Source organism: Corallincola platygyrae (genome assembly GCF_039544265.1).
GTDB lineage: Bacteria > Pseudomonadota > Gammaproteobacteria > Enterobacterales > Neiellaceae > Corallincola > Corallincola platygyrae.
This window is the reverse complement of sequence record NZ_BAABLI010000008.1, coordinates 343683-459025: the sequence shown is the minus strand read 5'-3', so window position 1 is coordinate 459025 and position 115343 is coordinate 343683. Positions and strand designations below refer to the sequence as shown.

96 protein-coding genes and 1 tRNA gene (2 of these 97 cut by a window edge) are annotated in these 115343 nt (G+C 49.7%); 43 read left to right on the top strand and 54 right to left on the bottom strand.

Annotated features, from left to right (window positions below; genetic code table 11):
* Both ABEA14_RS07495 and ABEA14_RS07490 read right to left on the bottom strand, forming a co-directional pair.
* Nucleotides 1-355 carry the beginning of a response regulator gene (locus ABEA14_RS07495; protein WP_345339281.1) on the bottom strand. The gene continues 3209 nt to the left of window position 1, outside the view, so only the first 355 of its 3564 coding nucleotides appear in the window; the start codon lies at nucleotides 353-355; its stop codon lies beyond the left edge, outside the window.
* Nucleotides 356-599: 244 nt separating this feature from the next.
* Nucleotides 600-1988, bottom strand: coding sequence for a PhoH family protein (locus tag ABEA14_RS07490; protein WP_345339280.1), 1389 nt, complete (start codon nucleotides 1986-1988; stop codon nucleotides 600-602).
* A 234-nt stretch (nucleotides 1989-2222) separates the two neighbouring features.
* On the opposite strand from ABEA14_RS07490, the gene rapA reads away from it, so the two are divergent.
* The 4 genes from rapA to ABEA14_RS07470 all read left to right on the top strand — a co-directional run bounded on the left by rapA (nucleotide 2223) and on the right by ABEA14_RS07470 (nucleotide 9606).
* The gene (rapA, locus tag ABEA14_RS07485) at nucleotides 2223-5129 is read left to right on the top strand and encodes an RNA polymerase-associated protein RapA (RefSeq protein WP_345339279.1); all 2907 of its coding nucleotides are present in this window, start codon (nucleotides 2223-2225) and stop codon (nucleotides 5127-5129) included.
* 106 nt (nucleotides 5130-5235) lie between these two features.
* Entirely contained in the window at nucleotides 5236-5958 is a 723-nt protein-coding gene (locus ABEA14_RS07480) for a substrate-binding periplasmic protein (protein WP_345339278.1), read from the top strand.
* A gap of 12 nt (nucleotides 5959-5970) precedes the next feature.
* Nucleotides 5971-8874 (top strand): response regulator, encoded by a 2904-nt coding sequence (locus tag ABEA14_RS07475; protein WP_345339277.1) that lies wholly within the window; start codon nucleotides 5971-5973, stop codon nucleotides 8872-8874.
* Nucleotides 8875-9606, top strand: a complete 732-nt coding sequence (locus ABEA14_RS07470; RefSeq protein WP_345339276.1) for an SDR family oxidoreductase — start codon at nucleotides 8875-8877, stop codon at nucleotides 9604-9606.
* On the opposite strand, the gene ABEA14_RS07465 is transcribed toward ABEA14_RS07470, so the two are convergent.
* Genes ABEA14_RS07465 through ABEA14_RS07450 form a run of 4 tightly spaced genes read right to left on the bottom strand, consistent with a single transcriptional unit; the run spans nucleotide 9535 to nucleotide 14026 of the window.
* On the bottom strand, nucleotides 9535-10026 hold the full coding sequence (locus tag ABEA14_RS07465) for a 2-amino-4-hydroxy-6-hydroxymethyldihydropteridine diphosphokinase (RefSeq protein WP_345339275.1): 492 nt from the start codon (nucleotides 10024-10026) through the stop codon (nucleotides 9535-9537). The two genes, ABEA14_RS07470 and ABEA14_RS07465, sit on opposite strands and share 72 nt — an antisense overlap.
* 2 nt (nucleotides 10027-10028) lie before the next feature.
* Entirely contained in the window at nucleotides 10029-12758 is a 2730-nt protein-coding gene (locus ABEA14_RS07460) for an MlaD family protein (protein ID WP_345339274.1), read from the bottom strand.
* Nucleotides 12751-13407 (bottom strand): paraquat-inducible protein A, encoded by a 657-nt coding sequence (locus ABEA14_RS07455; protein WP_345339273.1) that lies wholly within the window; start codon nucleotides 13405-13407, stop codon nucleotides 12751-12753. The genes ABEA14_RS07460 and ABEA14_RS07455 overlap by 8 nt, the downstream gene beginning before the upstream one ends.
* Nucleotides 13388-14026: a paraquat-inducible protein A gene (locus ABEA14_RS07450; RefSeq protein WP_345339272.1), complete on the bottom strand. Its 639-nt coding sequence runs from the start codon at nucleotides 14024-14026 to the stop codon at nucleotides 13388-13390. Before ABEA14_RS07450 ends, ABEA14_RS07455 begins: the two co-directional genes overlap by 20 nt.
* Before the next feature lie 200 nt (nucleotides 14027-14226).
* On the opposite strand from ABEA14_RS07450, the gene ABEA14_RS07445 reads away from it, so the two are divergent.
* Entirely contained in the window at nucleotides 14227-14823 is a 597-nt protein-coding gene (locus ABEA14_RS07445; RefSeq protein WP_345339271.1) for a superinfection exclusion B family protein, read from the top strand.
* Between the two features lie 73 nt (nucleotides 14824-14896).
* Nucleotides 14897-15661, top strand: a complete 765-nt coding sequence (locus ABEA14_RS07440) for a hypothetical protein (RefSeq protein ID WP_345339270.1) — start codon at nucleotides 14897-14899, stop codon at nucleotides 15659-15661.
* 8 nt (nucleotides 15662-15669) lie between these two features.
* Here the strand turns inward: ABEA14_RS07440 and ABEA14_RS07435 are convergent, their stop codons facing one another.
* The 3 genes from ABEA14_RS07435 to ABEA14_RS07425 are packed head-to-tail and all read right to left on the bottom strand — an operon-like array spanning nucleotide 15670 to nucleotide 19720.
* Nucleotides 15670-18123 (bottom strand): putative bifunctional diguanylate cyclase/phosphodiesterase, encoded by a 2454-nt coding sequence (locus tag ABEA14_RS07435; RefSeq protein WP_345339269.1) that lies wholly within the window; start codon nucleotides 18121-18123, stop codon nucleotides 15670-15672.
* An 18-nt stretch (nucleotides 18124-18141) separates the two neighbouring features.
* A complete protein-coding gene (locus ABEA14_RS07430; protein WP_345339268.1) occupies nucleotides 18142-19326 on the bottom strand; it encodes a porin family protein in 1185 nt (394 codons plus the stop codon).
* Nucleotides 19295-19720, bottom strand: a complete 426-nt coding sequence (locus tag ABEA14_RS07425) for a type 2 periplasmic-binding domain-containing protein (RefSeq protein WP_345339267.1) — start codon at nucleotides 19718-19720, stop codon at nucleotides 19295-19297. The genes ABEA14_RS07430 and ABEA14_RS07425 overlap by 32 nt, the downstream gene beginning before the upstream one ends.
* A gap of 168 nt (nucleotides 19721-19888) precedes the next feature.
* Here ABEA14_RS07425 and ABEA14_RS07420 point away from each other — a divergent pair, with 168 nt between their 5' ends.
* The 4 genes from ABEA14_RS07420 (at nucleotide 19889) to ABEA14_RS07405 (ending at nucleotide 24092) form a co-directional block, all read left to right on the top strand.
* Nucleotides 19889-20923, top strand: coding sequence for a methyltransferase (locus ABEA14_RS07420; RefSeq protein ID WP_345339266.1), 1035 nt, complete (start codon nucleotides 19889-19891; stop codon nucleotides 20921-20923).
* A 316-nt stretch (nucleotides 20924-21239) separates the two neighbouring features.
* Nucleotides 21240-22466: a glucose-1-phosphate adenylyltransferase gene (gene glgC / locus ABEA14_RS07415; RefSeq protein WP_345339265.1), complete on the top strand. Its 1227-nt coding sequence runs from the start codon at nucleotides 21240-21242 to the stop codon at nucleotides 22464-22466.
* Nucleotides 22456-23943 carry a glycogen synthase GlgA gene (gene glgA / locus ABEA14_RS07410; protein ID WP_345339264.1) on the top strand — a complete coding sequence of 496 codons (1488 nt, stop codon included), beginning with the start codon at nucleotides 22456-22458 and terminating at the stop codon, nucleotides 23941-23943. The genes glgC and glgA overlap by 11 nt, the downstream gene beginning before the upstream one ends.
* A 62-nt stretch (nucleotides 23944-24005) precedes the next feature.
* A tRNA-Leu gene (locus ABEA14_RS07405) sits at nucleotides 24006-24092 on the top strand.
* A 44-nt stretch (nucleotides 24093-24136) separates the two neighbouring features.
* Here ABEA14_RS07405 and ABEA14_RS07400 read toward each other — a convergent pair.
* Nucleotides 24137-24553, bottom strand: a complete 417-nt coding sequence (locus tag ABEA14_RS07400) for a DUF3293 domain-containing protein (protein WP_345339263.1) — start codon at nucleotides 24551-24553, stop codon at nucleotides 24137-24139.
* 134 nt (nucleotides 24554-24687) lie between these two features.
* On the opposite strand from ABEA14_RS07400, the gene ABEA14_RS07395 reads away from it, so the two are divergent.
* Together ABEA14_RS07395 and arcA are read left to right on the top strand one after the other, a co-directional pair.
* Entirely contained in the window at nucleotides 24688-26316 is a 1629-nt protein-coding gene (locus ABEA14_RS07395; RefSeq protein ID WP_345339262.1) for a sensor histidine kinase, read from the top strand.
* Nucleotides 26317-26525: 209 nt separating this feature from the next.
* On the top strand, nucleotides 26526-27233 hold the full coding sequence (arcA, locus tag ABEA14_RS07390; RefSeq protein ID WP_345339261.1) for a two-component system response regulator ArcA: 708 nt from the start codon (nucleotides 26526-26528) through the stop codon (nucleotides 27231-27233).
* Nucleotides 27234-27274: 41 nt separating this feature from the next.
* Here the strand turns inward: arcA and arcB are convergent, their stop codons facing one another.
* Complete coding sequence (gene arcB / locus ABEA14_RS07385) at nucleotides 27275-29584, bottom strand: aerobic respiration two-component sensor histidine kinase ArcB (protein WP_345339260.1); 2310 nt, start codon at nucleotides 29582-29584, stop codon at nucleotides 27275-27277.
* Nucleotides 29585-29810: 226 nt separating this feature from the next.
* Here arcB and folE2 point away from each other — a divergent pair, with 226 nt between their 5' ends.
* The 7 genes from folE2 (at nucleotide 29811) to ABEA14_RS07350 (ending at nucleotide 40090) form a co-directional block, all read left to right on the top strand.
* Nucleotides 29811-30737, top strand: coding sequence for a GTP cyclohydrolase FolE2 (gene folE2, locus ABEA14_RS07380; RefSeq protein ID WP_345339259.1), 927 nt, complete (start codon nucleotides 29811-29813; stop codon nucleotides 30735-30737).
* 384 nt (nucleotides 30738-31121) lie between these two features.
* The gene (gene gltB, locus ABEA14_RS07375; protein WP_345339258.1) at nucleotides 31122-35585 is read left to right on the top strand and encodes a glutamate synthase large subunit; all 4464 of its coding nucleotides are present in this window, start codon (nucleotides 31122-31124) and stop codon (nucleotides 35583-35585) included.
* A gap of 14 nt (nucleotides 35586-35599) precedes the next feature.
* Nucleotides 35600-37015 carry an FAD-dependent oxidoreductase gene (locus ABEA14_RS07370; RefSeq protein ID WP_345339257.1) on the top strand — a complete coding sequence of 472 codons (1416 nt, stop codon included), beginning with the start codon at nucleotides 35600-35602 and terminating at the stop codon, nucleotides 37013-37015.
* Between the two features lie 113 nt (nucleotides 37016-37128).
* The gene (mtnN, locus tag ABEA14_RS07365) at nucleotides 37129-37824 is read left to right on the top strand and encodes a 5'-methylthioadenosine/S-adenosylhomocysteine nucleosidase (protein ID WP_345339256.1); all 696 of its coding nucleotides are present in this window, start codon (nucleotides 37129-37131) and stop codon (nucleotides 37822-37824) included.
* A 14-nt stretch (nucleotides 37825-37838) separates the two neighbouring features.
* Complete coding sequence (locus tag ABEA14_RS07360; RefSeq protein ID WP_345339255.1) at nucleotides 37839-38819, top strand: cobalamin biosynthesis protein CobD/CbiB; 981 nt, start codon at nucleotides 37839-37841, stop codon at nucleotides 38817-38819.
* 143 nt (nucleotides 38820-38962) lie between these two features.
* Nucleotides 38963-39583, top strand: coding sequence for a trimeric intracellular cation channel family protein (locus ABEA14_RS07355; RefSeq protein WP_377776220.1), 621 nt, complete (start codon nucleotides 38963-38965; stop codon nucleotides 39581-39583).
* A gap of 96 nt (nucleotides 39584-39679) precedes the next feature.
* A complete protein-coding gene (locus tag ABEA14_RS07350; protein WP_345339254.1) occupies nucleotides 39680-40090 on the top strand; it encodes a hypothetical protein in 411 nt (136 codons plus the stop codon).
* A gap of 47 nt (nucleotides 40091-40137) precedes the next feature.
* Here the strand turns inward: ABEA14_RS07350 and ABEA14_RS07345 are convergent, their stop codons facing one another.
* The 9 genes from ABEA14_RS07345 to malE all read right to left on the bottom strand — a co-directional run bounded on the left by ABEA14_RS07345 (nucleotide 40138) and on the right by malE (nucleotide 48241).
* The gene (locus ABEA14_RS07345) at nucleotides 40138-41514 is read right to left on the bottom strand and encodes an L-serine ammonia-lyase (RefSeq protein WP_345339253.1); all 1377 of its coding nucleotides are present in this window, start codon (nucleotides 41512-41514) and stop codon (nucleotides 40138-40140) included.
* 141 nt (nucleotides 41515-41655) lie between these two features.
* On the bottom strand, nucleotides 41656-42081 hold the full coding sequence (locus tag ABEA14_RS07340) for a universal stress protein (protein ID WP_345339252.1): 426 nt from the start codon (nucleotides 42079-42081) through the stop codon (nucleotides 41656-41658).
* A gap of 14 nt (nucleotides 42082-42095) precedes the next feature.
* Nucleotides 42096-42488: a fluoride efflux transporter CrcB gene (gene crcB, locus ABEA14_RS07335; RefSeq protein ID WP_345339251.1), complete on the bottom strand. Its 393-nt coding sequence runs from the start codon at nucleotides 42486-42488 to the stop codon at nucleotides 42096-42098.
* A gap of 117 nt (nucleotides 42489-42605) precedes the next feature.
* Nucleotides 42606-42848, bottom strand: coding sequence for a DUF7336 domain-containing protein (locus ABEA14_RS07330; RefSeq protein WP_345339250.1), 243 nt, complete (start codon nucleotides 42846-42848; stop codon nucleotides 42606-42608).
* Between the two features lie 80 nt (nucleotides 42849-42928).
* Complete coding sequence (locus ABEA14_RS07325; RefSeq protein WP_345339249.1) at nucleotides 42929-43558, bottom strand: bifunctional 4-hydroxy-2-oxoglutarate aldolase/2-dehydro-3-deoxy-phosphogluconate aldolase; 630 nt, start codon at nucleotides 43556-43558, stop codon at nucleotides 42929-42931.
* A 10-nt stretch (nucleotides 43559-43568) separates the two neighbouring features.
* On the bottom strand, nucleotides 43569-44489 hold the full coding sequence (gene kdgK / locus ABEA14_RS07320) for a 2-dehydro-3-deoxygluconokinase (protein ID WP_345339248.1): 921 nt from the start codon (nucleotides 44487-44489) through the stop codon (nucleotides 43569-43571).
* A gap of 83 nt (nucleotides 44490-44572) precedes the next feature.
* Nucleotides 44573-45994, bottom strand: a complete 1422-nt coding sequence (locus ABEA14_RS07315) for a glycoside hydrolase family 13 protein (RefSeq protein WP_345339247.1) — start codon at nucleotides 45992-45994, stop codon at nucleotides 44573-44575.
* Complete coding sequence (locus ABEA14_RS07310; RefSeq protein WP_345339246.1) at nucleotides 45991-46983, bottom strand: aldo/keto reductase; 993 nt, start codon at nucleotides 46981-46983, stop codon at nucleotides 45991-45993. Before ABEA14_RS07310 ends, ABEA14_RS07315 begins: the two co-directional genes overlap by 4 nt.
* 85 nt (nucleotides 46984-47068) lie before the next feature.
* Nucleotides 47069-48241, bottom strand: a complete 1173-nt coding sequence (malE, locus tag ABEA14_RS07305; protein ID WP_345339245.1) for a maltose/maltodextrin ABC transporter substrate-binding protein MalE — start codon at nucleotides 48239-48241, stop codon at nucleotides 47069-47071.
* Between the two features lie 264 nt (nucleotides 48242-48505).
* Between malE and ABEA14_RS07300 the strand changes: the two genes are divergently transcribed.
* Complete coding sequence (locus ABEA14_RS07300) at nucleotides 48506-49285, top strand: IclR family transcriptional regulator (RefSeq protein WP_345339244.1); 780 nt, start codon at nucleotides 48506-48508, stop codon at nucleotides 49283-49285.
* A gap of 111 nt (nucleotides 49286-49396) precedes the next feature.
* Here ABEA14_RS07300 and tyrS read toward each other — a convergent pair whose 3' ends face one another.
* Nucleotides 49397-50584, bottom strand: coding sequence for a tyrosine--tRNA ligase (tyrS, locus tag ABEA14_RS07295; RefSeq protein ID WP_345339243.1), 1188 nt, complete (start codon nucleotides 50582-50584; stop codon nucleotides 49397-49399).
* A gap of 158 nt (nucleotides 50585-50742) precedes the next feature.
* Between tyrS and ABEA14_RS07290 the strand changes: the two genes are divergently transcribed.
* On the top strand, nucleotides 50743-52095 hold the full coding sequence (locus ABEA14_RS07290; protein ID WP_345339417.1) for a peptidoglycan DD-metalloendopeptidase family protein: 1353 nt from the start codon (nucleotides 50743-50745) through the stop codon (nucleotides 52093-52095).
* On the top strand, nucleotides 52095-53219 hold the full coding sequence (locus ABEA14_RS07285; protein WP_345339242.1) for an anhydro-N-acetylmuramic acid kinase: 1125 nt from the start codon (nucleotides 52095-52097) through the stop codon (nucleotides 53217-53219). Before ABEA14_RS07290 ends, ABEA14_RS07285 begins: the two co-directional genes overlap by 1 nt.
* A gap of 57 nt (nucleotides 53220-53276) precedes the next feature.
* On the opposite strand, the gene erpA is transcribed toward ABEA14_RS07285, so the two are convergent.
* Complete coding sequence (gene erpA, locus ABEA14_RS07280; RefSeq protein ID WP_345339241.1) at nucleotides 53277-53624, bottom strand: iron-sulfur cluster insertion protein ErpA; 348 nt, start codon at nucleotides 53622-53624, stop codon at nucleotides 53277-53279.
* A gap of 56 nt (nucleotides 53625-53680) precedes the next feature.
* Complete coding sequence (locus ABEA14_RS07275; RefSeq protein WP_345339240.1) at nucleotides 53681-54415, bottom strand: DUF6776 family protein; 735 nt, start codon at nucleotides 54413-54415, stop codon at nucleotides 53681-53683.
* 69 nt (nucleotides 54416-54484) lie between these two features.
* Here ABEA14_RS07275 and ABEA14_RS07270 point away from each other — a divergent pair, with 69 nt between their 5' ends.
* Nucleotides 54485-56164 carry a chloride channel protein gene (locus ABEA14_RS07270; RefSeq protein ID WP_345339239.1) on the top strand — a complete coding sequence of 560 codons (1680 nt, stop codon included), beginning with the start codon at nucleotides 54485-54487 and terminating at the stop codon, nucleotides 56162-56164.
* Between the two features lie 77 nt (nucleotides 56165-56241).
* Complete coding sequence (gene hemL / locus ABEA14_RS07265) at nucleotides 56242-57522, top strand: glutamate-1-semialdehyde 2,1-aminomutase (protein WP_345339238.1); 1281 nt, start codon at nucleotides 56242-56244, stop codon at nucleotides 57520-57522.
* A gap of 334 nt (nucleotides 57523-57856) precedes the next feature.
* On the opposite strand, the gene ABEA14_RS07260 is transcribed toward hemL, so the two are convergent.
* From ABEA14_RS07260 to hrpB, 3 genes are all read right to left on the bottom strand, one after another.
* On the bottom strand, nucleotides 57857-58723 hold the full coding sequence (locus tag ABEA14_RS07260; protein ID WP_345339237.1) for an OmpA family protein: 867 nt from the start codon (nucleotides 58721-58723) through the stop codon (nucleotides 57857-57859).
* Between the two features lie 75 nt (nucleotides 58724-58798).
* Complete coding sequence (gene mrcB / locus ABEA14_RS07255; RefSeq protein WP_345339236.1) at nucleotides 58799-61147, bottom strand: penicillin-binding protein 1B; 2349 nt, start codon at nucleotides 61145-61147, stop codon at nucleotides 58799-58801.
* A 9-nt stretch (nucleotides 61148-61156) separates the two neighbouring features.
* The gene (hrpB, locus tag ABEA14_RS07250; RefSeq protein ID WP_345339235.1) at nucleotides 61157-63739 is read right to left on the bottom strand and encodes an ATP-dependent helicase HrpB; all 2583 of its coding nucleotides are present in this window, start codon (nucleotides 63737-63739) and stop codon (nucleotides 61157-61159) included.
* A 69-nt stretch (nucleotides 63740-63808) separates the two neighbouring features.
* On the opposite strand from hrpB, the gene thpR reads away from it, so the two are divergent.
* Complete coding sequence (thpR, locus tag ABEA14_RS07245; RefSeq protein ID WP_345339234.1) at nucleotides 63809-64336, top strand: RNA 2',3'-cyclic phosphodiesterase; 528 nt, start codon at nucleotides 63809-63811, stop codon at nucleotides 64334-64336.
* 59 nt (nucleotides 64337-64395) lie between these two features.
* Here thpR and pepB read toward each other — a convergent pair whose 3' ends face one another.
* The gene (gene pepB / locus ABEA14_RS07240) at nucleotides 64396-65694 is read right to left on the bottom strand and encodes an aminopeptidase PepB (protein ID WP_345339233.1); all 1299 of its coding nucleotides are present in this window, start codon (nucleotides 65692-65694) and stop codon (nucleotides 64396-64398) included.
* 98 nt (nucleotides 65695-65792) lie between these two features.
* On the opposite strand from pepB, the gene sfsA reads away from it, so the two are divergent.
* The 8 genes from sfsA (at nucleotide 65793) to panD (ending at nucleotide 72315) form a co-directional block, all read left to right on the top strand.
* Nucleotides 65793-66497 (top strand): DNA/RNA nuclease SfsA, encoded by a 705-nt coding sequence (gene sfsA / locus ABEA14_RS07235; protein WP_345339232.1) that lies wholly within the window; start codon nucleotides 65793-65795, stop codon nucleotides 66495-66497.
* A 146-nt stretch (nucleotides 66498-66643) separates the two neighbouring features.
* Nucleotides 66644-67090: an RNA polymerase-binding protein DksA gene (gene dksA, locus ABEA14_RS07230; protein ID WP_345339230.1), complete on the top strand. Its 447-nt coding sequence runs from the start codon at nucleotides 66644-66646 to the stop codon at nucleotides 67088-67090.
* A 48-nt stretch (nucleotides 67091-67138) separates the two neighbouring features.
* Entirely contained in the window at nucleotides 67139-68035 is an 897-nt protein-coding gene (gene gluQRS, locus ABEA14_RS07225) for a tRNA glutamyl-Q(34) synthetase GluQRS (protein WP_345339228.1), read from the top strand.
* A gap of 98 nt (nucleotides 68036-68133) precedes the next feature.
* Nucleotides 68134-69528, top strand: a complete 1395-nt coding sequence (gene pcnB / locus ABEA14_RS07220; protein ID WP_345339227.1) for a polynucleotide adenylyltransferase PcnB — start codon at nucleotides 68134-68136, stop codon at nucleotides 69526-69528.
* Complete coding sequence (gene folK / locus ABEA14_RS07215) at nucleotides 69528-70031, top strand: 2-amino-4-hydroxy-6-hydroxymethyldihydropteridine diphosphokinase (protein ID WP_345339225.1); 504 nt, start codon at nucleotides 69528-69530, stop codon at nucleotides 70029-70031. Before pcnB ends, folK begins: the two co-directional genes overlap by 1 nt.
* A gap of 149 nt (nucleotides 70032-70180) precedes the next feature.
* Nucleotides 70181-70972: a 3-methyl-2-oxobutanoate hydroxymethyltransferase gene (gene panB / locus ABEA14_RS07210; protein ID WP_345339224.1), complete on the top strand. Its 792-nt coding sequence runs from the start codon at nucleotides 70181-70183 to the stop codon at nucleotides 70970-70972.
* Between the two features lie 18 nt (nucleotides 70973-70990).
* Nucleotides 70991-71854: a pantoate--beta-alanine ligase gene (panC, locus tag ABEA14_RS07205; RefSeq protein ID WP_345339223.1), complete on the top strand. Its 864-nt coding sequence runs from the start codon at nucleotides 70991-70993 to the stop codon at nucleotides 71852-71854.
* An 80-nt stretch (nucleotides 71855-71934) separates the two neighbouring features.
* Nucleotides 71935-72315: an aspartate 1-decarboxylase gene (gene panD / locus ABEA14_RS07200; RefSeq protein WP_345339222.1), complete on the top strand. Its 381-nt coding sequence runs from the start codon at nucleotides 71935-71937 to the stop codon at nucleotides 72313-72315.
* Between the two features lie 89 nt (nucleotides 72316-72404).
* On the opposite strand, the gene trmB is transcribed toward panD, so the two are convergent.
* The 3 genes from trmB to ABEA14_RS07185 are packed head-to-tail and all read right to left on the bottom strand — an operon-like array spanning nucleotide 72405 to nucleotide 74774.
* Nucleotides 72405-73079, bottom strand: a complete 675-nt coding sequence (gene trmB / locus ABEA14_RS07195; RefSeq protein ID WP_345339221.1) for a tRNA (guanine(46)-N(7))-methyltransferase TrmB — start codon at nucleotides 73077-73079, stop codon at nucleotides 72405-72407.
* Between the two features lies 1 nt (nucleotide 73080).
* On the bottom strand, nucleotides 73081-73854 hold the full coding sequence (locus ABEA14_RS07190; RefSeq protein ID WP_345339220.1) for an ABC transporter permease: 774 nt from the start codon (nucleotides 73852-73854) through the stop codon (nucleotides 73081-73083).
* Complete coding sequence (locus ABEA14_RS07185; RefSeq protein ID WP_345339219.1) at nucleotides 73851-74774, bottom strand: ABC transporter ATP-binding protein; 924 nt, start codon at nucleotides 74772-74774, stop codon at nucleotides 73851-73853. Before ABEA14_RS07185 ends, ABEA14_RS07190 begins: the two co-directional genes overlap by 4 nt.
* Before the next feature lie 115 nt (nucleotides 74775-74889).
* Here ABEA14_RS07185 and can point away from each other — a divergent pair, with 115 nt between their 5' ends.
* On the top strand, nucleotides 74890-75540 hold the full coding sequence (gene can, locus ABEA14_RS07180) for a carbonate dehydratase (RefSeq protein WP_345339218.1): 651 nt from the start codon (nucleotides 74890-74892) through the stop codon (nucleotides 75538-75540).
* An 18-nt stretch (nucleotides 75541-75558) separates the two neighbouring features.
* Here can and ABEA14_RS07175 read toward each other — a convergent pair whose 3' ends face one another.
* The 3 genes from ABEA14_RS07175 to ABEA14_RS07165 all read right to left on the bottom strand — a co-directional run bounded on the left by ABEA14_RS07175 (nucleotide 75559) and on the right by ABEA14_RS07165 (nucleotide 77937).
* Nucleotides 75559-76221: a flavin prenyltransferase UbiX gene (locus ABEA14_RS07175; RefSeq protein WP_345339217.1), complete on the bottom strand. Its 663-nt coding sequence runs from the start codon at nucleotides 76219-76221 to the stop codon at nucleotides 75559-75561.
* Entirely contained in the window at nucleotides 76218-77582 is a 1365-nt protein-coding gene (gene mpl, locus ABEA14_RS07170; protein WP_345339216.1) for a UDP-N-acetylmuramate:L-alanyl-gamma-D-glutamyl-meso-diaminopimelate ligase, read from the bottom strand. Before mpl ends, ABEA14_RS07175 begins: the two co-directional genes overlap by 4 nt.
* A gap of 91 nt (nucleotides 77583-77673) precedes the next feature.
* Nucleotides 77674-77937 (bottom strand): hypothetical protein, encoded by a 264-nt coding sequence (locus ABEA14_RS07165; protein ID WP_345339215.1) that lies wholly within the window; start codon nucleotides 77935-77937, stop codon nucleotides 77674-77676.
* 216 nt (nucleotides 77938-78153) lie between these two features.
* Between ABEA14_RS07165 and ppa the strand changes: the two genes are divergently transcribed.
* Nucleotides 78154-78684, top strand: a complete 531-nt coding sequence (gene ppa, locus ABEA14_RS07160) for an inorganic diphosphatase (protein WP_345339214.1) — start codon at nucleotides 78154-78156, stop codon at nucleotides 78682-78684.
* Between the two features lie 102 nt (nucleotides 78685-78786).
* Here the strand turns inward: ppa and ABEA14_RS07155 are convergent, their stop codons facing one another.
* Nucleotides 78787-79167, bottom strand: a complete 381-nt coding sequence (locus ABEA14_RS07155) for a hypothetical protein (RefSeq protein ID WP_345339213.1) — start codon at nucleotides 79165-79167, stop codon at nucleotides 78787-78789.
* 183 nt (nucleotides 79168-79350) lie between these two features.
* Between ABEA14_RS07155 and ABEA14_RS07150 the strand changes: the two genes are divergently transcribed.
* From ABEA14_RS07150 to ABEA14_RS07140, 3 genes are read left to right on the top strand one after another with little or no spacing between them, the layout of a single operon-like run.
* Nucleotides 79351-80526, top strand: coding sequence for a sugar ABC transporter substrate-binding protein (locus tag ABEA14_RS07150; protein ID WP_345339212.1), 1176 nt, complete (start codon nucleotides 79351-79353; stop codon nucleotides 80524-80526).
* An 11-nt stretch (nucleotides 80527-80537) separates the two neighbouring features.
* Nucleotides 80538-82727 (top strand): GGDEF domain-containing protein, encoded by a 2190-nt coding sequence (locus ABEA14_RS07145; protein WP_345339211.1) that lies wholly within the window; start codon nucleotides 80538-80540, stop codon nucleotides 82725-82727.
* The gene (locus ABEA14_RS07140) at nucleotides 82717-83517 is read left to right on the top strand and encodes a TIGR03899 family protein (RefSeq protein ID WP_345339210.1); all 801 of its coding nucleotides are present in this window, start codon (nucleotides 82717-82719) and stop codon (nucleotides 83515-83517) included. The genes ABEA14_RS07145 and ABEA14_RS07140 overlap by 11 nt, the downstream gene beginning before the upstream one ends.
* A gap of 1 nt (nucleotide 83518) precedes the next feature.
* On the opposite strand, the gene cobA is transcribed toward ABEA14_RS07140, so the two are convergent.
* From cobA to ABEA14_RS07105, 7 genes are all read right to left on the bottom strand, one after another.
* On the bottom strand, nucleotides 83519-84340 hold the full coding sequence (gene cobA / locus ABEA14_RS07135; protein ID WP_345339209.1) for a uroporphyrinogen-III C-methyltransferase: 822 nt from the start codon (nucleotides 84338-84340) through the stop codon (nucleotides 83519-83521).
* Nucleotides 84341-84435: 95 nt separating this feature from the next.
* Complete coding sequence (locus ABEA14_RS07130; protein WP_345339208.1) at nucleotides 84436-85185, bottom strand: phosphoadenylyl-sulfate reductase; 750 nt, start codon at nucleotides 85183-85185, stop codon at nucleotides 84436-84438.
* On the bottom strand, nucleotides 85172-86884 hold the full coding sequence (cysI, locus tag ABEA14_RS07125) for an assimilatory sulfite reductase (NADPH) hemoprotein subunit (RefSeq protein ID WP_345339207.1): 1713 nt from the start codon (nucleotides 86882-86884) through the stop codon (nucleotides 85172-85174). The genes ABEA14_RS07130 and cysI overlap by 14 nt, the downstream gene beginning before the upstream one ends.
* Nucleotides 86884-88698, bottom strand: coding sequence for an assimilatory sulfite reductase (NADPH) flavoprotein subunit (locus tag ABEA14_RS07120; RefSeq protein WP_345339206.1), 1815 nt, complete (start codon nucleotides 88696-88698; stop codon nucleotides 86884-86886). The genes cysI and ABEA14_RS07120 overlap by 1 nt, the downstream gene beginning before the upstream one ends.
* Before the next feature lie 203 nt (nucleotides 88699-88901).
* Nucleotides 88902-89681, bottom strand: coding sequence for a TIGR04219 family outer membrane beta-barrel protein (locus ABEA14_RS07115; RefSeq protein WP_345339205.1), 780 nt, complete (start codon nucleotides 89679-89681; stop codon nucleotides 88902-88904).
* A gap of 8 nt (nucleotides 89682-89689) precedes the next feature.
* Entirely contained in the window at nucleotides 89690-90676 is a 987-nt protein-coding gene (locus tag ABEA14_RS07110) for a DUF2333 family protein (protein WP_345339204.1), read from the bottom strand.
* Between the two features lie 13 nt (nucleotides 90677-90689).
* Nucleotides 90690-91145 carry a copper chaperone PCu(A)C gene (locus ABEA14_RS07105; RefSeq protein WP_345339203.1) on the bottom strand — a complete coding sequence of 152 codons (456 nt, stop codon included), beginning with the start codon at nucleotides 91143-91145 and terminating at the stop codon, nucleotides 90690-90692.
* An 83-nt stretch (nucleotides 91146-91228) separates the two neighbouring features.
* Here ABEA14_RS07105 and ABEA14_RS07100 point away from each other — a divergent pair, with 83 nt between their 5' ends.
* A complete protein-coding gene (locus ABEA14_RS07100; RefSeq protein ID WP_345339202.1) occupies nucleotides 91229-91984 on the top strand; it encodes an enoyl-CoA hydratase in 756 nt (251 codons plus the stop codon).
* Here ABEA14_RS07100 and ABEA14_RS19340 read toward each other — a convergent pair.
* The 4 genes from ABEA14_RS19340 to dusA form a co-directional block, all read right to left on the bottom strand.
* Complete coding sequence (locus tag ABEA14_RS19340) at nucleotides 91947-92174, bottom strand: PspC domain-containing protein (RefSeq protein ID WP_377776222.1); 228 nt, start codon at nucleotides 92172-92174, stop codon at nucleotides 91947-91949. The genes ABEA14_RS07100 and ABEA14_RS19340 overlap by 38 nt on opposite strands.
* 131 nt (nucleotides 92175-92305) lie before the next feature.
* Nucleotides 92306-92572, bottom strand: coding sequence for a hypothetical protein (locus tag ABEA14_RS07095; protein WP_345339201.1), 267 nt, complete (start codon nucleotides 92570-92572; stop codon nucleotides 92306-92308).
* Nucleotides 92573-93180: 608 nt separating this feature from the next.
* Nucleotides 93181-93450: a hypothetical protein gene (locus tag ABEA14_RS07090; protein ID WP_345339200.1), complete on the bottom strand. Its 270-nt coding sequence runs from the start codon at nucleotides 93448-93450 to the stop codon at nucleotides 93181-93183.
* Nucleotides 93451-93650: 200 nt separating this feature from the next.
* On the bottom strand, nucleotides 93651-94637 hold the full coding sequence (gene dusA, locus ABEA14_RS07085; RefSeq protein ID WP_345339199.1) for a tRNA dihydrouridine(20/20a) synthase DusA: 987 nt from the start codon (nucleotides 94635-94637) through the stop codon (nucleotides 93651-93653).
* Between the two features lie 282 nt (nucleotides 94638-94919).
* On the opposite strand from dusA, the gene ABEA14_RS07080 reads away from it, so the two are divergent.
* From ABEA14_RS07080 to ABEA14_RS07065, 4 genes are all read left to right on the top strand, one after another.
* On the top strand, nucleotides 94920-95993 hold the full coding sequence (locus ABEA14_RS07080; RefSeq protein WP_345339198.1) for a tyrosine-type recombinase/integrase: 1074 nt from the start codon (nucleotides 94920-94922) through the stop codon (nucleotides 95991-95993).
* Nucleotides 95994-96388: 395 nt separating this feature from the next.
* A complete protein-coding gene (locus ABEA14_RS07075) occupies nucleotides 96389-96655 on the top strand; it encodes a type II toxin-antitoxin system TacA family antitoxin (protein WP_345339197.1) in 267 nt (88 codons plus the stop codon).
* The gene (locus ABEA14_RS07070; protein WP_345339196.1) at nucleotides 96646-97149 is read left to right on the top strand and encodes a GNAT family N-acetyltransferase; all 504 of its coding nucleotides are present in this window, start codon (nucleotides 96646-96648) and stop codon (nucleotides 97147-97149) included. The genes ABEA14_RS07075 and ABEA14_RS07070 overlap by 10 nt, the downstream gene beginning before the upstream one ends.
* 115 nt (nucleotides 97150-97264) lie before the next feature.
* Nucleotides 97265-98590, top strand: coding sequence for a glycosyltransferase (locus ABEA14_RS07065; RefSeq protein WP_345339195.1), 1326 nt, complete (start codon nucleotides 97265-97267; stop codon nucleotides 98588-98590).
* A gap of 86 nt (nucleotides 98591-98676) precedes the next feature.
* Here ABEA14_RS07065 and ABEA14_RS07060 read toward each other — a convergent pair whose 3' ends face one another.
* From ABEA14_RS07060 to ABEA14_RS07020, 9 genes are all read right to left on the bottom strand, one after another.
* Complete coding sequence (locus ABEA14_RS07060; RefSeq protein ID WP_345339194.1) at nucleotides 98677-99129, bottom strand: hypothetical protein; 453 nt, start codon at nucleotides 99127-99129, stop codon at nucleotides 98677-98679.
* A 124-nt stretch (nucleotides 99130-99253) separates the two neighbouring features.
* Nucleotides 99254-99634: a hypothetical protein gene (locus tag ABEA14_RS07055; protein WP_345339193.1), complete on the bottom strand. Its 381-nt coding sequence runs from the start codon at nucleotides 99632-99634 to the stop codon at nucleotides 99254-99256.
* Between the two features lie 130 nt (nucleotides 99635-99764).
* Nucleotides 99765-101168 (bottom strand): hypothetical protein, encoded by a 1404-nt coding sequence (locus ABEA14_RS07050; protein WP_345339192.1) that lies wholly within the window; start codon nucleotides 101166-101168, stop codon nucleotides 99765-99767.
* Nucleotides 101169-101215: 47 nt separating this feature from the next.
* On the bottom strand, nucleotides 101216-107620 hold the full coding sequence (locus ABEA14_RS07045; RefSeq protein WP_345339191.1) for a hypothetical protein: 6405 nt from the start codon (nucleotides 107618-107620) through the stop codon (nucleotides 101216-101218).
* Nucleotides 107621-107643: 23 nt separating this feature from the next.
* Nucleotides 107644-111561: a hypothetical protein gene (locus tag ABEA14_RS07040; RefSeq protein WP_345339190.1), complete on the bottom strand. Its 3918-nt coding sequence runs from the start codon at nucleotides 111559-111561 to the stop codon at nucleotides 107644-107646.
* Between the two features lie 27 nt (nucleotides 111562-111588).
* A complete protein-coding gene (locus ABEA14_RS07035) occupies nucleotides 111589-112449 on the bottom strand; it encodes a peptidyl-prolyl cis-trans isomerase (protein WP_345339189.1) in 861 nt (286 codons plus the stop codon).
* A gap of 29 nt (nucleotides 112450-112478) precedes the next feature.
* Nucleotides 112479-113300: a peptidylprolyl isomerase gene (locus tag ABEA14_RS07030; RefSeq protein WP_345339188.1), complete on the bottom strand. Its 822-nt coding sequence runs from the start codon at nucleotides 113298-113300 to the stop codon at nucleotides 112479-112481.
* Nucleotides 113301-113460: 160 nt separating this feature from the next.
* Nucleotides 113461-115065 (bottom strand): alpha-amylase family glycosyl hydrolase, encoded by a 1605-nt coding sequence (locus ABEA14_RS07025; RefSeq protein WP_345339187.1) that lies wholly within the window; start codon nucleotides 115063-115065, stop codon nucleotides 113461-113463.
* Between the two features lie 17 nt (nucleotides 115066-115082).
* Nucleotides 115083-115343, bottom strand: partial view of an Ig-like domain-containing protein gene (locus ABEA14_RS07020; RefSeq protein ID WP_345339186.1) — the 3' portion only. The gene runs 38478 nt beyond the window's last position; 261 of the gene's 38739 nt are visible here — the last part of the coding sequence; the start codon falls outside the window, past its right edge; it ends in the stop codon at nucleotides 115083-115085.

The following is a 115343-nucleotide window of genomic DNA, read 5'->3' as shown; positions in this document are numbered from 1 at the left end:
GCATTAAACGCCTGAATAACGGGCCTTGCTCAAGCAGGCCGCTGGCCTGGGTTACTCTGGCCTCATCGTTACTTGAGATGACGATACCGTTGGCATCAACCAGTTCATATCCACTGAAGTTCATCTCCCGCAACATCGGCATCACCTGCATATGTAACGTGGTGTGAGCCGGAGAAACAGAGATCAAGCTGGCGTCTTTGGGCAGCAAACGCAGTTGGTTTGCCAATGGCAGGTAAATGGGATTGTTGATTAATGCAGTAAGCGTGTTGATCTGCTGGTCATGCCAGGACAACAGCCCCTGATGGGTGATCCTGAGTACTGTCTGCAACGAGGCAGCCTGCTGCTGCTTCGACATAGCAACGCTATGTTCGGTTAACCGCCATACGACGATGGCAACAAGTAGGATAAAAAAGGCGGTAACCAGATAAACGCTTCTAGCCGTCCTAAACAGGCTGTTCATACTGAAAATTGATTAGACCAATGTATGCTTTACCTTAGTCGGTTTTTCAATCATTTATAAGCGGCAGAAGTAACATTTCAATAACAAAAAGGCCGCAAAGCGGCCATTTTGTTAAAAACGTGAAAAGAGACGAAGGTTTTTACAGGTGTTCCTCTGCAAAAGATGCCAAGCGGCTCCTCACCACACCGTTCAGATAGACGTTAGCGCTGCCCTCAAAATCTTTAAAGCGTTCAACGATATAGGTCAGTCCTGAAGTCACAGCGGTCAGGTAGTTGCTGTCGATCTGAGACAGGTTGCCCGAGCACACCAGCTTAGTGCCCTCACCACACCGGGTGATGATGGTTTTAATCTGGGACGCGGTCAGGTTCTGGCACTCATCCAGCAGCACAAACGAGTTCTGAATACTGCGTCCGCGCATAAAGTTTATCGACTTAAACTGGATGTTGGCCTTCTCCATGATGTAGTGCATGCTGCCTTCAAAATTTTCGTCACTCTTATGCAGCACCTCTAACGTATCAGTTACGGCCGCCAGCCAGGGCGCCATCTTTTCCTCTTCTGTGCCAGGTAAGAAGCCGATTGACTCGGCAATTTCTGGCGTATTTCTGGTCACGATCACCTTGTCATAGGTACCGGTTTCAACCACCTGCTCCAAAGCACAGGCCAATGCCAACAGGGTTTTACCGCAACCGGCAGGCCCGGTAAGAATGACAAGATCAATGTCCGGATCCAGCAAAGCATTTAACGCCATGCCCTGATAAATGTTTTTGGGTGACACGCCCCAGGCCGTGCGACTCATCAAGCGTTCACGCCCCAAGTCCCGAAACTTAAGTCTGTCACCTTCAGCACCGATGACCCGGCCACAGAACTGCTCGGTTTCATCCAGCAAATACTGGTTGGGGAAAATATTGTCTATCTGAGGTGCGGTAACCTCCTGCACGGTATCCCGTCCATCGGAGCTGGTTTCGCAGTCGCTGACCTGCTCCCAGAAGTTGCCTTCTACCTCCTGAAAGCCCTTTGACAAGAGGCTGACGTCACTGATCAATTGGTCGGTGCGGTAATCTTCAACATGATTCAGGCCTGCGCCTTTGGCCTTGAGGCGCATGTTGATGTCTTTGGTTACCAGAACCACTTTCAGTGGTTTTTTCTCCTCCTGCAGATACAGAGCCGTGTTAATAATGCGGTTATCATTGGCTTCACCGGGTAGGTGCTCCTGCACCTGAGGCAAAGCATGATCCGCATAAATAGAGAGGTGGCCGCTGCCAGTACCAGACACCTCATTGGCGGTGGGCAAAGGCACACCTGCGGTTATTTCTTCCGGGGTTGCATCTCGTAACGCATCGTCAATAGCACGGATAGCGATGCGAGCATCACGACTGACATCTTTTTTTCGATCTTTGATTTGGTCTAGCTCTTCAAGAACCGTCATAGGCACTATGACATCGTGTTCCTGAAAGTTGTATATCGCGAGAGGCTCGTGAAGTAGGACGTTGGTATCGAGGATATAGAGGATCTTGTCTTCCTGACCCATAGGCATTTCTCCTGGGTTGCTTTGACAAACGGCAAGTCTCTGAAGACTGCCCTCACTTGCTCGGTAGCAGTCAGCTTCGAGACAAAAACACTGCCTGAAGCCAACATCTCCTAGCCTACTTCGACCAGCAAAAAAATAAAACCGACCGATCGCACAATTCTTGGGCTGCGTGACGTCTACACTTCGATTAACATAGCGCCCTTTTTTTCAGCCCCTGCTTCGGAACAAGACACCATGCCATTTGCCCTCGGCCAACGCTGGATCAGTGATAGTGAAAGCGAACTTGGATTAGGAACCCTGGTAAACATCGATGCCCGCCAGATCACCTTGATGTTTACTGCCAGCGGCGAGCAGCGCCACTATGCAAAAAATGATGCCCCTGTCACTCGGGTACGTTTTCACCCCGGCGACGTCATTGAAAGTGGTGACGGCTGGCAAATGACGGTAGATGAGATAGTCGAGGCCAATGACCTGCTGACTTACCAAGGCACCCGCACGGACACAGGTGAAGCAACAGAGCTTCGCGAAACCTTGCTCAGCCACGAACTGCGCTTTAATAAGCCGCAGGATAAATTGTTTGCAGGTCAGGTAGACAAAAGTGACCGCTTTGCGATGCGCTACAACTGTTGGCAAACCCAACTGGGCTGGCAGCGTTCGCAGCTAAGAGGGCTTGTTGGTGGTCGCATTGGCTTGGTTCCGCACCAGCTTCATATTGCTCACGAGGCCGGTAAGCGCCACGCACCACGGCTTTTGTTGGCCGACGAAGTGGGCTTAGGTAAAACCATCGAAGCGGGTTTGATTATTCATCAGCAGCTGCTGACTGGCCGGGCCCAACGTGTGATCGCTGTGGTCCCAGAAGCCCTGCTTTACCAGTGGCTGGTAGAGATGCTTCGTCGCTTTAATCTTAAGTTTGCAATCTTTGATGAAGAGCGCTGCCAACAGGCCTATGACGAGGCGCTCAACCCGTTTGAAACGGAACAGTTGGTATTGTGTACCCCTAAACTGCTGCGTAAAAAGCAGTGGTTCGACTACGCCATAGATGCTGGCTGGGACATGTTGGTGGTGGACGAAGCACACCACTTGGCATGGTCAAAAGAGAAACCCAGTCGAGATTATCAGGTAGTAGAAAGCCTGGCAGAAGAAACTGAAAGCGTATTGCTACTCACTGCGACACCGGACCAGTTGGGCCATGAAAGTCACTTTGCTCGCCTGCGTTTGTTAGATCCGGATCGTTTCTTTGATTACGAGGCGTTTGTCAGTGAGGAGCAGGGCTACCGTCAGGTTGCCGATGCCGCAGACGCTTTGCTGCGTGATACACCGCTAACTCAGGCTGAACAGGCCCAGCTCACTGAACTGCTTAGTGAGCAGGACATTCAGCCCCAGCTCAACTGTTTGGATGACAGTGTCTCAGCCCCAGAACAGCAAGCAGCGCGAAATGAATTAATTGCCGCTCTGTTGGACCGTCACGGAACCAGCCGTGTCATGTTCCGCAACAGCCGTAGCGCAATCAAGGGTTTCCCGGGCCGTCAACTGTGTCGCCACTCGTTGACTATGCCAGAGCAATACAAAACCGCTATTAAGGTAATTGCAGCGCTGAACAGCAATAAACAGCAGTCACCTATTCCGGAGTGCCTTTATCCTGAACGCGTATTCCAGCAGTTTGAAGGCGAAGATGCCAGTTGGTGGCAGTTCGACCCACGCGTAGGCTGGTTGATTGATCAATTGAAGGGCGAACTAAAACAGGAAAAAGTCCTGATTATCTGCAGTCGCAAACAAACGGCTATGCAACTGGAGCAAGCGCTGCGCCAGAAAGAAGGTATCCCTACCGGCGTGTTCCACGAGGATATGAGTATTCTTGAGCGTGACCGCGCCGCAGCCTATTTTGCCGACATGGAAGAAGGCGCACAGGTTCTGGTTTGCTCTGAGATCGGTAGTGAAGGCCGAAACTTCCAGTTTGCCGCTCACCTGGTGCTGTTCGACCTGCCAGCACACCCAGACTTGCTGGAACAACGTATCGGTCGACTCGACCGAATCGGTCAGACACGAACGATCTCTGTTCATGCTCCCTACTTCGCTGACTCAAGTCAGGCGAGATTGCTCGATTGGTACGATCAAGGATTACAGGCCTTCGCCCAGATCAATCCATGCGGAGACGCACTTTATCGCGAATATGAGTCAAACCTCTGGCCTACGATTAAGGGCGACGAAACAGGCACATGGGACGAGTTGCTGTCCGATACTCAAAAAAGCTATCAGAAGTTAAAGCAACAGCTTGAACAGGGCCGTGACAAGCTGCTGGAGTTACACTCGTCTGGCCAGGGTAGAGCTGAGCAACTCGCTGATTTAGTCAGTGTCGAAGACAACAAGACTGAACTCGCCACCTTTATGTTCAGCCTGTTCGACACTCTGGGAATCAACCAGGAAGATGGCAGCACCAACGTGATGATCCTGAAGCCCAGTGACCACATGTTGTATCCCCATATTCCCGGACTGCCAGACGACGGCGTTCAGATCACCTTTGATCGCCAGACCGCGCTGGCCCGGGAGGATGTGCAGCTGATGACCTGGGATCACCCCATGGTCGGAGGCATTCTAGAGATGATTCTGACCGGTGATACAGGTAGTGCGACCGTATCCCTGTTGCCAAACAAAGCCCTGCCAGCTGGAACCGTGCTTGTCGAACTGATCTACGTAGCTGAAGCAACTGCACCGCGCCATTACCAAATGGGTCGCTTCCTGCCGCCAACCCCGATCAGACTGTTGATGGATAAAAACGGCAGCAACCTGGCAGACAAAGTACCTTTTGAGGGGCTGCAGAAACAATTGTCGCGTGTGAATCGTCATACTGCTTCAAAACTGGCGATGACGGCACAGAGTGTGGTTCATCCGCTTTTGAATCAGAGTAAGCCGCTGGCAGAGACATCGATGGCAGCGCTACAGGAAGAAGCTCGCCAGCAGGTTATCAACACGCTGGACGCTGAGCAGAACCGACTATTGGCGCTAAAGGCGGTTAACCCATCAATTCGAGAAGATGAGATCCAATTCCTTCAGGAGCAAAAAGAGGGCCTGCTTAATGCGCTGGACAAAGCGCAACTGAAACTGGATGCCATTCGTTTGATTGTGGTCAGCCATAACGGATAGCCCCACATGCTTGGCTGATGTATGCTGTCATCCATTCAATCGCGTGACAGCATATGGGATCTTCGTGGGTCGATTTGGGTGTCAATTCACTTTCTTAGTCGCAATTGTGACAACCTGTATCATGCAGCCCGTGTTTGCTGCGCATCTGGTTGTGGCGGTAGGAGAGGATCGTCCCCCCTATGTGATGGCCGGTGGCAAGCGCGGTTTAGAGGTCGCTATTCTGCGCGAAGCATTGGCTACCCGGGGTCATACCTTTGAGTCATTCCAGGCCTCTAATCGGCGACTGACGCACCTACTGGGGAATGGAAGCGCCGATGCCGCGGTCGGGGTACAGGAACGTCCTGATGGTAACTACTATTCAGCTCCCTTTATCGCCTACCGCTATGTCGCTCTCAGCAAAAAGAAGCAACACCTGAGATTACAGAACATCTCTGACCTCACCGGGCTCCGGGTGGTGACAAGCCAGAATACCTATCGCCAGCTAGGTGGAGAGTTCGCCGCGATGTTTTCGCCCCAGCGTATCCAAAATTCGCCGGTACCTTTGCGCTATACAGAGCTGCCCAACCCGATCCAAGCGGTCAAAATGTTCTGGCACGATCGTGCGGATACTATCATCATTGAGTTGAATGTATTTAAAGCATTATCGGCACAATTAGATGATAATTTCGACACCCGAGACCCATTGGTGGTGCACCCGATTTTCTCCGAAGCCACCCAGTTTCAGGTCAGTTTCAAGGATGAGCAACTTCGCAATGAATTTAATGAGGGGTTAGCTCAGCTCCACAATACCGGACGCTACAAAGAGCTGGTTTCCCGCTATTTGAATTAAGGTTGTTTTTCTATGGTAAACCGCACACATCCCAAACAATCGATGGCGGTGCAGGTGATTAAGATGATCTGTGGTGCCTATCTGGCCATCGCAGCTCTGTTAATCACGGTCCAGTTAACGTACACCCATAACAACATGAATGACCGACTTGAAGAGTTGGTCTCAGGCATATTGGAGAGCTTCGGGCCAGGTATTGCCAAGTCGCTGTGGACCTATGACGACTCTCTGCTAAATGCCCAACTCGTGGGGCTATACAACCTGCCCTATGTTGAGGGGGTTGAAGTGGTCGATTTTGATGGCAACAGGGTCGCCAGCGTCGGTGATACACCAGCTACATCCACCAACATCAATGAATTTCAAACGGTCAGCCCGCGTACATTGCCTCTGTTCTACAACCAGCAACGACAGGACACACCCTTAGGTCAGCTGATCATTTATGCCGATGATGAGTGGGTATCCGAGCTGATTTACGAGCGTGCCACATTGACCATCGCTAACTCCGTGATAAGCCTGGTACTGATCATGGGCGTCGCTTTGTTAGTTATCCAAAAGCGTTTGCACACACCTCTCAAATCGTTCACTGAACACGTTGCCCGGCTTAGCCAACGCAGTGATCATAAGAAGGAAGATTCAGAACACCTCCAACTACAAGGTAACCGTGAGCTCAGCCAGTTAGCACAGGCCTTTAACCGTTTGATCCGCAGAATCGACATTCAGGTCAGTCAACTTGAAGAAGCCAAAGATAAGGCAGAGAAGGAGATTCAGGCACGGATCACCGCTGACAATGCCCTACAAAAGCTAAACGAAGAGCTTGAAGAGCGCGTTATTAAGCGCACCAATGAACTCAGAGCCACCAACAAACTGTTGCGCAGTGCCAAGGATGAAGCTGAGCTTGCCAGCAAGGCCAAGGGGGAGTTTCTGGCCAACATGAGCCACGAAATCCGTACACCAATGAATGCCATCATAGGCTTGACTGACTTAGCCCTGAAAACCGAGCTGGATGATAAGCAGTTTGACTATCTGAAGAAGGTGAAGGCATCCGCTTCAACTCTGCTTGGGATCCTTAATGACATCCTCGATTTTTCCAAGGTCGAGGCAGGCAAGCTGGATATGGAGATGATCCCGTTCGAGATGGTCGACATTCTCGATAACCTCTCCAACATGGTTTCCCTGATCGCGGAAGAGAAAGGGCTTGAGCTGGTATTCCGCTGTCATCCAGATATGCCCACGTCATTTATCGGTGACCCTCTGCGTCTCGGGCAAATCCTGATCAACCTCTGCAACAATGCTGTGAAATTCACCTCTCAAGGCGAGATCGAGGTCAATATAAACTGCGACCAATGCGACGAGCGCAATGCATTGCTCCATTTCTCTGTGCGCGATACAGGTATTGGCTTAACCGACGAGCAGCAAAGTAAGTTATTCGACAAGTTCAGCCAGGCTGACAACTCCACCACTCGTAAATTTGGAGGCACCGGACTGGGTCTTGCCATTAGCCGACGTCTGGTCGAGATGATGGGGGGCGAGATCTGGGTTGAAAGTGAATTCGGCAAAGGTAGCTGTTTCCACTTTACAGCTCGCTATCAGCTGCCTGAGAAAGAGTCTCTCAACTCTGAACCTCCCCAAGAGCTGAACGCTCTAAATGTGCTGGTGGTCGATGACAATGACGCAGCCCGCATCACGCTGGTAGAGATGTTGGAAAGCCTGAAGATGAAGGCCGTCGCCCTGCCCAGCGGAGAACAGGCGCTTAAACATTTGGCCGAAGAGGGCCAAAGTTACGACCTGATCATGATGGATTACAAGATGCCTGGCATGAATGGCATTCAGGCCTGTGAGAAGTTGAATCAACTGCCCCAACATGCCAAAACTCCCACCGTGGTGCTGGTTACAGCCTATGGAAGCGAAGGACTCCGCAATCAGGCTCGCGAAGCTGGCGCGGCCGCCACCTTGGTCAAACCGCTAAACACCTCGGCACTGTTTGACACCTTGATGGAGCTGAAAGGTGCCGACAGTGTCTACAGCAGACAAGGTGACAAGAGTTCAGACCTTCACAATGAAGTGCCTGACCTGAGCGGCTATCGATTATTGCTGGCAGAAGACAATCCCATCAACCAACAGGTGGCGCGCGAGCTTCTCAGCTGCAGCGGAGCCAATGTCGAAGTTGCCAATAACGGTACCGAAGCTGTGTGCAAGGTTCAGTCAGCGCCATATGATGCAGTACTGATGGATATTCAGATGCCTGAAATGGATGGCTACGAAGCCACCAAAACCATTCGCAGCGATGCCAGGTATGAGAAACTATCCATATTGGCGATGACAGCTAACGCAATGAAAGGTGATCGGGAAAAATGCCTGGCCATGGGCATGAATGGTCATATCGCTAAGCCTATCTCTCAGAAGCAACTGTTTTCGACGCTGGTTCGTTGGCTACCATCCAAACCTGTGGCTCCTGACTATCTCGATAGCGAAACAACCAGCGACTGCGAACAAACTGCGCACACGGCAGAGCCAACAGCTCCGGAGCCAACTTCGGAAATCGCAGTCTTTAGCGACAGCGATCTGGTTAACAGTGAATCGGGCTTAGCGACACTTCTTGGTAACCAGGAGGTTTATGCTCAGGCAATGCAGATGTTCCTGGATCACTACAGTGAACTTGCTGAGGAGATGGCTGGGTACCTGAGTGCTCAGGACTTTGAAGCAGGCAGAAAGCAGATGCATGCGATTAAAGGGGTTGCCGGTAACCTGGGGCTTAAACGTTTGTTTGGAATTACTCAGGCCTACGAAAAAGCACTGAAAACTGACACAGTAAACGCGGCAGAAGTCGTTGAACTGCAGGAACAGCTCTCCCAGTTGATGCCTGAACAATTGGCCGAGATAAACCGCTATCTGGCAGCACAAATGGTAGGAGCAGGTTAAGTGACGGGAACCAGTACAACAAAGCCAACTGCCTTTATCAGCGGCGTTGGGCGCAGGTTAGGACACTTCCTGGCCACGCAACTGCTCGCAAAAGGCTATCGGGTATTGGGTCATTACCGCACCCAAATGGCAGAGCTGGAGTCACTGCAGGCAGCGGGGGCAGAACTTTTTCAGGCGGACTTTACCGACACTGAACAGGTAGTAGCGCTGACTGAGTGGGTAACTTCGCAAACAACGCAGTTAGATCTGCTGCTCCATAACGCTTCTGCGTTTGGTGAGCCACCAGAGGCGCTGCTAGCAAAGCTGCAACAGTTTGACCAATTCTACCAAGTACACATGCGCACGCCGGTGCAACTGACAGATGCTTTTACTCCACTACTGAAGGCAGCCAAACACCCCTCAGTAATCGCAATAACAGATATCTATGTGGGTCACCCCAACCCCAAACTGGCAACATACTGTGCAACGAAAGCGGGCTTGGATAACCTATGCCAATCCTACGCCCGCAGTCTGGCACCGGATGTTCGCGTGAATACCATTGAGCCAGGCCCTATTATGTTTTTGGACAGCCACCCGGACGCCTACAAAGAAAAGATATTGGCAAAAACGCCGTTGGCATCTGAAGGGGGGTTTTTGCCGATATGGCAGGCACTATCAATGCTAATCGACAACCACTATATGACCGGCGCTCGGGTCCAAGTCGATGGTGGCCGTTCGGTGGCCGAACTTTAAGGCTCCTAAACGAATATCGGCAAACTCTGTTCCAGGTGGCAGCGCCTGCTGCTCTAGTAGATGAGCCGCCAACCCCTGCAGGTAACTCTCTTCAGGTTGTGAGAAATCTGGGGTGGGGGATGTTTGCAGAATATCCAGATCCAGCGTGCGATCTTTAACACTGCTCAACTGATCGGCTCGATCTCTGCCATGCACGGCCTCGAGCAGATTAAAGCCCTGCTTTACCTCCGCCTCGGTGTCTTTGCTGTAAAACAGAAACAAGGCATTGATAAAGCGGTGCTCTGAATCCATCCCAACCGGTGAGGTATAGGTGAAAGGACTAAGGGTCACTCGGCCAAACCGAGTGACCAGCTCTTTTACAACCCGAGCGACGTGTTCCTCGGGGTCGATATTGCTACCGATACTGCACAGGTAATACACGACTAATTAGCCAATGGGATCTTGGGAGCCCACTTCAGCCATGCTTCATCTGCCTCAGCTCGAAGTACATAGCTATCACCATTGCTGGCCTGCTTGCCCGGCTCATCCGGAGTCACAAATGCAATGCCGCCAGCGATCAGTGTTTCCAATGACTCAGTTCTAATCTTCACGCCGCTGAATATGCCTGCGTCAACCTGCAGACCCGACGCAGAATAGAATATCGAGTTATCTCGAACCAGAGGTGCAAATCGCGGTTCAATATTCACAAACACACGAACATGATCAGCACTGTCAGCTAACTCATATCCGACAACCCTGCCGACCTGAATTTCCCTAAACAGCACAGGATTGCCACGCTTGATTGAGTTTAGGCGTGGCGTTTCGACGACCAACTTCAAACCGGTCAGGTTATGTCGATTCTGTGGTGGCAGATTCACACCGACAAACTCAGTTGTCTCCGCACCATTACCCGGTACAACCCGCAAATAAACCCCTTTAAGTAGCGTGTCCAGGTTAGCGGTACGAACCAAGCCAAGCTCAGGTCGCACGATCCAAAACTGAGTGCCCTCGACTGCGATTTTCTCAGCAAACTGGTCAATCAACAGAGTCACATTCACACCTCGAAGTGACTCGTCCAAGGCCACCGACTTGACCCGGCCAATGACAATACCTTCGTGTTTTAACTCGGTACCTGCTTTAACACCATCACCGTTCTCGAAGTAGACAGTGACCTCCAATCCTTTCTCGTGAGCAAGCTCCCAACTGTCGAATAGCGGGTAGTTAGCATCGTTCTTGGCTAACGGAGTTTGCATAAACTCAGATGGCGTGTCGAAGCTGACGCCACCCAGTATCATTGAAATCAAAGATGGGGTTTTTACTTCGATTCCGTCTAAACCACCTTCTACTTGGATCCCTCCTGACCGCCAGAAATGGCTGCCCTCTTTTACCAGATGAGAAAAGCGAGGTTCGATGCGTAAGTGAACTCTGACACCATCATCATTTTCATTCAGTTCCAATCCAATAACCTCACCCACATCCAGATTCAGATAGCTCACAGGCGCTCCAAGCTGCAAGCCTCCAGGCTCTGGTGTATCCAACACCAGATAAAGACCAGGGGCAGATTTATCTATGACGTTATCGATACGGTCCGCATGAGCATGGCGATAATCCTGATACAAGAGGTATGTATGGCCGTTCTTAACAGGCTTAGGCTCATCCTTTGTCAGTGGCGTATCGAAAGCGAGACCGCCTGCAAGCATGGCAACAACCGAGTAAGTGCGAACTTTAATGCCACGCAAGTTTCCCTCAACGTCGATGCCTCCTGCATGCCAGAAACGGGTTTTATCATTAACCAGATGAGCAAATTTGCGACGAATATGAACGGTAACATCGACTTTCTTACCATCAGGTTGAAGTTCAATATTCTGAACCGACCCGGCCAGCAGGCGCTTATAATAGATGGGCGCGCCTCGCTCTAGTGCTCCGATAGAGTCCGCACTGATAACAAGGTGTAATCCCGGCACATCCCAACTCATTGGAGGCGCTTCCGATCTGGCTACAAAATCGGTTGTTTTCTCACCTTCGCTGGAAGGAGCTATTGAAATATAAGGCCCAGAGATAAGGGCATCGAGATCCTGAACAGCGCCCACAGATAGTTTTGGCCTGACTAACCAAAACTGGGTTTTTTCGAACATTGCCACTTCAGCTTTAGGATCTAAGTGAGCGGTGATCATGGCGCCACGCATGTTCTTATCGAACTCAACATCCTCAACGGTTCCAAGCTCGTAACCTTTAAATTTAATCTTGGTTTTACCCGGTAAGATGCCGCTGGCATTTGAGAAGTAGATTTGTACCTCGATGCCAGTTTCTGCCTCCGAAAAGTTTTTATGTAAGCGGAAAGAATCTCCATCTTCAGCAAGCTCAGTCATGTAGGAGTTAACAGGTTCGGAGAAAGCAATGCCCCCGGCTACTATGGTAGCGACAGAGCCAACATCGACATGAAAGCCGTCCAAGCCTCCACTGATATCGATACCAGAGATGTTCCAGAAGCGAGTATCTTTTTTAACCAGATGTTCAAACTCAGGAAGAATATGTATCTGCACCTGCACCCTGTGGCCATCAGCAGTTAGGGTGTAGTCGGTGACGGAACCGACCGTAAGCTGGCGATATAGAACCGGCGAGCCTTCCGAAATGCTATCCAGAGCATCGCTATAAAGCGTTAAGTGCAGGCCTGGCGTTTCTTCACTCATAGGTGGCGGATCTTCCAATGCCACAAACTTGTTCTTGATCTTGGTTTCACTGCCAGGGCTGATTGCGATGTAATTTCCCGACAGTAAGGTGTCCAAACCAGATACACCAGCCAGGCTAACCTCAGGTTTAACCAGCCAAAACAGGGTATCGTCCACGATAGCTTCACGAGCTTCACGCTCAAACAACACAGTAGCGACAACACCATCCAGAGAGGGTTTAAGGACAAGCTTATCGACAACACCAATGGTAAAGCCTTTGTACCTGACTTCGGTCTTACCTTCGATGATCCCTTCACCGGTGGAAAACTCGATATCGATAGGGAGCTTGGCTTCAGTAAAGCTTTTGTAAACCAACCAACCACCAATCGCTAATGCCAAAAGTGGCAGTAGCCACACCATTGAAATCCCTTTGCGATGCTCGACTATCGCCTCAGCAATATCTTCCTGGGGCTCAGAACCATGCCCTTTTTCAACATCACTCATCTTGTTTTTCTTCCTGATCCCAAATCAAGCGGCTGTCAAAACTCTCCGCCGCAAAAATCGTTATGACGACTGCCAAACAGAAGGCTGTCGCGCCGTGGCCTGCTTCAATCGTGGCTATCGCCCCCAAATTTACCAGGGCCACCAATATCGCTATCACAAACACATCGAGCATCGACCACTTGCCGATAAACTCAACCATTCGGTACATTTTTGTCCGTTGTTGACGGCTGCTGTTCCAACCAAATTGAACCGACAAACACAGCCACCAGATACCAAACAGCTTCATTGCTGGCACAGCCACTGAGGCAATAAAAACCACCAGCGCAATGGGGTACATCTCGAACTGAATAAGGGTAATAACCCCAGACATAATGGTATCTGACTGCCCCTGACCAAGTGTTATCACTGTCATGATCGGCAGCACATTAGCGGGAATAAGACAGAGCGCCGCGGTAATGGAAAGAGCCCAGGTTCTTGCCAACGAATTGGGCTTTCTGGGATGGAGCTCAGCACCACATCGGCTACAACGCTGCACAGCGTGTTTAAGTTGATGGTGCCAGCGGTTTAATTTGTGGCAGTCGTGGCAAAGCACCAAACCTTTATCGATGGCACGCTGTCCCGCTCTTGGCTCAGTCGTTTTTGACGTCATCGACGATCTCCCAGACCTCATGGGGGTCAAAACTGGCGGCAGCATAAGTGGCACAGAAAAGCAGCCCAGAAAAGCAGTACAAGCCACCATTAACCACTAAATCAGCAAGGTCGACCAGCTTCACAATCGATACTAGGATGCCAAACATGTAGACCTCAAGCATGCCCCAGCTACGAATCTTCTGGTAGGTCTTGGTTGCCATCGCGACAAACCGGATTCCTTTACGCAATTTGGCCAAAATACTGATGCTTGCTAATAAAGAGAGTTCTAGTAGTGGCACAATAAACGCAGTGAGCAATACCATAAAAGCGACCCAGTAATACTCGCCCCGCCACATCAAGCGAGCACCTTCGAGTACCGTGGTGCTTTGACCAAATTCACCGATTTTGATTGCCATGATGGGCAAAAAATTGGCGGGTATGAAAAGAATAAGCGCCGCCAACGATGCGGCTAATGTTTTAGTGAGGGCTTCGTGCCTGGAGTCACACAGGACGTAGCCGCAGTTAGGGCAAGTTAAGCGGGTCCCCACTTTGTGATGCGGCAGCTCAACAAGCAGGTCACACTCATGACAAGCAATCAGATGCCCTTTGGCAGATGGAATCCCTTTTTGCGTCGACACCGCCGCGATTTCCCCTTACTGCGTGAATTGCTGTCACCATATGAAAGTTAAACCCACTATAGATAAAAACGTTACAGCGGCTCAAGTCGAAGCTGATGAATATTAAAGTGAATAGTTAATTATCGATATCTCGTCACTGTTTTGTAGGCACAGTTATTGCTTTTCATTGGATGTGTCACCACTTTGACGGAAGCAAGAACATGTCTCAATCCAATTGGAATCAATTTCTACAACCCAGAAAACTACTGATCTGGGTTTGGGCAGCAAGCGCACTGATGCTATTCAGTCCAGACCGCATTATTCAGCGCTTTGGCCTAAGCCAGGTGGTGCAAGAGATCGCACCGCTTCTGGGTATTCTTTTTTTTCTAATTTCGGCCATTTTTCTGTGCGAAACCGCGTCGGAAGTACTTAATGTCTGGTTGAACCGCAAGCGTCAAAAAATAGTCAAAGCAGGCATCGATGATAAAATTGCAATGCTGGACCATCAGGAACGCGCCATTCTACGAGAGTTCTTTATTCAGCGCCTAAGTACTATCAACCTTCCAGACAGAGAACCCGCCGTGCGCGCACTTCTGGAAAACCACGTGCTTGTTCGCAATCCAGATGAAAATGAAAAGCCTGACGATGTATACAAAGGGTTTGCCATCCATCAATGGGCCAGACCAAAACTTACCAGCCGGGTGCTACAACTGCCTGTGGGTGATATGACCGAAGAGCAGATCCGTTATCTGAAGCAAACTCGCCCTGCGTTTGTGATCAAAGATATTCGTTTACGTCGTCGCAGAATGGCGGCGTAACTTCAATCACTGTTAGCCAATCGATGCTGGCGGCGTTATATTTGCGTCATGATTTAATACTGAGATTCTTGCCTTGCCGCCAGCACCACCCAAGTTGTTAACCCTCAAGCAGATCACCCAGCTCAAACACAAATCAACCTGGGGCGACATTCCACCGCTGTTCCAAAAAATCGCTTCTGCGGCCAATGAGATCGATGGTCTATACAAGCAAGGCTTTGACCACGCCCTCAGGCACATTCTCAATAAGCGCAACTGGAACATGCATCGGCTGAGAGATCCCTACACGCACCAAGAAAGAAAACCTAAACTGGCGGTATATCAGTTATTTACTGATTGGGGATTTGAGGTCCACTGTTTTCCATACCTGGAAGGAAAAGAGGTAGACGAGTATCACAGGCTCAATCACAAAATGGATTTCAGTTTATGGGATCCCGGCACCATGCGTCGCTTGGTACATATTCGCAACCTCAAAGAGTTCATCGAATACACGGATAAGTCGGAAGAGCCTGCGGACAAAGCACTGTTGATATACACCAATAATGCAGTAAACAAGCTGATGCGTTATCTGCAGGAGAAGGTAGAGGTCACTAAGATTGACGGTATATCCATTCCCAAATACGTCAAGCTGGTGATCCAGCAGCAGGGAGACTACGTGATTGAAGATCTGCCACAGCATGTGTCCAAACGATTAGGCAGCGACACCCTCTATCTACTGCGACAGGCAGAAAAAAGAAAAGCGCAACAGATCATGGAGCAGGAGAAGGGGTCCACTGAATCCCCATCAGAGTCGGAAGCAGCAACGCCCAAATCATCAAACAGCAGCGACCAAGCGGACTAAAATCAAGCTCACCCTAACCAGCGACCATTCACCAGCTGTTGGTTCAAGCTAATCAGTAGTTTCTGTTCATCCACCGGACGGCAGATGTAATAACCCTGGCCAAATTCACAGTTATTCTCGGCCAGGAACTCTATATGCTCATGTTTCTCGATACCTTCAGCGACCACATGGATACGCAGATTAGAAGCCATAGCGATAATGGTTTCAACCAGCTGCCGATCGGTTTCATCTGTATCCAGCTCCATCACAAAAGAGCGGTCAATTTTTAGAATATCGACGGGCAAGCGGCGTAAATATTCCAAAGATGAGTAGCCAGTACCAAAATCATCAATGGCAATAGACACCCCCAGATCACGCAACTCCTGCATCTGTGACATGACTTCACTCATATCACCAATCAGCGTGTTTTCCGTTAGTTCAAGTTCTATCTGCTCGGCTTTGAGTTCGTATTTGGCGAGACAGTCAGATATAAATTTGGGGAGCTTTTTGTCATCAAACTGGTGCGAAGTAAGATTAACTGCGATCTTGAGGCCAGGATATCCCTCATGTTCGAGCGCCTTAATGATCTCCATACTGTGCTCTATGGTCCAATACCCTACCGGCACGATGTGTTCGCTGTTTTCTAACTGGGGAATAAACTGGTCTGGGAAGACCATGCCTTTTTCGGGGTGGCGCCAGCGGATGAGAGCCTCAAAGCCAGCCAGCTTTCGCGTTTTCAATTGGATCTGAGGCTGCAGGAACAGGCAAAACTCCTGTTCCTGAACTGCTCGTCTTAACTCAGACTCCATCGCAAGTTTCTGATGGGCTTCCGTTGCCATATCTTCATCAAACAGGCGGAACTGGTTCCTGCCACTGGCTTTAGCTTTGTAAAGCGCTGTATCGGCTTGACGAATCAGAGTTTCAGGATCGACTTCATTATTGATAGCCAGGGCGACACCAATGCTGCTCTTGATGACTAATGTCTGTTGCTGCAGGTTCACCGGCTCACTTATCTCAACGAGCAGATGACTGAGCTCCTCTCCCAAATCTACACCCTCCTTCAGGCGGAGCAACACCGTGAACTCATCACCTCCAAAACGACCCAGGAAGAATGTCTGACATACTCTTCGACGCAAGCGATTCGCCATGATTTGCAGCAGCTCATCACCGGCTCTGTGCCCCAACGTGTCGTTGACTCGCTTAAAGTCGTCAAGGTCAATCAGGACAACGGCCTCCTGCAGATTATTCGCCGCCATGCTGTTCAGGTCTTCCCTGAGGGTTTGCATCAACAAATGACGATTAGGCAAACCAGTCAGTTCATCGTACATCGCCATTTTTTCCAGCTGGCGGGTACGCTTATCCACTTGGATCCCTAAACTCTCTAACTGTTCATTCAATGTCTTGGCCGCACCATCGAGTACCGAGAACTCATCATTGAATATTCCACGCTTCTTAGACAGCAGCGATCTGACACTGGTAAATTTCTGCTCGGCTACCATGGGCATCACACGCGCCAGCATGTTGGCCCGGCTGGCAATATGCGTCAGGGGAACCCAGCCTATCAACAACCCACCAAGCATCACGAAAGCCGACAGCATCAGGCTCCGTTTTTTATATTGCGTGATCGCCTGCTCTTGTGATGATACGTCATCGATAATGACCAGATAACCCGCTTCAAGCTGGGCGACAGGGTCACTGATTTTAAGTGCAGAGAGGCGAACCGGCTGTTTATCTCTCACCGTTATGGCGTGTTTAGACAGTTGATAGAGACTGAAGCGAGAGGAAACCTGTTCCAATAGTGGCAGGTACCTGTCTTTGGAAGACAGCGAAGATATACCCGCCTGCCAACTGCCCAGATAGCCAATTGGCTCATGCTCATATTGGTTGCGTTCAGCGATGATAGCCAGGTCAATTTGATGAGAGTGACGCAATGCAATGACCAGGTCCATCAACGAGATGGTCATTACCAAGGCTCCAACACCCTGTTCGCCTAAGTTGACAGGCACACCGACGTAATAAACACAGGATTTGTCGCAGCCGATACGGGAGATGTAATTGACCTTGACCATGATCTCTTCTAACCAGATCCAAGGCGGCGGCTGTTTGCCTTTCCCCCATGCCCCCCACAAGGATCGGTTGGCGCCAAACAACCAGGCCGACTCAAGCCGCCATATCAGGTGGTTATCAGCCCAGTATCGCGCGACAGCGGAACTGATAACTTGTTTTGCCTCAGCGGGCGCCAACTCCCTGACATCACTCTCCCCCATCACAATGTCACTGAACTCAATCACGCGATCTGCCATCAGCTCAGACAGGGTCAGGAAGGTTTTTTGTTGTGCTTTAGTGGCATCTGCCAGCTGAGTCTCTAGCTGACTTTCCATTTGCGAAAGAGAAAGGAAGTGCAGGCTACTGATAAGAATCAGTAACAGCAGAACCAGTGCCGCAGAAAACTGCCAGCGGATACTGAAAAACTTCCTCGCCATACTGCAGTCTCCTAGTCGTTAGAAGCTGTAGGACAGCTGAACAGCAAACAGATGCCAGTATTCCTGATCATGAACCTCCACGTCGGGATATAGATGAGGAGGAAGCCAAGCCGCACCATGAACGTAGTGATACTCCCCTCTCACTAACCAGTTTTCAGCTACTTCATAGGTTAAACCAAGGGTCCAGTCTTTGCTGAACATAAAGTACGAAGGGGCACCAGTTTGCTTCTCGAAGTCCTTACCGTCGCGATCATGTTTATTCAGATATTTGGCGTCATAACGCGCCAGCAAGGTCAACGAAGGTGTAGCGAAGTACCTAACCTGAAGGTAATAGCCATCACTATGCGAACGGTCTCTGAATTCGGGGAAATAGAGGCCATACAATTTGAACTGATCGTCGATGTATTCGAACGTCGTTTCCCAGCGCTCCGCACTGTATCTGATTGACGCGATGGACTCCCAGACGTAGGCTTGGCCAGAAACCGCCTGAGACCCTTCATCCGCGTGAAAATCCAGGTTAGAGCGCAATACGCTCAGCCCCATAGTCCACGCGCCATTGTCAGTCGTGTAATAACCCGATCCCTGTACAACCCAATCCTCTTCGTAGTCACCACTGGAGTTCTTACCCAGTACCCACTCTTCCATGTCATCGTGAATATCTGTTGCGCCGCCGCTGAATTGCCACTCGAGACTGCCGGCATCCACTTGGTGGAAGCCCATCAAGGCGACACCATCCGTATTAAGCGTCTGATCACGATACATATCCCAGTAAACTGACTGGGGCAGAAAGATGCTGGGTTGAGCTGCAGGCACATCGCGGCTATCGCGGTAAAGGCCGTGTTGGTTTTTGTAGCGCCCCAATTGTATGTGTACTTCGTCAGTATCAGTCCGATACGCCAGTCGATCTAATAACAGATAGTCGAGACGAAACCCCTCGGGATAACGATTGCCGCCGTTGAGATACACTACCTGCCCAGCCATACGCCAGTCACTGTTAATCTGCCAAGAGGCGTTCAACCCAATCTCTGTCTGACGCTCAGACCAACCATTATCATCCTCTACAAAACCATTTTCGTCGGTATAAACCATACCTTGAGAAAAGAAGCCGTGGGTTCGGACACTAGATGGCCATTCAGCGCCTACTGCCGAAGATGCAAACAGCACCAGCAGGCTAGTCAATGCGGATAGTTTTGACGCTGTCATCCACATCCTCCTCTCTGATATAGCCAATGGCTCCTGGGGTATTGGCAACCCTTTCCTTAATTTCCAGTGAAGTAGCCAACTGGGTTGGCGCTTGACCGAAACCTGAATAGACGAGTCGCTTCCAGGACCTTTCTAGCTGGTAGCTGAAGATCTCCAGATAGTTACGACAGAATGATTCGTGCAACTTGTGCTGTTTAGGCAATACATAGACGGAAATAAGGGCGCCTTCTGACCACGTGGTCAGACGCATAGAAAAAATAGATTTAAGCTCTTTTACTGATAACTGCTCAGTTTTGACTGATGGGTGTGCAACCACAGCCAACGCTTCTGCCGCCGCACTTTGGCAGCACAGAAACGAGCAAATTAGTATCAGATAGCAGGTGATTCGTTTCATGCCTTCCTTGGGTTCGCAGAAGCGCTCCATCAAGATGTAAACTGAAGTCACGTACTCCGAGTATTATTTATCAATAGGTTAACCGCCAGTTCAGAAGTTAATTTAGATCGCAATTTGCAGAAATAGATCAAGTTAGCGACAATTCGCTCTGCTATTCAGGAGCCTTTGATGTCCTCACTAACCCCTATCAGCGAGCTGTTAACCCGCAGCTTGGAGCATTTCTCCAAAGATCCCCTGCTCGTCATTAATCCTCCGGCAGATAATCTCCACTATGAGATGAGCCAGCTAGGCATTTCTGCACAGTTTTTTACGACCGATCTGGTAACACATGAATACCTGGAAGGCATTGGTGCCAACTCGTTTTTTGCCGACTCACCAGAACGCATAGACAAAACAGACTGGTCGCAAGTGATTTTTTGTTGGCCCAAAGCCAAAGCACATGCAGAGCTATTGCTTAAGCAAACAATAAACTGCATGAGCAATGACGCTGAGCTCTGGCTAACCGGAGAAAATCGCGGCGGCATAAACAGCGCTCCCAAACTGTTAAAGGGCATGGAACTGCCATCCCAAAAAGTCGACAGTGCAAGGCGTTGCTCACTATTTTTCAGCCACTTAACGGGTAATCACGCAGCACCTGAGTCAGATTTCAGCTACTTCAAAGTGAATTTCATGCACCGCTGCTTCAAATGCGCAAGCGTTCCAGGTGTGTTTAACCATGGCAAGTTGGATGAAGGAACAAAGTTGCTGCTGAAGACCATAGAACAAACGTCCCCCTATTCTGGTCGCGCCTTTGATGTCGGCTGCGGTGCGGGCGTAATTACGGCAGCATTAAGTTTTCACTCTCCAGAGTTAGAACTCAGTTGTGGGGACGTTAACGCCATGGCTGTTTTGGCTTCAAAGCAAACCATGCAACATAACAATGCCAAGGCCCAAGTTGTTGCATCAAACCTGATCAAAGGTGTTGAGGGGCAATTTGACCTTGTGATTTCAAACCCGCCGTTTCACCAAGGCTTGGCCACTGATTACGATATCAGCAGCGAATTATTCAAACAGGCGCACCAGCGTTTGAATAAAAAAGGTGAGCTACGCATCGTTGCCAATGGCTTTCTTCCCTATTCAGATCAAATACATCGCATTTTTGGCAACTGTAAGGTGTTATCTGAAAATCGGCAGTTTAAAGTGTACTCTGCTATTAAATGCTAATACCAATCCGAATAAATATATGGTCAACCAGGAAGCCTGGGCAAGTTCAATTCAAGGCGCAGTCATGCAGCAATGGTTGCTCCCTTGCAAATGGCTGCAACGTAGAAGTGGCCTTGCCCAGACTTCCCCGTAGGGCGGGTTTTAAAGCACTTTATGCAGCGTTAGCTGATTTCGGCGTAGAACAACTATGCCTTCAATCACCAGCCTTGCCTAAAGTGATTTAAACTCCCGCTGGTAGATCAGATTCTTATTCGGATTGGTATAAATCGGCAGGGCGCGCCCCTGCAATCACTGCATTCTATGGGAGTACATTTTCATGGCTGGTATTCTTTCCGTCATATTGGCCGGTGGCGCAGGAACACGCCTTTACCCCCTGACTGAGACACGCACAAAGCCCGCCGTCCCGTTCGGCGGTGGTTATCGTTTGATCGACTTTGCCCTCAATAACTTTGTGAATTCTGATCTGCTTAAGATCTACGTGCTGACTCAATTCAAATCGCAATCTCTCAACGTACATCTTCGACAAGCCTGGTATCTATCAAGCCTCACGGATCACTTTATCGATCCGATCCCAGCCCAAATGCGCATGGGCAAGCGCTGGTACGAAGGCACCGCAGATGCCATTTATCAAAACCTGCGATTATTGGAGATCCACGATCCAGATTACGTCTGTATCTTTGGTAGTGACCACATCTACAAGATGGATATCCGTCAGATGATCGACTACCACAAGCGACACAGCGCTGAACTAACAGTGGCAGCTATCAAGGTGCCGGTCGAAGAGGCCCACCTCTACGGAGTGCTGGAAGTGGATGATAACGGCCGCATGACAGGCTTTATCGAAAAGCCACAACAGAATCCACCTACGCTGCCAGGAGATCCCGACCATGTGTTGGCCTCAATGGGCAACTATGTGTTTAACTCACACACTTTATCATCAGCGTTAAAGGCCGATGCCCGGGAACCTGGCTCGACTCATGATTTTGGTAATGACATCATCACCAAGCTTTACAAGCAAAGCCCAGTCTATGTTTACGACTTCGCAACCAATGTGATCCCAAATGAACCCGCCAGTAACAGCTACTGGCGTGACGTTGGAACAGTCGACAGTTTTTGGCAAGCCAATATGGACTTGTTAGGTGATAATCCGCAATTAGATCTGTTCAACCCCAAATGGCCATTGCGCTCTTATCACCCACCGGTGCCACCGGCAAAATACTTAGATAGCTGTGACGGTAAACGTAGTTTGGTCAGCAAGTCTATGATCGCGTCGGGGTGTGTGGTTCGAGGCGCCACTGTTCGCCGCTCCGTGTTGGGGTTTAATGTCGAGGTGCAGCCCGGCACAGAATTGAGTGAGACCGTGTTACTCGGTGATAGCTGCATCGGCCAGAACTGCCGCATCAAGCGCACCATCATAGATAAAGATGTCGAAATTGCCGATGGCACAGTGATAGGGGAAGATCTTGACGCCGACAAGGAACGCTTTAAAGTGTCGCCGGGCGGTATAGTAGTGATCCCTAAAGGCAGCCGTATTGGATTCTGACAAGCTGAAAATTCTCTTCCTCGCGACCGAGGTCGAAGATCTGGCAAAAACCGGTGGTTTGGCTGATGTAGCCAAAGCGCTGCCGCAGGCGTTGAGGCGATTGGGTCACGATGTTCGCATCGTTTGTCCTTTCTATCCTCAGGTGCAAGAGCGCCTGGAGGAAAAGAATCACCTGCATAGCGAACTATCATTACAGCTCGACAGCTTACAGTACCTCTACAATATTCATCTGCTGCAGCTGGGTAATGTTCCAGTTTATAGTGTCGACTACCCCCCTTATTTCAGTCGCCAGGGACTTTACGACAACGGTTATCATCCGTATCCCGATAACGGTGAGCGTTTTGCCTTTTTCTCGATGGCGGCATTACAGATCGCTCAAAGCCTGGATTTTGCACCTGATATTATTCACTGCAACGACTGGCATACGGCGATGACGCCGTTTTTTCTACGCACACAGCTATCGGAAAATCGCTTCTTTGACAGCACTCGTACACTGCTGACTTTGCACAATGCGGCTTACCAGGGCGTATTTGACCTAGCGTCTATTCCGTTTCATAGACGCTTCGAAAATCGCCTCTCCTGCGAGCAAATGGAAGACGGGAATCGCATCAACTTCTTAAAGTGCGGCCTGACCAGCGCCGATAAGATAAACGCGGTCAGCCCCTCCTATGCGGCAGAACTTATGACGCCGCTGGGCTCCCATCACATGTTGCCGTTGTTTCAACAGCGACACAGTGATTTTTCCGGGATCCTGAATGGGTGTAATTACGACGACTGGAACCCATCAACAGATCCCCTGCTGCCAAGGACTTACGATCAGCACCACCTGGAAGGAAAAGCTGATTGCAAAGCCCACCTGCAACAGTATTTGGGGTTGAAAGAGAGCCCTGATACGCCTCTCTTTGGCATGGTAAGTCGCCTCACGGTACAAAAGGGGTTTGAACTACTTCTGCCAGCCCTTGAGAGATTTCTATACAACGATGTGCAGGTTGTGATTATCGGCTCAGGAGATCCCGAAATTGCCGAGCGGTTGAAGGCAATGGAAGAAAAGTATGCCGGCCGATTGATATTCAGGGAAGGTTACACAAGCAAGATTGCTCATTGGGTACAAGCGGGAGCTGACTTTTTCCTGATGCCTTCTTTGTTTGAACCTTGTGGATTGACACAGATGTACAGCCTGGCCTACGGCACGCCACCCATTGTACGTGGCGTTGGGGGGCTAAAGGACACTGTCAAACCAGTCAAAGATATCCGAGACGTAGACCGCGCGACCGGTTTTGTTTTCAGCCAGCCGGAGCCGACAGCACTGCTCGATGTCATGTGCAATGCCCTGGCTCTCTACAGAGAGCACTCTGATAGTTACGCTAAACTGCAACAAAATGGCATGGCAACAAGATTTTGCTGGGATGATGCGGCGGTGAAGTATGAGCAATTGTACAAGTCGGCACTCAACACTGAGATAACAGCTAATCAATAACCGCCAAATAGCTCACAAAACCCCTTGACCTATTAGCCGATATTCTTAAAATCCCGTCCCACGCAGATGTGGTGGAATTGGTAGACACGCTAGCTTCAGGTGCTAGTGCCCTCACGGGCGTGGGAGTTCAAGTCTCCCCATCTGCACCAAACATTAAAAAGCCCGCTTAAGCGGGCTTTTTTGCGATTATACGCTACTCCCAAGGTAAAACCCCGGTTACAACAACCCGTCGGTCAAACTCCCCCAGGTGCACTTCATTCTGCTGGCTCATCATGCAAGGGGTCAGGTAAAGTTGGTTTTGATTTATCCAATAGATAGCGTTCTGCTGATACTGTTTCGCTAATTCGACAGCTGTATTTTTGTCGGCCAGCACAGCCCAACTTCTCTCATTGTGAGAAAAATCTGGCGCGCTCCCCCATACAGAGCGATAAGGGGTGTTTAAGCTCGCAATGTCTTGTTGCAGGCACTGATCGAGAAAGCGGTTGTATGCTTCACTCATCACCTCGCCCCTGGGGTTATGAGCCGTAATAACGGCAAAGCTGAGGCTAGCAGACAGTGGCTGCGCCATCACAAATTTTGTGTGCTTATAGAGTTCCCATACATCTTCCATAGCTGGCTCCCCGATCCTATCCATAGTCACAGTCTGCATCTCATTATAGTGATTTATATGACAATAAGACGGCAAATGCTTTGCTTCAACAATCACTTGTTGGCTAGACTGGCGTTACTGGAATCTAAGACAGGATGGCTATGACCGCAGGCATTCCGACCCGTTCAATACGTGGTTCGCTCATTTTGGTCGTTATGCTTATCTCCACCAGCACGCTTGTTGTGGCACTTGGTGTTAGTCACTACTTCGACTACAAATCTCAACACCTCAATATGCTCACCAGTGTTAAAACCTTTGCGGCCTTTGTCGCCAACCAGGCTCAAGACAGTATTGTCGATAACCAAGCCGAAAAAGAGATGCGACGCTTAAGCACTTTAACGGTCTATAAAAACATCGATGCGGTTCAGATATACCAACTAGATCCCTACACCCAACAGCTCTCCTTCTTTGCCGGTTATACAAGAAGCGGTGTGATTCCAAACAATCTCACCGACAATCAGTTGCGAGCACTGCTAAACGCGAGGCAAACCAGTTCGCAAATTGAGTTGAGTAGGCGCATAACTTACGAAGGAGAGCTCATCGGTTTCGCCTACTTCAGGTATTCCATGGAAGCCGGTAATAAGCAGTTTTGGGATGGTGTCTCCAGAGATTTCATCGTGCTTTTAATTGCGTCCACCTTGGCACTTTTTGCCATTCTTCGCCTTCAACGCAGTTTCAGCCAACCAATTGACACCCTGATTGATACAGTACAAAGGGTGGATATTGAGAAAAACTTTAAGTTGCGGGCTCCCAAGCTTGCGCTGCAAGAGCTCGACTACCTGGCAAGCGCATTTAATCGAATGTTGGCTCGCATTGAGCGGCGTTGGGATAAACAGCAGCAAGCGGAACAAGAGGTTCGCACCCTAAACCAGAACCTTGAAGAGAAAGTCGCAGAGCGAACCCAGGCACTGAAACAGGCGAATGCTGAATTGCTGCAAACCTTGGAAAAACTTCACCTCTACCAAGGACAGATGCTCGAACGGGAAAAGTTGCATCGACTGGGTGAGATGGTGGCAGGCATCAGTCACGAGTTAAACACCCCATTGGGCTTAGGTATTACAACCAGTAGCTCACTGCAAAGTTCATTAAAAGAAGTTAAAGCCAAAATTGAAAGTGGAGAACTCAGCCACCGTCAGATGGATGAATTCATTGCCCACTCATCAGAAGCATTCAATATTTTGGAACGAAACCTGAAACGGGCCAGCGATTTACTTGAAAGCTTTAAACATGTTGCTGTTGACCAGTGTTCAGAGCGCGACAGGTCATTCAATCTCCATCATTTTATTCACGAAGTTTTGTTGACTCTCAAACCCAAGCTAAAATCGAAACAACACATTGTTGAAGTAACTGGGGATTCGGACCTCGAAGTGGTCAGTAAACCAGGGGCTCTCAGTCAGATCCTGATTAACTTGGTGAACAACTCCCTGCTTCATGGTTTTAAACATATTGAGCAAGGAACGATCTCAATCGCAACGGACATTCAGGCCAATAGCCTTGTATTGACCTATGAGGACAACGGCTGCGGGATGAGCAAGGAGATCAGTGACGAGGTGTTTTCGCCTTATTTCACCACTGAGCAAAACAATGGTGGCAGCGGCTTGGGCATGTACATAGTACAAAGCTTGGTGCAACAGGTGCTGGGAGGCGAAATCGAGCTAAGAACAGAGCCTGGTCAAGGTATTTGGCTAAAGATATTGGTACCTTTGGCCGATGCAGACCAATAATTGCCCATAAAAGGCAATTAACACTATGGTTTGTTAAATATATGTAAACTAGCTAAGATTGAAACAGGAATATTTGACCCTGTTTACGTTTGCTAACAGTTGGTTATGGAACAATTATAGAAATAGCCTATCTAAGGTTGGGCATTACGTTAATGTAGTACCCGGCCTGCCGGTCGAATTAACAAAAATTGACACGCGGAAAATTACGCATGGAAATCCCAAAAATTTTGATCGTCGAAGACGAACTGGTCACCCGCAACACCTTGCGCACCCTTTTTGAAGCGGAGGGTTATCAGGTCCTTGAAGCCAGTGATGGTGACGAGATGTATCAGTGCCTGGAGAAAGGCGCTGTCGACTTGGTGATCATGGACATTAATCTGCCAGGGAAAAATGGCCTGTTACTCGCTCGGGAGTTACGCGAAAAGACAGATATGGCCCTTATCTTCCTGACAGGTAGGGATAATGAAGTTGATAAGATCCTTGGCCTTGAAATTGGTGCGGATGATTACATCACCAAACCATTCAACCCTCGCGAATTAACTATCCGTGCCCGTAACCTGTTGCAACGCACCTTGCATCAGTCAGAGTTAGATAGCGACGAGCCAGACCAGTACAAATTTGAAAACTGGGTACTGGATGTTAACAGCCGCATGTTGGCAGGACCTGACGGAACCTCTTTCAAACTGCCTCGCAGTGAGTTCCGCGCCCTGCAGATGTTCCTTAAAAACCCAGGAAAGATTCTTACCCGGGCGCAGCTGTTAAAAGAGATGACTGGCCGTGAATTGCGCCCTAATGACCGAACCGTCGACGTCACCATCCGCCGCATTCGTAAACACTTTGAAAGTGTACCTGGTACACCTGAAGTGATTGCGACTATTCACGGTGAAGGTTACCGCTTCAGTGGCGCAATAGGCTAACGAAAGCGGTAACGATATAAAGGGGCCTTCAGGCCCCTTTTTTAGTCTTGTTTTGCCGCATCTTTAAGCCAGGATTTGAGCACTTCGAGATCTTCTGGATAGTGCCGTTTTATCGCTGCTACCCAGTCAGGCACATTGTCCCACCAGGCAGGTTCATCTTTCTGTTGCGCCTTTGCAGCGATCTGCTGAATCCGCTTAAGCCCAACAGACCCAGCGGCACCTTTAATTTTATGCGCTTCAGATGCAACGGCTTTTTTGTCTTCTGCGGTCAGATTTGAATCCAGAATCTTTAAATAGTCAGGCATCAGTGTTTCAAGCAACTCGACACTGTTGAGCAAGGCTTCAGCTCCTATCACTTCACTATATTGTTGCAGCATCTCCAGGTCGAGAACCTGAAGTAATGTTTCGTCTTGTTTGGCTTGCTCTTCCATTACCTTAGTTTCCGCATTAAATATTTTGGCCATGGCAGATTCCAGCATATTCAACTGGATTGGCTTGGTAACAATGTCGGTAATACCGCAATCGTAATAGCGGGTCCTATCCTGAACCGTATTGGCGGTCAAAGCGACCAATGGAATATCTGCCGTTTTACTGTCAGCTTTGAGCCGCTTGGCGACTTCAAACCCACTGATATCTGGTAACTGAATATCTAGCAAAATCAGATCTGGCTGGTCCTGAGCAGCCTCTAGGGCCGACTGACCGTCCATAGCTACCGAGATGGTATGCCCCATTTTTTCCAACAACGTTCGAGCAACCAGAACATTCAATTCGATATCTTCTACCAAGAGTATATCGAGGGGCGGCAACTCGTCAGCCAGCGGATCTGAGTGATCAGCCTCTGACGACTCAATTATCGGGAAGTTGATGGTCATAGAGAAACAGCTCCCCACATCCACTTCACTTCTTAATTTGATATCAGATCCCATCGCCTTAACTAACTGCTGTGAAAGCGCCAGACCAATACCTGTACCAGTGCCAGTATGATGCCCCTGTCGGCTTCCCTGATAATACATAGCAAAAATTTTGCTTTGCTCCTCTTCAGGTATCCCCAGTCCTGAGTCCTCTACTTCAAACAAAAGCTCTGCCTGGCCATCTGAGGCACCGAGCAGCGATATACTCATTGCTACGTAGCCCTGCGGCGTAAACTTGACTGCATTGCCCAGCAGGTTCCACAGCACCTGCCTGAGACGCGCGCCATCCGCATTGATAAAGCCTGGAATATCGTCATCCCAATGACAACGGAAACTGACACCAAACTGCTGCGCTAACAACACCCCCATGTTTTCGACTTCTGTCAGCAATTGTTTCAGGTCCAAGGGTGCGGGATTAAGCTTCAACTGCTGTCGATCCAAGCGGTCCAAATCGACAATATCATTAAAGATGACACCCAGGGTTTCAGCGCTGAGGTAAATAGTGTCGACATATCTCAACTGCTCAGCACTTAAATGGGTGTCTTTGAGAATACGACTAAGGCCAACGATGCCATTGAGAGGGGTACGAAGTTCGTGGCTGATTGTTGCGATAAAGTCTGCTTTTTCATTACTGGCTTTGGTCAACATATCAGCCGCTTTTTTACGTTCGGTAATATCACGACCAAACGCCAGCAGGCCCAAACGTTCACCGTCAACACCAAAAAAAGGCACTTTATTAAATTCAAACAACGCTTTAGTCCCATTGGGGTAGCGCATCCACTGCTCAAACTTAAGCGGTCGGTTGCTCTCCATCACTTGGTTGTCAGTGCGAATCACTTCCTGAGCTAGCTTTAGAGGGTAGACATCTTCCGCCGTCAGCCCAACCAGCTCTTCTCGTGTCCTCCCAAGCAACAGCTCTGCTGCGCGATTGCAGCTGGAGAAAAAGCCTTGTTCATCCCGATAGAAAATGACGTCTGGTGACGCATCAATCAACGAGCTTAACTTGGCCCCCTGCTCCGCTGTTTTTAACTCCGCCTGTCGCCTTTGTTGAACTTCCGCTTCCATCTCTTTAACGACGGCAGCCAGCGCTTGTTCCGCCTTCGTCCGTTCAGCATTCTCGCGCTCCAGCAACGCCAACTGCTCAGCCAGTTGCTCAGCCTTTTTGCGATCCTTACTGCGTAAACGGTCGGTTCGACGACGAGACAGGTCGAGCTCTCTGACCAAAAGCACGAAAAGAAAAACTACTGGCGGCGTAAGAATGAAACCCAGTACCAAGGCGCGAGCTATATCCAACGTGTCGATATCGCCGCTGATAGCCAGACGAAGTGTCACATTGATGGCAATGCCAAGTACAATGATAGAGCCAGCGACAACCAGCGTAAGACGCCAGATACCAATCTTAGTCATAAGACCCAGAAAACGCTGTGCCCAAAGTTTCATTTACCAACCTCTACAGACGGTAGCATTCGAAAAAAACGAATGTCAGTTTCTAAAAAGCCACATTATTCAGCTGTGTTTATAGGAGACAAAGCTCTCTATAATATCCGCCGCTTTGCCATGGCGAAGTCTACAGCGTCTCAAAAATGTGATATAAAGACGCTCTTTTTTTCACCGCTGCAGCAAGAATTTATCCTATTCAGCTTCCAGCGACGATTGGAGTAACCTGATGCCGTCCATCATGCCAGATATTGCCAACCACGCTAGTGCTCAGACAGAAGGAACGCTGGACTGGGTAGGCATGGATAATATCGAGCTCCCCTTGATGGTTGAAGTACGTGGCGAACCGGCTCGCCAGGTCAGCGCTCATGTCGGCGCATTTGTTAACCTGACCAAACCCAAGGCCAAGGGCATTCACATGTCTCGGCTTTACTTGTTACTCGACACCCTCTCTACGGAAGGGACGCTTTGCGGTGAAGGCATGATGAAGCTACTTGACGACTTCATCACCAGCCATGACGAACTGAGTGACCACGCTAAAGTAGCCTTCAGTTTCGACTACCACCTGCGCCGTAAATCTCTGATCAGTGGAAAACAGGGATGGAAAGCCTACCCGGTTACCCTGACGGGTGAACTGAAGCAGGGCGAGTTGTTTATCGAGATGGGCGTTAAAGTGCCTTATTCATCAACCTGTCCATGCTCCGCGGCATTGGCTCGCCAGCTGATCCAGGATGCTTTTGAGACCAAATTTGAGGGCAAAGAAACCGTCGCAGCGGCTGATATTCACGCCTGGTTGGGCACCACTGAAGGTGTTGTTGCCACCCCTCACAGTCAGCGCAGTATTGCCGATGTAAAAATCAAACTGGCATCCCCCGCCAATGGCTTCCCTCTTAAGCAACTGATTGACCAAATTGAAGATGCGCTGCAAACGCCGGTGCAAGCCGCGGTCAAACGTGTAGATGAGCAGGAGTTTGCTCGCCTCAATGGTCAAAACCTGATGTTCTGTGAGGATGCGGCACGTCGTTTGAAACACTTGCTGAATCAGCAGGAAGAGTACAAAGACTTCTGGCTGCGGGTGAATCACTACGAAAGCCTGCACGCTCATGATGCTGTCAGCGTCACCTCTAAAGGAATTAGGGGCGGTTATTCAGCCTGACAATAGCAGTAGATAAAAAAGGGCTTTAACAGCCCTTTTTTATTGAATATCAGATAATTGCCTGTGAGCAACAGGCGATTCGAGCAATCAGACACCGCCCTCCCGAATTAACACCTTAAGTACGCTTTTGAGTAGCCATCAAACTGCGTGAAAAGTTACAAACACAATGTATTTATTCATATTTTCACTGATTTGACGCATAAACCATCGCATTGCTTAGTGATGGACTTCACACTGCTTTAACATTACATTAACCAAATAACGAATTGGCCTTTGCGGAATTTTCTTTTCGTCATCCCGAATTCCCCGCGCAAATCTGGTCTAAAAATAGATAGTCAGCCTCGAGTTTTCGATGGCTGCCTTTAGCCTGCTTTGGAGGTTTATATGAGCTTGTACGACCCGTCCCTCGTCAAAGACAACTGCGGCTTTGGACTCATTGCTCACATGGACGGCGAGCCCAGCCACCGCTTGGTGCGTACCGCTATCTCCGCACTTGATCGCATGACTCACCGCGGTGGTATTGCTGCTGATGGTAAAACTGGCGATGGTTGCGGCCTGTTAATGCAGAAACCCGACGGCTTTTTTCGCGCCATTGCTGAAGAGAATAACTGGCGGTTAGGTAATAATTATTCCGTTGGCATGATCTTCCTGAGTCATGATGAAGACAGAGCCAGTTTTGCCCGTGCCGTAATCAGCGAAGAGCTACAACAGGAAACACTGGAAGTAGCGGCTTGGCGTGAAGTTCCCACCAACCCAGCTTGCCTGGGCGATATCGCCAAACAAACGCTACCACGTATCGAACAAGTGTTTATCAATGCCAACCCGGGTTGGAGTATCCACGATATCGAGCGCCGCCTTTACCTGGCCCGTCGCCGTGCAGAAAAGCGCCTGGAAGCCGACGCAGATTTCTATATTGCCTCGATGTCGAACCTGGTGATCGTCTATAAGGGCTTAATGATGCCCGCAGACATCCCAAACTTTTACACCGACCTGGCGGACATTCGTCTCCAATCTTCAATCTGTCTTTTCCACCAACGCTTCTCCACCAACACTGCGCCACGTTGGCCGCTCGCTCAGCCATTCCGCTTCCTCGCTCACAACGGTGAGATCAATACCATCGAGGGTAATCGTCAGTGGGCCAAAGCACGAAGCTACAAGTTCAAGTCGCCGTTGCTACCAGATCTGCAGGATGCAGCGCCGTTTGTGAATGAATCGGGCTCAGACTCTTCTTCATTGGATAACATGTTGGAACTGTTCCTGGCTGGCGGCATGGATCTGTTCCGCGCCATGCGCCTGCTGATCCCACCAGCATGGCAATCGCACCCTAAGATGGACAAAGAGCTTAAAGCGTTTTACGACTTTAACTCGATGCATATGGAGCCTTGGGATGGCCCGGCCGGTATTGTGATGACCAATGGCCGCCACGCTGCCTGTAACCTTGACCGCAATGGCCTACGACCAGCCCGCTATGTCATCACTAAAGATGGCTTCATCACACTAGCGTCTGAAATTGGCATCTGGGATTACCTGCCTGACGAAGTGGTCGACAAGGGGCGCGTTGGTCCCGGTGAATTGCTAGTTATCGACACCAAAACCGGCAAGCTTTGGCGCTCCCGCGAGATCGATGACGATCTGAAAACCCGCCACCCTTATGAGAGTTGGTTGGAAACTAGCTGCAAGCGCTTGATCCCGTTTGAGGAGCTATATGCCAAGCAGGCGGTCAAGAGGCAGTTGACTGACGACGCCCTTAAAACCTACCACAAACAGTTTGGCTACAGTTTTGAAGAGGTAGATCAGGTCCTGCGTGTGCTTGGCGAGGCTGGTCAGGAAGCCACTGGCTCTATGGGTGATGACACCCCGATGGCCGTGCTGTCCAGTCGCCCACGCAGTGTGTATGACTATTTCCGTCAGAAATTTGCTCAGGTGACCAATCCCCCCATCGACCCACTGCGTGAAAACCATGTGATGTCTCTGGCGACTTGTATCGGTCGGGAGCAAAACGTATTTAATGAAACCAGTGGCCACGCCCGTCGGGTTTTATTCGACTCACCGGTGCTACTGTATTCCGACTTCCAACAACTCATGGAATTGGACAACAACTACTACAAAACCTGCACGTTAGATCTCAATTACGATCCGGCCGCGGAGAACCTCAGTGAAGCAGTTAACCGCGTCACCGCTGAGGCTGTAGAGAATGCAACAAATGGCTCGGTGCTGATTATCCTGTCGGATCGTCAGTTGACCGATGGCAAATTGCCTATCCCCGCAGCGATGGCCGTGGGCGCTGTTCAGCGTCAACTGGTCGATAACAATTTGCGCTGCGACTCCAACATCGTGGTGGAAACCGGTTCTGCCCGAGATCCGCACCAGTTCGCGGTCTTGCTCGGTTTCGGCGCCACCGCTGTTTATCCGTATCTGGCATACGAGACCCTGGCAGAACTGGTTGATCGCGGAACCCTGGACATCTCAAAGCAGCAGGCACTGGTTAACTACCGTAAGGGGATAAACAAGGGCCTGTTTAAGATTATGTCGAAGATGGGGATCTCGACGATTGCCAGCTACCGCTGTTCACAGCTGTTTGAGGCCGTAGGATTGCACCCTGATGTGGTTGAGCTTTGCTTCAAAGGCGTTGTCAGCCGGATCTCTGGTGCTAACTTTGACGACTTCCAGCAAGACCTGGTCAACCTTGCCCGTGTTGCCTGGCTCAAGCGCAAGGCGATTGAGCAGGGTGGATTACTCAAATATGTTCATGGCGGCGAATACCACGCCTACAACCCGGATGTGGTTGCCACACTGCAGAAGGCCGTAAAAAGCGGTGAATACAGCGACTATCAGGAATACTCACGCTTGGTGAACCAGCGTCCTGTCGCGACACTCCGTGACCTGCTGGAGTTAAAAGACGATTGCACCCCCATTGATATCAGCGAAGTCGAGCCCGCGGAAAATCTCTACAAACGGTTCGATAGCGCCGCCATGTCGATTGGAGCACTGTCTCCTGAAGCCCATGAAGCGCTAGCCATCGCCATGAACCGCCTCGGCGGTCAATCTAACTCGGGCGAAGGTGGTGAAGATCCGAAACGCTACGGCAACGAGCGCGTATCCAAGATCAAACAGGTAGCCTCTGGTCGTTTTGGTGTCACGCCCCACTATCTGGTCAACGCTGACACGATTCAGATTAAAGTGGCCCAGGGTGCCAAGCCAGGAGAAGGTGGCCAGCTACCGGGCGAAAAGGTCAATCCTTACATCGCCAAGCTACGTTTCTCTGTGCCTGGTGTAACACTGATTTCGCCTCCCCCGCACCACGATATCTATTCAATTGAGGATTTAGCCCAGCTGATCTTCGATCTAAAACAGGTGAACCCGAAAGCAACCATTTCGGTGAAGTTAGTTTCAGAGCCGGGTGTCGGCACTATTGCGACAGGTGTTGCCAAAGCCTATGCCGATCTGATCACCGTATCGGGTTATGACGGTGGTACGGGTGCTAGCCCGCTGACCTCCGTTAAGTATGCAGGTAGCCCGTGGGAGCTTGGCTTGGTAGAAACCCAGCAGGCACTAGTAGCTAATGGTTTGCGTCATAAGGTCAGACTGCAAATCGATGGCGGCATGAAAACTGGCCTCGACATCATCAAAGCAGCTATTTTGGGCGCGGAAAGCTTCGGCTTCGGCACCGCACCTATGGTGGCCTTGGGCTGTAAATATCTGCGTATCTGTCACCTGAATAACTGCGCGACCGGTGTGGCGACTCAGGATGAAAAGCTGCGTCGGGACCACTTTATTGGGCTGCCAGAAATGGCGATGAACTACTTTAAGTTCGTCACCCAGGAAGTGCGGGAGATTATGGCCTCGCTCGGCGTGGACAAGCTCACTGACCTGATTGGCAGAACTGATCTGCTAGAGATCGTAGATGGCTTCACAGCTAAGCAAAGCCGCCTGACCCTAGAGCCACTGCTGGAAACCTTCGAGCCTAAAGATGGCCTGGCGCCTTATCATCAGGAACTGAATGCGCCTCATGATAAAGGTGAGCTTAACGCCAGATTGCTGGCCGAACTAACCGATAGCATCGACAACAAGCTCGGTGGTTACTTCAGTTACACCATACGTAATACCGACCGCTCTGTGGGCGCATTGGTTTCCGGTGCCATTGCTAATAAACACGGCAACCAAGGTATGGCGGCACAGCCTATTCAACTGAGCTTTACCGGCACCGCCGGTCAAAGTTTCGGGGTATGGAACGCTGGCGGTCTGGAGATGGTACTGACAGGTGACGCCAACGACTACGTAGGTAAAGGCATGACCGGCGGCAAGCTGGTTATTCGCCCACCTAAGGGCTCAGAATTCCGCTCACATCAAGCGACGATCTGTGGTAACACCTGTCTTTACGGTGCCACAGGGGGCCGCCTCTACGCAGCAGGCACAGCCGGTGAACGTTTTGCAGTGCGAAACTCAGGCGCAATCGCCGTCGTCGAAGGCTTGGGTGATAACGGTTGCGAATATATGACCGGCGGTATCATTACGGTACTGGGTAAAACCGGCGTTAACTTCGGTGCGGGCATGACAGGTGGTTTTGCCTATGTGCTGGACGAGAAGGGTGATTTTGAGAAGCGGATGAACCCAGAGCTGGTTGAGATAGTTGATATGACCCAAATATCCATCCATCACGAGCACTTACGCGGCATGATCAATCAACATTGGGATGAAACAGGCAGCGACCGGGCCCAAGAGATCTTGGATAACTTTGAAAGTTTCCTGCCCAAGTTCAAGTTGATTAAGCCAAAAGCAGCGGACATTAAAGCACTGCTGGGGCATCGCAGTCGCAGCGAAGCAGAGCTGATCGTAGAAGCGCAGTAAGGTAGGAATACAAGATGGCAAAGAATGTTTATCAGTTTGTAGACGTCAATCGCGTAGATCCACCTAAGAAGGCGATCGAAACACGCCGCGTGGAGTTTGTTGAGATCTACGAACCGTTCAAAGATGACCAGGCAAGCAATCAGTCCGATCGCTGTCTAGAGTGCGGTAACCCTTATTGTGAATGGAAGTGCCCTGTGCACAACTACATTCCTAACTGGCTGAAGCTGGCCAATGAGGGGCGTATCGAAGAAGCCGCAGAACTGTGCCACCAGACTAATAGCCTGCCTGAAGTGTGCGGCAGGGTCTGTCCTCAGGACCGCTTGTGCGAAGGCGCCTGTACCCTGAACGATCAGTTTGGTGCGGTCACCATCGGCTCAGTTGAGAAATATATCACCGACAAGGCCTTCGCCATGGGCTGGCGCCCGGATATGTCCCATGTGGTTGCCACCGACAAGAAGGTAGCCATTGTCGGAGCAGGGCCCGCAGGGCTGGCCTGTGCCGACATTTTGGTCCGTAATGGGGTTAAACCCGTCGTATTCGATAAATATCCCGAAATCGGCGGTTTGCTGACCTTTGGTATTCCTGCGTTTAAGCTGGAAAAAGATGTGATGACCTTGCGTCGCAAGATCTTCACTGACATGGGTATCGAATTTAAGCTTGAGACCGAAATCGGCAAAGATATTCCTTTCCAGCAGTTGCTCGATGACTATGACGCCGTGTTCCTTGGTATGGGGACCTACAAGTACATGAAGGGTGGCTTCCCCGGTGAAGAATCTGAAGGTGTCTTTGATGCCCTGCCATTCCTGGTTGCCAATACCAACCGTCTGATGGGATTCGAAAAAGACCCAGCCGACTACATAGATATGGAAGGCAAAAAAGTCGTGGTACTTGGCGGTGGTGACACGGCAATGGACTGCGTTCGTACCTCTGTTCGCCAACAGGCGGAGCGCGTTATTTGTGCCTATCGCCGTGATGCCGCCAACATGCCAGGCTCGCGTCGTGAAGTGGTTAACGCTCGGGAAGAGGGCGTGGAGTTTATGTATAACCTCCAACCTATTGAGATCGTGACCGATGGTAGTGGCAAGGCTACAGGCGTGAAGATGGTCAAAACCCAATTGGGAGCGCCAGATGCTCGCGGCCGTCGTCGTCCTGAGCCTCTCGAGGGGTCAGAGCACGTCCTTGAAGCTGATGCCGTGATCCAGGCATTTGGTTTCCAACCCAGTCCCTCACCCTGGTTCGCCGACTTTGGCATCGAACTGGATGACTGGGATCGGGTAAAAGCCCCGGAAGATGCTGAATTTAAATTCCAGACCAGCAACCCTAAGGTGTTTGCCGGTGGTGATATGGTGCGAGGCTCCGATCTGGTCGTCACCGCTATCGCCGAAGGCCGTGACGCCGCGGACGGGATCATGGATTACTTAGGGGTTTAATGCCCACTTTGCTCAGCTAAAACCAAAAGCCTCGCAAATGCGGGGCTTTTTTAGTTTCTAACCGAGGTATCCCTTGGTTACACTTACCCCATTGCAACCATAGAGATTCATTAATGAAAATTGGCATCATTGGCGCGATGGATCAGGAAGTGACCCAACTACGCGCGCAACTGACCCCAACCGGCGACACCATCAAAGATGCAGGGGTTGAGTTTTACCCGGGTGAACTCCAGGGTCACGAGGTAATTCTGCTTAAGTCAGGTATCGGTAAGGTAGCCGCAGCCATTTCAACCACCCTACTGCTGGAGCGTTTTGCGCCTGACATTGTTATCAATATCGGTTCAGCAGGCGGTTTTGATCCCTCGCTGGAAGTGGGTGATGTTGTGGTGTCCAGTGAAGTCCGATATCACGACGTTGATGTGACCGCGTTTAACTACGAGCCTGGGCAACTGCCTAACCAACCTGCGGCGTTTTCGCCAGATGAAAAGCTGGTGGCTGTCGCTGAACAGAGCCTCGCCGCAGTCGGCGAAGCCAAATCGATGAAAGGTCTGATCTGCAGCGGCGATGTGTTTATGGCAGATCCCACCCGCGTTGAGCAGGTGCGTAAGCTTTTCCCAGATATGGCCGCCTGTGAGATGGAAGCAGCCGCAGTCGCGCAAGTCTGTCATCAATTCCAGGTACCCTTTGTGGTGATCCGCGCCTTGTCTGATATTGCCGGCAAGTTCAGCCATGTATCTTTCGAGCAGTTTCTCGACAAAGCAGCCCACCACTCATCGCTAGTGGTTGCTGATATGTTGGGCAGACTTTAGAGAGGAGTTTCGCCTTGGAAGCAGTTTCGTCGTCTCTTCCCTGGCTTAATACGCTAAGCACACCACTTGTGTTGCTTGGCGTACTCCTGCTTCACCGCTATTTGCCGCTACCAGAGCATTATCATCCATTGGCATTGCTACGGGGCTTGGCCACCAACCTGCAAAAGAAGGTGTTTCCTTCTTCTGACCGTCCCCCCTCACAGCAACAGATCGCCTCGGTACTGGGCGCAACACTCCTGATTCTGCCGTTTGTCCTGATCCTGCTTATCCTGGGTGGACTCTCTGAGTACCCGGCATTATGGCAGGGCTTGATGCTTTATCTCAGCCTCGACTGGGAGCATAGCCGGCGCCGAGCGATTAACATCGCAGCGCAACTTGAGAAGGGCTATAAGGTGCAAGCCAGAGAGAGCCTTGGCCACTTGGTTTGCCGTAAATCAGCGCGCTTATCCAGCCTGGGCATCCTTAAAGCCACCATAGAGTCAGTGCTGCAACGAGCCAACCTACAACTGTTTGCGGTGCTTTTCTGGTATGTCATCGCTGGTGGTGTCGCCGCTCTCACCTATCGAGGAATAAGAGAGCTGGCGATGCAGTGGAACCCTAAACGTGAAAAATTCCGCTATTTTGGTGCGCCAATCAGCGCCATGGTACTGGTATTAGATTGGCTACCAGCGCGTCTCCTGGCACTCAGCTACGCACTTTCAGGCAACTTGAGCCGCTGGGCTAAACATAGCTTAAACTGGCTGGGTAAGTTTCCCAATAATCAGGCAGGGTTACTGGTCAGCTGTGGCGCCGACGCCCTAAAGACAGAATTGGGAGGGCCGCTTTACTATGACAAGCATAAACAACAGCGCCCCCGTATCAATCAAGGCACAGCGCCAGAGCCCATCACCATCATCAAGGCGCTCAGCCTGATCAGAAACAGTATTGGGTTTTGGATTGCACTGCTGCTGATGGGTTACTGTGGCTTACTACTGCTGGAACTTCTCGGGGTTTAGCACTGCCCAATTCAGGTTCAGAGAAAAAACGATTAACTTTTCACCAATTTTCTCACTAAAATCAGTCCCATCTTTGCCATTTATTTGGTATAAAGCGCGCCCCTTTTGGATTGGTATGACTACTTCGTTATGAGGAAGAGCTGATGAGCCTGCTGTACTGGCTTAATGTACTTGGCTTGGCCGTGTTTGCTATTTCAGGGGCCTTAATGGCTGCACGCCTGAAAATGGATCCATTCGGCGTAATTGTGCTGGCGGCACTCACCTCCATCGGTGGCGGCACTATTCGAGATATTATTCTCGATGTACCGCAAGTGTTTTGGATCGAAGAAGTCAGTTATCTGAATACCATTATCATTGCGGCCTTGGTCACCATGGTATTCGTAAACTATATCCGCAAGATCCCTGAAAAACTGATGCTGGTGGCCGATGCTGCCGGTTTGGCGCTGTTTTCGGTATTGGGAGCGCAAAAAGCACTACTGTACGGAGCCCCCGGCTCAATTGCCGTGGTGATGGGTGTTATTACGGGTGTCGCGGGCGGCATGATGCGTGACGTGGTATGTCGCCAGGTCCCCATGATTCTGCGTAAGGATATCTACGCCACTGCCAGTATTGTCAGCTGTATCACTTACACAGGGCTACTAATGTTAGGCGTTTCCGATAAAACCTCATCGCTGGTCGGCATTGGGGTTGGTTTTGTGCTGCGACTCGCGGCTATTCAGTGGCACCTGCAACTACCCGCATACCAGATCGGCAAGCGATCCTGATCAAATAGCCGGGGCACAAGTGCAACTCTTTGCGTGCCCCGTGGTCTACCCAACCAGATGATTTTGATTGGCCCATGATGTCGGCCGAATGGTTGTATGCGCACACTGAGTATTTATTGCCTATCACTGCTGTTTTGCTCCGCTGTCGTGGCCGCTGAGCCTTGGCTGCCTCTCTCTTATGCAGAGCAACCTACTCGAGGATTTAATCGGCTGATTTCTGAATCAGATGCCAACCAAGAGACTTGGGTAAAAGACAGTGATGCCGTGATCCTAGAATACCTGGGCGCACCGGATGAGGTGGAGGTGATATCTAAACAGGGGGATAACCAACTACTGGAAGTCACCCTGATGCAGCCTTTGAACCGAGCGGGTGTGGAATCCGCACTTTATCTATTGCAATTGAGCCGGACTGAGTCTGGTACCTGGCAACTCAAAAAAGCGCGCATGGCATGGCGCTGTGTCGACCAAGGCCGCTTTGATACCCGCCGCTGCCAAGACGCTTACTAGGCCTTAACCACATGGCCCCTACTAAGCCCCAAGACACCGCCTAAGGCTCAACAAAGCACAATATTTACCGCCAGACCGCCGAGCGCGGTTTCTTTGTATTTAGACTGCATATCGACACCGGTCTGGCGCATGGTTTCTATGCAAGCATCCAGTGACACCCTGTGTTTACCGTCGCCAAGCAATGCCAATCTCGCTGCGTTAATCGCCTTGATCGCCCCCATCGCGTTACGCTCTATACAGGGCACCTGAACCAGCCCTTTCACCGGATCGCAGGTCATGCCGAGATGATGCTCCATTGCCATCTCGGCCGCGTTTTCCGCCTGCGCCGCACTGCCACCAAGTACTGCACAGAGTGCGCCAGCCGCCATTGAACTGGCAACGCCTATTTCGCCCTGACACCCAACCTCTGCCGCCGAAATTGAGGCATTGCGTTTATACAACCAGCCAATAACCGCTGCAGTTAACAGGAATTCGCGTGCGCCCTCGTCAGTAGCCCCTTCAACAAAACGCATGTAATAAGCCAGCACTGCCGGGATCACACCCGCTGCACCATTGGTAGGGGCAGTCACGATCTGCCCTCCGCCAGCGTTTTCTTCATTGACCGCCAGCGCAAACATGCTGACCCAATCCATCAATGCCAGCGGATCCTGACTAAGGCTGCGCACTTTCAACCTCTGATAAAGCTGAGGTGCGCGGCGAACAACGGTGAGTCCGCCCGGTAATACTCCCTCATGGTGACACCCTCGATCGATAGCGCTAATCATCACCTCTCGGATCTTATCCAGATACTGATTGATCTCTTCCTGGCTGCTCCCCAACGACAGTTCATTTCGTCTGGCAACCGTTGCCAACCGGATCCCCTGCTGCTCACAGTGATTAAGCAACTGCTCTGCATTATCAAAAGGCAAAATGCGTTTATCTTCTGGCTCCTCGCCAGCGGTCTTTGCCGCTTCTGCAGCGGAAACAATGTAACCACCGCCGACTGAAAACCAGGTTTCAGCATGAATCACTTTGCCGTCTTGGTTAAAAGCATTGAGCTTCATGCCATTGGGATGTTCAGGTAGAAAGGTATCGCTTTGATAAATGATCTGCTTCTGTGGCGAGAAAGCCAGTTCACGCTTGCCATCAAGCTTTAACGTGTCATTGCTTCGAACTTGATGGACCGCCAGATCTGCCTGATGCGGGTCGAGTGTTTCCGGTAGGTAACCAAGTAAACCTAAAATGATTGCCTTATCAGTAGCATGACCTTCACCGGTCAATGCCAGAGAGCCATAGAGGGTACAACTGACAGCCGCTATCTGTTCGCCATGTTTATCTAACGCACGTTTGGCAAAACCCGCAGCGGCCAGCATGGGGCCCAAGGTGTGGGAACTGGAGGGGCCAATGCCCACTTTGAACATGGGGAGAACACTGAACGCTTCCATCAGGCTGTCTCGAGTTAAACGGAATCTATGCCGACTTTAACTCTATCTTGGCAAAGATCGCAGCATTCAGCCTGCCAATGATGACAGTTAACACCTGTCAGATTGGAAAACCGGCGTTACATCAGCGAGAGGGTCATTAGCTCAAGCATCTAACGTAACCAACAGCAGATCACAGGAGACATGTTTGGCTAATGTTTCTCCTGCATGGGCTGCCAGCCAGCGATGATCCATATGTTTGCCTGCAATCAGCAAGTCAGCACCGCTCTTTTCGACAGCTTTTTGCACCTGGCGGCCTAGTTCGCCATTCAACACGTAGTGGGCTGACAGTGGGTAATCAATATTGTTCGCTGCAAACAGTGCTAATTCATGCTGGCGCTTGGGTAATGTGCGCGTAGAAAGATCTAACCCCAACTCAATCTCTTCCAGCGAAGCATCACCAACACCCGGCTCAACCATCACCAATGACAGCTTGGCGCCAAATGTTCTCGCTAATTCCGCCCCGTGTAATGCCACTCTGGCGGCGTCTTCAGCTAGATCTACCGCCACCAAGATATGTTGATAAGCCATTGCAGCTCCTTGAGTTAAGCGCCAGCAGATTTCGCCAGTAACTGATAGCCAGCCCAAGCGGCAAAGGTACAACCGACGACATTGATACCGATGTTTAGGCCAAACTTGAACCACTCGCCCTGCTGCATCAACACTACGTTATCCATGGAAAATGTGGAGAAGGTTGTTAACGCACCGAGAAAACCCAAACCAATCAGTGGACGCCACGGCTCTGCAACCAAGGTGCCATTTTCAAGCAGCGCAAACAGCCCGCCCATCATCAAACTACCGACCACATTTACGGTCAGCGTTCCGTAGGGAAAGCCTTTACCAAACAGCGCAACACACCATTGAGACACGAGAAAGCGACCACAAGCACCAAATGCACCGCCAAGAGCGACAAAGGCAAGGGTGGAAATCTGAGACATAAAAGGCTCCGGGGGAAATAGCTATTGCTGGTGACCTAATGCCGAAAACAAGCAGCAAGTTAGCGACAAGGCCAAACTATAAAACGACTCACAACTTTTTTCTTGCTGAATATCTGGTTAGACGGAGACAAATCCTTCTGGCCAATGATCTTTTCCTAATTCATAGCGACAGATATAGAATCCGCTCTCTTCACCCGAGTCAGGGTTAACACTCGGAAAATCTTTAAATCCTTGCTGTATTTTTAATCTTTCCACAGCTTGTAGAGCTTCACTCTCGCTGGCGTAAATGCCCAGAGTTTTAACGCACTCGTTGCCTTCTGCAATTACATGTAGATGTTCTAGAAGGTATACATATGTCATTGATAGCACCTAACCGATTGAATAACCAAATGTTAGCAAAGCCGCATAGAGGTTTTCGAACGAAAGCGAATAAAACCATATTACTCCGACGCAACAATGCCAGAAACGTCGGCAACCAAAACGGCCAGCTCATCCCAACGCGCTTCATCAACCAATTTGGCTGGCACCATCCAGGTTCCACCACACACATGCACATTGGGCAGTGCCAGGTAATCACGTACATTCTCAGGACTAACACCGCCCGTTGGCATGAAGCTAACCGGATACACGGCTGCCAGCGCTTTGAGCATGGCTACACCACCAGATGCCTCTGCGGGAAAAAACTTAAGGGTGCGCAATCCCATCTCCATCGCCTGCTCAACTAGGCTGGGGTTATTAACCCCTGGAATAATCGGCACCCCTCGCTGCTGACAGTAGGTCACGACGGTGGGGTTAAACCCCGGGCTAACAACAAAATCAACCCCAGCGTCAATCGCCAGGTCGACCTGTTCACAACTAAGTACGGTACCCGCTCCAATCAACATCTCTGGAAACGCGTCTCGGATCTGCTTAATCGCATCAACGGCAGCGTCGGTCCGGAAAGTAACTTCACAACAAGGAAGCCCATTGGTGATCAGCACGTTGGCAAGATCAACGGCCTTATTCACATCTTTAATCGCTACGACGGGGACAACTTTAATCGCTGCCAGCCGCTGGTCTATCTCTTTCACTCTTCACTCCTTAAGGCATGGCGTGTTTAGGGATGATGGCGCCACGATGTTGAATAACCCGCCCTGCGAGATGGTGCCCACTAAGCGCAGACGCTTCGCTGGAGCCTCCCTGAATGCGCTTGGCCAGATAACCCGCACTAAAAGAATCTCCCGCTGCGGTGGTATCTATCACCTGATCCACAGCAATAGCGGAAACATACTTGGTTGCTTCTCGGGTTACGACGATACAATCCTTGCTCCCTCTGCGAATAACCACCTCACTCACACCAAACGTCTGTGTTCTGACGATGGTCTGGAGCTCTGTATTGTCGCCCCACAACTCCTGTTCATCATCATAGGTTAAGAATGCAATATCAGTGTGTTGCAACATTTTCTCGTACCAATATCGCGCGGTGCTCTGATCATCCCACAACGCGGTACGGTAGTTGTTATCAAAGGCGATGGTAACACCCGCATTGCGGCAACTGTCGAGCACCTTAAGCAGGGTTTGACGGCACGTTGACGGCAGAATCGCCAGGCTGATACCACTTATATAGATAAACTCGTGCTGGAGTAATGTTTGGGTGATCCGTTCTATCGGCTGGTTCTTAAGCCAGTACTTTGCCGCAGAGTCCTGTCGCCAGTAATAAAAGGCGCGCTCACCTTCAGGAGTCGTCTCAATGGAGTATAGTCCGGGCAGTTTGTCTTCAGACAAATAGACAGTATCCGTATTGATATGCTCCGCTTGCCAGGTTTTTAGCATCTCTCTGCTATAGGGGTCGGTGCCCAATCCTGTGACATAGGAGACAGAAATACTGCTTTGATGGGTCAGCCTGGACAAGTAAACGGCCGTGTTGAGAGTGTCACCGCCGAAACCTTGCTCTAGCTTGTCACCGTCTTTTTTCAGTTCCACCATGCATTCGCCAATCACCGCTACCCGCTTGGCCTTCACAACGCATCTCCGTCGATATACATGTTTTGATACCTTCCACTTAAAGCGCCGGGTAAGGCTACTACCCGGCAATAAAATGCTGCTTACGAGAGGCAAACAACAACACCTGACTGCGGCTTCAGTTTCCCATTTTCTGCTGATCCATAAAGCAGCTCGCCGTCAGGCAGTGCAATGCTCATGTCATTGGTCGAACGATTTATATAGATGCGCAGTTTTTCCCCATGCAAACAACGCTGGTAGATTATCAAATCCGGTTTGCCATTGTCTGGGTCCTGCACAAACTTGAAATCGCCCTCCCGCAACGCTGGCTGGGCATGACGCAGCGCCGTCAACTCAGCCACCGATTGCTGATAATGTAAGTCCTGCTGAGCTTTATCATGCCATGGGTAGGCTTGACGACAATGGGGATCATCTGCTGCAGACATGGCGATCTCATCACCGTAATAGATACAGGGCGCACCGGGCATCGTCATCAGGAATAACCAGCACAACTGCATCGCGGGCTTATTGTCCGAAAGGATCCACAATGGACGTGCCATATCATGGCTACCCATCAGGTTGAGCTGCGAGAAGTTGATCTCATCGTCATACCAGCTATGCATGGTGTCGATAACATCACGGAAGCCATTATCGTTCAGTGGCTCCAGTGTCAGGTGATTGCGCTGGTAGCCATTTAGGCTGTCTGCGCCAAAGTAACTCAATGCCGCCCAACAGAAGGTGTAGTTCATGGTGGCGTCAAACATGTCGCCCTGCAGCCAGCGCTTAGCCTCTTCCCAAACTTCGCCACAGATATAGGCCTCAGGATTTGCCGTTTTCACTACCTGACGGAAACCGCGCCAAAACTCATCGTCATCGATCTCATACGGCACATCCAAACGCCAGCCATCAATACCAAACTCCAACCAGTAGCGAGCTACCTCATAGATATAGTCTCGCACCCCTTGGTTGGCATGATTGAACTGTGGCAGAGCGGGCAGATCCCACCACGCCATATAGTTGGGCTTTTCCTCGACCGTCCTTGGGTAGGGGTTCAGTGGCCAATCCTGGACCTTAAACCAGTCCAGATAGGGCGAATCACCGCCGCATTCGAGGATGTGATGGAACGCCCAAAAACCGCGGCTGGCATGGTTAAATACGCCATCAAGGACAATCTTCATATCACGAGCATGCGCTTCATCCAGTAACGCGCGCAGCGCCTCATTCCCCCCCAACAAGGGATCCACCTGCATAAAATCAAAGGTGTGATACCTGTGGTTGCTGGCAGAGCTAAAGATAGGGCACAGGTAGATGGCTGTGATACCTAGCTGTTTCAGGTGATCCAGCTTATCGATAACACCATACAAGTTCCCCCCCTGAAAGCCCTGCTCATCCGGATCGGTACCCCAGGGTTTCAGTTGAATTCCCTTGGCCAAACTGGTGTCTTCACCCTTGGCAAAGCGATCAGGGAAGATCTGATAAAACACGGCATTGCGCACCCAAGCTGGCGTGACTATCTGGTTGCTCATAGCAGCCCCTCCGCCTTGTAAGGTTGCAGCCTAAGCTCCAGCGCCTGGCGATCTGCTGCGCTCAACTCCCACGCCATCGCCTTGAGATTCGCCTGCACCTGCTCCGGGGTCGCTGCACCAGCAATCACCGAGGTCACAGCATCTTGATCTGCCAACCAGTTAATCGCCAACTCACTTAATGGCTTACCCAGCTCAGCAGCAAACTGCTGGAGGGTAGCAACAATCTCCAGGTACTTTTTAAGCTGCTCGCCGCGAAGTTTAGGGTTGTTCATGCGCACATCATTCTCATGCAACTGGCTGGCATCAAACTGTCCACCCAACAACCCCTGCATCAATGGGCTGTAGGGGAAAAACGCCAATCCATGTTGCTGACAGTAGGGCAAGATTTCCGCTTCAGAACGATAGTCCAAACCAATGCCATGGTAGCTCTCGGGATTGCGCTCCAACATATTGTACAAGCCCTGGAAACTGTCGATTGCACTCAGCTCACAGGCCTCAGTTAGCATCGCCAGCGAGAAGTTGCTTACCCCTAGGTGACGTACTTTGCCACTCGCCTTGATCGCCTCCAGCGCCTGAAGTATCTCTTCCAGCGGGTATTCAGAGTTAGGCCAGTGGATCTGGTACAGGTCCAGATACTCAACTCCCAGACGGGCGAGGCTCTGATCAATCTCGGCCATCAAACTGTCTGTACTCAGATTGTTGCTTACCTCATTCGCATCGTTCCACACCAAGCCACATTTACTCGCAATAATCAGCGACTCTCGCTGCTTACCTTTAAGCGCCTGCCCCAGCACCGATTCGGCATGTCCCAATCCGTACACTGGCGCAACATCAAAGAAGTTCACTCCCCCCTCAATGGCCGTATGAATGGTTGCAATGGACTGCTGGTCGTCACTCATAGACCAGCTATGACCGCCAGAAATCCCCCAGCAACCGTACCCTAGCGCGGAAAATGGCAGCTCAAATCGATTAAGTTTCTTTAGTTTCATGGTGTCTAGACTCGTAATTAACCGCTTACATAAAATAGTGACTCAGGCTGATGTCGGTTGATATCAGCCTGAGTTGCCTCAAGCGTTACCTGACGGCACGCTTCGCCGCCATATCCAACGCATGATCAACCTGTTGACGTTCGGAGGTTATATTGCTTAGTGCCGTACCCACTGCCGACCAGAATCTCGCCATCTGGGGAGTGTTTGGCATAATCTCGCCCTGTTCTGCACTATCGTAGACAGCTGCCAGCTTTGGATCATTGCTCAGCTCTTGTTGCAAACTCTGGTATGCAAGTACACCCAACTCACCGCTGCGATGATATTCCTTCAGTGAATCGGCCTTCAGCAGGTACTGCTCGATAAATTCAACCGCGAGATCCCGGTTGGATGTGTTGCTGCTTAGGGCGGCCCCGTATACACCCACAAAAGGCTTGGCGACATTGCCATTGAGCGTAGGCAGCGGAGCGACGCCGAAATCAAGTCCCGCTTTGTCCAACTTACCCCAGTACCATGGCCCATTGATGACCATGGCCGTCTTACCTTCAATAAACTTCTGATCCATGATCGAGTAATCGATCTGCTTCTCCATTACGCCCTCTTTGATCAAACGAGAGATAAATTTGGCACCTAGTTTAGCGCCATCATGATTGATACCCGTGTCAGCCACGTCATACCCAGTTGTGGTTTTCTTAAATGGATAACCGCCATTGGCCGCTAAAAGTGGCCAGGAGAAATAGGAAGTGTTGTAGTCCCAGGTAATCGCTGAGACACCATGTTTTTCCTGTAGCTGATTATTCAGCTCGAATAGCTCTTCAAAGGTCGCCGGAGCTTTATCAAGCAGGGCTTTGTTATAGAGAATGCTGACCGCTTCAATGGCGATGGGATAACCATAAACTTTGTTATCGACAGTGACGGCGTCCAAGGCGTAGTCGATCACATCCTTGCGCAGATCAGCGTTTAACTTAACTTCCTGAATTAGGCCACTGCGTGCCCAGTCGCCATACCTGTCATGTGCCCAAAACAGAATGTCAGGTCCACCACCTGCAGGCGCCTGAATATCAAACATGCCAGGGGTATCTGACGATCGGATCACTGTCACCTCTATACCGGTGTCTTCAGTGAAACGGGCCGCGATGGCTTTGACAGACTCGGCACCTTTATCCACCCATATCTCCAGGGCACCATCTTTAATGCCAGCACTGACCGGCAACGACAGCAGTGCGGTACAGACCGCAGCAAGACGCGTGATCGTTTTCATGATTGATCCTTTTGTTTTATCAGCCACAACCGGATTCAGAGTACAGATCCGATACCAACCCATCATATGTAAAACTTATTTTTATATATAAAACATCAATTAACTAAGGAATGAAAACCAGATCCTTCTATTAATGGGACTGAGATCACGCTTAGCCATGGTCTCTCTGGTGCTGCAATGATCGTCAACTTCTGTTGCAGATCATTTCGGCGTTATACTCCGGCCGTTGTATCGAAGACACGAAAGCAGGAAATTGAGGTAGCAGTGAAGTCAGACACTGAAAAATCGAGTTACGCAGCACCGGCTCTGGAGAAAGGACTGGATATTTTGGAACTTTTGGCTAGGCAACAGGGGCCATTAACCAAAAATATGATCGCCGAGCGACTGGGAAGAAATATCAATGAGATATTTCGCATGCTGGCATGTCTACAAGAACGCGGCTACCTCTATGTCGATAGCGCAGGCGGTATACAGTTGACCCTGCGTATGTGGCAAATGGCCCATGCCTATCCACCACAGGAAAGGCTTCGTGCCCAGGCGTTTCCTGTCATGCAAACCCTTAGCGAGCAAACATCCCAATCTTGCCATCTGGTTGTCCCAGAAGAGGGCAAACTTTACGTGCTCGCCAAACAGGACAGCCCCAGCAAAATGGGATTTTCGGTACGCGTAGGCGCCGAGGTTGACATATTCGAATCAACTTCTGGTTGGTTACTATTAGCCTTAGCATCAACGTCTATAAAACAAAGCCTATGGCACCGGCCGCCCATTAATCCGGCACAAAAGCTAGAAATTGAGAATGAGCTGGTCAATATTCGCAGTAATGCCCGTGTCGTTCGAGAAAGCATGCAGGTGAAAGGGATCACTAATATTAGCTTCCCAATTTGCAATGATCAGGGAGAAGCGTTCGCCGTCCTTACCATGCCTTTTATGGATGCCTACCAGAGCAACATGAAAGAGACTGGACTACCCCTTGAGGATACTATTGAAGCGTGCAGAAAAGCGGCCAATGTCATACAAAACGCGCTGGGGTTTAATGGCAACTAGTATCAGAGATTCCATCGTTGCCATCTCACTTGCAATCTGACTGAACTAAAAATGGCGCAATCTCGATCGCGCCATTTTTGATTGGGAGTACCTTTAACTAAGGCAAAGTGATTACGCTAACGTCACTCGCGCAAACTTACGCTTACCGACTTGGTAAACAGCCGTGCCATTTTCCAACTCGACTTTGGCATCAGCAACTTTCTCGCCATCTATCTTCACAGCGCCCTGCTTCACCATACGCATCGCTTCTGAAGTACTGCCAACCAAACCAGCGTCCTTCAGCAGGTTTGCCAATGGCAGTCCTGCATCAAAGCTGAACTCAGGCATCTCATCTGGGATCGCGTTCTTTTGGAAACGCTGAATAAAGTCCTGATGTGCACCTTCTGCCGCAGCTTCGTCATGGAAGCGAGCGATAATCTCTTTTGCCAGCAGGATCTTGTAATCACGAGGATTAGCGCCATCATTTACGGCCTCTTTGAACTCAGCGAGCTCTGCCAATGGGCGGAAGCTCAGCAGGTCAAAATAATCCCACATAAGATCATCAGAGATAGACATGATCTTGCCGAACATTTCGTTTGGCGCATCACTGATGCCGATATAGTTGTTAGCAGACTTGGACATCTTCTTCACACCGTCCAGACCAACCAGCAGAGGCATCATTACGACACACTGTGTTTTCTGGCCAGCATCTTTCTGCAGCTCCCGGCCCATAAGCAGGTTGAATTTCTGGTCGGTACCACCGAGTTCAACGTCGGCTTTCAATGCAACGGAGTCGTAGCCCTGCAACAGCGGATACATAAATTCATGAATAGCGATAGGCTGACTGTCGGCATAACGCTTTTTGAAATCATCACGCTCGAGCATACGTGCCACAGTCTGTTTTGACGCCAGACGGATCATGCCCTCTGCGCCCAGTTCGCTCAGCCACTTTGAATTGAATTCGATACGGGTCTTTTCTGGATCAAGGATCTTAAAGATCTGCTCTTTGTAGGTTTCAGCGTTGCGCAACACATCTTCACGCGTTAACGGCGGACGGGTGCTGTTTTTGCCTGAAGGGTCGCCCACCATGGCAGTAAAATCACCAATCAGAAATACAACTTCATGACCCAGCTGCTGGAACTGACGCAGTTTGTTCATGATCACCGTGTGACCCAGATGAATATCTGGCGCAGTGGGGTCTGCCCCCAACTTAACTACGAGTGGACGGCCCTCTTTTAGCTTGGCCACCAACTCCTCTTCAACCAGGATCTCTTCGGCGCCTCGCTTGATTTCGGCTAATGCTGCCTGCCAGTCACTCATTCGTTTTGTCTCCGTGGAACTTGGAATTTTTAAAAATAAAGCGCGATTGTACGAAATAGCGTCGAAGAGGGAAACCGTGTATGCTGGGCGCGATAGTTGCATTGTGTATATAATTCGCAATGTACGGATGAATTCAGATGTACACGCAAGACCCGGCTATGAATGATTTTATTGAACAGCTGCCCAAACAGCATAAGGTACTGGTAGGCATCATCAGTGTCATTACGCTGTTGCTTATCTTCATGCCAGTGGATGACGCCAGTGCCTCAAGAAATACTGACGATCCCTCATTGGAACTGGGCAAGCGCTATCCGCTTTCTCTCGAAGTCGCCCCAGTTGGCGCCGAACAAAAACCTCTGGCTGGACCAGAACTTAAAGCGCTACCTCAAGTGCAAACCTCTGCGCCGGAAGCAGCTCCCCTCGTCGAATTAAGCTGGCAAACCTTTACCGTCAAGAGCGGCGACTCGCTGGCAAAAATTTTTCAGCGAGCAGGTTTTAGCCCTCGCACTCTGCACGATATCGCGTCTCTGGGTGCGGAAACCAAAGCCCTTAAAAAGATTCACCCCGGTGACAAAATCAAATTTGGTGCCGATGCCGAAGGCAAACTTATCCAGCTGGTTTACCCCATGGATAAGATTAAAACCCTTCAAGTAACCCTGGCTGGAGACCAGTTCGAAGCTGAAGAGTTGGTCAAACAGGTAGAGAGTCGCACCAAGTTTGCTGCGGCAACTATCACCTCTAACTTCTACAATGCCGGTGTTGACGCGGGCCTGAGTCCTAACCAGATCATGAGCCTGGCCACCATTTTTGGCTGGGATATCGATTTTGCATTGGATCTTCGCAAAGGCGACAGCTTCAGTGTCATGTATGAAGAAAAGTACGCGGATGGTGAGAGAGTCGGTGAAGGTGCCATTGTGGCAGCCGAGTTTGTAAACCAGGGCGATGAGTATCAGGCCGTCCGTCACACCGACGGTGTTTACTACACGCCGGAAGGTAAAGCGATGAAAAAAGCCTTCCTGCGTGCTCCTGTAAGCTTTAAGTACATCAGCTCCAGCTTCAATCCCCGCCGCCTGCACCCCGTCACGGGCAAGGTTCGCCCACACAACGGTATCGACTATGCAGCAAAAACCGGCACACCTGTTATGGCCGCCGGTGATGGACGCGTGACCAAATCGGGTTACAGCAAGCTAAACGGTAACTATGTCTTCATCAAACATGGTGAGGGTGTGATCACCAAATACCTGCATCTGCACAAGCGTTACGTTAAAACTAACGCCCGCGTAAAACAGGGCCAGAAGATAGGCACTGTCGGTGCAACAGGCCGGGTAACGGGTCCACACCTACACTATGAATTCCTGGTCAATGGCGTTCACCGCAATCCACGAACGGTGAAACTGCCTGATGCCAAACCGATTAAATCCAGTGACAAGGACGCGTTTGTGGCCCATGCCTCGGATATGATCAGTCAGCTCAATGCGAATAGACGCTTACTTCTAGCTCTTAATAATTAATGGCGAAATACTTTATTGGCCTGATGTCAGGCACTAGCATGGACGGCATAGATGCCGTCCTTGCAGATTTCTCTAGCTCTTCCCCTTTCGTCCTAGCATCACACCAGCATCCAATTCCTGAGACTCTCAAATCTGAGCTCCACCAACTTTGTCAGCCCGGCGAGAATGAAATCAATCGCATGGGTAGTGCTGACCGCCTTATGGGCCAATTGTTTGCTGATGCGGTGAATCAACTACTCTGTCAGGCAGATATAGATGGTGAAGATGTGGTGGCCATTGGCTGTCATGGCCAAACAGTACGACATCATCCCGATGGATTGGGTATTAATCAGGCTGGTTTCACTCTGCAGATCGGAGACCCTAACACAGTTGCGGTTGAAACCGGTATCGATGTGATTGCTGACTTCAGGCGGAAAGATATCGCGTTGGGTGGCCAGGGCGCACCATTAGTGCCTGCGTTTCATCAGTCACTATTTCAGCACGACGATATCGATCGTGTCATTCTCAATATTGGGGGCATCGCCAACATCAGTTGGTTACCTGCCAGCGGTGATATGTTTGGTTTTGATACCGGCCCGGGAAACACCTTGATGGACCAATGGTGTCAGTCGCACCTTGGCCAGCCTTATGACAAAAATGGTGAATGGGCGGCGTCTGCAGAGCCCTGTGATGAACTGCTTAATGCACTAATGTCGGACCCCTACTTTGCAAGGGAGGTCCCGAAAAGTACTGGCAGGGAGCTATTTAACTTGGATTGGCTGCAGGCTCGACTTGCCATGATAACCCCTCTGCCTGCAGACCAGGTGCAGGCGACGCTCGCTGAGTTTACCGCCAGAACCATTGCCGACCAAATCAATAAGCTTCCCGCCAAATCTGCAGCTAAAGAAGTTTGGGTATGTGGTGGAGGCGCAAGAAACCCACTATTGATGGCTAAGCTGAAAAAGCTCCTACCCACCTACAACATCGCAGCCCTAGACGACCTCGGGTATTCGGCAGACGACCTGGAGGGCCTGGCTTTTGCCTGGCTTGCTTATCGCTTTACAGAACGTTTATCAGGCAATCTTCCGAGCGTAACCGGAGCCGAGAGAGAAGCGGTATTGGGTGGCTACTACCCGGCATGCTGAGACCAGGTATAAAAAAACGCGCTGATTAAGCGCGTTTTTTCAATACATACTGAATACTTAAACTGAGAACGAGGAACCGCAACCGCAGGTTGTCGTGGCATTGGGATTGTTTACGAAGAAACGAGATCCTTCCAAGCCTTCGGTGTAATCAACTTCACCACCAACTAAGTATTGCAGGCTCATAGGGTCAATCACCAAGGTGACACCACTTTTTTCAATGGTAGTGTCACCGTCATTAACCTTCTCGTCGAATGTAAAGCCATATTGAAATCCAGAGCAACCACCACCGGTGACATAGACCCGCAGCTTCAGTGCTGGATTCTCTTCCTCTTCAATCAGCGTCTTTACTTTGCTGGCTGCAGATTCAGAAAAACCGATTGGAGTGGCCTCAGCGGCTAGCGACATGACGTAAACCCTTTTAAAAAACTACGTGTAAATTATCCAATACCTGAGTGCTACGTTCAAGTATTGTTCAATAACTGATCCCAACGATACATCCGTGCCGTAGTATTCGACTTTCGAGTACGGCTCTTCGAGAGTGTCGCCCTGACTTCGATCTGCTCCGGCACAAAACCTTCCGGTAACGTAAAAGCACCCTCTATCTCCTGAAAATAGCGGAAACTGAACTTCTGTTGTTTAGCCGATAGCCCCGCTAGCTCGGACAGATTAAGGGTTGCGGGCTCTCCTGCCTGGCTTCCTTCCAGGCGCAGCTCAAAACCACCTTTGGCAAACTGCTTGGCACGCTTCAGCTGCATCAGCACCAAACGAAAGCGGTAGTAGCCTTCGCTGGCTGAAGCAATAACCTTGAACTCATCAATGACCACACCCGCCGCTTCCTTTTCGGGTGCCATGATCTTGCGATAAAACGTGAGCTCTCGGCGCTGTTCATACAATTCATTGAGATGAACTGCTAACTCGTCCCGCATCGCCTGGTTGGTTGACTGTTCGATCTTCAACTCAGCTATCAAGCTTTCAACCTGCGACTCCAGCCCGATCTGGCTTGCTGAGCGCTGATCGGCATCTTGCTGCCAATGAGTGAGCTCGCCATATAAGCTCGATTTCCCCATCTCACCAATAAACAAACCGAGCATCAATGCACTCCAAGCACCCAACAGGGCGATGCGATGTTTTCGGATCCAGGTAAGGGAAGTAACTAAAGCGCTACGTAACTGGTTTAAATTATCGTTATCACTCACAGAATCATGTAATCTACTGTTATTACTAATTGAAAACTGCCCTAGCGGCTATGCAGACTCAGCAGCGGCATGGATAGCCTACCGTTTATCAAACATCTTCGCCAAGCACTCTCCTTTCCCAGTGTAACGATTTATCACTGCATCATGGGACTGGTCGGAGGCATTTCCGCTGCAACCCTGATCCTAATCTTTCGCTTTCTGGTTGAGTTCACCCAACATGCACTTGTGGGCGAAGCGAAGGATTTTACCACACTCGAGCAATGGCAGAGCTTTTTACTTCCTATCGGTGGTGCAGCCCTGACCCTGATCCTGGCGCTGGCCATGGGCGTTAAATACTATCGCCTTGGTATTCCCTTTGTTATTTACCGGGTCAAGTACCACCATGGCCTAATCCCCCTGCGCAACACCATCAACCAGTTTCTTGGTGCCACCCTGGCCCTGGTCAGTGGGTTTTCTGTAGGTCGTGAAGGTCCCGCGGTGCACTTGGGAGCCGCAGGCAGCTCCATGCTTGGTCACTATCTCAAGTTGCCATACAACGCGACACGAATTCTGGCTGCCAGCGGTATTGCTGCCGGCATATCAGCTTCATTTAATACGCCACTGGCGGCAGTTATCTTTGTCATGGAGGTAGTGCTCAGGGAATACAAGATACACATGTTTATTCCCATCATGCTGGCATCCGCCTGCGGCTCAATCATGAGCCGTTTGGCATTTGGAGACCAACACAGTTACGAAGCACTCAATTTTGTTGTGATTGACCAGATCCACCAAGTGCCCTACCTGCTAGTGCTGGGACTGGTGATCGGCGTCATGGCAGCCATGTTTAACCAGCTCTTGCTGATGTGCATGCGCAGCGGCCAGAATCTTCCTTTGGCTGCGCGCATTATGATCGCAGCGATTGCAACAGGCACGCTTGCCACCCTGTTCCCGGAAATCATGGGAACAGAAGATGCCTCGGTCAATCTGGCATTAAGTGAATCACCCGCCATGTCGCTATTGATCGGTGTCTTTGTTGGCAAGATGGTCGCAACGGTATTGGCCATTGGCTTAGGCATACCCGGTGGCCTTATCGGTCCTCTGTTTGCCCTAGGCGCCTTGGCCGGGGCGCTGACCATGCAGATGATGCTTCAGGTTGCGCCTGAATTGGAGACCTATGGTGATCTCTACGTTGTCATCGGTATGGCATCGATGATGGGCACATCTCTGAACGCACCAATGGCCGCCCTAGTGGCAATTTTGGAATCAACCAACACACCTGCCATGATCGTTCCGGCGATGCTGGTATTAATTACCGCACAGCTGGTTGCGACACAGCTATTTAAAACCCGTTCTGCTTTCCTCACTCAGATGGAGCTGCAGCGCCTGCCTTATCAGGTCTCACCCGTCGTATTGAACCTGCAAAAGATCGGGGTCCAGGCTGTGATGCAAACAGACTTCGTTTTGTTGGAACGCCCAGACGATGAACAGATCCATCATGCACTATCTCGCGCTGGTGACCGTCCAGTGTTAATCGTCAACCAGGGCGATCAACCCTGGCGCTATGTAACGCCAGATGCTTCCAAAGAATGTGGCTATCACACACAAAAAATGCCCGAACTCAGTGCCCGTCGCACACTAGGCGATGTCTATGAACAGTTGTCCAAAAAGCGCCGTGGCGCTGCCATGATCCACATGGGTGACGTCAATAAGCCTGTTGGAGTGGTCAGTTGGCAACAGCTCGCACAACGGCTACACCAAGACCTCGGCTAACCCATTCTCCGACCTCACCTTCTCTGATATAGTCGGCCTCAGTTTCTATGACCCTACCGTATCAGCTGAGGTACTCAATGAGCCGCTCTTCCGAATTATTCCTTCAGGCAAAATCCGTTATCCCTGGAGGTGTGAACTCCCCTGTACGCGCTTTTAACGGTGTTGGCGGCGACCCCCTGTTTTTTGAAAGTGCAAACGGCGCTTACCTGCATGACGCCGATGGCAAAGCCTACATAGATTACGTGGGATCGTGGGGCCCAATGATCCTGGGACATAACCACCCAGCAATCAAACAGGCGGTATTTGATGCTGCCGAGCGTGGTTTGAGTTTTGGCGCGCCGACCGAAATCGAAGTCACCATGGCGGAGAAAGTGAAAGCTCTGGTACCTTCTATCGAAAAGGTGCGTATGGTCAGCTCAGGTACCGAAGCCACCATGAGTGCCATCCGCCTTGCTCGCGGTTACACCGGGCGAAACAAGCTGCTCAAGTTCGAAGGCTGTTATCACGGTCACGCAGATTCACTTCTGGTAAAAGCTGGCTCTGGCGCCTTAACACTGGGCGAGCCCACATCACCGGGCGTACCTGCCGATGTCGCCAAACATACACTAACAGCCGTGTTTAATGACTTGGATAACGTCAAAGGCTTCTTTGCACAGTATGGCGACGATATTGCCTGTGTGATCGTTGAACCTGTTGCTGGCAACATGAACTGCATTCCACCCGTGCCAGGTTTCCTCGAAGGGCTGCGCGAGCTATGTGACCAGCATGGTGCTGTGCTGATTTTTGACGAAGTAATGACCGGTTTTCGTGTTGCTCTGGGCGGCGCTCAGGAGCATTACGGTGTAATACCGGATATGACGACCTTAGGCAAAGTGATCGGCGGCGGCATGCCGGTTGGCGCGTTTGGCGGCAAAGCGGAGATCATGGCACATATTGCGCCCGAGGGTCCGGTTTACCAGGCCGGAACACTGTCAGGTAACCCTGTTGCCATGGCCGCAGGTTTGGCAGCACTCAGCTTGTTAGAAGCGCCAGGACTTCATAAGCAACTCGACGCAACGGCAGAAAAACTGGCGAAAGGATTTAAAGCCGAAGCCGACAAAGCAGGTGTACCTCTGACAATCAACCAAGTGGGTGGCATGTTTGGCTTCTTCTTTACCGATGCCGAACAAGTCACACGATTTGATCAAGTGACTCAATGCGACCTGGAACGGTTCCAGAAGTTCTACCACCTGATGTTGGAAGAAGGCGTCTATCTGGCACCTTCTGCCTATGAGGCAGGCTTTGTGTCGAACGCACATACAGATAAAGAGATTGATGAAACCATTGCTGCTGCCGGGCGTTGTTTTGCCAAGCTTTAGATAACCAGTTAACGATGACGAGCGAGTTATTCAATCAGTTGGAAGCTCTTCTCTGGTTTACTATGGGAATAGTGGTCTTACTCTTTGTATTGGTTAAACGAGCGCACAATGAAAAAGTATATTTCGTTTTAATCATCACTTTAGTTCTGTTCGGCATATCTGATTTAGTGGAAGCAAGGACAGGTGCCTGGTGGCAACCGTTCTGGTTATTGGCACTGAAATCCATTTGCGTTGTTTCGTTACTGCTTTGCTTTAAGAGGCTGTACCAGCTAAACAAGCACTCGAGAGCAAAAAAGGGAGGCTAACGCCTCCCTTTTTGTTTCCTTAAAGCCAATTACTCAGGGCTTACTTCAACACGACGGTTGAGGTAACGCGCTCCTAAGTCGTTGTTATCTGCCACTGGTGAAGACTCTCCATGCCACTCGATACGCAGCACGTTTTCTTTCACTCCCTTGCTCACCAGATAGTTACGAGCAGAGTGAGCACGGCGTTGAGAGAGACGCTCGTTATATGCCTCATCACCGACGAAGCATGTGTAGCCGTCCAGATCCATAGGAATACTGGTTTCCTCATAAACGGCTGCAACACAGTTGAGTATCTCCTGACCTTGAGGAGTCAGCTGATCTGAATCGAAATCAAACAGTATGTGTTTGAAGCCGACGATACGGTTGTCTTCCATCATGATCATGTCACCACAAGCTGCCATATAAGCCGGTGGACCCGCTTTCGGTGGTGGGCAACCCACTTCATCGACCACAGTATTTGGAGGTGTATCTGGACACTGATCCTTATAGTCCGGAACGCCATCACCGTCGCTATCTAATGGACAACCATTACTATCGACTGGCGCGTTAGCTGGTGTGCCTGGGCACTTATCCAGGTAATCAGGAACGCCATCGCCGTCACTGTCTATCGGACAGCCCACAGCATCGACTTTAACGCCTTCAGGAGTATTGGGGCACTGATCTTCTCCATCAGGTACACCATCACCATCTTCATCATTGTCACATACAAAGTAACCAATTAGGGCACCGGCTGCTGCACCCGCGCCTGCTGCGCCGGCACTGTCGATAGCCCCTAACAAGCCCCCGCCGGCACCACCAACAATGGCGCACCAACCTTTAGTAGAAACCTGTCCCGTACTGGTACAACCGGAAATCCAGACTACGGACAGGAGTACAAACCACTTTATTATTTTCACGTTTCGTCCTCCGTGTCCCAATACCCGTGATTAAAATCACACTCTGAGTATTGCACATGGGACGAAAAATGCCCGTCAGCCCCCGAACAACCGCTTCCACCAGCTCTTCTCTTTGTCTGGCTGACAGCTGGGCGCGACTGGCAAAGACGCTGCGATAGCTGGCACCTCAACCACACCTTCACAGTCATCGTCCGAGGGTGAGCCTGTTGCCGTGTCAAAGTAAGCCAGCTTGACGCCCGCGGGCGGACTGAACCTCAAAGAAACCGCCGAACGCCGCTTCAGGTAATCGGCATAAAGCTGCAATGCGCCACTTGAGCCAGTCAGCCCTGTAGCCGCATTATCATCACGACCCACCCACACGGTCACCACGTCACGTGCATCAAACCCCGCGTACCAACTGTCTCGGGCATCATTGCTGGTACCCGTTTTACCCGCCAGTTCATAGGAGGGAAAGCGTTGGCCAAGGGACTTTGCTGTGCCACGTGTAGTGACGTCATGAAGCGCATAGTTGAGCAGGTAAGTCGCTTTACGGTCTGCCGTTTGCACCCGGCTTGGCGTGAGGTCAGCCAACACTTCATTTTCACTGGAAAGTACAGCGCGAATCAGGTGCAGAGGTTGATAACTACCGCCTGCAGACAATGAGCTATAAAGCTGTGCTACCTCGAGCGGTGTCATACTTACTGAACCAAGCAGTGAGGATGGATAAAAATGCTGTGGTGGTTCAACGCCCAAGTTCTCCATCTGTCGGGATACTTTTTCCAGTCCCAGGCTCATACCTAGGTTAACCGTAGGTACATTCAGCGACATCACAAGGGCATCCATTAAGCTGACATTACCTCGGAATTGACGGTCGTAGTTCTGTGGCTGCCAGCGCTTACCCTGCTGATTAACCATTGAAACAGGTCGATCGGCCAGCACTGACGCCAACGAGTACTTCTTTGAGTCAGTCAATGCTGCCAGATAGACCACAGGCTTAATAAGCGAGCCAATAGGGCGCCTGGCATCCATGGCGCGGTTAAAACCCGCATAACCAGGGCGGCGATCTCCCACCAGTGCACGGATCCCGCCCGTACTGGCATCGGTCACCACAATCGCTGTCTGCAGTTTTTTCAGTTTATGGCGTTTTTCCAACGCAGGCAGCATTGCCACTGCTGATTTCTCCGCCGCTTTTTGGGCCAAGGGATCCAATGTTGTGTAGATCTTGAGTCCATTCTGGCCCACCAGTTGCGGTGCAAACTCTGTCAGCTCCCGGCGCAGCATGGTAGTCAGCGCAGGCTTCTTCGCCATGGCCGCTTCAGAACGCGGTAATACCTGCGTGTTCTGATTAACCGCCAGTTTGTATTCATCGGTGTCCAGCAGTTCATTTTCGACCAACAGCCGCAGTACCAAATCACGACGCTCCATTAACCGTTCGGGATGACGCCAGGGATCGTAATAGGAAGGACCTTTGATCAGAGCGACCAAAGAAGCTAACTGCCCTATGTTTAACTCGGCGAGAGGACGGCCAAAATAGAACTGAGCGGCAAGACCAAAACCATGCACCGCTGTGGCATAGTTCTGGCCAAGGTAGATCTCGTTTAAATAAGCTTCCAGGATCTCATCTTTTTCGTAGCGCGCATCAATGATCAGCGCCATATAAGCTTCGCGCAGCTTGCGCACAATGGAACGTTCACGGGTCAGGAAAAAGTTTTTAACCAGCTGCTGAGTCAGCGTACTGCCACCCTGCACCGTACGCCCCGCCTTAATATTGGCCACCAGCGCTCGTGCAATTGAGAACGGAGATACACCGTAGTGGTGATAGAAGTCGCGGTCTTCAACCAATAGCAGTGCCTCAACCAGCATCTGCGGTACATCCTGCAGCTCAACCAATACCCTGTCTTCACCCAAGCCGCTCGGCATACGCTCGATCAGGTAAGGCTCCAGATAGGCTTGGTTTACCTCCTGGCCATTCTGCTCAAGCACACTGATATCACGGCCGGTATAACGCACCATCAAGTGCCTGGCAGGATCAGTGCGGGTGCCATAACGCATCGGTCTGGCATAAATCTGTACCGCATAATCTGATGCTGCATATTCTCCGGGAGCAACCACCTTGTTTACTCTGCGGTAGCCCAGCAGTTCCAGCTCCTGCATCAGCTCTTGTCGACTGACAGGGGCATCCGGCGCAAGCCGCAGCGGTCGCCCATAGATCTGCGCAGGCAGTTCCCAGCGCTCGCCCTCAAACTTGGTTTGGATCAGGCTATCAAGATAAACGCCATAACCCGCGACCAGCACAGCACCTACGATGGATAGCTTGAAAAAAGTCGACCAAAAGTAACGCTTAAAACTGCGTTTTTGTTTTGGTGCAGCTTTCTTGGTTCGAGATTTACGCGTTGATTTGGTCTTACGGGCTGGCTTACGGGCCGGTTTCTTCTTTTCTGTCATAGTCTCTGTTTACTGTTTTCCCATCGCCCGTTTGGTTTTACGAGTCGCTTCGGCGGCAGCCGGATCATCGGGCCAATAATGCTTGGGGTAGCGTCCTTTCATCTCTTTTTGCACATCACGATAACTGCCTTGCCAAAACGCTGCTAGATCTCGCGTCACCTGCAAAGGTCGCCCGGCTGGCGAAAGCAGCTCCACGACAACACCAACGCTGCCAGCCACTTTCGGAGAGTCATGCTGACCATACATCTCTTGCATACGCACCGCAATGCGCGGGGCTTCTCCCTGCTGATACTGAATAGCAATACGCGAGCCTGTGGGGGCTTGATAATGGGTCGGTAATTGCTTATCCAATAATTGCGCGAGCGACCAATCTAAAAGGCTATGCAGAGCCTGCCTCAGTATTGTTTCAGTCAGTTTATTTGGGTGACGAACATCGGTAATAAAAGGCGCTAACCACTGCCAATCGGCAGCTAACCGCTGATCAGAAACATCTGGCCAGTTGTCAACTGTAAGATATCTCTGAGCCATCAACACTCGTTGCTGCCAATTTCTTAATGCCGGTGTCCAAGGCAGCTTATCGACGCCTCTGGCGGCTATTCCCGCCAAAACGCCCTGCTGCCAGCGCGGGTCTGAAACGGGGATCTGCAACGGTTTGGTTGTTAACGGCAATTTGCCCAAGTACCGCCCTTCTGTCGCAGTTACCCTTTCCTGCCTGGCATCCCAGCCGATTTCCTGTCGCTCTTCAATCAAAGAGTCACAATGGGCTTCAACGAGCGACAGAGATAACGGGGCAGCCAAACTGACCAATGGATTACCCGAATGGCTGTCCCGCAACGAAGCTACCGCCAGCCACTCAGCGTTTTGATGACGACTGTTCTCAGCCAAATTAGCGCCAAAACCCCGTGCTGTAAGGTATTGCTGACCACGCACACCCGCTATCCAATCCGGGTAGGCAATAGCCACCAACAGCGCCGCATAGTCATGGTTGAACAGGCTTGCTTTCCAGCTCGCCGCTGCGCCTGAGACCGTCTGTCGTTTCAACTGCTGTGCCCGTTGCTGCAATCGCCTGCGCATCGCCTGATGCGGTTCGCCAGTGTCAGTCAGCCAATCTAACCAGCGGCCAAGGTCATCGGCAAAAGGTTGCTTAGGTAATGGCTCTTCCATCAGCACAGCGACCGCAGCGGCGGTATCGAGTAGACTTGACTCGGGCAGCGCAAGTTCAGTTGGCTTGAGTGCAGATTGATTGGTTGCATTTGATACCGCCCAAACCAACATATGAGCCACTTCGGGCGAGGCGCCCACCTTTGCTAACGCCTGGCCGTGAGCAGTGATCCGCCCTTCGCCATCTATAGCTTGATACTGCTGAAGTCGAGCGACCGCACTTTGCCACAAACTGGGATCGGGCAGATCCAACCAGGTCAGATCCTCAGGGCAAGTAACACCCCACATCGCCAACTCCAGCACCAACGCCGATAGGTCAGCTGATTGGATCTCAGGCAAAGACTGTTTCGCCTTGCGGCTATGCAACTCCTCGCTCCAGAGTCGGTAAGCCCTTCCCGGCATCAAGCGCCCAGCTCGACCGGCGCGCTGAGTCGCTGATGCTTGTGATATCTCCTGGGTATCGAGTCGGGTATGACCGATTTTATGGTGATAACTGGCCTGGCGATGTAATCCGCTATCCACCACCACACTTATACCGTCAATAGTCAGGCTGGTTTCCGCAACGTTGGTCGCCAATACCACCTTGCGTTTGCCATCGGCTGCGGGTGCAATCGCCTGTCGCTGTGCCTTGGGATCTAAACTGCCGTAAAGCGGTGTAACCTCAATAGTGCTGCTATCCAACGTCGTGTGATGAGCTAATCGTTCAGTGAGCTGTCGCTGTAATTGCTGGATCTCAAACATGCCCGGTAAAAACACCAATACCGAGCCATCTGACTCAAGCAATGCCTGTTCGGTGAGTTTGACCATTTGTGGCGCAAGTGGCTGACGTCGGTCACGGCCCTGATAAAACACCTCAACTGGGTAACTACGCCCCTCGCACTGAACTAACGCGGCTTCAGGAAACCTTTCCTGCAACGCCATGCCTTCCAGAGTCGCGGACATCACCAGTATCTTGAGGTCATCCCTTAACCCTTGCTGAACATCAACGCTCAGTGCCAGCCCCAGATCTGCATGCAGACTGCGCTCATGGAATTCGTCGAAAATCACCAGGCCGATGCCATTCAGTTCTGGATCAGATTGCAGCAAACGTGTCAGTACGCCTTCGGTCACCACCTCAATGCGGGTTTTGTCACTGACCTTGGTTTCCTGCCGCATACGCAGGCCCACCGTTTGCCCCAAAGGCTCGCCCAATTGCTGGGCCAGAAACGCTGCGACATTTCTGGCTGCTAACCTGCGCGGCTCTAACAACAGGATCTTTTGTTGCTGCCGTGAGGCCTGTTTTAATAGCTGTAATGGCAGGAAGGTGGATTTACCGGCACCCGGCGGCGCCTCCAGGATCACCATGTCATTCTCTGCCAATGCCTGGCAGATACTGTCGCAGTGCTGAGCGATGGGTGGCAGATGAGATGCTAAAGAGTCAGATACAGGCAAAGCAAAACACTATCATGGCTAAAGCGATGCACTATTCTAACCCAAGGTAGATCCGGTGAACGTCTTACAATGACAAAAAATGGCAAACGACTGTTTTTGGGTTTGGGATTTAACACCGAAGCCAAAAACCAGATAGCGGAAAATCAGCGATCATTAGCTATCGCCGGGCGCCCGGTCGCGGCCGCTAACTTTCATCAAACCCTGGTTTTTCTGGGCCAAGTATCAGAAGAACAACAAAGTCAGTTGGTTGAAAGGGTAAATGAGATAGAAAATCCAGCATTCGCTATCACCTACAACCGTTTCGGTTATTGGCGTAAACCACAGATACTGTTTCTCGCGCCGACATCTATGCCTGAAGAGCTTTCAAAGCTGGTCGAACAGCTACAGCAGGCAGTCATCGGTGCAGGCTTGCCGATAGAAGAGCGCCCTTATCGGCCTCATATTACCCTTGTAAGAAAAGTCACCCGACAGCCTCAAACACTGCCAGCACCCATCGCTTTCAGCACACAGTTTCAGCAGTTTACTCTTTATCATTCTGCCAGCAGTGCTGACGGGGTTTGTTACTTACCGCTCCAAACATGGCCGCTCCAAATATAGCCACTCGAACATTGACCACTTAAAAGCTGACCATTTCAAAGCGGTTAAACACGCTCCATTTACTCAGGCACATATTCACACAACAGATGGGCAATGGTTTGCACTCCTTGCGCGGTGGCACCTGCGTCCCAAAGACTATTCCCTTTATCGTTGAATGAGGCAGCCAGATCCAGATGCAGCCAGCCCTTGCCTTCATCTGCGACAAACCGCGACAAAAAGCCCGCCGCATTGGATGCACCACCCGCACCACCGCCTTTAACAGGACGGCTATTGGCCGTGTCGGCATAGGGAGATGGGCAGGCCTGTTGATGCCACGTCGCCAATGGCAATCGCCACAATGGGTCTTGCTCAGCAACGGACGCAGCCAGAGCCTTCTTCGCGGCCTTATCATCCAACGCAAACAGCGCGTTAAACTCATTGCCCAGAGCAGCCACCGCAGCGCCCGTCAGTGTTGCGGCATCGATGGTCAGTGTTGGTTTGAACTCGGCCGCCTTGAGTAGTCCATCGGCCAGTACCACGCGCCCTTCGGCATCAGTGTTTACAATCTCTACTGTCACACGGTTTTTATACTCAAGCACGTCACCCAGTTTGTAAGCATTGCCGCTGACCAGATTTTCTGCGCAGCAGAGCACCAATCTCACACGTTTTTTCAAGCCGCGCTGTATCGCCAAGCCAAGGGCAGCCGTCACAGTGGCTGCACCGCCCATATCGGCCTTCATCGACAGCATGCCTTCGCTGGATTTAAGGCTGTAGCCACCGCTATCGAAGGTGATCCCTTTGCCAACCAACACGGCGTGGGTATCAGCATCGGTATTGCCCGTCGGGTTATAGTCAAGTACCAACATCACAGGTGGATGGTCACTGGCTCGGCCAACGCTATGAACGCCGACCCAGCCCTCTTCAAGTAGCGCCTCGCCTTTTATAATCTGGTGAGAAAGCTCCTCGCCCGCAATAGACTGGAGATGACTTACCGCCTGCGTCACCAAAGATTCTGGCGTGCATTTGGCGGGGCCTTGATGTGTGACTTGCTTTACCCATCGCAGCGCAGACTCCCTGGCCAACAACTCTTCGTGATGACTGGCTTCCAGCGGCGCCCAAAGGATGTCGTAATCACTATTGGTATTGGCAAAGCCCTGTGCAAATGCCCACTGCTGCGCCATCAGCCAATGGTGGCCATGGAGCTGTACCTGCTTAATCCCCATAGCAGAGAGTTTTCGCCCAGCCTGCTGAATGGTTCGCAGCTCGCTTGCTCCATCAATATGAATTCGTGCGATATCACCACTAAACGAAAGGGGGCTTTTTCCCCAGGTGGCTGGCGGGCTTTGTTCTGTCAGTTCTACAACTAAACGATCTGCCATTTTCTCTTCTGCCTGTTTTTGTTGTTATGACTTGTCAAAGAGTTTACTACAATGCCGACTCAAACAAGCTGCGTACAATTTAAAAAGGCCAGATTTAGATGCTGTTCGATCCCCCTCTCTCTTCCGCCACACTGATTAAGCGTTACAAACGATTTTTGGCCGACATAACGTTAAGCAACGGAGACCAAATAACGGTGCATTGCGCAAATACCGGCGCGATGACCGGATGCGCGGGCGAAGGCTGGCCTGTTTACTACAGCAAAAGCAACAATCCCAAACGTAAACTGCCAGGCTCTCTTGAACTCACGGTATCACCCGACAGCCACCTCATTTGCGTCAACACGGCCATGGCCAATAAGCTGGTAGAAGAAGCATTGAGCAACGGGATTATCACCGAGCTCAGCGGATACCGAGGGTTAAAAAGGGAAGTGAAATACGGCCAGGAAAATAGTCGTATCGATTTTCTCCTATCCGAACATGACACTGCGCCTGACTGCTATCTGGAAGTAAAAATGGTCACGCTACTTGAAGAGGGTCAAGGATACTTTCCTGATGCCGTGACGACACGCGGACAAAAACATCTGAGAGAACTTATTGAGCAAGTTGAACAAGGATATAGCGCTGCATTGCTATTCTGCGTAACACACACAGGTATAGATTCAATGAAAGCCGCAGCCCACATAGACCCAGCGTATGCTCAACTTTTAGGCGAAGCCATTTCGGCTGGGGTAAAAGTACTGGCATATGGCTGTGATATATCGGAAAAGGAAATCAAAATAGACAGACCGCTGCCAGTTGGCTGAAGCAAGATCTGCCTCACGCAACTTATCTACACCTTGTCTGTCTATTAACAAAAGCCAACAATCAAATTGCAGGGGCTGTGCGATTCTGATATAGATAGCGCCCTATTTAGTTTTAGGTAATTGTTGTTAGACGAAGGAGAATGGGCATGCCTCAAGGCAAAGCTAGCAGTCTGGGCATTCTTTCACTCGCTGGGGTTGAGCCGTATCAGCCCAAGTCAGGCGAGGAATATATGGGCCTGCCTCAGCTGGAGCACTTCAGAAAGATTCTTGAAGCCTGGCGCAACCAACTTCGTGAAGAAGTCGATCGCACCGTAACCCACATGAAGGACGAAGCAGCAAACTTCCCTGATCCTGTGGACCGTGCAGCGCAAGAAGAAGAATTCAGCCTGGAGCTGAGAACCCGCGACCGCGAACGTAAGCTGATCAAGAAGATCGAAAAGACGTTGCAAAAGATCGAAGAAGACGATTTTGGTTTCTGCGACCACTGTGGTGTAGAGATCGGTATTCGCCGTCTGGAAGCACGTCCTACTGCCGACCTATGCATTGACTGCAAAACATTGGCAGAGATTAAAGAGAAGCAACTCGCAGGTTAATCAATATTGGGAGCCCACTAACCTCCCTTTATTGCTACATGACAATCGATGATGTCGTCTCATGTTGAAGCGGCCGCCCCCTATCGCGGCCGTTTTGCCCCCTCGCCCTCGGGCCCTCTTCATTTTGGTTCCCTTATTGCTGCCGTCGGTAGTTATATGCAGGCTCGCTCGCAGCAGGGCCAATGGTTGCTGCGTGTTGAAAACATCGATCCACCCAGAGAGATGCCCGGTGCCGATAGCATTATCCTGCGTCAGTTGGAGAAGTTTGGCCTGCATTGGGACGGGCCGGTTATCTACCAAAGTGAACGCAGTGACGCCTACGATGCGGTACTAGATGATCTAAGGGCGAGAAACCTAAGCTATTACTGCCATTGCACTCGAAAGAGCATCATGGCTCAAGGTGGCTTCTATACTGGCGTTTGTCGCGATAAAAATCTGGGCGATCAAGACACGGCACTGCGCTTTATCAATCATCACCCCGTCGCCCAGTTCGAAGATAAACTGCTTGGCCCCATTGCATTGAATCAGGCCTTTGCCAACGAAGACTTTATTATTCGTCGTCGCGATCGCCTCTACGCCTATCAGCTTGCCGTGGTTGTGGATGATATTGATGAGCAGATTACCGAAGTTGTTAGAGGGGCTGACTTAATCACGCCAACGGGGAGGCAGATAGCCCTGTTTAACGCTCTAGGCGCAAAAACCCCTGATTACCTGCACCTCCCTCTGGCCACCCATGCCGATGGTCATAAGCTGTCAAAACAAACCCATGCGCCCGCATTGGATGAAGAAAATGTGCTGGAACAACTGATGGCCGCCTTAAAGTTTTTGCGTCAACCACTACCAAGAGACGCCAAAGATGCGTCCGTTGAGGAGCTTTTGGCCTGGTCAGCCAAGCATTGGCAACTAAATCTGATACCGAAAGCTGAGAAAATTGCCATCGACTGATCCTCAGCAGTTTTCCCTGCCCGCGCTCTGGTATATCATTGGCGCCCAAATTTTCAGCGTAATCTCAGAGGTTAGTTATCCTTTCCCGCATCATTAAATTGTGCAAACAGGCTGTTGGTCAGCAAGACCAAGACGAGACTGGAGGCGCGCTAGAAGCGACCGTCATTCCTCGCTCTGCACACTCGATCTCGCGAACGGATATCAGTGACAATGCGCTGAAGGTGCTCTATCGGCTCAGTAAACACGGCTATCAAGCGTATCTAGTCGGCGGTGGCGTGCGCGATCTGCTACTGGGGCTTAAACCCAAAGATTTCGATATTGTTACCGACGCCTCTCCAGAACAGGTGAAAAAGTTATTCCGTAACTGCCGCCTGGTAGGCCGTAGATTCCGCCTCGCTCATATCCTGTTTGGCCGTGACATTATTGAAGTGGCTACCATGCGTGGCCACCACAGCAACGCGGAAGATGACAAAACCGGCAACGCGCATGCTGAAACAGGCATGATCCTGCGTGACAACGTCTACGGCACCATTGAAGAAGATGCCGCGCGCCGCGACTTCAGTATCAATGCACTCTACTACAACATTGCTGATTTCAGCGTCCACGATTTCGCTCACGGCGTCGAAGCAATAGAAAAACGCAAGATTGACCTGATTGGCGATCCGGAAACCCGTTATCGTGAAGATCCTGTACGCATGCTGCGGGCTGTGCGTTTTGCGGTAAAACTGGATATGAGCATCACCAAGCGCACTGCTAAGCCTATTCCTGAACTGGCGCATATGCTGCAGCAGATCCCTGCCGCCCGCCTGTTTGAAGAGGTGCAGAAACTGTTCTTGGCTGGCCGCGCACTGGACACCTATAAGATGCTGCGCGAGTACAAACTGATGCAGCAACTGTTCCCCAGTCTTAAGCCTTGCTTCACAGATGAAGGTGACAGCGATGCAGAACGCTTTTTAGAAGCGGCGTTGGCCAATACCGACAAACGTATTGCCGAAGGTAAACGTGTTACTCCCGCCTTCCTGTTTGCCGCCCTTTATTGGGGTCCGGTTCAGGCTCGTTGTGAAGAGCTGATGTTGGAAAGTGACCTGCCGTACACAGACGCCCTAGGCCTGGCCAGCAGCGACGTACTTGACCGCGCGCAGAAGCGAATTGCCGTTCCTAAACGTTTCTCCATTCCAGCGCGAGAAATTTGGCAATTGCAGCTGCGCTTGCCAAAGCGTATGGGTAATCGCGCTGAAAAACTGGCTGGCCATCCTCGTTTCCGTGCCGCTTATGACTTCCTATTGTTACGAGGCAGCATCGTTGGCGGCGAAGTGGAGGAGTTGGCTCAGTGGTGGACCGATTATCAACAAAGTGACGAAAGCCACCAGCAACAACTGATCAAAGCTCTTAAGCCCCGTGGCCCACGTCGCTCCAGAAACTCTCGACGCCGCCGCAAGCCTAAATCAGCAGGTAGCAGTAATAAAGAGAGTAAAGGCGAGTCAAATCAGTAATGGCAACCTGTTACATAGGGATCGGCAGTAACCTTGGCGATCCCATTGCCCAGGCCAAACAAGCTATTGATGCATTGACTACGATTGCTCATACCCAGCTGACAAATGTTTCAGGCCTCTACCGCAGCAAGCCTCTGGGGCCTCAAGACCAACCTGATTACGTAAATGCCGTGGCCGAGCTTGAAACGAAGCTCGAGCCTCTTGCTCTATTAGATGCATTGCAGCATATCGAACAAACGCAGGGCCGTACCCGCAAGGCTGAGCGCTGGGGGCCAAGGACATTGGATCTCGATATTCTGTTGTTTTCAGAGCAAGTGATCGACATACCTCGGCTGCAAGTACCTCACTACCATATGCGTCAACGAGAGTTTGTGATTCTGCCTTTGGCCGAGATCGCCCCGGAGCTGAAAATGCCCGATGACGGCGTTGCGATCAAAACACTGGCAGCACAACTCCCAGATAATGGCCTGCAAAGATTTGCGTACTATACTCCGCAGCGCTAAGGCGGTGTTTCAGGTGCGTCAACCCTAATCCACTGATATAGTTTGCCGCCCTGTGGTTCAGAACGCTTTGGTTTAAAGCGTTTTGGTTTAAAGCCCTTTGGTTTATAGCCCTATGGCAGACAAGAAGTCTTAATAATCGGTTATTTGGCATGAGTAAAACTACTGTTTCAACATTGCTGAAGTACAAGCAGGCAGGCGAAAAATTTGCCACCATTACTGCTTACGATGCCTCATTCTCCAAACTGTTCGCTGACGCGGGCATCGAAGTCATCCTGGTAGGTGATTCGCTCGGTATGGTTTTGCAGGGACATTCAGATACCCTGCCCGTCACGGTCGATGAAATGGCCTATCACATCAGCAGTGTCCGTCGCGGTACAGCAGATACATTGGTGATCGGTGATATGCCGTTCATGAGCTACACCACCCCCGAGCAAACCTACCAAACCGCCACCAAGCTAATGCAAGCTGGCGCCAATATGGTCAAACTGGAAGGTGGCGAGTGGTTGTATGACAGCATCCGCGGTCTGACCGAGCGAGGCGTACCCGTGTGTGGTCATTTGGGCCTTACCCCTCAATCTGTTCACCTGTTCGGTGGCTTTAAGGTGCAGGGACGTCAGCAGGAGCAAGCAGAAAAACTTCTCAATGACGCCAAAGCCCTGGAGTCAGCTGGCGCGCAATTACTGGTACTGGAATGCATCCCTGCCGACCTGGCTAAACAGATCACTGAGGCGTTAACCATCCCAGTGATAGGGATCGGCGCGGGTAAAGATACCGATGGCCAGATCCTGGTAATGCACGATATGTTTGGTATTACCCCCGGCAAACCACCCAAGTTCAGCAAGAACTTCCTGACGGAAGGTGGTGACATGCGCGGCGCCGTTGAAGCTTATATTAATGCGGTAGCAGAGGGCGTTTTCCCAGGCCCAGAGCATACTTTCTAGGATCATCCGGGTAATAACATGCAAACCGTAGAATCTATTGAAGCACTCCGTGCGCAGGTAAAAGCCTGGCGTCAGGCGGGGCACCGCATCGGATTTGTCCCCACCATGGGGAATCTTCACCAAGGTCACCTAACTTTGGTGGAAGAGGCAAAAAAACATGCGGACAAAATCATTGTCAGCATCTTCGTGAACCCGATGCAGTTTGATCGTGCCGACGATCTTGACCGCTATCCCAGAACCCTAGACGCCGACCAGCAGAAACTAGTGGCATCTGGCGTCGACCTGCTGTTCACGCCCACGCCTGCCATCATGTATCCCAAAGGATTGGCCTCGCAAACCTTTGTCGAGGTGCCAGAGTTGTCGGCGCTGCTGGAAGGAGCATCACGCCCCGGCCATTTTCGAGGCGTATCCACTGTCGTAACCAAGTTGTTTAACCTAGTACAACCGGATGTCGCGTGCTTTGGTCAGAAGGACTATCAGCAACTGGCCCTGATCCGTCAGATGGTGATAGATTTGGCAATGGATATTGAGATTATCGGTGTACCCACGGTACGCGATAGCGACGGCTTGGCAATGAGCAGCCGTAATGGATACTTGACGCCCGATCAACGGGACATCGCCCCACTGTTGTACCAGAACATGCAGCAATTGAGCGAAGCCTTAGTTGAGGGTAAAATACCGCTAGAGCAATTACTCGAGAATGTCCGGGAACAATTGGACGTTCATGGGTTCCATACAGATAGCATTGATGTAGTGGATGCTGATACGTTGCGACCTCTAACATCAGACAGCCAGCGGGCTGTCGTGCTAATAGCGGCATTTTTGGGCGCTGCCCGCCTGATAGATAATCAGGTGGTGGAATTGCAGATGGCCGCAGATTGATCTATATTTGCGCGCCTTGTCGATTTTCCGCTAGTTTTGTGACGGAAGTAAGACAAGGATAGCAATAAAGGGGAAACTGAATGCAAACCACTATGTTAAAAGGCAAGTTGCACCAAGCACGTGTAACTCACGCTGAACTCGAATACGAGGGTTCATGCGCGATTGACCAGGATATGCTGGATGCCTCAGGGATCCTTGAATTCGAACAGATTCAAATTTACAACATCGACAACGGTAAGCGTTTCACCACATACGCTATCGCTGGCGAACGCGGTTCAAAGATCATCTCTGTTAATGGCGCAGCAGCGCACCAGGCAGACGTTGGTGATCGCGTGATTATCTGTGCTTATGTGGGCATGAGTAACGCTGAAGCGAAAACTCATAAGCCCAGCCTGGTTTATCTGGACAAAGACAACAACATTGTCCGTACCAGCAAGGATCTGCCAATTCAGGTGGCTTAACCGGCTAACTGCTGAATGGCTTGATAAGGCGAGGCGCGAAAGCACTCGCCTTTTTCGATCCTGGGGCTTAGCACAGAAAGACTGGGCTCTTAGCTTAAGTGCGTCACCAGTTGCCACAACGCCTGCCCGCTGGCCTGATACTTACGCTCAAATGGCGTCAACGGCGTTGAAACGGAGAGTTCACCCACTTCCGGTTTATTTTGCCCTGCAACACCTAACGCTTGGGCAAACTCCTCCAGATAAAGTTTCCAGTTACTGCGCAACTCCAGCTGCCCACCAATCTGCAACAGATAGGGAAACACTGCTGCACCATGCCAACGTCGCTGCAAATGCTTCGATTTAGGCCAGGGGTTTGGGTAGAGCAGGTAATGATGTGTCACAGGCCAGTCTGATTCGGCAATCAACCGCCAAAGGTCATTGAGGTCTGCTCGAGCCAGCAGGTAGTTATCCGCTTGTTCCAGCTCAATCAGAAACTCACGTTCGATGCGATCAGCTGATTTATCCATACCGATCACCAGCGCATTAGGATGCTGTAACGCCAAACGACGGGTGCTTTCGCCCACGCCACAGCAAGAATCCAGTATCACTGGACCGCCATGGGCCTGAACCTTGCCAGAAAGCGTCTCAAAAAGCGCTTGTGAGCGCTCTGCAATAGGCTTCTGAAAAGGTTGTTCGAGATGACGCCGCACGACCTCATCCAGCCGTTCATGAAGCCCTGACTGGTTGCTCTCAATAGAACGAGAATTACCTTCGCTGCCTGCCATCTTAACTCCGCAATCCGGTGCCTGTACGAAGCAGGTACATCACCCAACCAAATAGCAAACTGATCATTACTAGCAGTACGCCTAAGGCAACGCCGATGTTGATGTCCGATACACCGAGGAAGCCATAACGGAATGCATTCACCATATAGAGTATTGGATTGACCTGAGAGACCCCTTGCCAGAACTCTGGCAATAACTGGATAGAATAAAATACGCCGCCAAGGTAGGTCATAGGGGTGAGCACAAAGGTTGGAATGATTGAGATATCGTCAAAGCTTCGAGCAAATATCGCGTTCGCCAGGCCACCCAAAGCAAACAGTACCGAGGTCAGCAAGACGGTTATAAACAGAACACCGACATTGTGTAACGCCAGCGGGGTAAAGAACATGGAGACCATGGTCACGATAAATCCAACCAGCAGGCCACGGGCGACACCACCACCGACAAAGCCGGCAACAATCACCCAATTAGGCACGGGTGCCACCATCAGCTCTTCCACATTACGCTGAAACTTAGCGCTATAGAAAGACGAGGCGACGTTGGCGTAGGAATTGGTGATCACCGACATCATGATGAGGCCCGGCACTATATAGGTCATATAGTCGAAGCCACCCATCTCGCCAATGCGACTGCCTATCAGGTTGCCGAAGATAACGAAATAGAGGGTCATGGTAATGACAGGCGGCACCAGGGTTTGCACCCAGATCCGCATAAAACGAATGATCTCTTTGCGCCAGATACTTTCCAACGCGATCATATGGCGACGATGGATCATGCTTTTGCCTCCCTACCCGCTTCAACCAAACGGACAAACAGCTCTTCCAAGCGGTTGGCCTTATTGCGCATAGACAACACCTGCACACCCTGCTCTGTCAGCTGACTGAATACCTCATTCAATCCCCGCTCCTTCTCCACATCGACTTCTATACAGGTTTCATCTAGGCGCCGACTAACAAAGTCTGTTAATTCAATGTCTGGGGCTCCCGGAGCCAGATCCAACAGGAAGGTTTCTACGTTGAGTTTTGCAAGCAGGGACTTCATCGACGTGTTTTCAACTATGGTGCCGTGGTCGATGATGGCGATATTGCGGCACAACATCTCCGCCTCTTCCAGGTAGTGAGTCGTAAGGATAATGGTTATTCCCTGCTGATTAATCTCGCGCAGGAATTCCCACATTGAGCGGCGCAACTCGATATCAACACCTGCGGTGGGTTCATCCAGGATCAGCAGTTTAGGCTCGTGCATCAGCGCGCGGGCAATCATCAGTCGTCGCTTCATACCACCAGAGAGCTCTCTGGCACGCTCATTGCGCTTTTCCCAGAGTCCAAGTTGAGTCAGGTATTTCTCCGCTCGAACCTTGGCCACCGTGCGAGTCACACCATAGTAACCCGCTTGATTCATCACGATCTGAAGTACGGTTTCGAACTGATTAAAATTGAATTCTTGCGGTACTAGTCCGATTTCTAATTTGGCAAGTTCACGCGCCTGATCAATGTCATGGCCGAAAACGGCGACATCGCCTTCACTTTTGTTGACCAGGGCACAGATAATACCGATCGTTGTACTTTTACCAGCGCCATTTGGCCCAAGCAGGGCAAAGAAATCCCCCTGCTCCACGGTCAGGTCAATGCCTTTCAGCGCCTTGACCCCACCGGCATACGTTTTAGTTAACCTTTTAATGCGTAAGGCATTCATAACAAGACGTCACCCGGGTAATTAACAAGAATGGCTGGTCATTTCAGACGCTAAGCGTCGACCTTGAATGCAGTGAGACTAGCCTGCGGTTAGTCCCTCAGATATGGAGCGTATTTTGGCAAATATCAAGCAGTTGTTTGAAAATAATCAGCGGTGGGCAGAACGTCGCCTGAACGATGATCCCGAGTATTTTCAAGAGCTGGCCAAAGGTCAGAGCCCAAATTATCTGTGGATTGGATGTGCCGACAGTCGTGTCCCTGCAGAGCAATTAACTGGCCTGAAAGCCGGCGAGCTATTTGTTCACCGCAATATCGCTAACCAAGTGATTCACACCGATCTCAACTGCTTAAGCGTAATGCAGTATGCGGTGGATGTGCTCAAGGTGCCTGAAATTATTATCTGTGGTCACTACGGCTGCGGCGGCATCGTGGCGGCGATGAATAACACCAAGGTCGGCCTGGTAAACAACTGGCTGCTGCACGTTCGTGATATCTATTTGAAGAACAGAGACAAGCTGGATCAGATAATTGATGACGACGAACGCGCAGATCGTCTGGCAGATCTCAATGTCATCGAGCAGGTCTACAACACAGTCAACTCAACCATTATTCAGGATGCCTGGGCAAGAGGGCAGCGCGTAAGAGTTCACGGTTGGATCTACAGCGTTGAGGACGGCAAGCTGCAAAACCCCGGCCTTACCATTGAACGCCCTGAAGAGTGCGAAGAGTTATATCTTCATGCACTCAACAAAGTCTTTGCGGATTGATATAAGGATAGCTTCCCGTTATCGGCGGGAAGCACCATACCCCCAGCGCTCCACTAAGTCCTGCGGCTCTCCCAGATGGTCCAGAAGTCTTGCCACCATAAAATCCACCAGATCTTCAATTGATTTGGGTTGATGATAGAACCCCGGTGCCGCAGGCATGATGGTTACCCCTAGCTGCGCCAGTTTCAGCATGTGTTCAAGATGAATAGCAGATAGAGGGGATTCTCTGGGCACCAGAATCAATTGGCCTCGCTCTTTAAGCACTACATCCGCAGCACGTTCAATCAGGTTATCACTGGCGCCGGTAGCGATAGCTGAGAGGCAGCCAGTGCTGCAGGGGCAAACAACCATTTTCTTTGGTGCGGCCGATCCTGACGCTACAGGCGAAAACCAATCGTCTTTACCGTAACAGTGTATCTGCCCTTGATTCACGCCTGTGTATTCCGCAAACACAGCCGCCATCGCTTCTGGTTTAGCAGGCAGTTTCAGGTCTTGCTCTGTCGCAAAGACCACTCGTGCAGCAGAAGAGACCAACAGATGTATCTGCCAACCCGCTTTACCTAATACTTCTAGTAATCGCAGCGCATAGGGCGCTCCTGAGGCGCCAGTGATTGCCAGGGTCAGTTGTTTGTCATTGTTTGCGAAACGCTTTGTGTCGCTTTGTGCTGCCTGCGAACTCAAGCAACCACCTCTTGTTTTAATTCATCAATGATCTTGGTATGTAATCCGCCGAAGCCCCCATTACTCATGATCAGCAAGTGGTCTCCAGGTGAAACTGACTTCAATATAGCCATCTTAAGCGCATCCAGATCATCAGATACCGTCACGGGCTGGGATAATTGCTCTGCAACGTCGCTCAGCGACCATTCAATACCGGGTGGTTGAAACAGAAAGACTTCATCTGCGGCTTTCAAACTATCGGCAAGTTGCTGCTTATGGATCCCGAGCTTCATGGTGTTTGAGCGGGGCTCCAATACCGCAATAATTCGTTGCTCTCCTACCTTGGCCCGTAAGCCATTTAGGGTGGTAGTGATTGCTGTCGGATGATGGGCGAAATCGTCGTAGACCATGATGTCATTCACCTCAGCTTTGAGCTCCATACGCCGCTTGGGGCTTTTAAAGCGAGACAATGCATCAATCGCGACATCAGGTGTCACGCCTACATGACGGGCGGCGGCAATCGCCATCAAACCATTTTGCACATTATGCAGACCTATCAGCGGCCAGCAGACACGGCCGACTTTTTCGCCCTTCAGAAGCACATCAAACTCACTGCCATCAGGAGTCACATTGGTGACATCCCAGTCTTTGCCTTTGCCAATGACCTGCTGCTCGCTCCAGCAGCCCATCTCAATGACGTCAGCTAACGCCTGTTCCTGCTCAGCCCAAAGAATTTGGCCAGAGCCGGGTACCGTGCGCACCAAGTGATGGAACTGGCGTTTAATCGCCTTTAGGTCATCGAAGATATCGGCGTGGTCAAACTCGAGGTTATTGAGAATAAGTGTTCGTGGGTGGTAGTGAACAAACTTGGAGCGCTTGTCAAAAAACGCACTGTCATATTCATCGGCTTCTACAACAAAGAACGGGCTGTCGCCGAGTCTTGCAGACACATCAAAGTTCCCAGGTACACCGCCAATCAAATAGCCGGGTGCAATACCCGCATCTTCGAGCACCCAGGCCAGCATGCTGGCTGTCGTTGTTTTGCCATGAGTACCTGCGACCGCTAATACCCAGCGTTCGCGCAACAGGTGGTCGCCCAGCCATTGCGGACCAGACACATAGGGAAGACCTTGTTCGAGCACATACTCAACGGCGGGATTACCACGACTCATGGCGTTGCCAATCACCACCAAGTCGGGTCTGGGCTCAAATTGCGAAGGGTCATACCCCTGAACCAACTCAATTCCCAACTGCTCAAGCTGGGTGCTCATTGGGGGATAAACATTGGCGTCGGAGCCTGTGACTTTATGGCCGAGAGATTTGGCGAGGGCGGCTATGCCTCCCATAAAGGTGCCGCAAATGCCGAGAATATGAATATGCATTGAGGTGGCCTGCTTACTACGAAAAACGCCAGTTTACTGGGTTTAAGCAGGCCAGACGATGTTTATAGCAACCTTTACGGTGTCAATCACACTATTTGCGTCCGCCACCCATTGAGCATTTCGAAAATGGATGTTCAGGCTGCAAGCAAGTTTGGAAATACCCGGTAGTACCATCTGATTCCACCCACCAGGCTTGACCATAGCCTATGGCAAACCCATCAATGCACTGGCCTTTCCATTCAACTGAGACTGCATCGGGGATGTAGTGTTTGTTGACCTTGCAACCGCTATCCGCCATTAACCAAGCGTCAGGGTTGTGGTACACGTAGTAATCGCCCGGCTGAGTTTCACTCATCTGCGCGCATCCAACGGTGAACAATAATAACGTACAAACTAACAACGCTTTCATCATGGACTCCTATCGACTTAACAGTGGGACCAAAATTAACAACGTGAGTTCCATCACATTTTTATTACGTTAGCTTTTCTCGATGGGTTCATGACCTGAGGCAAACTCGCGGCTATAATAGCCAACACTTTTATCTAAGATAATTGTTAAAGGACACAGCTCGTGAGCCTGAATCAGGTGCCTGCAGGTAAGTCCCTGCCAGATGACATCTACGTAATCATCGAGATCCCAGCAAACCACGATCCGATCAAATACGAAGTAGACAAAGACAGCGGCGCACTATTTGTTGACCGTTTTATGTCTGCCCCTATGTTCTACCCTGCAAACTACGGTTACGTAAATGACACACTGTCACTGGACGGTGACCCTGTTGACGTACTGGTACCAACTCCATACCCACTGCAGGCAGGTTCAGTAATCCGTTGTCGCCCGGTTGGCGTTCTGAAAATGACCGATGAGTCAGGTGAAGACGCAAAAGTTATCGCTGTGCCTCACACTAAGCTGAGCAAAGAATACGACCACATTCGGGACGTAAACGACCTGCCAGATCTGCTGAAAGCACAGATCACACACTTCTTTGAGCGTTACAAAGAGCTGGAAGCTGGCAAATGGGTGAAAGTTGAAGGTTGGGCCGACGCCGCCGCAGCCAAAGAAGAGATCCTGAACAGCTACGAGCGAGCTCAAAACAAGTAATTGAGAGTCTTATCGTTACTTTAAAAGCGGCCAAATGGCCGCTTTTTTATGTACAGGAAGTACGGCCGAAAACTGCGCCATGCAATTAGACAGTTCCAACACCTACGGCGGGTCTATGGGTGCGGGCATTTTCTTGTGGCCACTCAACTCTCGAGGATCCACTTCAATAAAGTATTCTTGTTTTTCACCGCGATAAGGCCAGTAATAGCGCCCGCCGCAGTCGTAACTCCCTCGCAGATCTTTGCGCAAAATACAGCCTGGTGGAAGTTGGGAAATCCATTGCCAGTCTTGTTGCATGCGCAACCACTGTTCAAATTCTTTCTCCTGCTGCATTTGTTCACGCTGCTCCCAAATGCTTACCTCTCTGGGCTCAGAGCTTTTTCGAACAACAATTTTGCCGTCCGCATACAGCTCACTGACTAGCCCTGCAACTAAGATGAGCCCAAGACCAAACGATGCAACCAGTTTTGAAGAACGTTTCATCATATTCACCTCTATTCTCAGGTTAACCTGTTGCGAGTACTACGCAAGTGGTCTGTCCATAATTGAGGCTTGGTTAATTTTGAAACAGCCCACAGACTCTAAGCACCAGTCAGCGTATCCTAATCTGCAATCAGTTGATTGATCTACACTTAGACCATCGTTCTCAACCTGCAGGAGTAGTCGATGCAATCCTTTTTGCGTGCCTGTCTAGCTATCAGTTTACTGAGCGCTCCGGCCACGGCTGCCGATATCGAGCTTTGGCATGCCCATCAAGCGCGGGCCTTTATCGAGCAGGTTGTTGAAAAATTTACGGAAGAAACCGGTGTCACTGTAAAAATAACGCCATTTGCACCAGCAAAGGTCAAAGGTGAGCTATTGCTGGGAGCAGCCAGTGGGTTGACTCCTGACGTCATTCTCGTGCCTTCAGACTTTCTCGGCTTACATCAGGAGTTGAAACTTACCCAAGTCGATGCCGATTGGAACGACTCATCTCTGCTGGACTCAGCTAAGCAAACCACCATCATATCGGAGCGCCAATACGGCATACCTGTTATTCAGGGCAACCACCTGATGCTTTATTACAATAAAGCATTTGTGGACTCACCGGCTACCAGTTGGAAAGAGCTGGCGAAACAGCAGGAAGAACTCAATCAAAAAGGGCTAAAGGCGATTGGCTGGAACTACGGAGAGATGTACTGGTTTGCGCCTTTCTTGGGTGCATTTGATGGTTGGCCCATGGCAGGAGACAAAGTTACTTTAAACTCGCCCGCCATGATTAAGGCACTTAACTTTTACAAACAATTAAGTGACAGGGACATAGTGCCCAAATGGTGCGACTACGATTGTGCTCAGAAGCAGTTTATCGCTGGCGAGTTTGCATACTCTATCAACGGTGATTGGGCATACAGTGATTTCAGAAAAGAGCTGGGTGACAATTTAGGCTTGTCCGTGCTTCCGACGATTGACGGCCAACCACTCCAACCTATGTCATCCAGTTTTGCTCTGGCTTTCCCCAGAATGCAAAAAGACAGTGAAACTGCAGATATGTTGAAGTCCCTGTCTCTGTTTTTTCAGAAAGAGCAAAGTCAGCTCCATATCTATCACGAGTTCAAATTGCTCCCGGTAAATGGCAAGGTCTTCGAGCAAGTCCGCAAGAATGCCATTGGTGACGAAAAGGTCATACTCGACCAGCTCGCATTAACCAAAGCGATGCCAAGTGAACCCGCAATGGCGATTACTTGGGAAGCGCTAGCTAAAGGTTACAAACGATTTATGGACCACGGCTACACAGCCGAAAGAGCCGCAAAGTATATGCAGTCGCTTGCCGACCGTGAATTGAAGAAGTATCAGGGTAAATAGGCTGAGTTATCGTGTTTAAGGTCAGAAGTCTGCTGGCATTGGTGATTGTTGTGGTGACTGTGATCCCGTCAGCATCTATCTCCTATTTGCTGCTGCAACAACAATATAAAGCGAATGATGCGTCTCTGCAGAAAAGCCTAGACCGCGCATTGGATAATACGGTCCAGGATATGGACTTTAAATTCTCCATTTTCTCTACCAACTTTAATCTGTTCTCCAGAGAAAGGTTCCTGATACAGGCTCTGGACAGCTTTTTGTTCAGTAGCCATGCCTTCACTGCGATGAAGGACTTTGTCGAGCAGACCCCCTTGGTATCATCTATTTACCTGTTGGACAGAGAATTATTGATCGTAGAAGAGTTCCAAGGATCGATCGCAGGCCTCGAAGACAGTGAACTGATGAAGCGACTGCAACGAGCGGTCGAAGAGGGCCACGTCAAAGACGGACGCCAACTGCTGTTCCAGTTCCGCGATCCCCGAATGACCAATACGGGTAAGAACGAAAGTGGACCCAGTGAATATGGCATTGCGGTTTTGATGCCTCTCTATCTGCATGTTTTGCAGGAGGGGGTGACCCGAGAAGTTGAGGGCTATATTCTTTCAGTTATTCCATTTAATCAGGTATACGGCGTTATTAACAATCACCTGCAGGAAGGTGAAGCGTTAGAGATTATTCAAGGCCAAAGGCCCATTGCCGCCTCGCCTCAGGCAGATGAGTTGCGTAAACAACATGACCATCAGATGGCGATAAAAAATCTTGAGATCGGCGCGAATCTGACAGAGAACGCTCTGAACTACACCCTGTTCCTTCATGTAAAACGCAGTACCAGGCTGGCTCAGCTAGCTGAGGCACAGCAGACGTTGACTGGCAGCATTATTGTCGCATTGGTCATATCCATGCTGATCGCATACCTGCTGGCACGACTGATTGGCCGGCCATTTAACCTGCTTTCATCTGTACTGGAGCAATACAAAGCCGGTAACTATGTTGCCCCAACTCAACGCTTTCGCTTTATGGAGTTCGAACAGGTTCGCCAGTTAATTGCTGGTATGGGGGACACCATTACCCGCCAACTCAGAACATTACAGGATAAAAATCGCGAACTGCTCCATTTGGGCGAGCTGAAAGACGACTACTTGAGCAAGCTTACTTCTCTTAACGAACAGCTTGAGCAACGTGTTGACGAAAAAACCAAAGAGCTTCGAGTCTCCCTAAGCAGAGAGGAACGCAGTAAGCGCTTTATGCAAAGCCTGCTGAAACTCTCAATTGAATTGCAGCAATGTGAAAACAACATGGAAGTCACGGAACTGAGTCTGCAGTTGTTGTGCGAACTGTTCCCTGATGAAAAGCTAGCGCTCTACTTTGCTCCCAGCCGTTATCAAAATGCATTCTTTGTCACCGAAGGCATTAAATCGACTGAACAACTCAACGTACGCGACGAACTGGAGCAATTTACGTCCAGAAAGATAAGTGAACTACCAAAAACAATCGATTTACACCATGAACATTTCTACCTGTTCCACTTGGGCTCTGTATCTAACCAGTTTTTAGGTGCGCTGGTGGTTCAATCTGGACAGCTGGACAATGAGCATCAAAACAACTTCAGGCTGTTCGCTAAACAGATCAGTGCCATTGTTGAAAACCGCCAACTGACAGATGAACTGGAAGTGATGGCTCGTACCGATGAGCTTACAGGACTACCTAACCGGAAAGCGTTCGAAGAGGCCGTTGAAGAATTCCGCGTTATTCATGAACGTTATCCAGAGCGCCACTATGGTTTGTTCGTAGTTGACGCCAATGGTTTGAAGCTTGCGAATGATAGATATGGGCACCAAGCAGGTGATGGCTTGCTGAAAGAGTTGGGCGAGCTGATGCTTAATACCTGTCGCAAAAGTGACAGTGTTTATCGCCTTGGTGGTGATGAATTTGCGTTACTGGTGCAAGAAGGAACCCTCAAGGGATGCGAGCTATTGATGGATCGACTGGTTCAAGAGCAAGGGCGGCACGCGATTGAAGTTACCGAAGAAGGTAAGCGCTCAGAGTACGTCATCTCTTTCAGTATAGGCTTTGCTTCAACCGAAGAGTTTCCACCGAATCGGTTGTTTAAGATCGCAGATGAGCGTATGTATGATCAGAAGCAGACTTATTACCGGATGAAAAACCTGAGCCGACAACGTTCAGAAAGCAATAATGACAGCTAAAACCCGTGGTTCAGAACCCGCCAGTGTCAGACAGATAGCAACACAAGCACTAGCCCAGCAAGGGGTGCTCAGCGATGACTTGCTCGAGCACAAGACCTTGGGCGAGCGCACTCGCTATCGCCAGCAATTGTTGCTACAGCAACAACAACAAAATATCGAGCAAGTAGCCGCGGTGGCGCTTAGCCATTGTTCAGGTAAAGATGCCGGTTCGGCTCTGGATCCAGACTGGTTAAGGCATTTCATTCAGTTGGCAGAAACCACCTATAACCCTCAAATGCAGGCCCTGTGGGGTAAGATCCTGGCTGAAGAAAGTCGCTTTCCTGGTTACTTCTCACTTAAGTCACTCGATACGCTTCGGGGTATGACAACCAAAGAGGCTCTTCACTTTCAAAAGCTGTGTGCATTGAGGAGCACCTGGGGAAGTGGTGGTAAGCGGGTACTGATAGGCTGGCTCGACACCCCACACTGGTGGCAATGGCGACGCGATAACGCCGAGACACTCTCTTTGTCAAAACACGGCTTGCCCTACAGCGTACAGATGACGTTAACCGATATCGGATTGCTGCACCCAAGCGAGCTGGAATCAGGCGAATTGGCTCAGGAGCCTATGGCATTAAATATCAACGGTCAGCGTTTGATAATAAAGCCGAAAAGAGAGGGGATCAGGTTAGTCTATTACCGTTTTACACCAGTAGGGGATGAATTGAGCCAACTGTTGCCAGACGCCCAACGACAAACCTATATCGAGGAGTTGCGGACTCTGTTAGAGCCCGCATTTGAAATTAAATAGCCTAATTATTAGGGTCGGGAGTAAACCAGGCTAATCGCTCTGCCAACTCGACAACTTCACCAATAATTATCAAGGCCGGCGAACCAACATTTGCTGATTCTACGATTTCAGATAACTGAGACAGCTTGCCTTTAACAATACGTTGTTTGTCAGACGTACCACGTTCAACAATCACAAACGGTGTGTCTGCCTCTCTTCCATGCCCTATCAGCTGTTCTTGAATAACAGCACTGCGCATAACCCCCATGTAAACCACTAACGTATGAGAGCGCTTTGCAAGTGCCTGCCAATCCAGGTCGTCGGCGCCTTGTTGACGATGTCCGGTCACAAACATGGCCGTTTGTGCATAGTCCCGGTGCGTCAGCGGGATCCCCGCATAAGCTGCACAGCCTGATGCCGCGGTAATGCCCGGCACAACTTCAAATGGGATATTCTGTTCAACCAGCAGCTCTAGTTCTTCGCCACCCCGACCATAAATAAAAGGGTCTCCGCCTTTGAGTCGGACAACACGCTGCCCAGCCGCGGCACGTTCTGCCATTAATCGATTGATATCAGCTTGAGGTACGCTGTGGTTGCCAGCCCTTTTACCCACACAGACTCGCTCTACCGTTTCCGGTACCAAAGACATTATCGGCTCGGAGACCAGATAGTCGTACATCACCACATCCGCCTGCTGCAGACGTATCAATGCCTTTATGGTTAACAGACCAGGGTCCCCCGGACCTGCACCTACCAGTGACACGGCAACGGGCGGCCATTGCTCAGTCATCTGTTGTGCTAGGTTCTCTGCACAAAGGCGTAGTGGAGAGAGCAAATCTTTCATTCAAATCTCCGATAAATCTGAAAGCGGCGGAAAATACGTTCTGACAAAAAACAAAAGGGCCCTGCAGGGCCCTTTTTACTGCAATAGAAAATCGTTTAGATGCCATCACCCATGACATTACTGTCATGCAGACCACATTCACGCTTAAGGCCAAAGAAACGAGTCTCTTCCTCTGTCATGCCTGCTTCGAGCGGACGGCTGGTGTGATGATCGCCAACGGAAACATAGCCCTGGTCCCAAAGTGGATGGTAGTCCAAGGCATTCTCTTTCAGGTAATAGTGCACATCCTTGTTGCTCCAGTCGATGATCGGAAGCACTTTAAAGCGCTTATCCACTAAATCGACAACCGGCAAAGTTGCACGCGTTGACGACTGAGTACGGCGCAGACCTGAGAACCAGGTACCCACATTCAGTTCGCGCATCGCACGCTGCATCGGCTCAACTTTGTTGAGCTTGTTGTAGCGGTCGATACCTTCAACGCCCTGCTCCCATAAACGGCCATGACGAGCTTCCTGCCACGCAGCACTTTCCAAGCTTCGGTACACCTTCAGATTAAGCCCAAGCTGTTCTGTCAGTGTATCAATGAACTGATAGGTCTCTTTGAACAGGTAACCTGTATCAATAAGAATGACAGGTATGTCTGGGCGCTGCTTGGAAACCAAGTGAAGCATTACTGCAGCTTGAATCCCAAAGCTGGACGACAGCACAATTTCGCCGGGCAAATGCTCCAGAGCCCATGCCACACGCTGTTCGGCCGTTTGCTTCTCCAGCATTTGATTGATATCTGTTAGCGCTGCCTGCTGTTCACTCACAGGCAAAGCTAACAGTTGTTCAGGCGTTGTCATGGAAGTCCCTCGCAGAATCTACAACCGCGCGTACGATGCCAGTACGGACGACAAAATCACCAAAGCGTTCATCACCTTCACGCTCTTTGGCCCAGCGACCAATCAGCGTATCGATCTCTTGTCTGATCTCTGCGTCGCTGATGTTTTCACGATACATACGTGGAATACGTGTGCCGTCGTGGTTACCACCCAAATGCAGGTTGTATTTACCCGGGCCTTTACCTACCAGGCCGATCTCCGCCAACATGGCGCGACCACAGCCATTCGGGCAGCCAGTAACTCGGGTGATAATGGAGTCGTCACCCACGCCATGCTTCTCCAGCATGCCCTCAATGTCAGTCACAAACTCAGGCAGCATGCGCTCAGCTTCCGCCATCGCCAGTGGACACGTCGGTAGCGCAACACAGGCCATCGAGGCTTTGCGCTGCAGGCTGACACCATCGTCGATAAGACCGTGTTCACGAGCCAGTTGCTCGATCTGGTCTTTCTGCTCGGCTGGCACGCCCGCAATCACCAGGTTCTGGTTAGCGGTCATACGGAAATCACCTTGATGGATCTCGGCAATTTTCGCCATACCGGTTTTTAGCGGCTTGTTCGGGAAATCGAGAATACGACCATTTTCGATAAACAGGGTCAGGTGATGTTTGCCATCAATACCTTCGACCCAACCAAAACGGTCACCGCGCTCAGTGAACTCATATGGACGGCTCGCTTCAAACGTCACGCCTGCACGACGCTCCACTTCCGCCTTGAACACGTCAACACCCACACGCTCTAAGGTGTACTTGGTTTTTGCGTTCTTACGGTTAACACGGTTACCCAAATCGCGCTGCGTCGTCACGATTGCTTCTGCGACGGCTAACGTGTTCTCAACCGGAATAAAACCGAAATCATCTGCCTTGCGTGGGAAAGTCGCCGTATCTCCGTGGGTCATGGCCAAACCACCGCCCACTAGCACGTTAAACCCAACCAGCTTTCCGTTGTCAGCGATCGCCACGAAATTCATGTCATTGGCATGAACATCGACATCATTGAGTGGCGGGATAGCAACTGTCGTTTTGAACTTACGTGGCAGATAATTGCTACCCAAAATAGGTTCTTCAGTCGACACCTGCTTTTCGCCATCCAACCAGATCTCAGCGTAGGCCTTGGTGCGTGGTAGCAAATGCTCAGAGATCTTCTTGGCCCAGTCATAGGCTTCAGCGTGTAGCTCAGATTCCACAGGATTCGAAGTACAAAGCACGTTTCGGTTTACATCTCCGGCCGTTGCAATCGAATCGATGCCCATATCGTGCAGCGTTTGGTGCATCAGCTTCAGATTACGCTTCAACACACCATGAAACTGGAATGTTTGACGGGTTGTCAGACGGATGCTGCCAAACATGGTGTGTTCGCCAGCAAATTTATCGATACCCAACCACTGTTGTGGTGTGATGATCCCGCCAGGCAAACGCGCACGCAGCATCATGGTATGCAACGGCTCCAGCTTTTGCTTGGAGCGCTCTGCACGGATGTCGCGGTCATCCTGTTGATACATGCCGTGAAAACGGATCAGCTGGAAGTTATCTGAAGTAAAGCCGCCGGTCAGACCGTCATTCAGATCTTCAGCAATCGTACCGCGCAGGAAGTTACTTTCGCCCTTAATGCGCTCATTGTCCGCCAGTTTGCCGGTCACTTTCAGTTCATTTATATCGCTCATTAGTAAACATCCCGTTGATAGCGCTTGGCGCGGCGTAAATCAGATACATAAGCTTCAGCGTCTTCCTGGCTCTTACCGCCATGCTCAGCAACTACAGCAATCAATGCTTCGTGGACATCTTTCGCCATACGGCTGGCGTCGCCACAGATATAGAAATGAGCACCACGCTCTAACCAGGCATAGAGTTCAGCACCGTTTTCACGGATTTTGTCCTGAACGTAGATCTTGTGGGCTTGATCGCGAGACCAGGCCAGGTCGATCTTGCTCAATACACCGCTTTTCACGTAACGCTGTATTTCAGTTTGATAAAGGAAATCTTCAGTGAAGGTCGGGTTGCCGAAGAACAGCCAGTTATCCCCTTCCGCATCGTTAGCTTCGCGCTCTTGCAGGAAGGCACGGAATGGAGCAATACCTGTTCCCGGCCCCACCATGATCACTGGCGTGTCACCGCTTTCTGGCAGACGGAAGTGATCGTTGTTTTCGATGAAGACTTTGACTTCACCGCCCTCTTCCAGTCGTTCAGCCAGGTAACCGGAGGCACCGCCAAGGTGTTCTTCGCCGAAGGCATCATAGCGAACCACACCGACCGTCAGATGAACCTCTTCTTCAACATCCGCTTGTGATGATGCGATTGAGTACAGGCGCGGTGTTATGCGACGCAGGCAGCCCTGCAACTGTTCCGCTGTCAACTTGGCCGGATACTGACGAACCACATCGATCACCTGACGCTCACCGATAAACTCACGCAGAGCAGTTGCATCTTCTACCAGCTTGCTTAACTCATCGCTGTTTGCGAGTTCGGCGTACGCTTTAACAAAGCTGGGAACCAGCTGGGTTAGCTCATACTTTGAGGTCAGTGCATCTTTCAATGACAGCGTGTCATCATCCAGTTTTACTTCGCTGGCAGGATCGACGTCCAACAGACCAAGCAGCTCATCAACCAATGCCACATCATTGTCAAACCATATGCCCAGAGAGTCTCCAGGACGATAGGCAAGGCCTGAGCCTTCCAAATCAATTTCGACATGGCGAATATCTTTAATAGAATCACGACCAGTGATTTTCTGGTTAGCAAGCAACGACGCGGTAAAAGGATGTTTCTTGTCGTACTGGCTCGCTGTCGCGGAGACTGACGTGTTGGCAGCGACACCGGCCTGAACGGGTGCATGCACTGCTGCTAGCTCTTCCGCCAGTAGATCAACCAACTGGTTACGCCATGCTTCCGCTGCGGCTTCAAAATCGACGTCACAATCGATACGATCCAGCAAACGAGTACCGCCCTGTTTCGCCAGACGTTCGTCAAAGTCCTTACCGGTTTGGCAATAGAACTCGTAACTGGAATCACCCAATGCCAATACAGAGAATTTCAGATCAGCCAGTTTGGGCGCGCGCTTAGAACCCAACAATGCATGCAGCTCTTCTGCTTCATCCGGTGGATCACCCTCGCCATGGGTACTTACGACGACCGCAAGGTGAGTCTCTTTTTTCAGCTGCTTGGCAGGATAATCCGCCATAGACACCAGCTTGGTAGAAAGGCCTTTCGCCTCAGCCTGCGCCTGCAACTGCGCAGCAACGGCTTTACCGTTACCACTTTGAGTTCCATATAGAATGGTCAGTGAGCCACCCGCGGCGACAGGAGCTTCTGCTGGTGCAGGAATGCTTGCGGCAGCACCGCCAGCATTCGCCAGTCCAGCAAGATAGCCACTGACCCAGGTCAGCTGTGCTGAATTAAAATCACCTACCGCCTGCTGCAGGCGTAGCAGCTGCTCTTGATTGAGCAACCCTGAGAGCAAATTGTTGTCCGTAGAAGCCATCGCTTGAAACTTTCCCATATTGGCAATTGGGCATAGCTTAAGCAGTCAGAACAATAACTCGAAATAATAAAAAAAGATTTTTTATAACCTAAAGGAATTAAAAAGAGGGGGTTTAGCGTGTTTGGTTTTAAGGATAAAAAATATCATAGACCAAAACGGCGCTATATCAGCGCCGTTATCTTTAGCTATCAGAGCCGCACAACTTAGAAATGCGCCTGGAGCCCCAGGAATCCGCCTTCAAATTCTACATCGGCATAAATATCGCCAAGATCTTCAACATCCAGACTAATCATGCGGTAGCCAAGTTGAACTTCCATATCGATGGCAGGGTTGTCCAGAAACATCCAACGAACACCAGCCTGAACATCATACGCATTATGGTCGTCATAGCCTATCCAGTTGGCTTCACCAAACAATCCCAAGCCGGTGAATGGGAAACCCACGCCACCAGCACCGTAAAGCATAGGAATAACGCCGTTGTAGCTCTCGTTGGTGGTATCAACGAGTGTACCGCCTGCGCCATCATCAATCTCACCTGTCACGCTGACTTTGTAGTCACCGTACTTAAGGTTTAAACCCAGATCTAGCCATACTGTGTCGTTATCTAACAGCTCGTAATACATGATGATATCGAGGTGATCGGTTTCCAGATCCGTGGTTGCATTACCATTGTAGGTATTGCCACCAAACTCAAAATCGACCACGTCTGCAGAGCCGTCAGTATCCAACTGGTTGTAACGCAACTTCAGGTTAGGTAACACCGGGACGGGGTGCTCAATCGCGATCCAGACAGAGCCTTTATACTCATCTTCCAGATCGAACTCTTCCATGCTGTTGTCCGTACCTACGGAGCCAGAAGCCTCCATATCCCAGTATTGGGCACCGACATAAACACCAGCGATGGTATCCGCCATAGCTGCTGGTGCGGCGAGGAGCGTACTACTGGCGATCATTGCCGCCAACGTCTTGTTCATTTTATGCATTGGAGTGCCTACCCTTGCGCAAGCAATTTATTCAAATCAATAACCGCGGCATTGGCTCGAGAAATATAATTTGCCATCACTAATGAGTGATTAGCCACAAATCCAAAACCACTGCCGTTGAGGATCATAGGACTCCAGACGGTCTCTTGGGTACCCTCTAGTTCACGAATTATCTGTTTAAGGCTGACAGTTGCGTTCTTTTTCGCCAAAACGTCGGCGAAGTCAACTTCTGCAGCACGCAAAAACTGCAATAGCGCCCAACAACCACCACGACTTTCGTAAAAAACGTCATCAATTTGCCACCAGCTTGTCTTTATCTGCTGGTAGTCCGGCAATGCTGTTGCTCGCTTGGCACTGGCATCTCCAGCCAGATCAATATTGATCCGATCACGACCAACAGATGCTGAAAGCTGTTGTGACATACTGCCCAAACGTTTTTGAACCTCTTGTAACCAAGCTCTCAGGTTATCGGCGCGAGTGTAAAACTGTGCGCTGTAATCATTTGGGTCAGCAAGGCGACTGCGATAACGGTAAAGCGCCTCAATACCTTTTCTGTACTCTCCCTCAGCACTTGGGAAAGCCCATTTGGTATGGTCAATGTTAAATTGTGGCTGTGCCACGGTTAAGTCGACATCTTCCTGAGACTGGGTCTGGGAACGACTCAAGTCTCGACGCATCACCAAAGACAGGTCTCGAATCTGCTCTAATGCACCAAACTCCCACGCAGGCATATTATCCATAAATACCGAGGGCGGCATGATGTCATTGGAAAGATAACCACCGGTCTTATCGAGCAAAGTTTCCGATACAGCAATCAACGCAGTTGTTGTCGCGTAACCCACGACAGGCGTTTCACCGGCCGCATCCGCATCAACAGTAATGCGATCATTCAGGTCGATATCCTCAGGCTCAAAGCTCCAGATAACCGCGATAATGTAATTGATCAGCAAAAAGGCAAACAGTAGTGGCCATAGCCAGCGCTTCCAATGGGTCATAGCTTCGACTTCCTTAATGATGATGGTGGTGATGGTCTTGTTTTCTCAGGTCTTTGACCTTCGCCTTCACCGTTTTTGTTGTTTGATCAGAGAATAGCAGGGTGACAGCGATCTCATCGCCGACTTTCGGCGATGCTGTCAGATTAAACAGCATAATGTGGTAGCCACCGGGCTTAAGTGCCACTTTGCCCTTCGCTGGTATCTCAATCTCGTCAACCTGACGCATCTTCATCACCCCCCCCTCGCTGACATGGTTGTGCAACTCAGCTTTACCAGCGATATCGGTTTGTGCCCCCACTAATACAAGTGGTTGATCTGTCGGGTTTTCAATCTCCATAAATGCCGCAGATGTCGGAACACCGGGTGGCAGCGCCCGTACATAAGGGTTAACAACATTGATCTGTGCGGCATTTGCGCCAGTTACCAGCAGCGCGGCGACAAAGATTGCAGAAACAAAGGGTCGTATCACAATTCAGCTCCCTGCATTTGAGGTAGTCTCAGTTTAATCTAATCTGGTAAGACCACTGTAACCTATTATAGATAAACGTGATCATGTCTTCGCATATTACACAACAAGTTAGTCAAGGTGTGCTGGTTCTCACCTTCAATCGTCCTGAGAAACGTAATGCGTTGACACAGGAAATGTACCAATCACTGACAGATGCGCTTGAGCAAGCCAGCCAAAACGATGAGATTCGTGTGGTCATGTTCCAAGGCGCTTCAAATTGCTTTACGGCAGGAAATGACTTGAAGGATTTTCTTGCCATGAATCAACCACCCGAATCGCTACCCGTTGTCCACTTTCTACGGGCGCTGATGTACTTCGAAAAACCGCTGGTAGCTTCGGTGACCGGGGCTGCCGTTGGTATAGGTACAACACTGCTACTCCATTGTGATCTTATTTATGCCGCCGAAGACAGTCGCTTTCAGTTACCGTTCACGCAGTTAGGGCTCGTGCCCGAAGCCGGCGCCAGTGTTTTATTGCCACAGTTGGCCGGTTACCCTCGTGCCGCTGAACTCTTATTCCTTGGCGACATGTTTGATACTGAAACCGCCAGAGAGATTGGGCTTATCAACAAGGTACTCGATGATGACGACGTGCTTAGTTATGGTCTTCAACAAGCGCAAAGGTTGGCAGCCATGCCCTCAGAGGCGATCTATGCCAGCAGAAAACTGCTGCGGCAGCCAAGAAGAAAAGCGCTAAAACGTTCACTTGAAGCAGAGCTAACCTGCTTCTTCAATGCGCTGGCCAGTGATGCCAGTAAGTCCGCTATTGAAAAGGCGTTGAAGCGCGTTTCCGGGGAATAAACTGACTAACTATCGGCAAAGCAACTAAGTATGAGATACCGGCTAATATGGGATGTGCAGCGAATAGCAGCACCGCTAACAACCGCATGATCCAAGCAGGCCTTTGGTAGTGTTCCGCAATACGGCTGAACACTCCAAGGATCCAACGTTGCTCTTCTTTGTTTATTGTTGAACTGTTTTGATAATTCACAGTGAACTCCTCGTCCGTTTACCTGGTGATGATAAAGCCTTCACCAGCCCGCCAACTGGAACACGACAAGCGTGAGTACCAGTCCAAGCAGTGGCAGCATCATCATAAGAAAAAGCTGCAAAAACATTCGATTATTCTCCGCGCAGTTGGCTAATTTCTGTTGGCAGCAAAGCCACTAAAGAACGAGCCAGAGACTCAGCTAATTCAACCTGTAGCTGTTTAACGGTTTCTTCGGTTTGCTCGATCACCTGCGACTGCAGTGATTGATCCACCTCCGCGTCATTGAGTACCTCTTCATTGGCACTCGCCAGTGAACTGCCCAGCAACAAAACGCCACCTACAACAGCGCTAAAACCCCACTTACCACCTACTTTTACTGCCTTGTTTACCTTAGTCATGGTTGTCTCCGTTTAAAATTCATCGTGTGTCAGTGATTGATGACTTAACCAATACAACCTATGTGCCAGATCAATAAAAAATTTTTTAATAGTTATTTATCAATAAGTTAACAAGATCACAAATAGTCTATGCTCACATCACTTCAGAATTGCACAAACTTATCTGACCAATAGTTGGTTAAATTAACCAATAAGGTTTGATAGGTTTTCAGTTCCGCGTCGCAGAAGATGGCTAGTGGTATCTCGAAGCGACATCAGGCAAAAAATGCGGAAGGAACAATTAAGGTTTACTGCCGTACTTCCTGTACACAGCGTTCCCCGCGAAGCGTAGTGGGTATCGTCGCTCCTGTGCATTTGCATGCCCCACGAAGTGTATTGGGTACCATGCTCCCGCGCTAGGCATACGACCGCCATGGGTGGCGGAAATGTCGAAAACGCATGGAGCGGTTTTCGACCGTACTTCCTGTACACAGCGTGCCCCGCGAAGCGTAGTGGGTATAAAAACGCCCGGGGGCTAATAGCGTACCGGGCGTGATTCGTTAGGGGTTTAGCTTGTTCGCGTGACAACCGACAAATAGCCGCGAACAGGGTTTACCTCAAAACTGTTTTTACTGACGACTATCAGCGATCAGTATCGATTCCTCTTCTGTACTCTCCTGCCTTGCCAGGTCCTCCACCATGAGCGTATCGAGAGATTCACTCAAAATTATGTCTGTACTGCGGCGAAGCTCTTCGCCTAATTCGATAACTACATGGTGAGTTTGTTGCTCAACCTGAGCTGCCAGATAGTCGCCTAGCTCAGATTCACTTGGATTAGCCATGACTGAAGTTGAGCCAATCAAAAGTACAGTTGCGATGCCGGTTGTCAGAGTGTTCATGATGATTCCATTTTTCGTTAATCAAAAGTCACACTGACTGTTACAAGGCCTGTGCCAAGCTTTGAAAAATAAATCAAACTATTGTTTTTATTGATGTAAGAACAAAAACACAGAACCAAAGAAAGGGAGGATTTAAAATTGATCTTGGTCAAAACAACCATAGCATTGGTTGTTTTGACCAACAAATAGACAGCTTAATATCAATCAGGACAGACTTGACGTAACGCTTCAGCCATCACCTCTATACCAGCGCCCTTTTTATGCGCGTTTTCGCTTAAATGGCGGCGCCAGCGACGCGCTCCCGGCATTCCTTGGAACAGTCCAAGCATATGTCTGGAGATATGATTGAGCTGTCCACCCGCAGAAAGATGCTGCTCAATATAAGGGTACATGGCTTCCACGATCGCTTTGCGTTCGGGTTGTGCCCTGTCTGCACCGAATAACAGCTTATCCACTTCAGCCATCATGTAGGGATTTTGATAGGCCTCTCTCCCCAACATCACACCATCAACATGCTCCAGATGCTGCAGGCACTCTTCTAGCGTTTTGATACCGCCGTTGATAGCAATTTCAAGCGCCGGATAATCTCGCTTAAGTTGGTACACCCGAGGGTAATCCAAGGGCGGGATCTCACGGTTCTCTTTCGGGCTAAGTCCCTGTAGCCATGCCTTGCGCGCGTGAATGGTGAAACTGTCGCAGCCAGCAGCACTGACCGTATCGATCAATTGAGTTAGGAACTCATAACTATCCTGCTCATCAATGCCAATCCGAGTTTTCACCGTTACGGGCAGGTCTGCCGACTCACGCATCGCAGTCACACAGTCAGCGACCAGTGCAGGCTCAGCCATCAAGCATGCACCAAAACGACCATTCTGAACTCGGTCAGATGGGCAACCGACATTCAGGTTTACTTCATCGTAGCCGCGCTCTTCTGCTAGTTTCGCGCACTGCGCCAGCGCCTCAGGATCACTACCACCAAGTTGCAACGCGATCGGGTGCTCCGATTCATTAAATGCAAGAAAATCACCGCGACCATGCAGGATCGCACCTGTGGTCACCATCTCGGTATACAGCAGTGCATGTTCACTGATCAGGCGATGAAAGTGTCGACAATGACGATCAGTCCAATCGAGCATGGGGGCCACACTAAAGCGGCGGGATAACGGTTTTGGTGTTTTTGCTGTCATTTCAATGAGTTAAAAAATAGTGATAAAACTGGCTCTGACACAATTCTGGCTTATTTAAGCATGTTTCGCACTTGCGGGGTCCCAATGGGGTCCCACAAATTTACAAGCAAACCGTTGCAGCAGAAGGCTCTGACGAGTGCCGCGCATCATAACACGCCCGCAATTCTTCATGCTCATTTGTTGGGAATAGAAACCACGCGAATATCTCTAGTGGTCGAAACAAGTGTTTTTTCGGACCACCGCAACATATAGACGTGACCACCAATCTCCAGAGAGCAGACGATGGCCAGTTACACCATAGAGAAACGAGTCAATACTGCGGGTAATCCACGATATCGCGCAAAGGTTCGAGAAAAGAAGAATGGCAAGCTAATACGCAGTTTCTCTCGCTCATTCTCTACAAAACAGTTTGCCCTGACCTGGGCAAAAAAGATGATTCAGCAGATTGAAACTGGGGAGATCGATCGTCCAAAAGCCAAAGGCACGCTAGGGCAATTAATCGGAAAATACCGAGCCCACGCGGGGTTAGGAGCGCAGGCTGGGCGCACCAAACGCTATGTACAAAAAGCCCTGCAAGAGAGTGAGATCGCGGAAGTGCCACTGGCGGCACTCACAGAAACGGATGTAATCACTCACTGTGAATTCCGCCGCGCAGAGGGCGCAAAACCACAAACCATCGCCCAAGACGTAAGCTACCTTCGCTCGGTGCTGAAAGCCGCTCAGCCGGTATTTGGTTTGCCAGTGAGTGATGAGGCGGTTGTCAAATCTTATGACTCCCTTAAACGCATGCATCTGATTGCACCCAGCAATCAGCGGCAGCGTCGCCCCACATCAGCAGAGATATCTGCACTAGAGACAAAACTGGCCGAAAGAGAGCGCCATCACTCCAGCTCAATACCACACAGCGACCTACTCAATTTTTCCATTCTAACCTGCATGCGTATTGGCGAAACCTGCCGCATAGAGTGGCAAGATGTCGACTACGAAAATCGTACTGTGATGATCCGTGATCGAAAAGATCCCAAGAAAAAACAAGGCAACCATATGCGTATCCCTCTGCTTGGTGATGCGTGGAACCTACTTACAAAACAACCCCGAACTTCCAAGCGAATCTTTCCACACAACCCAAAAAGCGTTGGATCAGCCTGGCAACGTGTTTGTAAAAAGTTGGGAATAGAAGACCTGCACTATCACGATTTAAGAGCCGAGGGCATTAGTCGCTTGTTAGAAGCGGGTTATTCGGTGCTCGAAGTTGCCATGGTTTCAGGGCACCGAGACCTAAACGTCTTACATCGCGTCTATGCGCGTTTAAAGCCTGAAGATTTACACCATAAACACCCGCAAAACAAAAGCTGACACTGGCTACCAGATTGCTTCTTAACGGGTCTACCGAACAGTGTTCGGCAAACGAACACTGTTCGTTCGCCTTTGGCTCAGGAGAAAATCAATATGCAGATCCAACGAACCAAACATGTCCACAATGACAAACGGCAACAAGGCTGCACCAAAACTCTGTGACAAACGCTGTATCTGCGAATCCTGTGGGCAAGTTTTCCGAATTGGAACGCTCGCTTTCACCTTGGTAACTACCTGAGTTCGCTAAGATAGAGGCAAGGGTATTCGGAAGCGACGTTACGATAATGGCCTCTATCTCCGAACACTGCCTTTTCCTAAATACAAACATGTGTATCTATTGACTACACAAAGAAAGCACGTAGACTGTGTATTGAGTAGATATACAGGATGGTGTTATGGCGACAAAAACAGCGCCCATCAACATGCGAGTATTGCCATCGGTGAGAGACATAATCGATGCTGCAGCAAACGTGAAAAAAGTCGATAGAACCGTATTCATTCAGCAAGCGGCACTGAATGAAGCGCATAATGTACTGGCTGAACAGCGAGATTTTGTCCTTGAAGCAGAGGCTTTTGAAGCGTTCGATAGGGAGCTGCGTGCCGAACCTCAAGCTCTTGAAGGCGTTAAAGATCTGTTCAATAGGAAAGCACCTTGGGAATAAGTGCACCAACACTCCTGACAGCACAACATCATATAAGCTCGTTTCAATGTGGCATTGAACAACTCGATTCTTGGTTAAGAAAACAAGCGGTAAAGAGTCAAAAGCGGGGAACTGCGAGAGTTTATGTTGTCAATGACACGGTGACACACCAAGTGGTTGGTTACTATGCGATTGCTATGGGTGCAGTATCGAGAGCACAAGCCTTCAGTTCACTGAAAAGAAATAGCCCTGATCCCATCCCCATGGTTATTTTAGCCAGGCTAGGAGTGGATAGCGCCTATCAGGGCCGAGGCATTGCCGCAGGTCTTTTAAAGGATTGTATATTGCGCTCAATACAAGCCATGAACGCAGTCGGAGGTGCTGGCATTTTGGTTCATGCTATCGATGACCGTGCAAAGGCGTTCTACAAGAAGTTTGGCTTCAAAGAGTCGACGTTTGATCCGCTGGTATTGATGGCGCGGATCTGCGACATCGAAAAAACACTGTCAACGTAGGTGATACCGGCCAACAGACAAGTTTCATAAAGAACGGCTTGGGATTTAAAGCGTCCTTTGCAGTTGTCCCCTTTTATGGCCTTACGGGCTGTATCACTCATTCAAGCAGCGCATAATGAATAGTACATCTGATAAAGCGATAGCCTTATGTTGGGAGCTAGGCTGTGGCCTGGGTCACCTGACTGGTTTAAAACTGATTGCTGACACTTTGCTTGCCAATGGACAACGTGTCGTTTTGATCGTGAAGACAGTAGACCCACTGCTCACATTTGAAGACCATGCGGACCAAGTGGCTAACCCTCAAATGGCGAACGTTCAAGTGCCTATCGTTCAAGCGCCGACTTGGCAGCGCCCTGCTGACAACTCACATCACATTGACTGTGACGAACTGCCAACCTCAGATGAAGCCGTTGATGATTATGCGGCGTTATTGCTGAAAGTGGGTTACCAGGATATCAACCAACTCAGGCGTAAAGCCAAAACATGGCAGGCATTACTTACAGAACATAATGTTGGGCTGGTTGTAGCGGATCATGCGCCCACAGCCCGTATTGCTGCTCATCTATGCGGCTTACCCCACATCGGCATAGGCACGGGTTTCTGCTGTCCGCCATCAGGCTATCCATTCCCAGCGTTTGTTGCTGTTCAAGAAACAGATAAACCTCATCGAACTAATACCCTGCAAACCAGTACCCAGCAAACCAGTTCCCAACAAACTAGTACCAATGAACGGCTGACCAGTCATATCAACTACGTATTAGCGGCAGAAGGCTTGGCCACAGTATCCTACGCCCAGGATCTACTGTGTAACGAAGAAGACATGCTTTGTACCCTGCCCCATATGGATCACTACCAACGTGATAGCGACAATTTTTGGGGGCCTCTGTATGGAGTATCAACAGCAGAGAACGTGAACTGGACCCATAGAGACAAAAACAAGGTCCTTTGTTACTTAAAGGCAGACTACACAAATCTGGGCTGCTTACTGCAGGCCCTTGCCATGCTAGACGCAGAAAAACTTATTTATATTAGCGGAAAAGCAGAAAACAGCGCCGCACTCTCCGCACTTAAGAACGACCCCTTAACCACCATCAGCCCCACGCCAATAAACGTCAATATGGCACTACCCGACGCTGACCTGACTATTTGCCACGGTGGTCATAACTTGTCAGCACAAGCGTTACTTGCTGCAACACCGCTAGCGCTGTTTCCCATTCATCAGGAACAAGCGATCCTCGCGAAAAAACTCACCCTGCAGGGCTTAGTGGCCGCATTTAATGACGACCTGACGCCCGAACAGATAAGTGAAGCATTTAAACAGTGCCTGTCCGACAATCAACTCGCCGGGAACAGCCAAAGATTTGCGGCCTATTACCAAGGCTATGAACCACAGGATATGGTTGAAGAGATGTGCGAGGTATATGAGGAGATTTTAGGATAGTGGTTAATCGAGGAGCCAAATCGGCTCCTATCCCAAACGAGTGGCGGTTTTGCCACACTCTACCCATTTAACGGTTTTACTTGGGTTTAACCAGTCGCTCCATTGGGCTCAGCGCTAGGTTCTTCGTTGGATGGCCCTGACGGCGCTTTACTGGTTAGATCTCTAATTAAGATATAGAGGAACGGTAAGCCCCAAATCAATTTACCTAAGCCATTGCTTAGCGGTTTAAGATACAGGACGTGATTAACCTCATTGAGTTCAAAAGACGGTATCACGTTCATATGCAGCACAACCAAGGAGTAAAGCGCTGCAATTACCATATAAACCCAGGTTGCAGTGGCTAACTGATAGCCCAGTCTTTTGCCTTTCCATAACATCACACTGCCTACGACGCCGCAAATACCTCTCATCACAAACGCTAAAATCGCCAAAACCGCTATCTGGATACTCTCGACGCCCAAGAGCAGAACCACAGGAGCAAAAAGCCCCGGTAATGCAACCAGCATGGTCATCACACTAATAAATTTTCTTTTTTTCAAGCTATACTCCCTTACACTTTAAAAGGCGATGATAAATAGGTATCAAAATCAAATTAATCAATCAAAACTTGATGTGGCTGACTTTCGATTAATTAGGCCACGTTAACGCTGGGGCGAAAGCGTTCTATTTTCTTTTTAGGTAGACATGGACTGAACTTGCCAGACTCTGATATATAAGCACGCCATCCTTATATGAAACAAATCTATATTTTATCTCGCCGGTATTTTTACGATTGATGAATAAAAAACCATCCTCCATACGCCAGGTTCCTGTTCGCACATCCGGCTCTCCATCCCCTCGCGAATCAATATATTGGTAAGTGCCATCGGGTAAAAATCTTTCAGTGTTCCCCCACCCTCCGGTCAACTTAGAATAGTCATCTGTCAGAAGTACTTTGTTGCCTAACCACTCCCAATCGCCCGTAACATCAACTTCCACTGGTTCTGGTACGCTACAGCCAGCGATAAATAGAGCAAGTATTACTAAGTAAAATTTACGAATCATTTCACCTCTCCTAAAAACCTACAATAAAAATTTAACAGAAAAACATTAATCGAAATAAGCTCATCAATGCTATTCACATAATAAAAACATGAAAAGAAACGTTATTTAAACAAAGCTAACTTATTACAATTTAGATTTTCCCTGAAAATTCCACACTAATATCAATATGACTTTTACCGTCACCAGCAAAAACTTCTCCTAGCAACTTTTGATTCATTGACCTTTCAAGCAAAGGAATATACTTTCTAACCACTTCACATTCTAACGAATCCGAAAAAATAATGAGTTTCAACTTCCCACAAAAAGTAGCTAATGAGTTAGCATTGTCACTAAGATCTTGGTATCCATATTTTCTTGCATAAAAGAGCGCCTCCGCTTCTGGCAATCTCAACAACTGGTCAAGAGTATTAACTTCAACCTTAAGTTCAAGTTGAACTTCACCTCTTGAGTTTATACCTTCAACCAATTGAGAATTTATTTCTTCAATAAAAATCTCACTGCCATCTTCATCTTCTAAAATAGAAAGCAAACATTGATAACCAAAACTAACACTGTCCTTTGTATACAAAACAGAAATAAAAAACATGCCATCGCATGAAAACAGAGGATTGCCACCCATAACATTAATATATTCAGGAAGAACAATTTTACGCAGGACTACATTCAACTTAGCACAAATTATAAAGACAAGGTTTTTAGAAGGATCAATGGCTATATATTTACCCTTATGCTTATGAACTATGGAAATACCATTAAAATCGAATCCATTAAAAAGGTCAAACATGTATTTACAGGTTAAATCTTTGATGATGCAGCCATCTCTAAGATCTAATTCAGATATTCTAAACCTATCGCATAAAACCAAAATTCCGGAGTTATGACAGACAGGTTTACTCATACAAAGTCTAGTTAGAGAATAATTAACGCTGCTCGTCCACAACAACCTTCCAGAACCTTTTTTAAGGGACAAAAAAACGGTTCCCTCTCTAGACGAAGATAGAATTAAAACTAAAGAACCCTCAAAGCATAGATGGCTATGAGAATTAAAACTCATACCTTCCAGATTATAAGTCCAAAGTTTATCAAGAGAAATATCATAGTAAGAGACCATATCATTTCCAACACTAAGAATATAACTCTCACACACATAGCAACTACCTTCAAGATAATTTACAGATTCAACCCCCCCCTTAAGATTGAATCTACTGACTTTTATCCTAAAGTCCTCAGTTTCCTCTTTTAATATTACTGCATCATGGACTGGAACCACTTCAAACTCATCTATATCTAGATTATTGGAAACCACTATATTTTTAATCGAATTAAACGCAAAAACGAATTTTTGCAGTTTATTATCCAACGTGTCAGGTTCTAGCTTGTCAATGCTTTTAGATATAGAAAAAAATTTATCATCCAAACTAAATATAAACGGAAAGTTAAGGCCAACATAGTCACTAGCAATACAAACACCATCGATTATTGAAAATAAATTCCCAGAGGAAACATCAACAAGTTCTTCTCCAGTAGAAAACATCTTCAACGACTCACGACTTACAAGAGTGCAAAATTGTAGATTCATTTTTAAACCTTTGAGTTCCTGACCAAGACTAGATCGTCATAGTTATCGGTAAGGTTTTTAACGAAATTCTTATATGAGGAACTATTGTAGGCTGGATTAATCTTTCTCATGGATTTTATAAACTCAGCTTTAAAGGCCTTACTTTTTACTGTTTCAAGTATGATTGATTTAACCACAGATGGGTCTAGAGATTCCATGCCCGCATTGGCTGAGAAAAACCACTTCAACTCACCCCACTCAATATTACCAGACTCAATATCAAGGAAATCAAGGAACATTTGACCACCTTTATCTGACTCATTTCCGGCGGCATTCGTTACACGACCTAACCTGATCTTACTTGATAGACTTCTTTTGATCGTTTCAAGCGTCCACGCTTTAACCTCTTCACGGACAAAATAATCAACTGAGCCATCGCCTTTAAGTACGGCGTAAACAATGTCGTCTTCTCGGTTACCGACGTCGCCTACAACCTTCCTGAAATTCTCCAGGCGGACTATTCGCTTACCCTCATCTATCAGTTCCAATATTCTCAGCAGATGATGTCCAGCACCCTTTGCGTCACCATAGGCTGCAACCGCCTTTTTGGCTGAATCTAGTTCGTGACTTGGATCTAAGAACTTCATTACTTTTACAAGGTCATCAGAAGCTTCTGGCGTCAGCAACCCATCGTCTACCGCCTTTTGAAAATCGAATTGGCTAAAGCGTTTAACAAACACTTCGATAGGCGGGTAGTTTGTATTTAGCATATTACGGAAATGCTTTAAACAATCAGGGCCGTGCCGGCCACAAAGCGTGTAAAGCCCAGCCAATGTGCGTAAAGCATCCGAGTTATAAGCTAGTTCTTCAAATGCATCTGCGCCTTTACCTTTAAATGGTTCACTCTTCAATGCCTCAATCGCACGTGTGAACGGTGCATCTGCCGCTGATTGATTGTATATGCGAGGGCCTTTTATGATTTCTTCCAAGATCCCAACAAACTCCTCAGCTGACTTACCTATTGGTATGCGCCCGGCATACGCATAGGCAAAAAATGCCAGTTGTTCTTGAGGGTGAGCTACTGGATAATCTTTAAACCAAAATTGCGAACTAGCGACAACGTCGTCTGGATTTTCAAATGTTGGATACGCTTCTCCTTCCACATATTCGTAGCCATACTTCATCCATACATCGACGTCTTCTTCGGTCTCTAGTTGACTCCATAAGAACGCCCATACCTCTGGTTTTTTATCTCTTACTTCATAGACCGCGACAACAATTTCCGTAATTGGCATTATCACTTTTAGATAGGTAGGAAGATTAAGCGCTTGCGTTTTGGCTGCCATAAAATAGTCGGCAACCCTTTCCATAAAGAGAACAAATTTTGCGTGGTCAGCTAGATGCTTACTCATAACTTTAAGAGTGGCAATGACAGCGTCAGAAACGATAGCAAGGTTGCCCAGAATGCCAAGTGTTGCTAAAGCAAACTGATATTTGTTAAATAAATAAGTCTCCTCACCAATAGAATCATACGCCAGATAGATTGCCTGCAATCCAAAATCTCTTATATCGCCAACAACCAGCACGCCTGATAAAATCTCACACCCAATGCCAATACCGCTAGTGTTTGTGCCAACAAAAAAACCTTCTATGCACCGCAGGCGATCAAACAACATGTTCTCTGCGTAACCGCTTACAACAGTCAATGAATAGACAGTTTTATAATAATCATGACTTACTTGAGCCAACCAACGCTCATGGGTGCCAGTAGCCGTTTCCACCTTAATCTTTGCCTGTCTGTAATCTTCAAGACGTGCGCAATGATTTTCTTTTCTGAGGTCTACTAATATTTCGGCCCAACCACTGTTTTCTGATGGAGAAAAACAAGGCTCATCATTCGCGTAAGCAACGTTTAAAATCCCCATACGTCGCCAAGGCGACCTTAAATCCTCGAGGAGCTTTTCTTCATTAAAGATTCTTGCAGTTCTATATTCTGGGCTAGTCACAATTTTTGCGGTAAAAATCCCACTATCGTCGAACGTGCCAGAAAGTTTCAATGACTCATCTTCCAATTGGATGAATGGAGCACTATCCCAATCAAACAATTTGAAGTCTGCCAAGTATCCTGTGTATGCTCGGCCTAACAGTATTTCTATTTGAGCGTTATCAATTTTTAGCGGGCTATCAACAGCTTGTTCATAAAGCTTTTCATCCACTTGTAGATACATTTTCCCATCTACGTAGTGAGCACCTACTTTTACCCAACTCCCTATTTGAACCGAGTCACTTAATAGGCTTTGCGGCCCACTTTCGGTAATTACCTTATATTCAAGGATGCCTTCAGCATTCACAGATAACGTACTAGAAGAACCAGGTATTTCAGCGATAACACCTGGTTCACCCATATGTTTAAGGCTTGTGACAAATCCAATATTGTTGGACTTAACTACTTTCGTATTTGCAAATACCTTGATAGTCGTACTTTCATCTAAAAGCATCCCTTGGAACTTACCATCAAAAGGGGATATTGACGCGTTACCGGAAACAGTGGTTCGCCAATTCTGAATCCGCTCGGGAGTCGAGTTATCTGCAGATAGAGTTTTTAGTGGTAAATGGGCTAACGCCGGTATCACAGGATCAATATAGTCACCAAGCTTTGCGGAATAGCTTTCCCCCGGCGCCCCTTTAATCACCAGCTCCGTCGAATTTGTGTACTCTATCTGGGCGCCATTGATGTCGAAGCTGCCTTTGTCTCCACCGTCAGCAACGATAACGTTGTCTTTTAAGTAAACGTCTTCATTTGGCTCGAATACAAGGTAGTCAGAGTAAAAGATAGCTTCACCGACATTCGCGGTAACGAAGCCGTCGCCAGGATATCGCTCTGAGCTTAGGAAGGTACTCGCCCTGCCTGATGCATCCAGAGTGACTTGTTTGGCCCCAAGTATTCCTCTGAAATTGCTTAGAGCAACGCCCAGGCCTTCCAGATTTCCATAACTGCTGGATGCAACAATGTTTACCGTTGAATTACTGTTTGTTTCAATTCGGTCAGGCACTTCGATTGTTAAATCGATTGCGTGTACGGTGACTTCAATAGTTTCAGATATGTCCCCTAAAGATATTTTTACCGGTAGGGTGCCAGATTTATTGCTACCAACGACTTCAAACTTTGCTACGCCATTGTCTGTTACAAAGCTTCCCCTAGTCATCATGGACTTTGCATCTACTTCTAATGAAGCACCATCGATGCCATTTCCAAACTGGTCTTCTACTTTTATTTCAAGTTCGATTTTCCCTAAACCGCCAACCGAGGTTTTTCCTTGCTGAAATATTTCGATTTTGGCAGGTTGGCCAGGCACTACTTCATAGGTTGGAGAGCTGACTCTTGCCGGGTAGGTGTCAATGCTTGCGACAAACTTTGCTCTTGTTCCAGCTTTAGGGGAGTCAATAGTGAATTCTGATGGGTAGACACCCGAGGGAGAAAGCCCATCTTCAATGCTGGATACCGTTCCCTGCCCCACAGCTTCCCATGCTATTTGTTCCAAGCTTTCGTCACTACTAAAAATCACCGGAGTAATTATCTGACTTTGGTTGATGTCATCAGCAGAGATTTTTATAACCTCCCCATCACGGCTATAGTCAGCAGGAAGCATGAGTATTTCAGGGAAGGCAAACTCCCAAAGAATGTTGGCAGCATCTTCGTTTGTGTAGAGCCTCAATGATATAAAATCTTCTGTATCTAAAGAGCTCAAGAATTCAGTGTTACCAAATTTGACACTGCCGCTCTGGTCAAGGGTAATGGGCAATTCTGTCTCGCCAACCGAAAGAACAAGTGTTTGTTGGCCATCAATGGGTGATAATCTAGGTAGCCCAGATGAAATAGCCTCATATATATATTCGAGCCGCGAAACGTCGACCCCAGAAGATATGTTATCTATATCAAATGAATCACCTGGTTCAGCCAAAGTCAGCTTGTGTTCAAACCCAAACCGGCTGTATTGGTACTCCGGACGATAAAGCCAGACATAAGATGGAACAGGCTCGTTAGGCTCAATGAGATCCGATGGTTCATCCGCCTCTTCATACGCTTTTTTAAGTGCGTTATAGCTTAGCCACTGCCAGTTGTCGGTGGCTTCGCTATAAAGTGGCGTCAGGAATGGCGTGAGTTTCGCCGGGCGAGTGGCCAGAGCGTCTGGCCCTGCGCCCGTTTGATCAAAGCTTGGGTTTTCATCTTTCTGGGTACCCGATACATGAATATAGAAGTGCTCCGGGCGACTGCCATCTTCTTTAATCTGTACCACCTGGGTACTGCGACCGGGGGGGATCGGGAAGTTGGCGAGGTCTGAGTCAGACACACCCTGGAGCATATCGGGGGCAACGATTTTGGCTAAACGCCCTGTTAAGCCATACATCTCACCGTCGTCAGCACTCAGGCCGGCAGGCAACGCACTACCATCATGGTCATACCATTCGGTAAAGACTTTGATTTCGCTATCTGATGTCAGACCTGCGCCTTCAGCACCTATCAGGTATTTACGATCATCATCACTTTGGGTAAGCCCCTGCTCTACTTTGTATTTGCGTTCTGCCCAGATTTTGAGGTTGGGTGGATAGAGTGTGATTTGGTTTAGTGATGTTGGTTGGGTCAGGTTGTCCAACTGAACACGCTGCGTGCCCATATAGCCGGTAGCACGGTTGATCACGACGAGCTTGACCCATTCCCCGGGTTTCAGATGGTTGGAGTTCTTCTCTTTAAATGCATCAGTAAAGCCGTTTTCGCTGCTCCACTCTTCAAACCGTTGATTATGCGCTTTACCCGCGCCGACATTGGTATAGCTGTTTCTGCCGCCACGCAACGCCATGCGGTAGTAAAAACTGTCACCCGTCAGGCCGGTTTTACTATTACCTGCTTCTGCATCACTGAGGCCGCGACGCGACACAACCAGTTCACCCGTAGACTCCCTGAACACTAATATGTCGGTGTTTTTCAGATCATCTTTGCTGATAGAGGTTAAGAAACCTGTGTGGGCGAATTTCTTTTGTGTATCCGCCAAGCGGATAAAGTCAGGCTGGCCCGCAGGCGCACCGCCGGAACTGAGGTACACCCCCTGATGTGTGGCTTCACCGCCATCAGGGATATCCATAGTGAAGAGTTGAACATCTTCACCATCATCGTTTTGCACTGTTTTTAATACGCCGAGTACACTTAGATCAGCCTTTCCATCCGCATCAAAGTCATAATGCCCCTGGGCCACAGGGGTATCGTCCGGACTGTGGACTTTGTATTGTGTCTGACCACCAATGGAGACCTGGCTGCCGTCAGGGTTGGCGATATTGACCAGCCCCGTTAACATCATTACATCAATGTAAAAATGGTGCTTAGAGACAGGGATTGCTTGTGTCGCTAGAATGGCCGCAATGTTAATTTCAACCATTTTACCGATCAGGCTGGCACCCAAATTGGGTACGCCCATGCAGAAGTCATAGTCCATACTCTGCATAAAGTAGGACAAAGGCTTAGCACCATTATGGGTAAACGCGGCATAAGGAACGGTTGCCGTCACCAAGGTATCAACATCCATCCCCCAAGGCGGACACATGCCGAGAAGCTTGATATACCCTGCCTGTCCTCGCTCATCGGTGGCTGCTCGCGTGGTGAACCACCCAAGATTTTCGAGACCAATTCCGGGTACAGCTCCTAAGGGTTCATGCTTGCGGCGGTCGTAATACTCGTAGGTTGCGGAGTGAGTGGGATCATTGGGGTTGTTGATATCATCGCCATAAAAGCGCGAGCGGGGAGCAATATTACCCACCCGAGACTCTAAAATATTACCTTGCTGATCCAAGACTATGCTGGTGATTGAATCGGCTATCGACGTGCCTTGGGTCAAATTAACGGTGAAGGTTTCGAGTACCAATCCCAAGTCCGCGTAGCGATCCGCTTGACCTCTGACCAACACGCTTTTTACTGATCCACCCAATGCAGGTTTAGCAAGAGCGGTTTCATTGTCAGCTGCGAGGAACGTTTCTGCATCATACTGGGCACGTGTTAGCAGCCGGGCAGCTCGGGCCAGATCGTTTTTATGGGTTTCATTAAACAGCGCCAGTTTGGCTTGTTGAGCACGATATTGAGAAGCAGCAATGACGGTGGCTTCGCTGGCTGGAATATTTAAGTTAACGACTCCCGCTTCGGTACCATCATCATTGTATTCAACCAGGATGGGCTCGCCATTGTCATCCAAAACCACTGTGCGGGCGAACACATACGCCAATTTGGGACGTGTTTGAAAAAAGTTCAGCGCACTTGAGGCATTGGCTGGCAATGTGTTGATAAGCGTCGTCGCCATCACACCAAGTGCAAGGGCAAACACTCTGACAACGGCTAACTTGCCCTGAAACATCCAACTGTTAACTATCCGACTGCGAAACATCCAGGTTTTCCTTAACAACTGTTCTACGGGTTACTGATGGCGGCCATTAGCTCTACGAGACTACGCTCGCCATTTACCACTTGTTCTGCCAGCGCCTGCTGTGCCATCGGCACCCAAGTGACACTGATGTAATCCAAGGTACGCATATTCAAGCCAGTTCTGCTGTGCAGATTTCTTTCGGCATCTAACTGCCCTACGCCCACGGGTTTTAAAACATTGGCGCTGGGGTCCAGCGCCATGATCAACATATAAGCGTCACCATCAGGCAGGTAGTCATAGCCACCGCGAAGCTTTGGCATTTTGATGCTTACTGAAGGTGAGCCCTCTACCACAATCCCCTTGGGTTGAATGGCGTAGGCCCATGGCGGCGGATAGCTTTCACTTAGCTTGCCAGCCAACTGAGAAAGTGGCGCAAACTGAACATGAACGCGGCCCTGCTGGTAGCCATCGGGATAGATGATAGTGGCATTGGAGAGGTCGAGAGTTACCTCCCCTGCCGCTAATTCCACATTTTCATCACCACTGGCGAGTGGTACAAACGAAATTGCAGGATTTAGTGATGGCAATCGAACCATGGGCAGCTCATTATCTTTATGGCCTTCAACCGTCACTGGCAAACGTTCATTGCCCATACCCGCCAGGGTTAACTTGCCATTGACGATCATGGTGTAGGTGCCACCAGGTATTTCGACCCCGGCTGGCTCCTGAAAACCAAAACCGTAAACACCGTCGGCATTTGTTTCGGTGACTCGCCCTAGTTCGGGGATTTCAACGGTTGCACCGGCAAGGGCCTGCCCAAAGAAGTCTGATACCCCACCACGAATAAATGTCGGCAGCACACGGGTGTCAAATCGATAACGGCCCAGTTCCTGACCATCGTAAATGGCCTCTACTTCAATGGATGCGCCATAACCAAACGCACGCTCTGGGTAGATGGCAACGGTTTGGCTGCCGGGCAGCAGATCAACACTTTGATTCAGCAGTTCACGGTCACGAAACACTGTTTTGAGGCGATAGCCTTTCGCATTGGGGAAGTTGGTACCCGGTGCATCCTGGTTGATGTATGTTTCGCCGTGCAGTGTCTCTCTTATCTCAACAACCAGCTTGGTTTGGTCTATCGGTTTGTTGAAGTAGAGCTCGATTGGCTGGTTGGGCTCGTTGTTAATAGAGAGGTTGGCTGGCTCATGTCTTAGCAAGCTGAGTTCAACCTGAGCGTCATCAATCAAACGCACTGTTCTTGAAGTCTGCGCCAATATGCGATCGCTTGTATCAATAACGGAATAGTTTATCTGGTATTCACCAGCGGTTGCTGGCAGGGAGACCTCACCACTGGCCACGGTCTCAGCCCTGGCGAGGATGGTCGCATCGGCATTGTCTCCCCAGGCAATCACACGTGCGTCGTCAGGCAACAGATCAGTTTGCGCCGCAACCTGTACCGTTACGGGGTCCCCGGTGGTGAGAAACTCGGCATTGTCTGGTGGCAACATCGCGGATAAACCGACAGTCACCGATGATTTAAACAGATACTCCTGAGCGACCCGGTTACCCGCCATATCATATGCCGCAATAACGATCGATTTTTCAGTTCCCATGGGAATATCAATCAGACTGTTAAAGCGATACTGCTTAGGGTCTGCCGTTGGTGACAGAGAGGCGGCCTGTTCATCAATCATCACGCTGCTGATATTGTCGTCTGTAACAATACCTGTCAGGTTTACGCTGGTGGCTGTTACCAGGTTGACGCTTGGTGCTGGCTGGTAGTCATCAAGCGCAATAACGGGTATTTGGCTGTCACGATAAACAACCACCGAAGCGTCGGTTTGCTTGCCTAAACTGTCTACTACCGAGACGTTAACCTCGAATGATTCAGCGCCGTCCGCGAAGGTTATCCGAGTGCTAAACTTGGCGTTGAGCTCTTGGTCCAGCCAATAACTGATTATGTCTGTTGTTGGGATCTGTTGACCATTTACCGAGATCGTTACCGCGCCGCCATAACTGACAACCCGCCCTGTCACATAGAAGCTCTGCTCACTTAACATGCTGCCATCTAATGGCGCAGTAATTGTAAGCTCTGGCGCAGGTATGTCGGTGTTATTCGCTGGGCGGTACTCAATAGTCAATTGTTCTTCGACCGTCACGACGTTCTCGCCGGTGGCACTCAAGCGGATCTGATTAGAGCCAATCGCCAATGGAATACCCGGCGCAGTGAAGGTAAACACGCCCGCAACAGCCGTCGACTGAGGAGATACACGGACCTCATTAACTAACACTGAGTCAATGCTACCACCGTCATCGGCGACCACTTCACCCGTTACGGTAATGGTGTCGGTCGTAACCAAGGCGCCATCGGCTGGCGAAATAGCTCGGAACGACGCAGAAACTTTCCTTTGAATGGTATGCTCAATAGCGCTGCTATTTCCGCTGTTATCCAGCGCAGTAATTGTCAGTGTGTTCCCGCCAAAAGCCAGCGGGACTTCCACATTAAACTGGTCACCATCCTGTGACGCGACAAAGTCCGCATCAGGATAGGCTGTGTTTTTTACTGAAACGGACGCAATCCCTGAGCTGACAGCGCCGGGATCAATGACCTGCCCGCGAAGTACCACAGAGCCTGAGGTCGTCGTTGTGGCCGTGGTATAGAGCTGTAGTTCTGGATCGGTAGTATCTGCCGTTGGTTTATAGACCAGAGTCAGTAATCTGGAGCGAGCGCCATCAGGCGTGGTGACTGTGAGCGTGAAGTGATTGGCGCCAATCGCGAGGTGCTGCTCTGATACCTCGAAGTAGTAGTAATCCCCGCCATCCGTTAACGGATAGGACTGACCGTTAATGGTAAAAAGGGTGTCGGCTACAGGCCAATCAGATTGGATCTGCCCTTCAATTGTCACCGGGGATTGCTCTAGCTCTTGTTCACCTGTTGGCGATACGCTGACAAAAATCCCCTGAGAAACTCGCTTAATGGTGAGCTGCTGTGTGGCTACGATGCCTTCTGGGTGTTTGGCGACAACAGTAATCTGGTTATCACCAAGCGCCAGTGCCACCGACGTTGAAAAACGACCGTTGGCCTGGGGTGTCGCCCTAAATACGGTTTCACTCTGCTCAGAGGCAAACTGCACTTCGACCTGGCTTAAATCATCTATATCAGCCGCCACCGAGCCAGACAGAGAGGCATACTCACTTTCAAATATCTGACCGTCGACTTGATCAAGCGTAAATGAGACTTCATGGTGACTATCTGGCAGCTGGCGGATAATTTGCAGTGTTTGCGTCACTTCACCATCCGGGTTGGATAGATTGATGGCAAATCCATTTAACCCCACAGCGAGCGCTTGTTCAGTAGAAAACGTGCTTACCGCGTTGGGCTGATAGTCAATATGGTCGCCATTTACCAAAGGCTCGCCATTTACAGTCAATACAGTTTCTGGATGTGGCCAAGCACTTTTAAACTCGCCAGAAAGCGTCACATTTGCGTCTTCGGTTAGCGTCCCCGTTGCAGGAGATAAACTAAGAAGTTCAGGCAAGGAGTTACGATAGATGGCTATGTCGACAGCACTCCGGTTGCCATCACCATCAAAGGCTTCCACAAGAATGGTGTTGTCACCGGCTAACAATGCTACGTCATGGCGAAACAATGATGCCCGAATAGGCACACTGACAGGAGAGCTATCGTTGACTGATATCTGCAGTCTCAATCCATCACGACTTGAGCCAGTATCGAACACGCTCCCCTTGACCGTGATAACAGCCAAATCTGTGGTAGATGGTAGTGGCGCAACAACCAATGTTGGAGGGGTGTCATCGTCACACCCAGCCAAACCGAGTAATAACAATGACAACAATAGCGCTTTTCCATAACGCGAAAGCTCAGCTAAAACGCCCAGCCCACCGCTTAAAAAGCAGAAACCAGGAGTATGGAAAAACTTGCTTAAAAGTGTTGTTTGCATCCTGCATTACCCGAATAAAAGACTTAACTAGCGCGGTGTTATCCACTCAATTACGGCTGTTTCTACCGCTTTTTCCGACGCTGTTTTAACTGCACGCTTCACATTCACAGGGGCTAAGCGCTTCCTGATTTCCGCACTCACCTCGGCTAAGGGCTTAGGGGGAATACTTTGTCGTTCAGTGACCTTAACAACTTGCATCTGGCCGTTGTCGACAACAACCGACGACACACTGCCAATGGCGAGCGCAGGTACCGAGGCTTTAAGTTTCGGCGGTAATTTTGATTGCTCAACACGCTGGCGGCTGAACGTCAATTGTTTGCTTTGCCATTGAGCCGCTTGCTCTGCCCAGTCATCAACCTTTTTTAGCTTGCCAACATGCTGTAGGAACCATTGTTTATTGGCTTCGTCGGCATCGGCTGACATGGTCAGTACGGACAGTTCCAGCACGTCATCTGCGCCAAAATATTCAGGGTGCTTGTTGTAGTATGCTTCAACCATTGCCGTAGTAACCGGCTGCGGAGTCGTATGCATACGCAAGTATTCTCGGACATAAAGCTCTTCCTCGTAGGAAGCTACCCGCTGCGCGATGCGTTCTCTCTCATCGAGCGTTAACTCAAGGCTGGCGGCATGTCTCATCGCGCGGCTGGCGACAAGGCTCTCGAGCACCTTTTTTCTCAGGCCTTCGTCGGCAAGCATTAACTCTGCTTCGCTGAACGTTTTCTGGATTGCAAACTCAACGTCATTTTCAGTAATGGCTTCGCCATTCACCATCACTAGAACGGGTGATTGAGATTGATTTGATACGGGATCACTTGGCAGTTGCTCTGAGCAGGCACACAAAACGGTGCCAGCAATCAGCAGAGGGCCAAGGTGTTTGAAAAGTGACATCTGAAACTCCTTCTCAGACAACCAGGCTATTAAGATTCCAGAGGGTAATGTTTGGACGTTGTAACACTGTCCAGCAGCCGCTTCATTTCAGCTTGTTTAGCTTCTTTTTGCAGCTGATATTTGATCTGGCTTTGCACGGCTTCAAGCGGCTGACGCGTTTTTTGAGGCGCTTCCAGCTGCTTGATGATGTGAAAACCAAAAGAGGTCATCAGAGGCTCTGAGTATTCTCCCGGATTCAAAGCAAATGCTTGGGCAGAAAACTCTTTACCGATTGCACCTTCGGCAACCCAACCGAGATCACCACCTTTTTTGGCAGACACTTTGTCTTCGGAGTGTGCCTTCGCCAAGGTAACAAAGTCAGCACCGGTCTGAAGCTGGCTATATATCTCACGCGCAAGAGTAAGCTTTGCGCCTCGCTCAGCTTCACTCATTTTAGGGTTGGTACGGATCAGGATATGCGCAATGTGAGCACGGGTTGACTCATAGTCGGTGGCATTATTCGCGTAATACGCGCGGACCATGTCGTCGGTAATGCGTTCGGCGCTGAACTTTTCAAAATAGCGGCCAATAAGCATTTGGCGTCGGAACTCGGCCTGCTCAGCAGCAAGCATATCGGCATCGAGTTTCCCCTCGGCTTCAATCGCCTGCGCCAGTGCCTCCCGACTGATCAAATCGTCAAGGGCTTTACCAACTATCACGTCATCCTGTTCAGGAATGCGCTTATGTTTCAGGTACGCACTTAACTCAGCGGGGCTTATGGATTTGTCACCAATTTGAGCAACTTTCGGGGAACTATCACACCCGGTAAGAACAACACAGGCGATTATGCTGGAAGCCAAAATCCCTTTCATAGTACTGCCTTTCACTACTTAATACTCCATCATTACTGCGGCCCACTCTACCCGAGAGGGGTTTGAGTGGGCATGATTATAATCATTTTTTAATAAAATTTAATCTAAACAAGTATTAGTGCATCTCTTGAACTGGATGAACATGGTTGTTCATCAGTATTTAACTCGTACAAGATCGATAGATTACGTGCTCTTTTGGCTGCAATAAGACACTCGTTCCACGTTTATCACGTTCTGGACCATCCAAAACCTGCCAACACTCACCTAGTATCTTATTTGATAAGTGTTGCCCTCTATCACTGTAATTGATCGCTACCAACACTTTCTGATTTTCCAACTCTCGAAGAAACACCAAAACTTTATTATTGCTATGGTCTAAAACCCGAAAGGACCCCATGAATAACGCAGGGTTGGTATTCCTAAGCTCTATCAATTTTTTGTAGTGGTAAAAAATCGAGTCACGCTCTTTCATCTGAACTTCTACGTTGAATTCAGAATAATTCCTGGCAAGGCCACGAAATGCTTTTTTAGATGAGAAGCCGGCTGAATTGTGGTCAGCGTTCCAGCTCATTGGTCCGCGCAGTCGATGGTCAGGATCTGGATCACTGGGGGCTAACGTATGGCCCATTCCTATCTCATCACCATAATAAATAAAAGGTATTCCAGGCAATGTGAGTAGCGTAGTCACGGCTGTTTTGTAGCTGGCCAAATCCCCCGCGAACTGCTCATAAAGTCGGCCACCGGTAAATGAATCATGGTTGGCTAAAAACGTTGCTGTTTTGGAGCTATCGCTCTCTTGGGCCAGCCTAACCAGTCTAGGTTTTACCCTACCAAATTTAGCGCTGCTCAGAATGCTGCTATTTAATCCAAAATAGAATGAAGAACCACACACATCAGCTGTTGCTAAAGGTGATTGCGTCGATTCACACACCACGTAACGATTATCGTATTCGTTAATAACGGGCATAATTGCTTGTTCCATTAGTGCGCCGCTTTCCGCTTGAAGAAACGCACCATTGTTTGTGTTTTGAAGCAACGTTCCCACAGCATCAAATCTAAATCCGTCTACACCTAGGTTTAGCCAGTAGCGTAAGTTGCTTTGATGGTAACTAACAACCTCAGCGTTTCTGAGATTGAAATCCGGCATATCTTTCCAAAACAAACCGTAATAATATTCGTCTCCCGATTGGTGCCAGGTGGGTGAATTTTGCCAGTTTGGCCAATATGTGTATTTGTCTCGCCACAAGTACCAATCTCTGTACGGTGATTGAGGCGATTTAGAGGCCTTGAAAGCAGGATGCGCCGAACCACTATGATTGAGCACATAATCCAGGATCACACCAATTCCGCGTTTATGCGCTTCAAACAAAAACCGTTTAAAATCCTCTTCAGTGCCGTAGTCAGATTCAACTTGACGATAATTTTTTACAGCATAGCCGTGATCTTTGTCCTGGCTATCCATTACTGGGAGCAGCCAAATTCCTTTGACCCCCAACTCAGACAAATAGTCTAGGGTACTTGTAAGGCCATTGAAGTCCCCTATTCCGTCTCCGTCGCTATCTTTGTACCCCCTGACATAGATTTCCATAAAAACACCCTTTTGATACCAAAAAGGTGAAAGTTCGGAACCTTTGTTGATGGCAGATACGGATTCAGTCAGTAGGCTATCTTGACCTGCGACGCTCGCTCCGCAGCAGAAAAGCTGAAAAGCCAATACAACAAACAGAGCTACTCCCTGAGCGTTAGCGCTAATAGACTTAGCCATCTTAATGAACTCCATCTCTATTGCGCTGCCGCACAAGCTGAATTAGCACCCAGGTAGGCTAGAGGTGAATCCACACATCGTTCGACAACTAGCTCATATGTCAGCGCGTCTCCGTAACGGTTGTACCCGTTCAAAGCTTCGCTTGTTGTCAGTGAATACTCCCCGACATAGAGTTGGTAAGTGCCTGGTTCTAAGTACCCTTCTTTTTCGATCAGCGCATAAGAATAGTAGCGATTATATGTGTGCCATGAATAAAGCCACTCCAGATTATCCTTTCG

Coding starts and splice junctions, on each gene's coding strand:
- mpl (WP_345339216.1), bottom strand. CDS start 77,582: ATGCATATTCATATTCTCGGCATTTGCGGCACCTTTATGGGAGGCATA.
- pepB (WP_345339233.1), bottom strand. CDS start 65,694: ATGGCAGATCGTTTAGTTGTAGAACTGACAGAACAAAGCCCGCCAGCC.
- ABEA14_RS07400 (WP_345339263.1), bottom strand. CDS start 24,553: ATGGAAGATGTATGGGAACTCTATAAGCACACAAAATTTGTGATGGCG.
- sfsA (WP_345339232.1), top strand. CDS start 65,793: ATGCTGTTCGATCCCCCTCTCTCTTCCGCCACACTGATTAAGCGTTAC.
- dksA (WP_345339230.1), top strand. CDS start 66,644: ATGCCTCAAGGCAAAGCTAGCAGTCTGGGCATTCTTTCACTCGCTGGG.
- folK (WP_345339225.1), top strand. CDS start 69,528: ATGGCAACCTGTTACATAGGGATCGGCAGTAACCTTGGCGATCCCATT.
- ABEA14_RS07140 (WP_345339210.1), top strand. CDS start 82,717: ATGACAGCTAAAACCCGTGGTTCAGAACCCGCCAGTGTCAGACAGATA.
- ABEA14_RS07100 (WP_345339202.1), top strand. CDS start 91,229: ATGTCTTCGCATATTACACAACAAGTTAGTCAAGGTGTGCTGGTTCTC.
- folE2 (WP_345339259.1), top strand. CDS start 29,811: ATGCCGTCCATCATGCCAGATATTGCCAACCACGCTAGTGCTCAGACA.
- ABEA14_RS07270 (WP_345339239.1), top strand. CDS start 54,485: ATGGATAGCCTACCGTTTATCAAACATCTTCGCCAAGCACTCTCCTTT.
- ABEA14_RS07455 (WP_345339273.1), bottom strand. CDS start 13,407: ATGACGTCAAAAACGACTGAGCCAAGAGCGGGACAGCGTGCCATCGAT.
- malE (WP_345339245.1), bottom strand. CDS start 48,241: ATGAAAACGATCACGCGTCTTGCTGCGGTCTGTACCGCACTGCTGTCG.
- ABEA14_RS07330 (WP_345339250.1), bottom strand. CDS start 42,848: ATGACATATGTATACCTTCTAGAACATCTACATGTAATTGCAGAAGGC.
- ABEA14_RS07035 (WP_345339189.1), bottom strand. CDS start 112,449: ATGTCACTTTTCAAACACCTTGGCCCTCTGCTGATTGCTGGCACCGTT.
- ABEA14_RS07040 (WP_345339190.1), bottom strand. CDS start 111,561: ATGCAAACAACACTTTTAAGCAAGTTTTTCCATACTCCTGGTTTCTGC.
- ABEA14_RS07435 (WP_345339269.1), bottom strand. CDS start 18,123: ATGGCGAGGAAGTTTTTCAGTATCCGCTGGCAGTTTTCTGCGGCACTG.
- ABEA14_RS07340 (WP_345339252.1), bottom strand. CDS start 42,081: ATGGCTTATCAACATATCTTGGTGGCGGTAGATCTAGCTGAAGACGCC.
- ABEA14_RS07095 (WP_345339201.1), bottom strand. CDS start 92,572: ATGACTAAGGTAAACAAGGCAGTAAAAGTAGGTGGTAAGTGGGGTTTT.
- ABEA14_RS07430 (WP_345339268.1), bottom strand. CDS start 19,326: ATGACAGCGTCAAAACTATCCGCATTGACTAGCCTGCTGGTGCTGTTT.
- gluQRS (WP_345339228.1), top strand. CDS start 67,139: ATGATGTCGTCTCATGTTGAAGCGGCCGCCCCCTATCGCGGCCGTTTT.
- thpR (WP_345339234.1), top strand. CDS start 63,809: ATGACAAAAAATGGCAAACGACTGTTTTTGGGTTTGGGATTTAACACC.
- ABEA14_RS07065 (WP_345339195.1), top strand. CDS start 97,265: ATGAATAGTACATCTGATAAAGCGATAGCCTTATGTTGGGAGCTAGGC.
- rapA (WP_345339279.1), top strand. CDS start 2,223: ATGCCATTTGCCCTCGGCCAACGCTGGATCAGTGATAGTGAAAGCGAA.
- crcB (WP_345339251.1), bottom strand. CDS start 42,488: ATGTCTCAGATTTCCACCCTTGCCTTTGTCGCTCTTGGCGGTGCATTT.
- ABEA14_RS07425 (WP_345339267.1), bottom strand. CDS start 19,720: ATGAAACGAATCACCTGCTATCTGATACTAATTTGCTCGTTTCTGTGC.
- gltB (WP_345339258.1), top strand. CDS start 31,122: ATGAGCTTGTACGACCCGTCCCTCGTCAAAGACAACTGCGGCTTTGGA.
- ABEA14_RS07445 (WP_345339271.1), top strand. CDS start 14,227: ATGTCTCAATCCAATTGGAATCAATTTCTACAACCCAGAAAACTACTG.
- arcB (WP_345339260.1), bottom strand. CDS start 29,584: ATGAAACTTTGGGCACAGCGTTTTCTGGGTCTTATGACTAAGATTGGT.
- ABEA14_RS07155 (WP_345339213.1), bottom strand. CDS start 79,167: ATGAAACGTTCTTCAAAACTGGTTGCATCGTTTGGTCTTGGGCTCATC.
- ABEA14_RS07310 (WP_345339246.1), bottom strand. CDS start 46,983: ATGAAACTAAAGAAACTTAATCGATTTGAGCTGCCATTTTCCGCGCTA.
- ABEA14_RS07050 (WP_345339192.1), bottom strand. CDS start 101,168: ATGTTTTCTACTGGAGAAGAACTTGTTGATGTTTCCTCTGGGAATTTA.
- erpA (WP_345339241.1), bottom strand. CDS start 53,624: ATGTCGCTAGCCGCTGAGGCCACTCCAATCGGTTTTTCTGAATCTGCA.
- ABEA14_RS07115 (WP_345339205.1), bottom strand. CDS start 89,681: ATGCATAAAATGAACAAGACGTTGGCGGCAATGATCGCCAGTAGTACG.
- ABEA14_RS07185 (WP_345339219.1), bottom strand. CDS start 74,774: ATGAATGCCTTACGCATTAAAAGGTTAACTAAAACGTATGCCGGTGGG.
- tyrS (WP_345339243.1), bottom strand. CDS start 50,584: ATGAGTGACTGGCAGGCAGCATTAGCCGAAATCAAGCGAGGCGCCGAA.
- panC (WP_345339223.1), top strand. CDS start 70,991: ATGCAAACCGTAGAATCTATTGAAGCACTCCGTGCGCAGGTAAAAGCC.
- dusA (WP_345339199.1), bottom strand. CDS start 94,637: ATGACAGCAAAAACACCAAAACCGTTATCCCGCCGCTTTAGTGTGGCC.
- ABEA14_RS07025 (WP_345339187.1), bottom strand. CDS start 115,065: ATGGCTAAGTCTATTAGCGCTAACGCTCAGGGAGTAGCTCTGTTTGTT.
- ABEA14_RS07370 (WP_345339257.1), top strand. CDS start 35,600: ATGGCAAAGAATGTTTATCAGTTTGTAGACGTCAATCGCGTAGATCCA.
- glgC (WP_345339265.1), top strand. CDS start 21,240: ATGGCTGGTATTCTTTCCGTCATATTGGCCGGTGGCGCAGGAACACGC.
- cobA (WP_345339209.1), bottom strand. CDS start 84,340: ATGAAAGATTTGCTCTCTCCACTACGCCTTTGTGCAGAGAACCTAGCA.
- ABEA14_RS07130 (WP_345339208.1), bottom strand. CDS start 85,185: ATGACAACGCCTGAACAACTGTTAGCTTTGCCTGTGAGTGAACAGCAG.
- panD (WP_345339222.1), top strand. CDS start 71,935: ATGCAAACCACTATGTTAAAAGGCAAGTTGCACCAAGCACGTGTAACT.
- ABEA14_RS07090 (WP_345339200.1), bottom strand. CDS start 93,450: ATGAACACTCTGACAACCGGCATCGCAACTGTACTTTTGATTGGCTCA.
- ABEA14_RS07165 (WP_345339215.1), bottom strand. CDS start 77,937: ATGAGTGAAACTCAGCCGGGCGATTACTACGTGTACCACAACCCTGAC.
- ABEA14_RS07475 (WP_345339277.1), top strand. CDS start 5,971: ATGGTAAACCGCACACATCCCAAACAATCGATGGCGGTGCAGGTGATT.
- ABEA14_RS07420 (WP_345339266.1), top strand. CDS start 19,889: ATGTCCTCACTAACCCCTATCAGCGAGCTGTTAACCCGCAGCTTGGAG.
- hemL (WP_345339238.1), top strand. CDS start 56,242: ATGAGCCGCTCTTCCGAATTATTCCTTCAGGCAAAATCCGTTATCCCT.
- mrcB (WP_345339236.1), bottom strand. CDS start 61,147: ATGACAGAAAAGAAGAAACCGGCCCGTAAGCCAGCCCGTAAGACCAAA.
- arcA (WP_345339261.1), top strand. CDS start 26,526: ATGGAAATCCCAAAAATTTTGATCGTCGAAGACGAACTGGTCACCCGC.
- ABEA14_RS07355 (WP_377776220.1), top strand. CDS start 38,963: ATGAGCCTGCTGTACTGGCTTAATGTACTTGGCTTGGCCGTGTTTGCT.
- ABEA14_RS07120 (WP_345339206.1), bottom strand. CDS start 88,698: ATGGCTTCTACGGACAACAATTTGCTCTCAGGGTTGCTCAATCAAGAG.
- ABEA14_RS07290 (WP_345339417.1), top strand. CDS start 50,743: ATGAATGATTTTATTGAACAGCTGCCCAAACAGCATAAGGTACTGGTA.
- panB (WP_345339224.1), top strand. CDS start 70,181: ATGAGTAAAACTACTGTTTCAACATTGCTGAAGTACAAGCAGGCAGGC.
- trmB (WP_345339221.1), bottom strand. CDS start 73,079: ATGGCAGGCAGCGAAGGTAATTCTCGTTCTATTGAGAGCAACCAGTCA.
- ABEA14_RS07055 (WP_345339193.1), bottom strand. CDS start 99,634: ATGATTCGTAAATTTTACTTAGTAATACTTGCTCTATTTATCGCTGGC.
- ABEA14_RS07490 (WP_345339280.1), bottom strand. CDS start 1,988: ATGGGTCAGGAAGACAAGATCCTCTATATCCTCGATACCAACGTCCTA.
- ABEA14_RS07045 (WP_345339191.1), bottom strand. CDS start 107,620: ATGTTTCGCAGTCGGATAGTTAACAGTTGGATGTTTCAGGGCAAGTTA.
- ABEA14_RS07315 (WP_345339247.1), bottom strand. CDS start 45,994: ATGAGCAACCAGATAGTCACGCCAGCTTGGGTGCGCAATGCCGTGTTT.
- ABEA14_RS07075 (WP_345339197.1), top strand. CDS start 96,389: ATGGCGACAAAAACAGCGCCCATCAACATGCGAGTATTGCCATCGGTG.
- ABEA14_RS07285 (WP_345339242.1), top strand. CDS start 52,095: ATGGCGAAATACTTTATTGGCCTGATGTCAGGCACTAGCATGGACGGC.
- ABEA14_RS07345 (WP_345339253.1), bottom strand. CDS start 41,514: ATGGAAGCGTTCAGTGTTCTCCCCATGTTCAAAGTGGGCATTGGCCCC.
- ABEA14_RS07080 (WP_345339198.1), top strand. CDS start 94,920: ATGGCCAGTTACACCATAGAGAAACGAGTCAATACTGCGGGTAATCCA.
- ABEA14_RS07190 (WP_345339220.1), bottom strand. CDS start 73,854: ATGATCCATCGTCGCCATATGATCGCGTTGGAAAGTATCTGGCGCAAA.
- ABEA14_RS07350 (WP_345339254.1), top strand. CDS start 39,680: ATGCGCACACTGAGTATTTATTGCCTATCACTGCTGTTTTGCTCCGCT.
- mtnN (WP_345339256.1), top strand. CDS start 37,129: ATGAAAATTGGCATCATTGGCGCGATGGATCAGGAAGTGACCCAACTA.
- cysI (WP_345339207.1), bottom strand. CDS start 86,884: ATGAGCGATATAAATGAACTGAAAGTGACCGGCAAACTGGCGGACAAT.
- ABEA14_RS07030 (WP_345339188.1), bottom strand. CDS start 113,300: ATGAAAGGGATTTTGGCTTCCAGCATAATCGCCTGTGTTGTTCTTACC.
- ABEA14_RS07395 (WP_345339262.1), top strand. CDS start 24,688: ATGGCTATGACCGCAGGCATTCCGACCCGTTCAATACGTGGTTCGCTC.
- ABEA14_RS07460 (WP_345339274.1), bottom strand. CDS start 12,758: ATGAGTGATGTTGAAAAAGGGCATGGTTCTGAGCCCCAGGAAGATATT.
- ABEA14_RS07110 (WP_345339204.1), bottom strand. CDS start 90,676: ATGACCCATTGGAAGCGCTGGCTATGGCCACTACTGTTTGCCTTTTTG.
- ABEA14_RS07150 (WP_345339212.1), top strand. CDS start 79,351: ATGCAATCCTTTTTGCGTGCCTGTCTAGCTATCAGTTTACTGAGCGCT.